This window comes from Psychroflexus aurantiacus (assembly GCF_010820555.1).
GTDB classification, from domain to species: Bacteria; Bacteroidota; Bacteroidia; order Flavobacteriales; family Flavobacteriaceae; genus Psychroflexus; species Psychroflexus aurantiacus.
Genome location: NZ_JAAIKD010000002.1, coordinates 115,344 through 230,686, shown reverse-complemented (window position 1 = coordinate 230,686; position 115,343 = coordinate 115,344). Strand labels below are relative to the sequence as shown.

Genomic DNA, 115,343 nt, shown 5'->3' with positions numbered 1-115,343 from the left:
GATTGGCGGTTTGTGCCTTGATGAGCCTCCCTCCTACGCCGTGGACTAAAACGGCTCCGGAAGAAATGGGCGCATCGTAATCTGCTTTGGACTGACTGGTCAGTATCCTTTCAATGGCATTTTCGTCCAGAGAATTGAATTTAGAAAAATGATCTGTCAGCATCAGGAACCGCTGCTCAAATTCTTCAAGGCGCTCTTCATCACCAAAGACTTTTATCTTATTTCCTCTCGCTACAAGCTTAAGCTGCGGGTAATATTTCTTAACAAGTTCAATATTCACATTGTTGTTTCCAAAAAATTCTCTTGGATTGATTTCTGAGAGTTCTAAAATAAGTTCATTCAAAAGCGCCGATTTTAGGTTAAAAATAATAAATTCGCATAGCAAATTTACGCTTTTTTTTGACGAAATTTAGCTTCCAAATATTAACTATCTATTAAATGCCCATCATAACGCTTACTACAGATTTCGGACTCAAAGATCACTCTGTGGCTGCTGTGAAAGGCGCCTTACTCTGTGAGCTGGAGCAGGTTCACATCGTAGATATTTCTCACGAAATTTCACCCTTCAATTATACGGAAGCAGCCTATATCATTAAAAATGCTTACCATAATTTTCCTGAAAACTCCATTCATATCATCGGTGTAGATTCAGAATTGACTCCGGAAAATAAACACCTAGCCATTTATCTGGATGGCCATTATTTTATTTGTGCCGATAACGGAATCCTTTCCCTGATTTCTTCTGAAATTAAACCTGATAAAATTGTAGAAATCAACATCCACGATAATTTTGAGAGAAAGTCTAAAATTTTGGATGTATTTATAAGTGTAGCCGCTCACATCTGCAGAGGAGGAGACCTGGACGTCATCGGCAAGACCAGGATACGTATGAATGAGCTCACTCACGTCAAGCCCATTGTAAATCAGACCGAAGACCAGATTATTGGTCATATTATTTACATCGATAATTTTGGAAATGTGGTCTCCAACATCAGCAAAAAACTGTTTAAATCTGTAGCCAAAGGGAGAAAGGTGCTCATTTCTGCCAGATCTACTCATTTTAAAAATGTGTATTCCAACTATTCTGAAGCCATTAACTTCAAGATCCCAAAGGAAAACAGAGAAATGGAAGGAAAGAAAATAGCTTTGTTCAATTCATCAGATTTTTTAGAACTTGCCATTTACAAAAGCAATCCCTTAAGTGTTGGATGTGCTTCCAGCCTGTTCGGCTTAAAATATTTGGACACACTCACCGTTAAATTTTTATAGCATGCTTATAAGGATTGTCAAAATGAAATTTAAACCTGAAGCCGTAGAAGGTTTTCAAATGTTATTTCAAAAAAATAAAGAAAAGATTCGCCATTTTGAAGGCTGCCAGCGACTGGAACTCTATCAGGACCAAAAAGACCCAACATTATTTTTCACATACAGTTACTGGAACTCTGAATCGCATTTAAACGCTTACAGGCATTCTGCATTATTTGCTGAAGTCTGGAAAGCTACCAAGACGGGGTTTTCTCAAAAAGCTGAGGCCTGGAGTTTAGATAAACTCATTGAATTAAATTGATATGTTAGCAATCTTCAGTAAAGAATTCAACAGCTTTTTTTCAACTCCCATCGGTTTTATTGTGGTGGGACTCTTTTTGATTTCTACCGGAAGTTTAATTTGGATCATTCCCGGCAACTTCAATATTTTAAATTCAGGTTACGTCAATCTCATTCCATTTTTTGAAGCCCTGCCCTGGGTGTTTGTATTTTTGATTCCCGCCATTTGTATGCGAAGCTTCTCGGAAGAAAAGAAACAGGGTACCCTGGAGCTTTTACTGACTAAGCCCCTAAGCCTTAATCAATTGATTTTAGGAAAATTTCTGGGTTGCCTGGCTCTGAGTCTGATTGCTATCCTGCCTACCTTGTTTTACCTAATCAGTTTAACTGAACTTGCTGCAGAGGGAGTCGTTGTGGACTATGGCGTTATCTTCAGTTCTTACCTGGGAGTTGTTTTATTCATTTCCTGTTTTACCTCCATTGGAATCTTCGCTTCTTCTTTGAGTCATAATCAAATTATCGCTTTTATTTCAGGAACGCTCATCAGCTTGTTCTTATACTTTGGATTTGAAGGGTTTAGTGCTGTTGCGGTTGGTGATTCAGAACTTTACACGCTGGACTACTTCGGCATGCGTTATCATTACAACAGCATTACAAGAGGTATTCTGGACAGCAGAAACCTGATTTATTTCCTGAGCATCACCTTTATCTTTCTGGCACTTACACGCTATCATCTAAAGCCTACTTCAGAATGAAAAAAATCTTTGGAATACTAGTTATAATTGTGCTGGCCAATTTACTGGCTTCTGAATATTTTTTTCGTCTGGATTTTACCTCAGACGGAAGATATACCTTATCGGATTCCACCCTGGAATTGATAGATTCTATCGAAAATCCGATATTTATTCAGGTCTACCTCACAGGAGATTTGCCTGCGGAATTCAAAAGGCTTCAAACAGAAACCCGCTATATGCTGGAAGAGCTGCAAGCTTATAATTCCAACATCAAATTTGAATTTGTAAATCCGTTGGATAGCGGTCTGGAAGCTCTGGAAGTGGCCAATCGCTTTTACGAACTGGGCATGTCACCGGAGTCGCTCAATATTCGGGAAAACGGAAAAATGACCGAGCGTCTCCTATTTCCATGGGCCGTGGCAAACTACAAAAACCAGCAGACTCCGATTCAGCTCATACAAAAGACCCTTACGCAAAGCAACTCTGAGTTAATTCAGAAATCTGTAGAACATCTGGAGTATGCTTTTGCAAGTTCTTTTATTAAGTTAACGCGGGAGCGACATCAAAAAATCGCCATTCTAAAGGGCCAGGGCGAACTGCAGGACCAATACATTTCCGATTTTCTTACAACGCTGAAGCCTTATTATTTGATAGCCCCTTTTACACTGGACTCGATAAATACAGCTCCAGAACGGACTTTGGATCTGCTCAAAACCTATGATCTCATCATCGATGCTAAACCCTCTGAAGCTTTTAACGAAGAGAAAGTCTATGCTCTCGATCAATACATCATGAGCGGTGGTAAAGCGCTTTGGCTCACTGAACATGTGAATGTGGAAAAAGAACGTTTATACGAAGCTTCCAAATCGACAATAGCCCTGCCAAACGATTTGAATTTATACAGTTTATTTTTTAAATACGGTATAAGAATCAATCCTCAGCTGGTTAATGATCTGTACTCGGCTCCGATTGTTTTAGCCTCGGGAAGTGGCAATTCTACTCAACTGACCCGTTTTCCCTGGTTCTACGATCCACTGGGAAACATCGGCCAAAAACACCCCATCACCTCTAATCTGAATCCGGTAAAGTTTGAATTTGCCAATCCCATCGATACTTTACCGTCGTCTTTAAAACAGACCATCCTGTTGGAAAGTTCAGAGCTTTCAAGAATTGTGGGGGTACCTTCAGAAATAAATCTGAATGACATCACTCAGGAACCGGACCCCAGACTTTATAAAACGGGACAGTATCCATTGGCTGTTCTGGTCGAGGGCAAATTCACCTCTGCCTATCAGTCAAAATTAAAACCTTTTCAACTTCAGGATCCCTTAGAGATTAGCCCGGAAACTCAACAGGTTTTTATCGCTGACGGGGATGTCATTAAAAATCAGGTTCAATCCGGCAAAGCCCTGGAACTGGGTTTTGATCGCTACACAGGACTAACCTACGGTAACAAGACTTTTTTATTGAATACTGTCAATTACCTTTTGGGAGATGAGGACCTGGTGAATCTCAGAAACAAATCCATTCAATTGGATGCTATGGACCTGGAAGCCCTGGAAGATGAAAAATTGACCTGGCAGATCTTCAACCTGGCAATACCACTTCTGTCCATTTTGATTTTTGGAGGCGCTTTTTATTACTGGAGGCGTCAAAAATACAAAACGGATTAGCGTTTAAACCTGTCCTTATTTCTGTTGATAATCAAATAAATGACAGGAAGAATCCCTAAAGAGTTGATGAGTCCCAGGAAAATAAACCAGGCGACTTGCTTACGTCTGGCCGACTGCCATAAGGTGATGAGTTTCAAAACAACATCCACAACCAGAAGAAAAAGAAGAATACCGATCAGAAAAGAGTAGTCCTCGTAAAGCGATTGAAAATTGGGTTCGTTGACGTCCATAATTTTAAAATTTGGTCTCTAATTTAGTTTAAAATCTAAAAGAAATCGAAAAGGAGTTGATAAAATGAGTTTGCAAAACTTTTAAAATCATAAATTTGTGACTATGACCATCAATTGCAAAGGACACTTACTCGATTTATCAGCCCCTAAAGTTATGGGGGTGCTCAATTTGACTCCAGACTCATTTTATGACGGGGGTAAGTTCAAAACAGACAAAGCCGCCCTTGAACAGGTCGAGAGACATATTCGGGAAGGCATGGACATTCTGGATATTGGTGCTTACAGTTCGAGACCTGGCGCAGAGGACATCGGCGTGGATGAAGAATTACGCAGACAGGCTTCCGTTTTACAACAGGTGACCAAAGCATTTCCGGAGCTTATTATATCTGTAGATACCTTCAGGAGCAGGGTTGCCAAAGAAAGCCTGGATCAGGGCGCACATATCATCAACGACATTTCTGCCGGAAACCTGGATGAAGACATGCTGGATATGATCGCAGAGTATCAGGTACCTTATATCATGATGCACATGCGAGGAACGCCACAGACCATGAAAGGACTGACAGCGTATGACAACCTTGTTGAAGAGGTGATTTTATATTTTTCCAGACGAATTTCGGAAGCCAGAAAAAAAGGCATTTCAGATTTAATCATTGATCCGGGATTTGGATTTGCTAAAAATATAGCTCAGAATTTTGAATTATTAAATCATCTGAAAGCATTAAAAAATCTCGATTTACCTATTCTTACCGGAGTTTCGCGAAAATCTATGATTTATAAAAGTTTATCCATAGAGGCTAAAGACGCCCTGAACGGAACTACAGCACTTCATATGGCGGCCCTGATGAACGGAAGTTCTATCTTGAGAGTTCATGATGTTCTGGAAGCCAAACAATGCGTTATCTTGTACCAAAAATTGACAGAATACTAAAGCATGATAGGTTTAGATTTTTTAGAGTTTAGAATTTTAGACATCCTCGATATTGTATTGGTTTCAGTACTTTTATATTATATCTACAAGCTTGTCAAAGGCTCAGCAGCCATCAATATTTTTATAGGCATCGTCATCATTTACCTGATCTGGAAGCTTACCCAATTGCTTCAGATGGAAATGCTGAGCAGTGTTCTGGGTGAATTTATAGGCGTAGGGATGTTCGCCCTCATCGTTGTTTTCCAGCAGGAAATCCGGAAATTCTTACTGATGATAGGTTCTACCAACTTCAGCAGTAAGAACAACTGGTTTCAGCTAAGTTTTTCAAAAAGAGAAAATCAGACTCTAAATTATGTTGACATCATAGTGGAAGCTTGCAGAAAGCTGGGAACAACCAAAACGGGAGCTTTAATAGTCATCAGAAGAAACACAAAACTTGAGTTTGTTAAAAACACGGGGGATGATATGGACATCAAGGTTAACAGACCTATCATCGAATCCATTTTTTATAAAAACAGCACACTCCACGATGGTGCCATCATTATTGAAGATGGAAGAATAACCGCAACACGTGTCATATTGCCGGTGAGTAATGACAGAGATATACCGCTCAGATTTGGGCTAAGGCATCGTGCCGCAGTAGGCATAAGTGAAAAAACTGATGCTGTCGCTTTGGTGGTCAGTGAAGAAACAGGGCAGATTTCCTACCTCAAAAATGGGGAATTCAATATTTTTGATGATTTAGAAAAATTGACCGAACAAATAAAAGAAGACCTGAGCTAGTTCACTTCTTCGTGCTGAAACTGGGCTTCATAAAGATTTTTGTAATAGCCGTTTTCCTTTTTAAGCAATTCTGAATGTGTTCCTGTTTCCACAATTTTGCCCAGATCCATGACGATGATTTTATCTGCATTTTTAATGGTTGCCAGTCTATGCGCAATCACTATAGAGGTTCTGCTTTTGGTCAGTTTATCTGTCGCATCCTGAATGAGCTGTTCGCTATAGCTATCCACTGAAGAAGTCGCTTCATCCAAAACCAATACGCTTGGGTTGGAAACATAGGCTCTCAAAAAGGCAATCAGCTGGCGCTGGCCCGAGGATAACATCACTCCCCTTTCCTTTACATTATAATGATAGCTATTGGGCAGGGTAGAAATAAACTCATGGACTCCAATTTCTTTGGCCGCAGCAATCACCTGCTCTTCGGTAATCCCTTCTTTATTAAGTGTAATATTATTCAAAATACTATCGGCAAAAAGGAAGACATCCTGTAAAACTACGGCTATCTGGCTACGTAAAGCGGTGAGTTCATAGTCTTTAAGATCTTCTCCATCCACTCTGATGGTCCCGCTGTCGATTTCATAAAAACGGCTCAGCAGATTGATAACCGTACTTTTTCCTGCCCCGGTAGCACCAACGATAGCCACGGTTTCTCCCGGCTGAACTTCAAAAGAAATCCCTTTCAGGATTTCTTCGTCGGGTATGTAACTAAACCTGACGTCCTCAAAACGGATATGCCCTTTAAGTTTTGCCGGCACAAGCCTTCCTGAATTTTCAATTTTAGACTCGGTATCCAGGATTTTAAACACTCGATTGGCAGCCACCATACCCATTTGCAGTGAATTAAATTTATCGGCTATCTGTCTTAAGGGACGGAAAAGCATCTGCGATAATTCAATAAACATGACAATAATACCCAAAGACAGAACGTCGGATTCTACCACACGCAAACCACCAAACCAGACGATTAATCCTATGGTAATGGAGGTGGACATTTCTGCAATAGGAAAGAAAATAGCATTATACCATACGGTTTTGACCCAGCCTTTTCGATGTTTCCTGTTGATGTCTTTAAAGCGCTTGTATTCTTCCTCTTCCCGGTTGAATATTTGAACGATTTTCATCCCCGTGAGATGTTCCTGTACGAAGGAATTCAAATTGGAAACCTGCGTTCTAACCTCTTCAAAAGCGATTTTCATTTTCTTTTGAAACACACGGGTAGCATAAATGATAAAAGGTAAAACCGTTAAAACAAGCAGGGTCAGCTGCCAGCTTTGCCAAAACATAAACACAAGCACCACAAGCATTTTAAGGAGGTCGCTTATGATCATAAATAAGCCCTGACTGAAGATACTGGCTATGGTTTCGATATCGCTTACCGCCCGGGTTACAAGCCGGCCCACTGAAGAATTATCAAAATACTGCTTTTTGAAATTCATCATGTGTTCGAATAAGGACACACGAATATCTCGAATCACCTCCTGGCCAAGCCAGTTGGCGTAAAAAATAAAGCTAAACTGAAAAATAACTTCAGAAATGAGAACCACCAGCATTGAACTCACATAGAACACAAGGCTATCGGCATCGTTTTGAATGATCCCTTTATCGATGGTCAGTTTCAATAAATAAGGCCTGAGCACCCCTAGTCCAGACAAGGCAATGGCTGCAAAACCTACAAAATAGAACGTCTTTTTGTAAGGATTGGTGTACTTTAAGAGTCTCTTAAAGAGTTTTGTATCGAAGGCGTTACCGCTTGTATTTTCCATTTTTTTAATTCGTGAGTCCTTGTTCAGGATACTCTATTTTTTTCAAAACCAAAGCGTGAGCAGGAACAGATTTACCAGCCTTGGACCTATCTTGAGCAAGAATAATAGCGTTGAAATCCTCTACTGAAATTTTATGCAATCCTACTTCAACGAGTGTTCCAACAATAGCCCTTACCATATTTCTCAAAAACCGATTGGCTGAAATTTCAAAAAGAAGATGATTTCCCCGTTGATACCAGACCGCTTTTTTTATTTCGCAGTCAAATGTATAAACATCGGTTTTAACTTTGGAAAAAGATTGGAAATTTTTATGATTAAATAAGAGTCTGGAAGCCTTTTGCATCGCCTCCACATCCAATTCATTTTTCACAAAATAGCTCCTGCCAAGGGAAAAGGGATCCTTATACTGCACTATAGAATACTCATAGGTTCTTGAAATGGCGTCAAAACGAGCGTGAAAATCATCGTCTACCCGTTTTAGATCATGAACGGCGATGTCCGGAGGCAGTATGCTATTCAATTTGAAAATGCATTTTTTGTAATCTGTAATCCGCTGCTGACTATCGAAATGAGCCACATAACCGGACGCATGAACACCGGTGTCTGTTCGGCCAGCCCCCACCACATCCACCTGTTCCTGCAAAGCCGTCTTTAGGGCATGGTTCACCTGAGACTGAACGCTTACCTTATCCAGCTGTTTTTGCCAGCCATAGTAATGGGTGCCTACATAAGAAAGTTGAAGGTAGTATCTCACAGATAGAAAAGATTTTAAACACAAATATAAGGATAGGGATTAGATCAAAACCTAAAGCTTTATTTATCTTGCTACCAAAAAAAGATGGCTAAAGCTATTTTACTCTTAAGCGATACCCACGGCTATATAGACGACAGGATTTTGGACTGGGCTTCCAGGGCCGATGAAGTCTGGCATGCAGGAGATATAGGCGACCACAGCGTTTCCGATGCTCTGAAAGCCATCAAACCCCTCAGGGCTGTATACGGTAATATTGACGAACATGAACTGCGAAGCGAATTTCCACTAAACCAGCGTTTCACACTGGAAGGCGTAGACGTATGGATGACGCATATTGGCGGTTATCCCAACAGATACAGCAGAGACGTAAAAGAGGAAATCAAAGCCCATCCTCCAAAATTATTTATCAGCGGGCATTCTCACATACTGAAAGTCATGAATGACAAGCATTTAGGCTTGCTTCATATGAATCCGGGAGCTGTGGGTATACATGGGTTTCATCTCAAAAGAACCATGCTGAAATTCGTTTTGGATACAGGCAGGATTAAAGATCTGGAAGTGATTGACTTTGGGAAAAGAGGGAAAAGCTAAATCATAGCTAGCTTGTGCTTCATAAAATTAATAGATCGCGTTCTATTTTTATGTTTTGGGGTTATTATTATCTTTTTGGAAATATAAAAAATATCAAACCTATGGGCTATTATCTGTTTGCAGGGATTGAATAAAAGAATCTGAAGGATTCAAATGCTTATAGCAAGTGTGAGACGAATTCAATGCGACTCCGATGGGGTCGAATAATCACGCTGCATCATATCTATAAAGATGTCATCCCTTCGGGATTAAAGAAATAAATAGTTAGCAGGAATAGGATGGCATGGATTGAACAAAAGAATCTGAAAAACTAAAATAGCCTGGGGTTAACAGCACCGCTAAGGTAGGTTTCGAAAAATCAAAAAACGAAAGTCTTTTTCAATTATCAACTTATCAAATTATTCTCAGGTGAATGATTCTATTTCAATAAATTTATTCAGGTTAGGCTTTAAGTGAAGGCTAGTTTATAATAATTCATAGTTTTTAAAGCTATCTTCCAAAAGAGTTCCCGGATTAAATTATTTAGAAGGTTTTAAGCTTACTTTCTTGAAGATTGATTTCTAACGCAGGCATAATCAGCATAAAAAAAGGAAAACCCTAAACGCAAAAAACCCCGAGTGGCTGCTCGGGGTTTTCATGCACTAACATTACTAAGATTTCAGGTTTATCGCAATCGATCCACAGATTTTACAAGATCTTCGTCCTTCTTGATAGCCTTGTTGGCCAGAGCAATAAAAACGATAGAAATTATAGGAAGAAGCATCCCAATACCCTTCTCTGAGATATCCATCTCTCCAGGTAATTTTAGCGTCCAATATGCAAAAACACCTACTAAAACAAAGTTCAATATGATATTAATTCGTCCTAAAACGAATTGACGTTTTCTTTTCTTAAATGAAAATAAAGTAATGATCGAAATCAAAACCGATATGAAAAACAAAGATATGGCTACAGGTTGAGATAGCGCATAGATTTCTACATTTTCTGAAGTAATCCATAAGGGCAGATAAAAACTAAGCACGCCATTAAGCAAGATGGCTATAAGTAAATATAAGCTTTGAATTCTTTGTATCATTTGTTAATTGTTGAACAGCAAAAATAAGAGAATAATTGAGAATTAATATTTATAAATAAAATAAAGTTGTATAATTGCAATGTCTTCGGACTAACGCTTTCCTAAGCGTTTACAAATCATCAATTTAAATTCGAATCTCCCTCGAAACTATTTAATTTCAAAAAATATCAATGTTAGAAATTATTGAACTAAAGTCTAGAAAACTTTCAGACTTACAAGAAATTGCAAAAGAATTAAAAGTTCCAAAATTTAGAAGTCTTAAAAAATTAGACCTCATCTACCAAATCTTGGACTATCAGGCTGCCAACCCTGAGAAGATGAAAGAAATTCTTAGCAAAGAAAACACAGGACAAGAATCTTTGTCCAAAGACAAGGCGTCAAATACTGAATCGCCTTCTAAAGAAAAACCTTCAGAATCGTCTTCGAAAGAAAAATCCGCTGAACCTTCCAAGGAAAAGCAGACGGATCAGGAAGATCAAACTTCAAAGAAACCACGCAAAAGAGTTCAAAAAGGAGAGCCGAAAAAGGCACCTAAAAACCCTTTTGAAGCGAGTGACAAATCCAAGAAAGAAGATAAATCCAAGTCTGAAGCCAAACATCCAAAAAAAGACAATTCTTCAGATAAAGCTTCCTCTAAGCCTGCACAGGACAAGAAATCAGCGCAGCAACCACAACAAAACAACGAGTCTAAAGAAAAGAAGGTTCCTCAACATAATCACCCTGCTAAGGAGAATACTCAAAAAAAATCACCTTCCCAGAAATCTCAGAATCCAAAGCATCAGAATCCTAAATCCAGGAATGAAAATAAGTCTAACGACAAAAATGGAAACAGAGACAGCCGCAATAAATACAAAGATCCTGATTTCGAATTTGATTCTATCATCGAAAGTGAAGGGGTTCTGGATTTAATGCAGGACGGGTATGGATTTTTAAGATCTTCAGATTATAATTATTTGTCGTCTCCGGATGATATTTACCTGTCTCAGTCTCAGATTCGTCTTTTTGGCTTAAAAACAGGGGATACTGTTCTTGGTGAAGTAAGGCCTCCCAAAGAAGGAGAGAAGTACTTCCCTCTGATCAAAATCAAAAAAATAAACGGATTAGATCCTAAGATTGTTAGAGATCGTGTTTCATTTGAGCATTTAACCCCTCTTTTTCCGCAGGAAAAATTCAAGCTGGCCGAAAAACAGAGCACACTGTCTACACGAATCATCGATTTGTTTTCACCTATCGGGAAAGGACAAAGAGGTATGATTGTTTCTCAGCCAAAAACGGGTAAAACCATGCTGTTGAAAGATATCGCCAATGCGATAGCGGCCAACCATCCTGAAGTATACCAGATCGTTTTATTGATTGATGAACGTCCGGAGGAAGTTACCGACATGCAGAGAAATGTAAGAGGTGAAGTGGTTGCTTCTACCTTCGACAAAGAAGCTCATGAGCATGTACGTGTGGCCAACTTAGTGATTGAAAAAGCAAAAAGACTGGTAGAATGCGGTCATGATGTGGTCATCTTACTCGACTCCATCACGCGGTTGGCCAGAGCTTACAATACAGTACAGCCTTCAAGTGGTAAAGTCTTGAGTGGTGGTGTAGATGCGAATGCTCTTCATAAGCCAAAGCGTTTCTTTGGAGCTGCCCGTAATATCGAGAACGGAGGTTCTCTATCTATTATAGCAACAGCACTTACAGATACCGGCTCTAAAATGGACGAAGTGATCTTTGAAGAATTTAAAGGAACCGGAAATATGGAACTTCAGCTGGATAGAAAAATTGCCAACCGAAGAATATTCCCAGCTATCGATTTGACTTCATCAAGTACCCGTCGAGATGACCTTCTTTTAGGAGATGATCAAATACAGAAAATGTGGATCATGAGAAAATACTTAGCAGATATGAATCCTATAGAAGCGATAGAATTCCTCAACCAAAGAATAAAAGACACCAAATCCAACGAAGAATTTTTAATGTCTATGAATGGCTAATCTTCCTTTGTTAACAAACACAAAAACCCCATTTGAAATTTCAAATGGGGTTTTTATTTAAGATCTAATATGCTTTTAAAACTTCGCAGATATCTTAATAAAAATGTCCAGTCGAGCACAGTCGAGACGTTTGTGTAAACTTTCAACTGTAGTAGTTTTCCCCAGTAAAATCTCAGGACTTGGACCTGCCTGCTGAACTGGCAGATGAACTAAAGCTGCGTGAACCATAAAATCATCCTTAAGATGTTTAATCTGTAGCTACTTTGTAATCAGATGGATCTTCTAAAATATTGACATCTATGATTTTTTCAGCTTTGACAAGTAAAGTCAAAGAGTCTGTAGAGAGGTTTTGGAGATGAACCTTTTTCCCCACCTTATGGTAACGCTCTGTGATTTTATTCAAAGCTTCGATAGCAGACATATCTACCACCCTGCTTTCCTTAAAATCGATTATGATATCGTCCGGATCGTTGAGGACGTCAAACTTCTCTGCAAACACAGTAGTAGATCCGAAAAACAAAGGACCGTAGATTTCATAATGTTTAACACCGTTTTCATCGATGCGTTTTCTGGCTCGAATCCGCTTGGCATTATCCCAGGAAAACACCAGAGCAGCAATGATTACCCCTACCAGGACGGCAAGTGCCAGGTTATGAAGAACAACCGTCACCAGCATAACCAAAAGCATGACCAAAATGTCGGATTTTGGCATACGCCTGAATGTTTTTAGACTGGCCCACTCAAAAGTTCCAATCGCCACCATAATCATAAGCCCGGTGAGAGCCGCCATTGGCAATTGCTCTATAATACTCGCACCGAACATAATAAAGGCCAGCAGAGCGACCGCAGCAACAATACCGGAGAGTCTTGCCCTGGCTCCACTGGAGATGTTGATCAGACTTTGACCAATCATAGCGCAGCCCCCCATGCCTGAGAAAAATCCCGACAGGATGTTCGCACTTCCCTGGGCTATAGCCTCACGATTTCCATTACCGCGTGTCTCGGTAATTTCATCCACTATATTAAGAGTCAGTAAACTTTCGATTAAACCTACACCGGCCACAATAGCAGAATAAGGCAAAATAATCATTAAGGTTTCAAAGGTAAATGGCAGTTCTGGAATATGAAATGGCGGAAAACCACCACTGATAGAGGCTAAATCTCCAACCGTACTGGTTGATATTCCACCAAAATATACAATGCCAAAAACCACCAGTATCGCCACCAAAGAGGCGGGGACTGCTCGTGTCAGTTTAGGCAACAACCAGATGATCAGCATCGTCAAAATGACAAGGCTCAGGATGATGAACAAATTACTCCCTGTAAGCCATGCTCCTGATGGATCTTTAAACTGATCGAGCTGAGACATAAAAATAATGATGGCCAGACCATTTACAAAGCCAAAGATGACAGGGTGCGGCACAAGTCTCATCAACTTACCGAGTTTCAAAAGTCCTGCAGCTGCCTGAAAAATTCCAGCCAACACAACAGCCGCAAAAATATATTCCACACCATACTGCATGGAAAGAGAAACCAGGACCACGGCGATAGCGCCTGTAGCCCCTGAAATCATGCCGGGACGTCCTCCAAATATGGAAGTAATCAATGCCATCATAAACGAGGCATATAGACCGGTTAAGGGGGATAATCCTGCCATGAAGGAAAAGGCTACCGATTCCGGAATCAGGGCTATAGCAACTGTGAGCCCGGACAGGACCTCAATTTTATAGTCAACTTTCTGTTTGAAATTGAATAAATTGAATAATTTTTTCATCTGTGTGTTAAAAATTTAATGAGCTCTGAGATGAATTACAGTGAGAAAAGAAGAATACTAAATCCTGCTATAAACTAACGGTAATATAGGCATGCAAAAGTTTGCAAATGTAGAGGATTAACAAAAAACAAAGGGAGTAACAACCGCCTTTTTTTTAATCGAACGCGGTTCAAAATAAAAAGCTGATAATCAATTGATTATTTCCTGTGATTTTGATTTAGAGGGCTGATAATCTCGATATCCTGAAATTGAATTGCAGCTTTAACGATGGAGTTGATAGACTCCTGTAAAGCTTTAATGATATGGGATTTCAGTTCATTTTCATGGTGGACCAGACTTATTTCTCTGGACGGGTAGGGTTTTTTGAAAAACTTCACGTGTTTCTGTTTCTCATCTTTAAGGTCCAGCGTGTGTAAATACGGTAGCAAAGTCATTCCCAGGCCTTCATCAGATAGTTTGATAAGGGTCTCAAAACTCCCGCTTTCCAGGTAAAATTTACGCTGATCTGGCAGATTTTGCACACTCTTGCAGAGGTTGAGGATATTATCTTTAAAGCAATGCCCGTCTTCCAGAAGTAAAACTTCATCCACATCCAAATCTTCAGCTGTAATGTCCTTACTCTTTGATAACCTGTGCTGCTCGGGTATGTAAGCCATAAAAGGCTCGTAGTAAAGCGGTTTTTCCTTTATTTTATCATTGCCAAGAGGCGTAGCGGCTATGCCTGCGTCCAAATGGCCTTCGCTGAGCTTTTCAATGATAACCTCTGTATGAAGTTCCTCAATCTTCAGATTAATTTTAGGGTATTTTCTGACAAAATTCTTTAGAAACATAGGGAGAAGCGTAGGCATGACTGTAGGAATTATACCCAACTTAAACTCACCGCCTACAAAACCTTTTTGCTGATCGACGATATCTTGGATCCTTACGCTTTCGTTGACGATATTTTTGGCCTGCTCTATGATTTTCTCACCTACTGGAGTTAATTTGATAGGTTTTTTGCTTCTGTCAAAAATTTTGACATTCAGTTCTTCTTCTAGCTTCTGGACTTGCATACTCAGTGTAGGCTGAGTCACAAAGACCTTTTCGGAAGCTTTGGTAAAATTTTTATATTCTGCGACAGCAAGCACATAGGTAAGTTGCGTGATAGTCATTTTCAGTAATTTTCGGTAAAAATACGATACTATTAGAGAATCGTATAATTCTATAAGTTGTTATTATGATACTTTGAGGAAATTATTAATAGGGATCAACATTTAAAATCACCTTAACAGATCGGAACTGGGCTATAGATTTGAACTTGTCTACCCCCGTTTTCAGATAGTATTTTGTTTTAGACAGAGATTGCTCCTGGGGAATTTTGATTAAAATATTCTTATGATATTCATTTCTAATTCTGGATATACCCGGAAATTCAGGCCCTAAAACATGGCTTGTGAAAATTTGCCTGTAATACAGCGCAAGCCAGTCTGAAGCTTGATTGAGCTTGTTAAGATCTCTGGATTTGAAGGTGACTTTTACCATTCTATACAAGGGCGGATATTTGAAATGTCGCCTTTCATCCAGTTGTTCTTTAAACATTTCATCATAGCTGTTGGTGGTTACCTGCTGTAAAATACGATGATAGGGATTGTAGGTTTGAATGAGAACCTGTCCCTGCTCCTCCGTTCGTCCTGCTCTGCCCGCAACCTGAACCAGTAATTGGAAACTTCGCTCATGAGCTCTGAAATCCGGAAAGTTTAACAAACTATCGGCATTCATCACCCCCACAAGTTTCACATGCCTGAAATCCAAACCTTTGGTTAACATCTGAGTTCCAACCAGTATATCGATCTCGCGATTCTCAAACGCGGATATAATCTTTTCATACGCATATTTCCCACGCGTGGTGTCCAGGTCCATGCGTTTGATGACTTTGTTTTCAAAGAGGGAATTCAGTTCAGTCTCGATTTGTTCGGTACCAAAACCTTTGGTCGTTATATCGTTGGAACCGCAGGCCATGCATTTGGTTTGCATAGCAATATGATAACCGCAGTAATGACACCTCAGTGTGTTATTGTGCTTGTGATAGGTAAGACTCACATCACAGTTAGGGCATTGGGGAGCATGTCCGCAGGTATTACATTCCAAAATCGGTGAATATCCTCTCCGGTTTTGAAAAAGAATAACCTGCTGCCCTTCTTTTAAAGTCGTTTCAATAGCCTTAATCAGGGTTTCAGAGAAATGCCCTGTCATTTTCTGTTTTCTCTGCTGATCTTTCAAGTCCACTAATTCTACTTTGGGTGGAACGACATTGCCAAAGCGTCTGCTGAGCTGTGCAAAAGCGTATTTATCCTGCTTCACATTATAGAAGCTTTCAAGACTCGGCGTTGCGGTTCCCAGAAGTGTTTTTGCCTTAAAAAAAGAAGCCAGGACAATCGCCGTATCTCTGGCGTGATAACGGGGAGCCGGATCAAATTGTTTAAAACTGCTCTCGTGAGCCTCATCCACCACGACCAGACCAAGATTTTGAAAGGGTAAAAAGATGGAGGACCTAGCTCCGATTACAATTTTGCCCTTGCTGTCTTCGAGAATGTGCCTGTAAACCTCCACCCTTTCATTAACGGAGTATTTGCTGTGGTAAACCAGGACTTCATCGCCAAAAAAATCCTGTAACCGCTGAATAAGCTGGGTGGTCAGGGCGATTTCAGGCAACAGGTAAAGAACCTGTTTTCCCTGATTAACCACTTTTTCTATCAACTTGATGTAAACTTCAGTTTTCCCTGAGGAGGTTACCCCCTTCAATAAACATACGGGCAGTTTCTCAAAGCCATGTTCGATGTCTTCCAAAGCTTTTTGCTGGTATTCATTCAGATTTATTTTTGAACTGGAGGCCTCTCCCTGATACACGACCCGGTCTTTCCTGACGTAATATTCTTCAAAAATCGATTTATCCACCAAGGCTTTGACCACCGCTTCAGAAACTCCTGCTTCTTCTTTTAAGACTTTGGCGGAAACGGGTTGTTTTGTCTGAGCTTCAAGACTAAACAATTTCAGCAGTGCCTGCTTTTGTTTCTTGGCCCGTTCAAGGCTTTCCAGAAGACCTGGCAATTCGGTTTCAGATGCAAAATGGTCGGCAAGTTTGATATATTTCTGGAGTTTGGGCTTGTATTGCCTGTTGAGTTCCTGATTGATGAGAATCATCCCTTTTTCGGCCATAGCATTGATGACCGGAAAAATAGTTTTCTTATCAAGAATCAGGATAATCTCACTGATTTTCAAAAGACTTTGTTTCTGAAGCGCCTGAAGAATTAAGTATTCGCTGTCATTCAGTTCTTCAGCTTCATCGATTGCTGTAAGGTCAAAATCTGGATGAGGCTCAATAACCGTTTCACTTTCAATCAAAAGCGCACTGGGCAGAGCTGATTTTAAGATTTCTCCTTCCGTGCATAGATAATAATCGGCCATCCACTTCCAAAGTTTAAGCTGGTAAGCTGTTACCGTAGGGGTATTATCCAGCAATTCTTCCACAGGTTTGGCTTCATAGCGCAAAGGTGGCTTCTCGTGTATATGGGCAACGATACTGGTATAGACCTTTCGTTTACCAAAAGGAACGGCCACGCGCATTCCAAGTTCGAGACGCTGTCTTTCCTCATCTGTAATGGAATAGGTAAATCTTTGATCTAAAGCTAAGGGAACAATGACATCGATATAGAAAGGCATGAAAACAACGTATTAGAATTTATTTCTCAACTCTCTTCCACTTCTGGGTTCTGTAAAAAAAAGCAACATAGCCTCTTACCAGTAAGGTATTGGGCTTACCCTCTTCAATCCAAATCTTGGCATCGTAGGTTTTACCCTTTTCAGGATCCGTTATTTTTCCTCCGGTATATTTTTCGCCCTTTTTAGAAAGGCCTCTTAAAATAACCATATGTTCTATTTTCTGGTTTTTTAAATCGCCCTTACATTTAGTGCACCGCAGGTCTCTTTTATCTTCTCTAAGAATCTTTTTTACCTTACCATAAACCTCTCCGTCTTTTTCATAAATTTCAACAATGGATTTGGCAACACCGGTATCCTCATCTATGGTTTTCCATTCCCCAAAGACTTCCTGAGAAAAAATAAGGTTTCCATAAAGGAAACCTATGCAAATCATGACTAATTTCATGGACTACTGGTTTAACATCCCTTCCATCAAATCTTTATCGGCAGGCTTTTCGCCGAACCAGATTCCAAACAATACCTTTTTGAAATCTAAACCTTCAATCCTTCCCAGTTCTTTATCATTTTTAAAAACGACAATCCCGGTTCCAGGAGTGTAACTGATATCAAACACATCATTTTTGGTGATTTCTTCAGAAAAGAATGCTTTGAATTTATCGATTTTAGGTCTGAAAGCTTTCGTATTGCCGTCTGTAGAATTCTCAAAACCATCTTCCACAGCAGAACTCATTTTGTCACTGGAAATCAATCCGGAAACAATATGAAGCTTTATAACCATGGGCACATCTGCATTCCTTACATTTGGCGCCGCATTCATTTCCTCGGCGGTGTAAAGTCCTCCTGCATACATATCCATCCAGTATTTTTCTCGTACACCAGCACCGTTTAGATTCAACTGGGTTTCGCCAATTTCAAACGTATTTGGTAGTACAACACCAGCAATTTCTGTTTGAGCAAAAGCAGATATTGTTATAAAGAAAGCCACAATCATAAAAAAGCCTGTTTTCATAAATTTAATTTTTTAAGGTTTGGGATTTTTGTTTTAAGTTATACAGTGAGCCATTTAATTCGAACCCCAATAAAAGAATATTGGAGTTTAACCAAATATATAACATGAGTATTAATAATGCACCAATCGAACCATATAGTTTGTTATACGCACTAAAATTTTCAACATAAACAGAAAATAAATAAGTGGTCAGGATGATTAAAATGGTGGTGAAAAATGAGCCCAGTGAAAAAAAACGGGTTTTCTTTCCTTCTTTGGTTCCGAAGTAATAGAGCGTAGAGATTCCAAGGACCAGAACCAGAATCAGAATGGCAAAACGACCGTATTTGACCAGCAAAAGCGAATCGCCTACCACACCAATACTTTTAAACTGATCTATCAGAAAACTGAAATAAACGGTGGCTATCACGGCAATCAAAAGCAAAATAGCTACGATGATAGCAACCCCTACAGCCACGAAGTATTGTCTTAAAAACGGTCTGTTGATTTGGGTATGGTAAGAGAATTCAAAGCTTGTAAAAATAGCATTGACCCCGTTAGACATCAAAAAGATGGAGAGTAAAAAAACAAAGGAAAGCAATCCTGCCCGGGGGTTATTGGCGATATCGTAAAAAATATCCTGAAACATCCCAGAGGTTTGGGGAGGGAGCAAATTTTCGAGATAATTGAGTAATTCCTGTTGAAAATCATCGATAAACCAGACAAAGGGGATCAGATTCAGTATGAAAAGCAAAAAAGGAAAGATGGCCATAAAAAAGCTAAAGGCAATGGCGCTTGCTCTCGTAGAAAAGGTTCCTTTTAAAATCCCAAGGGTATATAAACTTAATAAATCGTAAAGTGTAAACCCTTGGCGACCTCGTAAATTTTTCTGGTTTGCCCAGTATGCAATTTTGGAAATTACTGGGATTTTTTTAAGGGTATCGCTTATTTCGGTAGCCATCTTATACAGCTTTTAGACTTAGATCCAAATTATGAACCGAATGTATGAGGGCTCCGCTAGAGATGTAATCAACTCCACATTCTGCATAATTCTTGGCATTTTCCAATGTAATCCCACCGCTGGATTCGGTTAAGCATTTAGATCCGATTATGTTCACCGCTTCCCGGGTGTCTTCGTAACTGAAATTATCCAGCAATATTCTATATACACCCTCAGACTTCAAAATTTCTTGGACTTCTGAAATTGATCTTGCTTCTACTACAATTTTTAAATCTAAGTTTTTATGCTCCAGATACTTCAGGGTTTTTTGAATGGCTTTAGATATGCCTCCAGCAAAATCGATATGATTGTCTTTCAGCATAATCATATCATAAAGGGCAAATCTATGGTTCTCGCCTCCGCCGATTTTAACAGCCTGCTTCTCCAAAGCTCTAAATCCGGGGGTGGTTTTTCGCGTGTCCAGAATCTGCGTTTTAAAGCCTTCAAGCAATCTGGAAAACTTTTGCGTTTTAGTAGCAATGGCACTCATGCGCTGCATGGCATTTAACACCAGACGTTCAGCTTTAAGGATAGACTGACTTGAACCAGAGACATAAAAAGCAATATCTCCGTGAGTCATCGTGTCTCCGTCCTTCATCAGGGTTTCGACTTCTAAGGAAGGGTCCACATGATTGAAAACCTGCTTTGCAAACTCAACTCCAGCCAGAATACCCATATCTTTTACAAGTAATTTGGCTTTACCGACAGCGTATTCGGGAATGCAGGCCAGGCTGGAGTGATCCCCTTCTCCTACATCTTCCCGGATCGCATTTTCAATAAGAATCCGGATTTCTTCTGCCAATTGCTTTTCGCTAATCATTTGGTTCTCTATTTTTGACTCGAACAAAGTTAAACTTTTTTATACGGATGACCATCACCTTAATCCTCGTAGGTAAAACAGATAACCGCCATCTGGATGCCCTAATCAGCGATTACAAAAAGCGTCTGTCGCATTTTGTAAATTTTGAAATCAGCATTATTCCCGATCTCAAAAAAAGAAAACATATGGAGACCGAACTTCAAAAGGATAAGGAAGGCGAACTGATTCTGAAAAAAATTTCGAGTTCAGATTTTGTGGTGTTACTGGACGAAATCGGCACGGAATATTCCTCAGTCAAACTGGCAGGCTGGCTCCAAAAACGCATGAATTCGGGCCTGAAAAATCTTGTTTTTGTCGTTGGCGGACCTTACGGGTTTTCCCCTGACGTTTATGCCAGAGCCAATCAAAAATTATCGCTTTCCAAAATGACATTTTCTCATCAAATGATCCGGCTGTTTTTTACCGAGCAGTTGTACAGGGCCTTCACTATTTTAGGCAATCTGCCCTACCATCATGAATAAAAAAAAGCCGACCTACATCACATAAGCCAGCTTTCTCCCTTAATTTTAATTTGACGACTATAAAATCAGCATCGCATCGCCGTAAGAATAGAATTTATATTTTTCCTTAATGGCTTCTTTGTAAGCCTTTTCCATCAAATCATGACCTGCAAATGCAGAAATCATCATCAATAAGGTGGATTTTGGCATGTGGAAGTTAGTAATCATGCAATTGGCAATACTAAAATCGTGAGGTGGAAAAATAAATTTATTGGTCCAGCCATTGTATTCATTTAATCTCTGGTTTGAGCTTACAGCACTTTCCAAAGTTCTCATGACTGTAGTCCCTACAGCACAAATTCTTCTTTTTTCAGATTTCGCATTGTTGATAATGCTCGTCGCTTTGCTATCGATCATAATCTCTTCACTGTCCATTTTATGTTTAGACAAATCCTCGACTTCTACGGGATTGAAGGTGCCAAGACCTATGTGTAAAGTCACTTCTGCAAAGTCAACTCCTTTGATTTCCAAACGTTTCAACAGATGTTTTGAAAAGTGAAGTCCGGCTGTAGGTGCTGCAACAGCACCCTCGTTTTTGGCATAAATCGTCTGGTAACGCTCAGCATCTTCCGGCACGACATCTCGCTTGATGTATTTAGGAAGTGGTGTCTGGCCAAGTTCGGTCAGTTTATTTCTAAAGTCCTGGTAAGACCCGTCATAAAGAAAACGCAGTGTTCTCCCCCTGTTGGTGGTATTATCAATCACTTCGGCAACCAGGCTTTCGTCTTCTCCAAAATAAAGCTTGTTTCCAATTCTTATTTTCCTTGCAGGATCCACAAGTACATCCCAAAGACGGGTTTCCGGATTGAGTTCCCTCAGCAGAAAGACTTCAATTTTTGCACCGGTTTTTTCTTTATTTCCGTATAATCTCGCGGGGAAAACTTTGGTATTATTGAACACCATGACGTCTTTTTCCTCAAAATAATCGATGACGTCTTTAAACGTTTTGTGCTCAATAGAACCATCTTTACGATTTACCACCATTAATTTGGCTTCATCCCTGTGCTCCGACGGAAATTCTGCCAAAAGATCTTCAGGTAAAGTAAATTCGAATTGTGAAAGTTTCATTCCCATAATAGTCTTGTTTTTTTAAAGAGTGCAAATATACGACCGCGAGATAGGCGTTGTCAAGTAATTTATAGTTTATTTACCTTAATGACAGTCCAATCTCTGTCTTTACTGTATACCCAGCACTTTCATATTTTCCCAAAAATCTGGAAAAGACTTGGATACCACTTCGGGATTCAAAATTTCCAAGTCGGTTTTTATGGCCAGAGGTGCAAAAGCCATAGCCATCCTGTGGTCCTGATAGGTTTTTATTCTTACGTCTGAATTCAATCCAGAACTTGGATTTAAGTGCAGGGATTCGTCGGTTATAGTGACCTCTGCACCAAATTTTTTAATTTCGGTTTTAAGCGCTACCAGTCTGTCGGTTTCTTTAACTTTTAAAGTGTGAAGCCCGGTTAAATAACATCCAATACCCAGTCCTAAACAGCTCACTGCTATGGTCTGTGCCAGATCCGGAGTGTCGTTGAGATCCAATTCGATTTTCTGAGGCAGCTTAAAATCATCTACTTTTGAAAGCTGAATAGACTCCCGGTTAAATTTCGTCTTAATTCCAAGGAGGGCATAGAACTCAGCCACCTTCGAATCGCCCTGAAGACTATCTCTGTAAAACGTAGAAATCTCCATGCTTCCTGCCTGCATAAGTGCTAAGCAGCTGTAAAAATAAGAGACCGAACTCCAGTCAGATTCTACTGAAATTTGTGTAGGCTGAATCTCAGTTTTGGGATGCACTGTGATGGAAGTATCTTCAAAATGAACATCGACCCCAACAGAGGCAAGCGCCTGAGCCGTCATCTTGAGGTAAGGCTTGGAAGTGACTTTGGATTCTAGACGTATTGTCAGTCCGTTATTAAACGATGGCGCTATGAGCATTAAGGCCGAAATGTACTGACTGCTTACGTCTGCCGGAATGGATATGCTTTCCTTCTGAAGAGACTTCCCTGTAATTTTTAAAGGTGGAAAGCCTTCGTTCTTGACGTATGCAATGCTTGCCCCCAGGTCTCTCAGGGCTTCCACAAGAATCCCGATGGGACGCTCCTGCATACGTTCACTTCCGGTAAGGATAACCTCAGCCCCGGGAATGGCAGACACATAGGCTGTTAAAAATCGCATCGCCGTTCCTGCATGGTGAATATCGATTTCTTTGGATTCCTGTAGTGGCTTGGCCAGAGCTTTTTGAAGCACCCTGGTGTCATCACTGTTGGACAAGCCTTTCAACTCCAAATTTGGAAATAAAGCATTTAAGATCAGGTAGCGGTTGGAAATACTTTTGGAACCCGTAATTTCAAATTGAAATTGCTCAGTCGTAGGCGCAGAGAAACTTAATTTCATGTGTTAGTTTTAATGTTTTTCATGGCCACACTTGCCAAAATGAATTAGTTGTAAAGGTGCAAGCTTCGATACAAGTTCATCATTGGTTTCACTGGGCATCATTTTTTTTGATATTTCCCCTGAATTTAAGGTAAGTGACCACAAAGCCATATACAAAACCACTCATGATATTGGCCACAAAAAACCGAAGCAGGTTCTCTTTAGACAATCTGTTTTCAAAGTAGGATGACCAGTTAAAATCATAGGCAAACCAAAGGTCGATGATGTTGTATATAAAAATGAATCCGGCAGCCAAAATAACAACAGATCGCCAGAAGCCTTTGGTAGAAATTACGCGTTGAAACATTTATTTGAGTTTTTTGTTATTTTGATGACGATCGTGATCGCGTTTGGTTTTCAGGTCAAGCTTTTTATCAAAAGCCTGTTGCAAATCGATTCCTGTTTGATTTGCCAAACATAAAACAACAAAGACCACATCTGCAAGTTCCTCTCCAAGATCTTTGGACTTGTCACTTTCTTTTTCACTTTGCTCGCCATAGCGTCTTGCGATAATTCTCGCCACCTCCCCTACTTCTTCCGTGAGCTGTGCCATATTGGTAAGCTCATTGAAATAACGTACACCGTGTTCTTTTATCCATTCATCTACAGCGAGTTGAGCCTCTTTTATATTCATGTATTAGATTTTTACGAGAACTATTTTCTCATTTTCTTTATTGATTAAATCTGTATAGAATTTTCTTATGTTTGGATATCTTTCAGGAAGATAAAACGTATCATTGATATCGAATGTAACTTTAATATTGATTACCCCCGAGTTTTCTTCGATAAGATAAAGTAATTTCAGGGATTGGTCGCCAAAATCCAATGCCACACTTTCAGGTAAATAATCAATTTTGAAGCCTTCTGGTATATTCAAACTTATGAAATAGTCTATATTCTGTGGAAAGTAAAAATCTATTGGATAATCTCTTTTCTCTTTTTTAAACGGATTTTCATTGGTCTTCATGAACATCATAGGGCTTACATAGATTTTGTCCCCAATGTTTTCAACAAAATCGCCCTCTGAAGAAAACTTAAAACTCTCTAAAAGTGGTTTTGAAGACTCCTTAAAATTGGAAGAAGACACTTCCGAAATACCCTTGAATTTGAAAGCACTTTCGTAATCCTCCCTTAACTCGGAACTGGATTTCTTTTCAATTTTTTTTCTGGCTCTAATTCCGAAGTAGTCGTAAGAGACCATTCTGCAGAGACCTTCTATATTCCCCACCGCATCCAGGCTGGCCTGGACCTGGTACTTCTTTTTGGATTTCATTTTCGGGGTAAGATCCAAAGATTCATAATCCTCGGTCTTCATTACAATCCCTTGCCAATTCATGACACGTTTTGGCAATATATTAGGCTCAGCAAACTTTTCGGTAGCATCCAGAAGGAACATCTCGTCATTGATATTGACAGAGGTGAATACATAATTAAGACCTGATACAGAGGGAAATAGAGCTGTACCATTACTCACTGTACTTGACAATACGGGATTTGCCTCCAGCCCTGCTTCTCTTAACATAGCAGTAAGCATAAGATTGATATCCGCAGAATTTCCAACACCGGTTTCATAGATTTTATCAAGTTTTTCACTCGTATAACGTCTTTCTTTTCCATCCCAGGTCATTTTATTTTTAACATACTCATATATGACCTCCATTTTTTCCTTTGGTGAACTTATATCACCTATCAGGAATTCAAGGTCTCCTTCAAAATATTTTGTCCGGTTTAGTTCCTTTTTGAATGAATCCGTTTTACCCAGGGTTTTAACTACATCACCCCAGGAGCCGGATCTCTGTTCAAATTCCCCATAGGTACTTGCCCTGTATGCGGAAAGCTCATATCCAATTGTCGGCAAATAGTCCTTTATGTTTTTGACAAAAGATTCAGTTTCGATTTTAGGAAGATTGCTGGCATAATGCGTATGTTTTACCATGGATGTAGCTTCACTGCTACGAGATACTTTTAACCTGCCTTCAAGTTCTTCTCTATTTGTCTTAAAAGGCAAATAGCCTTTTGTATTTAAACTGTACCCCAGGTATTCAATTGGAATTTCAGTAGTGTATTCAGAATAGCGAGTCGGGTATTGATTTTGAAAAATCCATTCTGGTAGCATATTTATGTGAGGCGAAGTTTTCGTGTAGGAATATTCAATAATAACTCCTTCTTTTATATTTGGCAGTGTAAAGGTATGAGCCTTCCATGTTGAATTTTCGTCGGTATCAAAAATATCCTTGTTTCTGATTTTTTCACTTTCAATTTTATCATTCTCAAGATAATAGACATAGGCTTTGATCCCACTTATATCCTCTCTGTCCGAATTAGATTCGCCCACATAATAAGGAATTTTGACCGTAGCAGCATCAAATCCTTCTTTGGTATATATTTTCACCCTCCGGGTTACTTCAAATTCGTAATTCCAGCTACGAATGGCTGTAAATTTAATTTCTCCCTTTTCGAATAAAACTTCAGCATCTGCAAATTCATCGGTAGGACTTTGAGTTTCTTTAAGCATTTCTACTGTAACGTCCTGAAGACTTTGTGTTTGGCAAAAACCAGTGTTAAAAGAAAACACTAGTAAGGTGCATAGGATAAGATGTTTCATGAGATTAGAATTGATTAGGTTTTAATTTGCTTTAGACTGATTTTGGTATTATCAAATTTCTTTATTGTTGAGAAAAAATCTACAAAATCCTGATAAGTGGATTTTTCGTAATTGTTTTTATTTAATTTAAAAAAACGCTTGACTATAAGTTTTTCATTTACTACTTCAAAATGAAGACTATAGGTCCCGAATTCAGATTCAAAATTGATATCATCCATTACCGTTTCAACAGACAAACCCTCTATATTAAATATAAATTCGTCTTCATCTACAAAACCTCTCTCAACAAGAAAAGGTGTTTTTCTTTCTGCATAATTTGGGATATTATTCTCGAACTTATTGAAAGGATTGACATCCATGATAATGTCTTCCCCATATAACTTCAGGTAGTTATCGTTTTTTATAGAAACAAATTCTTCAAAAATTATTTTATCCTTATGGTTTACAAATTTATAGTTCTCTATCTTAAGTTCTTTAAGGTTATCCCAGTAAGACTTGAAATGAGATTTTATAGTCTTCGGATTCTCTTTCTTTAATCCATATTTTCTGTAATACTGACTTCCTTTCGAAGAGATCTTAACCTCAGCTTCGATGGAGGAACCCTTTAAAATGATTTCTGCTGAAGTAAACTGGTAATTATGTTCTTCAGAAAATGAAGGTGTTTTGATAATCTCTCCTCCGGTTGATTTTACCGCCAAAACTTTACGGTTATCTGTAAAGGTACCTAAAAAATTGAAAGGTATATCCTGGCTGGTACATTCCAGCCAAATATTTTCCTGGTTTTCCTGAGGTATGGTAAGAATCACATGATTGCCTTGTAAAGACGTAAATTCTTCTTCTAAATCTTGAATTTCTGAACCCGCCTGGACTACACAATAATTGGATTGTACACCTACTGCAGTAAGTAATGCCTTGGTATAATTAGTAAGCCCTTTACAATCACCATATTTCTTTGCGTCAACTTCTGCTGCAGAAATGGGCTTCCATCCCCCTATACCTACTTGCACGCTTATATATCTTGTGTTTTTCTGTACATAGTCATAAACCACCTTCGCTTTTTCTACATCAGTCTGCAGGCCTGCAGTTAGCGATTGTATTTCAGTGACGGTAGATTGTGGCAGTTCGTCCAGACCTTTAAGAAGATTTTCATACTGCCATTTTCCGAACATGTCCCAATTGTTTCCCTGTCCTTTTTCACCTTCCAGTTCAAACGTGTTTAGAGCAAACATAACCTGTGGAGTATATGTTTCCAAAGATGGACTATAGACTTCACGAGGTACCGCCTCCAGGTTTTCAAAAGAATACATGACAGTATTCTCATCTAGTTCTTTCTGACTTACATTTTCAGAATACTTATTAAAATAAGTCCTGAGCGTTTCCCCAGAGTGGTTTTGAATTTTATAAGTTGATCTCTTAATCGATTGGTCATAAGTTATAATCGGCTGAAAACTTCTTATAAAAGCAGTGTTTGAAGTCTTTACTTCCTTTTCAAAAAGCAATGTGATGGGATAACTGGAAGGCGTATAACTCAAATACTTCACCCTATTATCTGAATACAAACTGACAGATCCCACAACACTTACATCCTCAAAGTCTCTTTCTTTGAATTTTTGCAGTTCTGCTCCAAAAGTATTGTAAACCGTTAAAGTTAGGTTCTTAATCTTTGTGGATTCATCGTAATACGCATAGGCATTTATAGCAGAGAGACCTTTCTTATTTAAAATAGTTACAGTTCTGCTTTCTGTATACGTCATTGAATTGTAGCTATCAATTTCCAGAACAATGTCCTGACTTAAAATGACAGAATTAGCATGCTCTATTAAGTTAGAATCCAAATTGACTATGGAATAATCATCTTGGCCATAAAAAAAAGAACAGTATAAAATCGTGAGACTTAGGAATAAGTTTTTCATCTTCCAAATGTAAAAAAAAATCTTAAAATTTGAAGTGATTTTAAGTCTTATTCTTTGAATCCAATATAAACGTAAGCGGACCATCATTAATGGAATAGACCTGCATATTGGCGCCAAATCGTCCTGTCTGTATATTACTGTGATATATATCCTTGATGGACACTATAAAATCTTGGTACAGCTTTTTGGCATATTCCGGTTTCGCTGCGTCAGTAAAACTAGGCCTGTTTCCTTTCTTAACAGAGGCGTAAAGCGTAAACTGACTTACAATCAAAAGCTCTCCCTCAACATCCCTGATATTCAGATTCATTTTTCCTTCTTCATCCGAAAAAATTCGCATCTGAATCACCTTTTTGACTAGCCAGTCAATATCTTCCTGCGCATCTTCATCTTCAATGCCCAAATAAATCAAAAGTCCATGAAGAATGCTGCCCGCGATTTGATGATCGATCTCAACGGAAGCCTCCTTAACTCTTTGCAGTACAATTTTCATATTATCTCAAATCTTGATAGGGGTCTTTTCTGAAACTCTCATCCTCTTCACCTTCTAAAATCTGCAGGTAACTTTTATATCTTGAATACGCAATTTCGTCTTCTGTCAGGGCGTCTTTCACTGCGCACTGCGGCTCTTCCACATGAATGCAGTTGTTGAATTTGCAGTGGGTCTTCAATTTGAAAAATTCCGGGAAATAATTGTCTAAAGAATATTTATCGATATCCACCACACCAAAACCACGAATTCCCGGTGTATCTATAATCTGCCCGCCAAAATGAAGCTCGTGCATCTCTGCAAAGGTAGTGGTATGCTGTCCCTGCCTGTGCTGCTCTGAAATTTCTGAAGTTTTGATGTTCAACCCGGGTTCTATGGCATTGACCAGAGTGGACTTTCCAACACCACTATGCCCCGCAAAAACACTTACTTTATCCTTCATCAGTGCTTTAACCTGATCGATATTTTCACCGGTTTCAGCCGAAATCCCAATGCAGGTATACCCGATTTCCCTGTACATTTCAGCGAGATATTTCATTTCTGCAAATTCTTCCAGGCTATAGGCATCTACTTTATTGATAAGAATCACCACTGGGATATGATAGGCTTCAGCAGTAACCAAAAATCTATCGATAAAGGTGGTGCTCGTTGGCGGATTGTTATGTGTAACGAGTAAAAAGGCCACATCTATGTTAGCCGCAATAATGTGAGTTTGCTTGGATAAATTCACCGACTTCCGGATGATGTAGTTCTTTCTGTCGTAAATCTCTTTGATGATGCCGATAGTCTCATCCCCTTTTTTCTCGGTATCGATTTCCACATGGTCCCCTACTGCCACAGGATTCGTACTTTTAATACCCTTTAGCCTAAACTTACCTTTTATTCTGGAATTATAAATCTCTCCATCCTCCGCTTTAACGTAATACCAACTCCCCGTAGATTTATAAACAACAGCTTTCATAAGTTAAGTTTTGAAGGGGTTACAATTTTCATTATTGACTTATAATTTTATGTTGATGCGCAATAGATTCCTCGTGTATGGCTTTGGTAAGACGTTCTACAAAAGCTTTGGACAATTGCTTCTTTTCTCCTTCCAGAGTTAACTTGTTCAATACATTATTCCAGCGTTCAGGCTGAAGAATAGCTACATTATTTTCTTTTTTCAACTCACCAATCTCATCGGCAACGCTCATACGCTTCCCTAAAAAGTCGATAATTTGATTGTCGATTATATCAATTTTAGACCTTAAGACGTTCAGCTTTTCGTTGAACTCTCCGGCACCATGTTTTTTTCTGATTCGCAGATCAATAGTCATCTGCTTCAAATATTCCGGAGTGATTTGCTGGGCAGCATCGCTCCAGGCTTTGTCCGGCGTATGGTGGGTTTCCACAATCATACCGTCATAATTGAGGTCTAAAGCGGTTTGGCAGATGTCAAAAATCAGATTTCTGGCTCCGGCAATATGAGACGGGTCTACTAAGATAGGTAAATCTGGAAATCGATTTTGCAAATCGATGGCTATTTGCCATTCCGGATTATTTCTGTATTTAATTTTCTCGTAAGTAGAAAAGCCTCTGTGGATTACTCCCAGATTTTTGATATTGGCGGCGTAAAGACGCTCCACCCCACCAAGCCATAAGGCCAGGTCTGGATTCACCGGGTTCTTTACCAAAACTATTTTATCGGTTCCCTGAAGCGCATCTGCTATTTCCTGTACTATAAATGGACTTACAGTACTTCGGGCGCCAATCCACAAAACATCTACATTGGCCTTGAGTGCCAGGTCAACATGCGTTTTGTTGGCTACTTCAGTAGCAATCATCAGTCCGGTTTCTTTTTTAGCTTTTTTAAGCCATTCCAGTCCAATAGCCCCAACACCTTCAAAATTTCCAGGTCGGGTTCTCGGTTTCCAGATTCCAGCCCGCATGACTGTAGCATCAGAATCTTTGAGCTGATGGGCAATAGTGAGTACTTGTTCTTCAGTTTCAGCACTGCAAGGGCCTGCAATGACCAACGGATGATCCAGATTCATCTCCGTTAACCAGTTTCTTAATGTCTTGTCATTTTCCATGCCTGCAAAATTAACTTTTAAAATCAGAAAAAAAAGCCAATTGACTTGGTTTTAAAAGGGAGGTCTTCTTATAAAAAACTTTTAATACGAATACATTCTGAATTTGTGAAGAGATATAATTTGTATTTTTGAACAAAAAGTTTCAAGATGTCGATTGAAGTCAACTCCATTTCGAAGTCATATAAGAATCAGTCTGTCCTGAAGGATATCAGATTCCGGATGTCTAAAGGTGAAGTGGTGGGCTTGCTCGGACCTAATGGCGCAGGCAAATCTACGCTTATGAAAATCCTGACCGGATTTATAAGTCCCAGTTCTGGTGAAGCCCGCATCAACGGACTAGAACTCACAAAAGCAAAAACAGACATCCAGAAACAAATCGGTTATTTGCCAGAACACAATCCTATTTATCTGGAGATGTATATCAGGGAGTACCTTAATTTTCACGCCAGAATTTTTAAAACACCTAAGGAGCGAATAGATAAGGTGATTGAGCAAACCAAACTCAGCCAGGAAACCGGCAAGCGGATTTATCAATTGTCCAAAGGCTACAGGCAACGGGTGGGTCTGGCCGCTGCCCTGCTTCACGATCCTGAAATTTTGATTCTGGACGAGCCCACCACCGGTCTGGATCCTAACCAGCTTATCGAAATACGGGACTTGATTAAGTCTATAAGTAAAGACAAAACCATCCTCCTATCCACCCACATCATGCAGGAAGTAGAAGCGATTTGTGACCGGGTCATCATCATCAATAAAGGTGAAATTGTCTCCGATAAAAAAATGGAAGACCTCAACGATGCCAGTCAGCAGGTCATTGAAGTTGAATTTAATTACAGAATAGAAGAAGTCGCTTTAAAGGAAATAGGAAAAGTAGTTCAGGTAAAAAACACGACCCGATTCAAATATGAAATCACCTTTGACACTAGCGTGGATAAACGTCCAGATGTCTTTGATTTCGCTCACGATAAGGGTTTAAAAATTATTGAACTTCACAAAAAAAACAAAAACCTTGAAAGCTTATTTATTGAATTGACCAAAGATTCCAAATAAAAAAACCAATCTCAAAATGAGTATTGAACTTATCAATCCTTTATGAAAAGAAATTTAAAATCCTACATTACGGTTAGCTTAAAAGGTCTGGGCATGGGTGCAGCAGATGTTGTCCCTGGAGTTTCAGGAGGAACCATCGCTTTTATTACAGGTGTTTATGAAGAACTGGTCACCACTATTGCCAATGTGGATTTGGGCCTGTTAAAAACCTGGAAAAAAGAGGGCTTCACAACCATGTGGAAGCAGCTAAACGGAAACTTTATCCTGGCCTTGTTAATCGGTATTTTTATGAGTGTATTCACCCTGATGAGGCTCACCAATTATCTGCTCGAAACCTATCCGGTTATAGTCTGGTCGTTTTTCTTTGGATTGGTAGTGGCTAGTGTCTGGTATGTTGGCAAGCAGATTGACAGATGGACCCTAAAACTTGTAGTTTTTGCACTTCTTGGCTTTGGGATCGCTTACGGCATCACCTTGATGGCGCCTGCCCAGGGTATGGACCATCCTCTTTACTTTATGTTATGTGGAGCCGTCGCCATTTGCGCTATGATTCTGCCGGGAATTTCAGGAGCATTTATCCTCGTTTTAATGGGGAGTTACAAAACGATTACCGAAGCTGTATCAGAATTCAACTTCCAGGTGATAGGTCTTGTTGGACTTGGAGCTATCATAGGGCTATTGAGCTTTTCTCGGATATTGAAATGGCTTTTTACAAATTTCAGATTGGTCACTTTAGCAATCCTTACAGGCTTTATCGCTGGCTCCCTGAATAAAATATGGCCCTGGAAAAATGTGATGGATTCTGTACTAATAAAAGGCAAACTCGTCATTTTGGATGATATTTCTGTTTTACCACAACATTTTGAGGGCGATCCACAATTATTTTCTGCTATTACTGCTGCTGCCCTAGGATTTTTACTGATATTGCTTTTAGAAAAAATAGCCGAAAAACAACCTCTTTCCCATGCAAAGCACCAGGACGTTTAGTGACAAGATTTTTCTGTTTTTGAAGGGACTTGCCATGGGAGCTGCCAATAAGGTGCCAGGGGTGTCCGGGGGAGTGGTCGCTTTTGTTGCCGGGTTTTATGAAGAGTTTATTTATTCGCTGCAAAAAATCAATTTAAAATCGCTTAAACTCCTCATCAATGGGAGGTTTTCAAGTTTTTTTCAGTACATCAATGCGAAATTTCTGGGCATTCTCATTTTGGGAATGGTGTTTAGTTACTTCAGTATATCCAAATTATTAGATTTCCTGATCCAGCATTATGAATTATACGTTTGGTCTACGTTTTTCGGGATGATAATCGGTTCTATCTACTACATCGGTAAAGACTTTAAGGTCAGAAAATTAAGCACCATCCTGTTTATTGCCATAGGTGTTATAGCGGGTGTAAGTATCAGTTTTTTAAAACCTGCTACAGAAAATGACAATTTGCTTTTCGTGTTTTTCTGCGGTATCATAAGCGTTTCCGGAATGACCCTTCCCGGTTTATCGGGTTCATTTATTCTGATTTTACTGGGTAATTATGTTTTATTGCTGGTAGATTCTGTGAACGCCCTTTACGATACCTTAACGGAAATAATCAAGCTCAATTTCTCTTTTACAGATAATCCTGAGCGGATACGGCTATTAGAAGTCCTGGGGTCTTTTACGGCAGGTTCCTTATTTGGGTTAGTCACGTTTTCCCATCTGCTGAATTATGTTTTAAAATACTATAAAAAAATCACCTTTTCTATCATCATTGGGTTCATAACCGGAAGTTTAGGTGTAGTTTGGCCCTGGAAAGAAAAGATATTCAAACTCAATGAAGCGGGAGAAATTGTAAAAGATACCAGCGGAAATCCTGTTTTGGATAATTATGTCAGGTACTGGCCAGACCTGTCATCAATGAATACTTGGCTAGCTTTCTCTTTTATTATATTGGGAATTTTAATAGTTTTAGGCCTTGCCTGGTATGGCAACTTAAGAAAAACAAAAAACCTATGACAACCTACGGACTTATTGGAAAAAATATAGATTATTCGTTTTCAAAATCGTATTTCAACACCAAATTTCATAATGAAGCTATTAAAGCTAAGTACATCAATTATGATATTGAAAACATTGAGGAAATAAGGCAAATTGTAAACAATTCAATCGAATTGGCCGGACTAAACGTCACCATTCCGTATAAAGAAGCCGTTATCCCTTATTTAGATGAAATCGACTCTCAGGCAGAACGTATTGGTGCCGTGAACACAATCAAAATTGATAACAAAAAAATGATCGGTTATAACACCGATGTCTTTGGATTTACCAAATCCATCTTCTCGCTTGTCGCACCCAATCATGACTCCGCGTTAATTTTGGGCACAGGTGGCGCTGCTAAAGCCATACGACATGCTTTGGTTTCTATGGGCTATCATATCAATTTTGTATCCAGAGATAAGGAAAAGGGAGATTTCACCTATGAGGAATTAAACGCTGAAATCATTAAAAACCACCAGCTTATTGTGAATTGCACACCCCTGGGAACCCATCCGGATGTCAATCAGTTTCCACCCATTCCCTACGAATTCATCGACAAAACACATTTGCTTTACGATTTGATATACAACCCTTCCATTACAAGCTTTCTGGCTCAGGGTAGAGAAAACGGCGCTCAGATTATTAATGGTGAACAAATGCTTATCGCTCAAGCTGAAAAGGCCTGGGAAATCTGGAATGAGTAAAATCAAAAGCCCCCTTAACCCTAAAGGGGGAATTCTTGGACGTCAAATTTAAAATTAAGCTCTTCAACTAAAGTCTGTGGCTTCGATTCCATTTTCTATGGATTACCTGCCTTTGCAGGCAAGGCAAACAGCAACCTCATCACGATAACGTCTCATCAGCAGTTCACGACTACAGAATTCTGAATTAAACTCAAAAAAAATATACCTCCTATAGCCTAGTACCTCCAACTCTAGTACTCACAGGCTAACAAACTACTGAATACTGAATATAAAAAGCGAATCTTAAACTGAAAATCCTCTTTACTGACTACTAAGCCGCTAATAATACTTCTTATACTTATACTTAGCAGCAACCCCTAAGACTATCCATACCACCAATGCTATGATGATAAACTGATAACTGATAATCTGATCGCCACTAGCGTAGGAATGTAAACCTGTCAGATAGAAGTTCACTCCAAAGTAAGTCATCAAAATGGAGCCAAAAGCCAGAACTGCAGCCCAGTTGAAGGCAAAAAGGCCTCTTAAACCAGGCACCAGGCGCATGTGAATCACAAAAGCGTAAACAAAAATACTAATCAGTGCCCAGGTCTCTTTAGGATCCCAGCCCCAGTATCTCCCCCAGCTTTCATTGGCCCACTGACCACCGAGGAAATTTCCAATCGTTAGCATAACTAATCCTACAGTTAGTGCCAGTTCATTGATGATGGTCAGCTCCTGGATATTCAGTTTCATCTTTTTGAAATTGGATTTATTGGTGGCTATAATCAGAATAAGCGACACCAGTCCAATAATAGCTCCTAAAGCGAAAGGTCCGTAACTTCCAACGATCACAGCCACGTGAATCATTAACCAGTACGAATCCAGCACAGGCTGGAGGTTTCCTATAGTAGGATCTAACCAGTTCCAGTGGGCTACCATCAAAATGATGGAGGTTACAAAAGCGGTGGAACCCATGGTTAAATCACTTTTACGACCAAAGGCTAAACCGAAGAACATGGTTGCCCAGGCAACATAAATCATACTTTCATAAGCATTACTCCAGGGCGCGTGCCCGGATATGTACCAGCGGGCTGCAAGTCCTGCCGTATGCGCCGTAAATAAAATAACAAGCAGCACTTTACTTATGTTAATCGCGTACTTGTTAAGTTTGTTTTCTTTGAAAATTCTCAGGATCACAAAAATGATCATAATCAAACTCACATAGAGATAGTACTGGAACAGGAGGTTGAAAATATCGATCCTATTATATAAAATCTCAGCTTCCACTTTGTCTTCTGCAGGAATGACCTCTTCGCCGTATTTCTTTTGAAAGGATTTTAAACTGAGCAGCAATTCATCTGCCTGGTCATAATCTCCAGTTTGACGTGCACTTCTCAGAGACTGCATGTATAACGGAAGAATCTGCTTGGTATACAACGTATCAACACCGGTAAAATAGCGTTCCTCATCCAGTTCCGGATAAGCCACCCATTTGTTGTTGGGATGATCGGGTACAGGAAAAATCCTGAATTGTTTTCCCTGTAAGGTGTTATAAATCAGATTTACTTTTTCATCCGCTTTAATGAAGTCTTTTTGAAATTGGTTGGGTACGGCAGCTTTATAAGCTTCATCCAGGTAGTCACCCAGCTTATATTCGCCATCCATTTCAAAAAAATCGGTTAACGCCACGTATTTTATGTTTTCCTCAACACCCAGTACATGATGTATGCTGTCATTTTTGGTCTTGATGGAAATAAGTGGCGCCGAATACCAGATCTGTGGATTCTCAATCATGGAGAGCAAAACCTGGTCGCTATTTAAATCATTATACGCATCCTTTTTACCGAGTTTTCTCAGTAATTCTGAAGAATAGGTATTTATAGGCTTCATTCGCCCCCCATAATCCTGAATGATCAACTCACCAAATTTGGCAGCATGTGCTGCACTCACTTTGTTAGCCTGAATCATCTTGATGATCTTATCAGATTCAACCTGATGTATCACCTCATCACCCTGATGGCCCTCTGCAACTAAGGTATCCTGAACCTGTGCTGACTCCTCAACCACGTTTCCGTTTTCGGTTTGAGCAAAACCTGACATTCCGAAAAGAAGGATCAGGATGCTGGTCAGTTTTGCTTTTTTCTGTTTTATTTTTTCCAATTTCTTTCTTAGTTCTCCAAATCTGGATCCTCGGTCTACCAGAATTGCCATTAATCCTAAATAAAGTAAAAAGTAACCTATGTAAGTAATCCAGGTACCCCACCAGTCGTTATTGACCGATAAAACAGTTCCGCCTTCATCTGGATCAAACGAAGACTGGAAAAAACGATAGCCTTTATGATCCAAAACATGGTTCATGTAGATATCGTAGGGATAGGAATTGCTTCCATCTACCACTTCCACTTTACTCATAAAGGATTCATAACTGGGCTGAGGCCTGTCTTCGGTTCCGGGATGTTTTTCGGCGATAAAGTCATTTAACTTAAGGGCAAAAGGAAGTTTGACTTCCTTGCTGCCATAATTCATGTAGATGTCGTAACCTCCCACATATATTTTTTTCATATCCATCTGAAAGCCTTGGCCTCCAAGCAATCCGACGATTTCAGACTCTCCGCCGGCCGTAACTTTCACAAACACACCATCGGGATCACTTCGGTTGACCATTTCTTTTTGAACCAAATCGTAACGCCCTTTGATGGCTGGATCGGGAACTACAAATTGCATTCCGCCCACATTATATAAGGAACGCATCTGCAGTTCCTGAATGGAATCCTGAGCCAGCTGACCTTTAAACTGATCTGCCATACGCATCCAGTCCCCTTCAAAAGGAGACGTAATCGTAAATCCTACCTCATTGCTTCCGGAAATGTTTATCGCACCATCCGTTTGTTTATTGAAAGCAAAAAGTATGTTATGAATATTGGCAACTTCGCCGGCTTTCAAATAATGGTCGTGCCGTTCACCATCTCCTGCTTCAACAATCTTCAGGAAATAATCGCCATTTTCAGCTTCAATAACCCCTTCTTCTGCACCTGCAATAAATTCTAAAAATTCAAACCTGATGGGATTCCCGTTATAATCGGTTTGAATGGTTTTGCCCGCCGTGATGGCAGGACCCAAATTAACTTCAAAATCCTGTTTTTTCCGCAAAGGCTCGCCTTCGATTTTACCATCTATAAAGGTGGTCAAATAGGTGCCTTCAGAAAGCATAACATTTTCGACTTCACCTTCACGAATCGGCATGATTCCTTCCTCGCCAATATAGCGCGTAACCCAGGCGCCTACCAAAATCAAAATGAAGGATAAGTGAAGCAAAAGCGTTGTCCATTTTTTCTTTCGTAAAAGTTTATATCTAAAAATGTTTCCAATAAAATTGATTACAAAAAAGACCATGATTACCTCAAACCACCAGGCATCATAAATCCATTCTCTTGCCGTAACGGTTGCATAAGAATTCTCAATAAAAGTCCCCACAGCCATGGACACGGCATAAATGACAAATAACATGGCCATCAGCCGGGTAGAAAACAATATATCTTTGATTTTTTTCTCTAACATAATTTCTTTTATATCGGTCACAAAGATACTCATTACAGGAGGATTACTAAAGCTTAGGCCCGGTTACGAACGTTGAAGTTGTGTTAATTAAACGCTTTAAAAAATTCTGATTTTTGCTGTTAATAGTTTAGCTTAAGCGTATGATTTTTAGCTATTTTTTTAAGTATGTGCTTATTCTTTAAGACCGACCCCATTTCGTTATCCAGGATTATAAGCCAACTTATTTGATTATTGGAAATGAGCCTTACCTTTGCTACATAAAACTAAAGTTTTTAAAATGTTTTCAATCGTCATCTTAGGTACTGGTAATGTAGCGACTCATCTGTTTCAAGCCCTGCGAGCTTCAGAAAAATGCGATGTGATTCAAGTGTATAATCATCAGCCCGAATCTTTAAAAGCTTTTGAAGAATTGACGGCAACCACCACCGATTTATCGGAATTGATGGAAGCTGACTTATACCTCTTGTGTTTGAAGGATGATGTCATTAAAACTATAGCTGAACAAATTCAAACTAAAACGGGAGTTATTGCCCACACCTCCGGGAGTCAATCCATTTTGGAAGCCTCCAATTCGGCAGTGTTTTATCCGCTTCAGACCTTTTCCAAGGGTACGAAGCTCGATTATTCTAAAATCCCTTTCTGTCTGGAGGCAAATTCAGAAGAGCATGAGAAACTTTTAAAAGCTATCGCCAGTTCGATTTCATCTGAAGTTTTTAACATCAGTTCCGCTCAGCGACAAACATTACACCTGGCGGCTGTTTTTGTGTGCAATTTCACCAACCACCTCTATGCCATTGGGGAAACCATTTGCAAAGAAGACGATATGCCTTTTGATATTTTAAAAGCTTTGATTCAGGAAACTTCCGCAAAAGTTCAGACGAATTCTCCCTCTGATGTTCAAACTGGACCAGCCATCAGAAAAGATGAAAGCAGCATTCAAAAACATATGAGCCAGCTCAGGCATCAAAACCACTTAGAAATTTATCGATTACTTACACAATCAATTTTACAAAAACATGACAAATTATAAAGAACTGCTCAACCAAATCACAACTTTTGCCTTTGATGTAGACGGCGTGTTTACCAACGGCTCACTTCAGATTTCTACTTCCGGAGATCTGATAAGAACCATGAACGTGAAAGATGGCTTTGTGGTTAAAGAAGCCCTAAAAGCCGGTTACGAAATCATCGTTATATCGGGCGGAACCAATGAAATGGTGAGAACCCGACTCAGAGATCTGGGAGTAACCAATATTCATCTGGGCATTGACGACAAGGTAGAATGCGTCAAAGAATTTTTAGAGGTATATGGTATCAAAGCAGAACAGGTCGCTTATATGGGAGACGATATTCCAGATATATATCCTATGAAAATGCTCGGATTAGCCACATGCCCCCAGGATGCAGTGCCAGAAGTAAAGGCCATTTCAGCTTATGTTTCTCACAAAAAAGGGGGTGAGGGTTGCGTAAGAGACCTCATCGAACAGGTCATGAAAACCCAGGGCAAATGGAAATATTAGGATCTAACCTCTAAGTTTTATGCACATCCTTGAGCTTATAAGATGGAAAAATCTGCTGATGCTTGTTTTTTCCTCAGCGCTTATAAGATTTGCCCTCATTCCTGGTTTTGGCGCAAATACACAGATGGATTTGCTGGCTTATACCCTGCTTGTCATTTCCATTATTTGCATTGCTGCAGGTGGAAATATCGTCAATGATTTTTTTGACATCACCACCGATAGCATCAACAAACCGGATCGGCTTTTGATTGATAGGGTCATTTCCAGGCAAACTGCTTTACAGCTTTATTTTATGGTCAATGCCATAGGCGTGGGACTGGCATTCTATCTTTTTTTGACGCAGGCTTTTGAGCAGTTTGGACTTGTGTTTTATATACTTGTTTTTTCACCGCTGCTACTCGCAGCCTACTCCATCTGGTTAAAGCGCCTGGCCCTTATCGGAAATGTTCTCGTAAGCTTACTGGTGGGACTTAGCCTCTTTTGTATGGGAACAGCCCTGGTAAATGAAGACCGATATCCGGTAGCCTTCTTCACTATCTGCGTTTACTCTTGTCTTGCTTTTCTTCTGAATTTATGCAGAGAATTGATTAAAGACCTAGAAGACATCAGAGGGGATAACTTTTGTAACATGACAACTTTGCCCATTTTAATTGGTAAAAAACGCTGCAATTATATTGTCTTCGGTTTACTCACATTTATAATTCTGGTGTTGCTATCCGTAGTCATGTCCTATTTCCTTACCCTTAATCTGCTGATATTTTATGTCTTTGTGTTCATCCTCCTTCCCTTAATACTGATTTCAAAACAAGTTCTGGACGCAAGCTCTGAAAACCATTATAAAAAGATCAGTTTACATTTGAAACTCGTATTTTTAACGGGTATTTGTTCCATGCTTACATTTTTAATCCTATGATATTGAACAATCTAAAAGACAAACGCATTCTATTAGCTTCGGGTTCGCCAAGACGTCAGGAAATTTTGAAATCCATTGGCGTAAGTTTTGAAGTCGAACTACGCTCTGTGAATGAAGTCTTTGATCCCAAACTAAAGCACCATGAGATCAGTGATTATCTGGCTCAGCTTAAAGCCGATCAGTTTGATGATCTGAAAGCAAACGAAATCCTCATCACCGGCGATACCATCGTTTGGCATCAGGATAAGGCCCTGAATAAACCAAGCACCAAAGAAGAGGCCTTTAAAATGCTGCAATCGCTTTCGAATGCCACTCATGAAGTCATTTCCTCGGTTTGCATCAAAACTCAAAAACAGACTGAGACCTTGTATGATGCTACTGAAGTTAAATTCAAAAGCCTGTCTGATGAAGAAATATGGCATTACATCGAGGCCTACCTGCCTTTCGATAAAGCCGGCGCTTACGGCATACAGGAATGGATTGGACAAATAGGGATTCTGGAAATTAAAGGTTCGTTTTACACCGTCATGGGATTTCCCATTCACAAGGTTTACAAAGCACTTTCACTTATAAATTAGGTTTTATGAAATATCTATTTATCTTAAGCATTGCTATACTCACAAGCTGTGAAACCATAGTAGAATCCGAACTAAAATCAATAAAAGAAACTCAGGACAAAAGAGATTTAACTTCAGAGTTTAAATCCTACTGGTTTGATGGTAAAGCTGAGTTGACGAGTTATGACTTGCAGTTTTACCGCTACGGCGAAAAACGGGAGGGCAAAGCCATGATGATTTTTGTAACTGAAGATTTTCTGCAGGACGCACAGGTGAAAGCAAATTCTCAATCTGAGAATACCATCACTGTCATGAAACTGAATGCTTTAAAGAAATTTAACACGGGAATTTACCCTTACAGCATCATGCAAAGTACATTTGTGCCTGTTGTTTATGAAGCACCTCTTTTAAAACTGAGTTCCAGCATTCAGGAATGGTGTGGGCAATCTTATGCGCAACTCAATCACCGAAGACAATTTGAAGTAGAAACACACTCTTATTTTGAAGGCGAAGCAGATTCAACGCTAGTGATTGAACCCACACTGTCGGAAAACGAAATATGGATTCAACTGAGGATAAATCCTAAAAAACTGGAACTGGGAGCACAGCAAATTCTGCCCGATTTTTCTTACCTCCAGCTCAATCATAAAGATTTTAAAGCTTATGAGGCGGAGCTGAAACAAACTGAAGGCTCTTTTCTGCATACCAGGATTACTTATAAAGACCTGGGTAGAACTGTAAACATCTACCAGGAAAAAACCTTCCCTTATGCCATCGAAAAGTGGGAAGAGATTGAATATAATTCCAAGGATACCCTAGTGTCTTCAGCAACAAAAATAAAAACTCTTATAACTAAATATTGGCAACAAAATTCGAGTAAATATTTACATTTGCGAGATAGTTTAGGTTTATAATATATGATACAAGATATTTTTTTTAAGTACGAATACCAGATCATTTGGACAGGCATTGTAGTCTTAGGACTTTTGTTTCTTAGGTTTGCGCTCAAACAATCCGCAAAGCGAACCGCCAAGAGAGACGAACTCAACTTTGCCAGAACAAGGCTTATCTATAAATACATCAATGTATTGGTTTCATTTATCGCCATCTTTTCTTTACTCCTCATCTGGGGTGTGGAAGTGAGAGAGTTAACCTTCATTTTTTCTTCAATTTTCGCTGTGATTGGGATTGGTCTTTTCGCTATTTGGTCCATACTCAGCAACATTACGTCAGGAATAATCATGTTTTTCTATTTCCCCTATAAGATTGGGGATAAAATACAAATTAACGACAAGGATTTTCCTTTAGCCGCCATTATTGAAGACATCAAAGCCTTTCAGCTTCACCTGAGAACAGATGAAGGGGAGTTGGTTACCTATCCCAACAATCTTTTTTTACAAAAATCGGTTAGTTTGCTCGAGAAAGACGCTGTAGTTGAGCGAACCGAAAATGCCGACCGTTAAAAGCATTAAAATAAACCTGCTTAAAACCCTGGGGCTTGTATATTTGATTAAAAATTTTGAATATGATAAGAAGTATTTTTTGTAGTCTTTTCTTATTGATAAGCACTATCAATTCAGCTCAAGAACCTAAAAAACCATCTTCTTCTGAAATCTATCAGCAACTCAAAGACCTTAATTTTCTTGGTAATGTGCTTTACATCGCTGCTCATCCCGATGATGAAAACACCAGCTTAATCACCTATTTTTCCAAAAATACGCATGCCAAAACCACTTACCTTTCGTTAACTCGTGGAGATGGCGGACAAAATTTAATAGGACCTGAGCTAGGTGAAAAACTGGGAATTATCAGGACACAGGAATTGCTTAACGCCAGAAGAATTGATAACGGACAGCAATGGTTTACCAGAGCTATCGATTTTGGCTATTCTAAAACGCCCGAAGAAACTCTGCAGATATGGGATAAAGAAAAAATACTGGCCGATGTAGTCTGGGCCATTCGAAAGCACAGACCTGATATTATCATCAACAGGTTTGACCATAGAACTTCAGGCAGCACACATGGACACCATACGTCTTCGGCCATCCTGAGTACAGAGGCCTTTGAGATTGCCGGACAAAGCGATGAATTTACGTCACAGTTAAAATTCGTAGAAGCCTGGGCTCCAAAACGCGCTTTCTTCAATACGTCCTGGTGGTTTTATGGCAGTCAGGAGGCGTTTGAAAAGGCAGACAAAACCAATTTTATCGAATTGGACATTAACACCTACTATCCTTTGGAAGGCTTATCCAATAATGAAATTTCTGCGCTGAGCAGAAGTCAGCACAAATCCCAGGGCTTTGGCAACACGGGTTCTCGCGGAGATAAAGTAGAATATATCGAGCTTATCCAAGGAGATAAACTCGATGGAAATAACCCCTTTGCCGGAATAGATACCTCCTGGAATCGAATTCCCGAAGGAAAGGCCATTGGCAAAATCCTGAATCAGGTTGAACAGGAATTTGATTTTAAACAGCCGTGGAAATCTGTTCCAAAATTGCTAAAGGCTAAAAACTTAATCGATGGCATAGCAGATGAATTTTGGAAAACACAAAAGAGTGCCCAGATCGAATCTGTCATCTCCGCTTGCCTGGGACTTTTCATAGAAGCCAGAAGTGAACTTCCTTTTGCAAATCCAGGAGACCAGCTTAGTATTGAATTTGAAATTATCAACAGAAGTCCCGAACAAATTCAGCTAAAGTCAATTGAACACTCCGGACAGGCCTTTGCTATCGACCAGACTGCCCTTGGAAACAACATAGATTATAAATTTTCAAGAGGCTTTGTATTAAATCCACAAGAAAAGTTCACAACACCTTACTGGCTAAAAGAAGAACCGGAATTGGGAATTTATAAGGTAAGTGATCAAAAATTAATTGGACGCCCGGAAAGCCCCAAACCACTCCTGTTTACATTTGAATTTGATATAGAAGGAACTGCATTCAGCATTACAAAACCTCTTATTTTCAAGTATAACGACCCTGTGAAAGGCGAAGTTTACCAGGACTTTGAACTACTGCCCGAGGCTTCTCTAAGTCTGGGAGAGTCGGTTTATATGTTTAAAAATTCAAATACAAAGTCGATTGAAGTCAATGTCAGAGCCCTGACGAATGACTTATCCGGACAATTAAAATTAGCTATTCCCAAAGACTGGAAAGTCTCGCCTGCATTTCATGAAGTCAATCTGGACAATACAGGAGAAAACAAAACTTTTGCTTTTGAAGTCACGCCCACTTCTTTTGAGGCGGTAAAAGTTACTCCAGAATTGAAATTAGGGAATAAAACACTAAACCAAAAAGTGTCGACCATCGATTATGACCATATTGGCGTCCACAATCTGGTAGAGACCTCTTCCGCTAAACTGGTAAACCTCAACATCCAAATCAGCGATAAAAAGGTCGCTTATATTAGCGGTGCGGGTTCAAGTGTCCCAAGCAATCTAAGGGATCTTGGATTTTATATTGAAGAATTTGCTCCGGAGGCGATTACAAAAGAACGCTTAGAAGGCTTTGACGTGGTCATCATGGGAATTCGTGCTTACAATATTCATGAGGCTTTAGCTTACAAGCAGGATATACTGTTTCAGTTTGTAGAACAAGGCGGGACTATGATCGTGCAGTACAATACCAATCGTGGTCTGAAAACCAATAACATCGCGCCTTATGACATGCGCATTTCTCGTGACCGAGTCACTGAAGAAAAAGCAGAAGTGACCTTTATCGCTCCGGAACATCAGGTGCTAAATTATCCGAATATCATCGTGAAAGAAGATTTTGATGGCTGGGTTCAGGAGCGCGGACTTTATTTTCCTGACCAGTGGTCTCAGGAACTGTCTCCTGTTTTATCCATGCATGATAAAGATGAGACGCCTAAACTGAGTAGCATTTTGGTGGGTAAATATGGAAAAGGACATTATATTTATACTGGCTTAAGCTTTTTCAGAGAATTACCAGCAGGTGTTCCCGGAGCCTATAAACTGATTGCCAACTTAATTTCCATAGAATAAATAATATGTCTGAAAAGCCTGAAAAATACGTCTGGAAATCTGCTTACACCTGGATACTCATTTGTAATGCGATTTATATTTTAGGCTTTTATATATTCATGAATTGGTTTCAAAACTAAAGCGAATTCATGGAGACGATAGACTTTATCATTCTTTTTGCCACACTTGCTTTTATCGTCATCTACGGTACTTTAAAGTCCAGGAAAAATGCCAATGTCAACGACTATATAAAAGGGGGAAACCAATCGCGATGGTGGACTGTTGGGTTGTCGGTCATGGCTACCCAGGCTAGCGCCATTACCTTTTTATCTACTCCTGGCCAGGCCTTCCACGATGGAATCGGATTCGTTCAGTTTTATTTTGGCCTCCCAATCGCCATCATCATTATCTGCCTGGTTTTTTTACCCATCTACCACAGACTCAAGGTTTATACGGCATACGAGTATCTGGAATCTCGCTTCGATTTAAAGACCAGAAGCCTGACTGCCGGTTTGTTTTTAATTCAGAGAAGTCTGGCTGCGGGCATTACCATTTACGCCCCATCCATTATCCTTTCGGCAGTTCTAGGCTGGAATTTGTTTTATCTCAATATCATCATCGGAATTTTAGTCATCATTTATACGGTTACAGGAGGTACAAAAGCGGTGAATGTGACCCAAAAACAGCAAATGGCTGTTATCTTTTTAGGCTTAATCACCACCTTTGTTTTGATTTTTTCCTTCCTGCCTGAGGATATCACGTTTAACAAAGCCATGAAAATAGCGGGAGCCAATGACAAACTGAATGTGTTGGATTTCTCATTCAGCTTTGACAACCGCTACACTATTTGGAGTGGAATCATAGGAGGTAGTTTTTTGGCCTTGTCTTATTTCGGAACCGATCAAAGCCAGGTGCAACGGTATCTTTCAGGAAAAAGCTTAAGAGAAAGTCAGATGGGACTCATTTTTAATGCCATTTTAAAAGTGCCCCTGCAGTTTTTTATTTTGCTTATTGGGGTTATGGTATTTGTGTTTTATCAATTCAACTACTCGCCTATCAACTTTAATCCGGCTGCGAAAGAAGCCGTATTGGAATCCCCTTACAGTTCTGAATTTGAAGCCCTGGAAAATCAGCTCAAAAGCGTTCAGGATAAGAAACAGATTTTGGCCAATCAATTTGCCGAGGAAGTTTCAGCTTCAAAAGAGCCTGATGTCTTAAAACAAAAACTGGCTCAGCTCAATTCCACCGAATTCGAGTTAAGAGAAGAGGCAAAAGGCATTATTGCCATGGTAGATGAAAAGATCGAAACCAATGATAAAGACTACGTTTTTATTCATTTCATCCTCAATAATTTACCCAAAGGTTTAGTGGGATTATTGCTGGCCGTCATTTTATCGGCAGCCATGTCGTCTACGGCTTCAGAACTCAATGCCCTGGCTTCCACCACCACCATAGATCTATACAAAAGGAATAAAAAGGGGGCTGTCAGTGAAAAACATTATGTGAATTCGACTAAATTATTCACCCTGATGTGGGGGATTTTTGCGATTATTTTTGCCTGTACAGCCAACTTGTTTGATAACCTAATTCAACTGGTCAACATCATAGGCTCCATTTTTTATGGTAATGTACTCGGCATTTTCCTACTCGCTTTTTTTATCACATTTGTAAAAAGTCGGGCGGTGTTTATAGCAGCTATTGCGACGCAAATTGTTGTCATTATCGGCTATTCTGAAGACTGGATGCCGTATTTATGGCTCAATTTATTCGGTTGTGCCCTCGTGATCGGCATAGCGATTCTGATACAGTTTTTCACAAAAAAACCGACTCCATAAAGGGAGCCGGTTAAGAAAAAGTAAATGTTTTTTAATTTACATAGTCTTCCATTCCTGTAGGGAATCTTCATTCATTTTGACGTAATCTGCATTCCCTGCTTTTTTTGCAGCTGCTAAAGAGGCTTCTGCCGTCTCAATAGCTTTGTCTGTTTTACCGTTGGCAGCATAAATCAAAGCTTGCTGTCTTAGCATCCAGTAAGGTTTGTTTTCAGACATGGCCATTGCTTTTTCCATCCACTCTTCAGCCTGATCAAGGTCTTTACCCGCATTCAGATAGTAGACTGCAGAACTAAAATAATCTGTCGCGGTTGGTCCTGTCATCACGGTCTTGATATTTTCCATGACCAAAACATCGGTTGGGAATTCAATAGGCACTTCTACCATTGCGTTGGCCCAGGCCATTTTTAGATGAGCTTTGTCCATATTGATATTATCAAAGCCAATCGTAAAGGTTTCCACATAGTGATTTAACTCCTTTACAGGAACATTCGCCATGGCTGCCACACTATCTTCATTCCAGAGTTTTGGCAACCCCCAGTTTTGTGTTTCTTCATAGAAAAAAACGTCCCAGCTTTCTGGATTGGGAATAGTGTAAATGGAATAACTTCCTGCTGAAAGCAGTTGTCCCCCCACTTCCACATCATCAGAAAAGGTGATGATGGTGTTTTCATTAGCTCCGGTTCTCCAGAGTTTATCATAGGGAACAAGGTCTCCAAAGATAGTTCTGCCGTTTGCGGAGGGTCTTGAGTAAGCCACACTTACTTCTGAGAGTCCAACGACTTGCATGAGGGTTGAATTAGGACTAGGCTGTGGAGTTTCTACCTGTGCATAAGTAAAAACTGAAATCGCTAGTGCCAGTGTAGTTAAAATTGTTTTCATATTGATATCTGTTTTAAAATTTTTGATTTAAAACTTAAAGATAAGGAAATAAGTATTTGAAAATTCTATACTCTTGAAAAATACGCTTAGAATAAGCGCTTTGAAATCCTTATCTTTGAAAAAAAAATTCGAAATGGATTTAAAACATATTCCAAAACTTAAACATACAGATTCTTCCAATTTCTTTCTCCTGGCTGGTCCCTGTGCCATTGAAGGTGAAGAAATGGCTTTAAAGATTGCAGAGCGCATTGTGAAAATCACAGATAAACTCGAAATCCCTTTCGTGTTTAAAGGTTCCTTCAAAAAAGCGAACCGAAGTAGAATTGATAGTTTTACAGGAATAGGTGATGAAAAAGCATTGAACATACTCAAGAAAGTAAGTGATACCTTCGACGTCCCAACGGTTACGGATATTCATCAGGAAAGCGATGCTGCATTGGCTGCTGCTTATGTGGATGTGCTTCAAATCCCTGCATTCCTGGTAAGACAAACCGATTTACTCGTGGCTGCGGCCGAAACAGGAAAGGTGGTCAATCTTAAAAAAGGACAGTTTATGAGTCCCGAGAGCATGCAGCACGCCGCTCAAAAGATAAAAGATTCAGGTAACGACAAGGTGATGATCACAGATCGTGGAACCATGTTTGGATACCAGGATTTGATTGTGGATTTCAGAGGCATTCCTACGATGAGACGTTATGCGTCTACGGTGCTCGATGTAACGCATTCTTTACAACAGCCCAATCAATCTTCAGGTGTGACTGGTGGTCGACCAGAAATGATAGAAACTATTGCCAGAGCTGGGATTGTCAATCATGTGGATGGTTTATTTATAGAAACTCACTTCAACCCCAGAGAGGCTAAAAGCGATGCCGCAAATATGCTGGACCTGGACTTGCTGGAAGGCCTTTTGACGCGGTTGGTAAACATCAGAAAAACCATCAATCAGTTTTAAGATTGCTTTTCTTCGCTAAGGTCTGCCATATCATCTAAAGCAGAATTGACCTCCGTTTCAGTTTTGGTTAAAATGCTTTTACAGCTTTTGATCAATTCTGAAGCCCGTTTCACTTTTTTGGTGAGTTCATCTACAGAAACCGAATCGTTTTCTATGTCAGACACGATGGTCTTTAGCTCTTGGAGGGCGCTTTCGTAGCTTTCAGTTTTTTTCATGGGGTTCAATTTTAACAACGTCACTTTCAGCATATCCGTCGCTAAACATCGTCTTGAGGCGATCTCCGGGCTTAAGTTCTGTCGCAGATTTTATAATTTTATCCTTAACCAAATTCAATGTATAGCCGCGACTGAGTAAACGCTCTGGCGATAACAGACTGAGGGTGGATGTTAAATAGGTGAGCTGTTGATGTTGATTTTCAATTTTGCTTTTGCTTTCTTTTTGCAGGGTTTTGGATAACTGAAACAAGTCCAGTTTCTGACTTTGAACCTGCTGCTGGGTTAACCATCTCAGGCGGTGACCAGAATTTTGCAAATGCTCAAACCCGCTTCTTATTAAAGAGGGCAGCATTGATTTTATGCGTTGCCGCTGTTCTTTCAGCTGATAATTGTGGTTTTGAAGCAGAGCATTTACCTGGGTTTTGAAATCCTGATGACTATGTTTCAGGTTTTGCTGCTCTTCTTTTAGTTTAAATGTTACGGAACTCGTCAATTTTGAATGCAGATTTTGAAGTTCCTCCCAGCGCTCCTGAAATATGCTGATAAAGAAGTATGCCACATCGGTAGGCGTGATTTTATTGGCAAAAGTGACCATTTCCACTAAAGTTTCGTTGGTAGAATGTCCAATTCCTGAAATAACTGGCAGGGGAAACCGTGCGACCTTGGAAGCCAGCGCAAAACTATCGTAACAGCTCAGACCAACATCTCCTCCTCCTCCTCTAATGATGGTAACCACGTCGAATTCCTTCTTCCTGGTTTTAATATTTTCCAAAGCTTCTGCAATGGACGTTATGGCTTTATCTCCCTGCAACAAGGCTGGAAATAACTCTATTTTGAAATGGAATGGAGATCGACTTTGGGAAATGATGTTCATAAAATCCTGGTAACCTTTGCTGGTGTTAACCGAAATAACGGCAATGCGCTGAGGGATTTGAGGAAAGACCAGTGATTTATTCAAGTCGAAAATACCCTCTGCCTTCAGGCGCTTCAGGCTTTCCAGTTTTTCTTTGGCCATCTCACCAAGCGTAAAGCCGGCATCAATGTCCAGAATATTTAAGGAAAATCCGTAGCTGGGATGGTAATTCACTTTGGCAAGTAACAAGACGGTCATGCCTTCAGAAATGGGCTTTTTGGTTGTTTCTTCAAACTGCCTGGAAATTGTTTTGAAGGTGTCTGACCAAATGGTGGCGCGCATCTGGGCCAGGACCTGACCATTCTGTTTTTCAACCAGGTCGGGGTAACAATGACCGCTTTTGGTATACGCGTTGAGTTTTGCGATTTCGGTTTTGATCCAGTACGGCTTGTTGTAATGCGTGGAAATCATCCTTTGCAAACTTCTGCCGATATCCAAAAGTGTAAATACAGAAGTGGTACTGGTGGATGGCATTTTTAAGTTTTAAAGGTAACGCTCTTTGATGATATGGATGTGGTGTTTTTGATGTCCGCAAAGGATAAAAGGAATCACTCTGACAGAAAACGGACCTCCACTGGCGATGCCTACATTGAGTAATACGCGCTCATCAAAACTTTTATAAAGATGAATGCTTGCTTGCCTTACCACTTTATATTCTTCAAGCATATCTTCAACAGAACGCTTGTTGGACAAGCAATGCTCCGCATAATAATTTTCATCGTAACCAGGTAGCTCTGTAAAATCTTCTCTTGCAAACCTCAGCGCCCGATTCATAAAAATTCGCTCGGTGTCTATGAGGTGCTGAAGAATCTGCCTTGGGGTCCATTTCTCAGGAGCATACCGAAAATCATGCTTTTCTTTGGGAATAGATTTAAAAAACTGAATCAGTTCGTCTTGTTGATTCAGAGCCTCAAAAAGTTCGGTGCCGGAGGAAACCCGGTCAAGGTATAGTGCATAGTAAGACTTGAATTCTCTGGATAAAATATCTGCTTTTTTCGTACTCATATTACTCAACGCGTTTTACAAATTGTCCATCTCTTCTTTGCTTTTCTTCTCTCAATAAGGATAACTCCCGTCCTGTCTGGCCTTGAACCGAAGAATTTTCTTGAGCTCTTCTGATCAGATAAGGAATAACGTCTTTGATAGGGCCAAAAGGTAAAAGTTTGATAGCATTGGCGTTTATTCTCCCCAGGTTGAAACTGATATGATCACTCATACCATAGAGTTGACCGAACCATATTCTATCGTCGGACAAATAAATCTCTTTTTGACTCATAAGCTGTAAAGCCATATAAGTACTTACCTCGTTGTGAGTTCCTATAAATTGTGAAATATCATCTATATTGTCAATGATATAACACATAACGGCATTAAAATTCACATCTGTAGCTTCTTTATCTTCACAAATAGGCGTTGGGTAACCGTGTCTTTTAGCTCTTTTGTTCTCTTTTTCCATGTAGGCTCCACGCACAGTTTTAAAACCAAGCTTGAATCCTTCTTTTTTGGCTCTTTCATGGATAGCTTTTACATAGGATAATCTATCCCAGCGATAGCACTGCAAGGTATTGAATATGATAGCCTTTTCCTTGTTGAATTTTTTCATCATATCTTCAACAAAGTTATCGGCAGCATCCTGCATCCACGTCTCTTCTGCATCGATAAGCAGTTTGGTGTCGTGATCATAAGCGGCCTGACAAACCCTTTCAAACCTAACTTTTACACTATCCCATTCCGCCTGCTCTTCGTCATTCAAAATATCATTGGCAGTCACCTTTTCCCAGATTTCAAAGCGGCCTAAACCGGTAGGTTTAGCAACTGCAAAAGGGATTTCTTCGGTCTTCGAAGCGTATTTTATGATCTCAATTTTGGTATCTGCAGCTTTATCAAATTCTTCTTCATTTTCCTTGCCTTCTACAGAATAATCCAAAACGCTGTAAACGTTTTCTTTACGCATTTGTTTGACCAGAGGCATGCAGTCATCCTGACTTACGCCTCCACAAAATTGCTTGAAGATGGTAGCCTTTACGATGGGTTCAATGGGCAGCTTTAGGTTGAGCGCTAGGTTGGTAGCAGCAGTAGACACCGGAACAAAATAAGGGATGTTCATCATTGAAAACAAAAATAAAGATCGTTTAAGGTCTTCATCGGATTTCAACACAAAAGCATGTTTTGTATTATTGAATATTTTAGTATCAATCATAGTTAAAAAATTGTACCCAAATATAGTTATTGATGTCTTATTTTAGCTTTTGATTACTTGCAATTACATTAATCTTAACAATAGAGACTAAAAGATGAACAGCATTGAATTGAAGACCTATAGAATAGCGTTTCAGGAAGAAGCCTACAAAGAACTCAATCAGTTGATAAAGAGCCATTCATATTCTTCCATTTATATTTTAGTAGACTCCAATACACAACATTTTTGTTCGAGATTTCTTTCAGAAAACATTGAAGCCGATGTTAAAATAGAATGGATTGAAATTGAGCCCGGAGAAGAGCATAAAAACATTTCTACCTGTCATGAAATCTGGAAAACCTTATCTGAAACCGGCGCCGACAGGAAATCTCTGCTCATCAGTCTGGGGGGTGGAATTGTTACCGATATTGGGGGGTACGCCGCTTCCTGCTTTAAGCGGGGAATTGACTTTGTTCACGTTCCCACTACGCTTTTAGGAATGGTCGATGCGGCTATTGGCGGAAAAAACGGGGTGAATTTAGATAGTCTTAAAAATCAAATCGGTGTGATTAACCCCCCTCAACTGGTGTTGGTCGATGTGGGTTACCTCTCTACCTTACCGCCTGAAGAAATGAGAAGCGGACTGGCGGAGATGTTGAAACACGGCCTTATCGCCAATGCTGAAGACTTCTTTGCTTTCGAGGATTTATCTCAGTTTCAAGTCGATAAGTTACCGGAGTTGATTCGGGATTCTATTCAGATCAAAACAAAAATTGCGGAGGAAGACCCTTATGAAGAAGGCTTAAGAATGGCGCTCAACTTTGGTCACACCCTCGGGCATGCTATAGAATCCTATCATATGGAATCCTCTTCCAAAACCAAATTACTGCATGGTGAAGCTGTAGCTATCGGAATGATTCTGGCTCTGAAGCTTTCTGTGGAAGTCCTTAAGTTTGATCAGGAAACCTGCGATAAGGCAAGTCGGATCATCAGCACCTATTTTAAACCTGTTGAATTTTCTGAAGAGGATATTTCAAATCTCAAAACCTACTTGAAGCATGACAAAAAGAATTCTGCAGGGAACATTAATTTCGTGCTTTTAGAAGACATCGGACGACCTAAAATCAATTGCAAAGTGAGCGATGAGCAAATAAAAAAGGCTTTTGCGTATTACAAAAGCCTTAGTAAATAATTTTGATGCTTTAAATCAGTTTAATACAGCCTGTGGCTCAGAACGTTCGGTCGTTTCTAGGCTTGCCAGGTAACGCTCGGCATCCAAAGCTGACATACAGCCGGTCCCGGCTGCGGTAATCGCCTGGCGATAAACTTTATCCTGAGAATCTCCACAGGCAAAAACGCCCGGATAATTGGTATTGGTTGTTTTAGGTTTGGTGATGATATACCCTACATCATCCATATCCAGGTAAGGCTTAAAGATGTCTGTATTAGGCTTATGTCCGATGGCAATAAATAAACCGGTAATCTTGATCTCATCTTTTTTTCCGGTTTTATTATTCACTATTCTTAAACCTTCTACCACTTGATCTCCTAAAACTTCATCCACTTCTGAATGGTAACGCAAGTCGATATTCGGGGTATTTTCCACGCGATGCTGCATGGCTTTGGACGCTTTCATCTCTCCTTTTCTCACCAGCATAGTCACTTTAGTACAAATATTAGCCAGGTAGGTAGCTTCTTCACAGGCGGTATCTCCACCACCAACTATGGCCACATCCTGACCTTTATAGAAAAATCCATCACATACCGCACAGGCAGAAACGCCACCGCCTCTTAGCTTTTGTTCACTAGGTATACCCAGGTACTTTGCAGAAGCTCCGGTAGAAATGATAACTGTTCTTGCTTCTACCCAGGTTTTATTATCGATTTGGGCTTTATGAATTCCGCCAACCTGATCTGAAAGTTCAACTTTGGTGACCATTCCTATTCTAACATCCGTACCAAAACGCTCTGCCTGCTGCTGAAGCTCCACCATCATTTTGGGCCCGTCGATGCCTTCTGGATAACCCGGAAAATTATCTACCTCGGTTGTAGTGGTAAGTTGTCCTCCAGGTTCCATTCCTGTATAAACCACTGGTTTCATGTCTGCTCTCGCAGCATAAATAGCCGCTGTGTATCCGGCCGGACCTGATCCTATAATAAGGCATTTTATACGTTCGATATTTTCTGACATAGTTTTAAAAATTTATACAAAGGTAGTAAGTTTTTAGGTTTTCAGTCAGCGATTAAATTCCTTATTAACATATCGCTATAACTTCTCCTTATAAAGGACTTGAATTTAATTCTGAAGTACATAAAAATTAGAAATCAAGCTTTCATTAAACCTCGATATGTCTAGCTAATTTAAGTTATTTTGATAAATTTGAGTCAAATTACATCTAATGAATAAGGAGATTTTACATCAACTTGAAAAGAAATACGAAGCTCTGGGAGAAAATCCTGAAAGCTACCTCAAAGGACTGCTTTACGCCAAGCCCATTAATTACTGGGAGTATATCGAAGTGGATACACTCCTGACTTTACAAAAGCCAAAAACCCATTTTAAAGATGAAACCGTCTTTATCATATATCATCAAATCACAGAGCTAACTTTAAAGCTCATGATTCATGAAGTAGAGCAGCTTGTTGCGCTGAGCGATTTCAACTCAGAACAAACATTTACAGAAAAACTAAGACGACTGATACGGTATACCGATATGCTCATCACTTCTTTTGAAGTGATGACGGAAGGTCTGGATTATGAGGATTACAATAAGTTTAGAATGTCCTTAACGCCGGCCAGCGGTTTCCAAAGCGCACAATTTAGATACTTGGAACTGATGAGTACTCCCGTACTTAACCTGGTAAACCAGGACGGTCAAAAAAGACTTTCTGAAAATCCGGGGCTTGATGAAATTTTTGACAACATCTATTGGAGAGATGCAGGCTACAACAGAGAAACTGGCAAGACATCTCATACCTTAAAAGCCTTTGAGAAAAAATACCTGCAAAGCTTCAAAGACCTCTCAACCTCAGTTCGGGGACGTACGCTTTGGGAACAATTTCAAAAGTTTGAAAAGCCTTCCGACAACTTGATTTTCAGGATGAAAGACTTTGACCATCAATACAATGTAAAATGGCCTCAAACCCATCTGAAAACCGCCGAAAAATATCTGGAAGACAAAGGAAAAGCCAAAGAAGCAACGGGAGGATCTCCGTGGAAAAAATATTTACACCCCAAATACCAGCAACGCAGTTTCTTCCCTAATTTATGGAAAAATCAGGAAATTCTAGAATGGGTATAATATTTGCTACTTTTGTATTATGAAATTATCTCGATACCTTATCATTTTAATTCTTACACTCAGTAGTCATCTATTGAAAGCACAAACCGATTTTAGCTGGTATGAGACCAGACCTATGCCGTCTTTAAGTTTCAATGTAGATCCTTTTAGCACCACGTCGCTGGGCAGAGAATTCAATCTTCCGGAAGTCGATATTTTTAGAGATAGATTCGCGGAACGACCAGAAATCAATATGGTAGAAGCAGCCAACCGAAAGGCTTACAGAGCGGAACAGCAGCAGGAACAAAAATTTTCTTTTGTAGAACGACAGTCGGCCATGTTTAATAAATTCAAGCCTAAGTTCGACAATTCATCCTCTTCACCCTATGCCCCATCCTATCATCAGCAGCCTATCTATTCTGATCTTAACAGAATAAAGAATTCAGCCTATGAAGATTTAGGGGATAGGTTCAACAGAATGTCCCCCTTTTATCAGCTCTCCCCTTACAGGAGAAGTTCTAGACCCGTATTCTATATCAGCAGATAATTTTTAAACCTGTAAATTCTATTCCTCCTTATTTAAAAAAATACCTACACCATTTTCAATGGTGATCTGGCGCTCTTTGTAGAGGGTTCCTATGGCTTTCTTGAAGGCTTTTTTACTTAAGTGAACGGTATCATAAATCAATTCTGGTTTCGATTTGTCGTGAAGCGGTAAAAAACCCTCTTCGGTAGCTTCCAGAATTTCCATGACTTTATTGGCATTGGGCTCAATCCCCCTGTAGCCGGGACGCTGTAAAGACACATCGATCTTATTATCTGGGCGTATTTTTTTTACGACTCCTTTTAGGCGATCTCCAGTTTTCAAATCCTGAAAAACCTCATCTTTATAGAGCAGTCCGATATGAATTTCATTAATAATCACATTGTAGCCCATTTCAGTGGCATTGGTGACAATCAGATCGACCTCATCAAAATGCTCAACGGTTAAAATGGTATTATCTACAAATTTGTTGACCCGGCTCGAAGCCACCAGTCGGTTGGTTTGCTCATCCAGATAACAGAATATAAGATACTGCTCTCCTTTGATCATTTTATAAGCCTGCTCCATATGCGGAACAAATAAATGTTTCTCCAGCCCCCAGTCCAGAAATGCACCAAAGTCATTGCTGTCCACACAGGTCAGGTAAGCAAATTCATCCAGCATCACCTTAGGCTCCAAATTTGTAGCCACCGGACGCTCGTCAAAATCGAGATACACAAAAACCTCAAGTTCGTCTCCAATTTCAAACTGGCTGGGTTTGTATTTGTTGGGAAGAAGAACCTCTTCTCCGGCTTCATTGGTTAAAAACAATCCCGGAGGAGTATCTCTATCTATGGTTAAGGTATGCTTTACGCCTAAGTCTAACATTCAAAAATTTATTTAGACTACAAAAGTAATGAATTTTAAAATTGAAACTGCTTTAGTTTGGATTAGACTCTGCAGGTCTTCGTTTGAGAACCGATTGAAAATCGATATGCGTTTTCAAATAGTCGAAATAAGCCAGAAGCACTTTATCATTTTCGAGCCTGGGCGTGAAGATTTCGATGAGTTGCGGAGATGCATTGCGCTCAAAAAACGAAGGTAATTCTTTATCTACCTGCTCTAAGCTGCGTGCTTCAGTATATTGAATCTGATACATGTCACACAAATGTTTTGCATGAAGATCGTGTGTGGTCTCAAAATAATTGGCAAAATAGGCTTCCTCTTTATTCCCTGGAAGAATTCTGAAAATCCCGCCCCCCGCGTTATTGAGAAGTATGATTTTAAAGGTTTTGGGAATATACTTATTCCAGAGCGCATTGGAGTCATAGAAGAAACTCAGGTCTCCTGTCACCAGGGTGGTTGGTTCCTGGCTGGCCACCGCATAACCGATAGCCGTAGAGGTGCTTCCATCAATTCCGCTTGTCCCTCGGTTGGCAAAGGCTTTAATTTCTCTCCTGGAATCAAACAAATTCGCATAACGGATGCTGGAACTGTTTGCGAAATGAACCGTTTCATCCTGAGGAAGATTTTCAAATAAGCTGTAATAAAACGCAAAATCAGAAAATCCAATTTCATTCTTATATGAGCTTCTGTATTCTAAAGTTTTTAACCTGATTCCATTCCAACTTTCAAAATAGGAAGAATCCAGTTGTCTCAAAGAAGGATTCACCCTTTCAAAAAAAGAGCTGACCATCGTTTCAAAGTGTTGGGATAAGCAGAAAAAGGTATCGTTGGCTTCACTGGGGTCAATATGAAAATGCTTTTGAGGCTGAAATTCCCTCAGGAATTTTTTAACCTTCTTAGATACAATCAGACCCCCAAAAGTAATCAACACCTCTGGCTGTAAAGCTTCAAACAATTCCAAGGTATTTTCTTCCAGCTCTATAGGAGCCAAAATGGAGTCGATGTTGGTGAAAAAATTAGGGTGAGAGATATTGGAAGTGATCTCTGTCATGACGATGACCGAAGGATCTTCAGAAAGCGATTTTAAAACCGCTTCATCGATTTCTTCGTCGAGATTCACCCCTGCCAAAACCAGCTTTTTCGTTGAAGAATTCCAGGAGCGGATGAAATCTGAAGCATCAAATTCGGTGGACTCAGGCTTTAAAGCATCGAGTTCAGGAACGTCTATGCTTAAACTGTTGGTTTTATGATAAAGAGGCTCATCAAAGGGCGCATTGATATGAACGGGGCCCTGATTCCTGATCGCGGTTTGTAAAGCTTTGTGGATTTCCTGAGCATTATACTCTAAAATCGACGCATCCTCAGACTGATGAAAATCTCCTTTCAAATTTGCTGAATACGCAATATGGTTCTTAAACACATGCTGCTGCCTTATGGTTTGCCCATCCCCAATATCGATCAAATGCGAGGGTCTGTCGGCTGAAATCACCACCAAAGGTAAATTGCTGTAAAAAGCTTCAGAAACCGCCGGGTAATAATTCAAAAGCGCCGAGCCGGAAGTACACACCACCGCCACAGGAGCGTTAAAACGTTGGGTCATACCCAGCGCAAAAAAAGCAGCACAACGCTCATCTACAATACTATAAGCCTTTATTTTAGGATGATTGGCAAGTGTAATGGTTAAGGGAGCATTCCTGGAACCGGGAGAAATCACCACATGCTTGATGCCATTTTGAACACAGAGTTCGACAATCAACTGAGCGGTTGGTATGGAGGAATACATTGAATTCATATCACAAAAATAAGCGGGAGAACTGCTTTAATGCCAAAGTTAATCGAATTCTTATAGCACTTTTAACATCGTCCTAGATTTATTCACGGTTTCAGTCCATTCTTCCTTAGGAATACTGTCTTTTGTGATGCCTCCACCCACGTAAATATTTATTTTTTCAGCCGCATAACTCACACATCTCAAATTGACATACAAACTGGAAGCTCTCACCACCGATTTATAAGCCTGGTTCTCCTGATTGCGCGTTCGAGTGGATCTTTGGTTGTGCTGCGGCATATTCAACTCCCCAAAAAAACCTGTATAGAACTGCCTGTCATAGCCTTCATGTTTATTCAAAAATTGATAGGCTTTATCCTTTGGCAAACCACATACCGCTGGAGTGGGATGCAGTTCCCTAAGTACATCCCCCAGTTTTGAGCTTTTCAAAGTCGCTGTAATGTCAGTTCTCAGGTGCAAAAGCTCACCTGCCTTGTCTGTTTGCCGTTCAGAAATGTCAAGGTTTTCTCCATGCTTATTTAGGGCCTTAACAATCTCATCGGTCACTATTTGCTGCTCATCTAACTCTTTTTCAGTCCAGGTTCGGCCTTCCTCGACCCGCTTTGTACCTGCAAGAGCCATGGTTTTGAACTGTGTTCTGTAGGTTTTCGCCAGGATCTCCGGAGACGCCCCGGCCCACAGGCCTACCTCAGGATGAAACCAGACATAGGTAAAAGCCTCAGGATAAAAATATATCAATTTCAGAAGCAGTTCTGCGGGGTTTTTAAGCTCATACTCAGCCGAAATCTTTCTGGAAGTCACTATTTTTCTAACTTCTCCAGCCCTGATCTGGTCGATTGCGTTCGAGACCAGCTTCAGGTAATTCTCTTTTTCCCCTGGCTTTTCATTTATTCTGAAGTTGCTTTGCGGTTCTAATTCAGGATCGATGAGCTCAAACTTTAAAACCTCAGAAACAGCTTCAGGAAAAACGAGGGGCTGCGATGAAGTTTCAAATGGTGAAAATATAAAACCAGCCTCATCATAAGCCTGAAGGTGGCGTAATTCTGAATCTTCCGGAAAGAAACAAGTCACTTCCCTGGCCCCGGGAACGTGGTAAGCGACAAATGGCAATTGTGAAGCCCAGGCGTCATCGATATATTGAATCAACTCCTGCATTAAACGGCTTTAGGCAAAGCAATGGTGGTAAGCTTTACAGCAGAAATAAGCCGGCCTTCGCTATCGGTTAATTTGATATCCCATACCTGCGTCGTGCGCCCTTTATGAATAAATTTTGCGGTTGCAAACACATCTCCTTCACTCAAACTTCTCACGTGATTGGCAGAGATTTCAAGACCCCGAATCATAAAATTGTCAGTGTCCAAAAATACGTAACAAGCCGCACTTCCTACACTTTCGGCCAAAGCTACCATAGCCCCGCCATGTAAAACACCGTCGGGTTGATGAACTTTTGGGGTAACCGGCATTTTAGCTACCAAAAAATCTTCCCCTACATCTACATAAGAAATATCCAGGGTTTCCATCAGGGTATTCCTGGTATAAGCATTGCACTGCTCTAAAACCTTTTGTTTATCCATTGTCGTGTATTGAATTAACAAAATTACGAAAGCAAAGCTATTCCTACTATTTATCGCCTGCTTTTTAAAAGAGTTTTATGGAATTTGTTTGAGGCTGAGGAGGGAAAAGATCAGGAGCAAAGTCTGGTCAGCAAATCTGCTGCCAAAGGGCTCTTCCCTCCGTTATTCTTCATTAAAGATGACAGCCACTGAAATTTTGAATCGTGTTTCGTGTTTCTTGATTCCTGAATCTTGAGTTGTGAGTCTGCCTGCGTTCCTTCGCAAAGGCAAGGTGGTGAGTAAAAAAAGCATTCTGTATTCAATTAATCAACACCGAAAGACTGCAAATAAGTTTCAGAAATTTTTCCCTGAACCGTAAACCGCTTTTGATATCTTTTGGAGTTTGAATCAAAATTTGGAAACCATTTCCATAAAAAGCCGCCTGCAAACCAGTTTTCATCCCACACACTTTCATGCAGTCCTTTCAGTAAATTCAGTTGTGCAACTTCGTTGAATCGCGCTGTTGATTTTGAAAACTCCCAGGGTTCTCTTCCTGAAAAATCAATGCTTCGGTAACCGTATTCCGTAAAAAGAATTTTTGTATTGTAAGAGTCTGAAAAAGACTTCAAGCCTTTGGCCAGGCCTCTCCAGGCTAAATTAACCTGCTTTAAAGTTGGTGTTCTGGCTTCAGAAATTGGGAAATAGGCATCAATACCGATAAAATCTAAACTATCCCAGAAGAGCACGTCTTCGTATGTATCCCAGTTTTCTGCATAGGTCAGTTTCCCGGAATAAATGCGGCGTATTTCTTCGATGAGCTCACACCAAAACGCTGATCTTTGGCTAACAAACTCCTGCAGTTCTGTTCCTATGCAAAACAGCGACACCTTATGGCGTTCTGCTATTTTTGCAAAGGCCAGGATATAGGCTTTGTAATTCGCTTCAAATCTTATCCAATCCTTATCAGACCTCATGGAAATAGTTCCTGTAAAAGCTCCACTACCAACCCAAATATGCGGTTTAATCATAACTGACAAGCCTTGATTTTGAAGCATTTGCACATCGCTTTCAATACCAGCCAGGGTTTCTCCGGACCACTGGCGTTTCGTGTCAAAAATAAGCTCTGGACCTTGCTTTTCTGGCATAAATGCATAAGGCATCACAGCGATATAATTGCTCCCCAGCTGTTTGAGGGCTTTGGCTTGTTGGTCATCAATAGTCATTCTGGAAGCGACCATGCTGATGCCATTTATGGGTTGTGAAGCCTTATCCTGAGCAATTGCAAACGGCAAATTGTTCAGAAATAAAAAGAAAAACAGATAAAATCGCGATATCTTCATGCGCAACTAAATTAAACATTTACTTTGGAGTAAAAATTTTAAAATTTACGAATCAAGTGAGTCACACAAAACACGTCAGTTACCAATCCACAAACACCTACTCGACCTTAAATTCAATTAGTGATGCTACCCATAACATTTGGATTGCCTGTCACGGCATTGGCTATTTGAGTAAATTTTTTATCGGTTACTTTGAAGATTTGGACCCGAAACGCAACTATATCATTGCTCCACAAGCCCCGTCCAAATATTACCAGACCAAAGCTTACAACTATGTAGGAGCGTCCTGGCTAACCAAAGAAAATAGAGCCTTGGAAACTGAAAATGTACTCAATTATTTAGACGCCCTTTGGAAAGCAGAAAACCTTCCAACGGATAAAAAAATCATTCTTTTGGGTTTTTCTCAGGGGGTTTCGGTAGTGACGCGCTGGCTGGCACAGCGCCAAGTCCATTGCGATCATTTGGTGATTCACTCAGGGAGCATTCCCGCTGAATTTGATTCCGGCAGCTTTGCTCACCTTCCAAATTTAAAAACAAGTATTATCTATGGGACCGAGGATGAATATCTTACCCTGGAAAAAGTTCAATCTCAACTGAAATTGGCTGAAACCATTTTTCCAAACCCATCAGAAATTTTGAAGTTTAAAGGAAAGCATGTGATGCATAAAGCCAGTTTGAAAAAAATTTCTACCGACAATTAAATGAAAAATTAAAAGCAGTTAAGCTGAGTAGAACCTTAGCAGGTATAAAAATCAGCTTAATAATTGATTTTTAAGATCTCGACAGGACGGCTTTCCTCTCCTAAATGAAATTCAAATTTATCTCCTTCTTTTTTGGAGGTCATAGCTTTGGCCAATGGCGAAATAAAGGCAATCTTTTTTTCCTTTACATTGGCCTCATCTACTCCAACGATTTGAAATTCCTGAACATTCCCATTCATCTTGAATTTGACTCTGGCTCCAAACCGCACTTCGTTATGATTTTGATTTGCAGGCAGGATCACCTGAGCTGTTTTTAATCGTTCCCCAAGCAACTTCAGCTTACCGTCAATCAAGGATAACTCACGTCTTCGCTGAGTTTCATCTTTGGTGTCTAGTTCAGTACGCTGCTTTTCTAAAGTATTTTTTTCTTTCTCCAGCTGGTTTTTACCATAAGGAGTCACATAATTGATTTCCTTCTCTGGCAGCGCGGCTCTTGGCGGAACGACGATTGGTTCTTCCTGATCACTCTCTTTTACAAATCCTCTACTCATAACTTTTACTTTATATTAAAAAATAAAGCTGTACACCATGTAAATTAACATTTTTGTACAGCCTTACCTAACAAACTAAATAAACACAACCATGAACTTAGTCTTGGTTTCTTTCTGGAGGATATTTCTCCAATATTTTCATTACAATTTCATTTATTTTCTCTTCTTTCTTATCCATATCAAGACTTAGAATACCAGTCCCTAGACCCTGCCAAACCAACTCGTTTTTCTCAGCATCTATAAGGTCTATATACAATGTGCCTTCAATATTGGTGGACACTGTATTATTCCCGGCCGGACCCCAGAAATAAGGATTCCAACCCCAGCCATAACCGAAGTTATTCTGGTAAACATTTACATTCTCTGTGGTTTCAGTAAAAATACTCACCAGTAAATCCGGATTGATTTTTTTAACCATTCCTTTGGCAACCAATTCTCTTTCAATAGCTCTTAAAATTCTTTTCTTATCTAAATCTGATATTTCGGCAGCATCGATTCCAGGTTTGTAAAACGCAAAGGAATCGTATTTTGTAAAATCTATTTCTTTATCATAATCTGTTGCAACCTTAATGGACGAACACGAAGTGAGAAGAAAAATGCCAACAAGAATGAGTGTAACTTTAAATAGCTTCATAATGTTTGTTTTAAATCTTAAAAGATATTGGGTAACTACTAATATTATATCAACTAATATGCCAAAATAACAAATAAGCATTTTTCAGATTAATTTGACATTGAATCCAAAATCATGTGGTAGTGTCTTTCTTTTTATCAAAACCATAAGGACAGTGTCTGCAACCACTTTGACAACAGTATCCCCGTTTAAGATGGTATTGTTCGGTAAAGCATCTGTACCCTTCCTTGGTCGTATAAAAATCTCCCTCTTCTAAAGGAATCTGTTTTTTGAATATATTCATCAGTGAAATTTAATGAAACTTAGCTTTAATTTGAAGATAAGGCTTTAATTTTGAGTTATATTTTAGAGAATTCTATGAGACCCCTTTCCTTTTTTGAGCAAAAGTATAATTCTGCAACTGAATTCATAGGAAAATTTGAGGACGTGGAGCTTTTCATCCGGCGTGAAGATCAAATTCACCCCGTCATTTCTGGAAATAAATTCAGAAAATTAAAATATAACCTGAAAGAAGCCCAGAACAATAAATCGACACATATTCTAACCTTTGGAGGTGCTTTTTCAAACCATATTGCCGCAACAGCAGAAGCCTGCCATCTTTTAGGCATCCAGGCTACCGGTATCATTCGCGGGGACGAACTCGGCAGGAATCTGGAAAACACCTTAGCAAACAATGCCACTTTAAAATTTGCTCATCATAAAGGAATGCAATTGCAGTTTGTATCTAGAACAGACTTTAGGCTCAAAGAAGAAATGCCCATCGTAAAAGCTTTGATCGACCAGGACCCTTCCATTTTCATAATCCCTGAAGGAGGAACCAATACCTTAGCCATTAAAGGTTGTTATGAGATTTTGCAGAACGACGATACCTTCGATTTCATTTGTACATCCGTCGGCACCGGAGGAACCCTGGCCGGACTAATTGAAGCTTCAAAAGCTCATCAGCACTGCATCGGTTTTAGCGCGTTAAAAGGAAATTTTTTAAGCAAAGAAATAGGCAAATGGACCTCTAAAAGCAACTGGTCGCTTGAAACTGGTTATCACTTCGGAGGCTATGCTAAAGTAAATTCAGAATTGATAGCATTCATCAATAAATTTCAGAAAACCTACGGCATTCCTCTGGACCCTGTCTATACGGGGAAGCTGTTTTATGGCATTTTTGAAATGATAGAAGCTGGGTATTTTCCCAAAAATACTCGTATTTTAGCGGTTCATACTGGGGGTCTTCAAGGCATTGATGGCATGAATCAGGCGTTAAAACAAAAAGGCTTACAAACTATCCACCGTTTATGAAATATAGGTTCGCATTCAGTTTATTCTTTCTTTTTATGATGATGTCCTGCGGAACATCGAAGAAAACGAAATCAGCTTCAGCAGAAAATTCCAGAACTCAGCAAACCACTTCAAATGCTGAACCCGCTGCTGCTATCCGTAAGACCGACCTTGAAGATAGCGTAAAGGAAGAAGAGGGAACCCTGGATTTGACAAGCTTAAATCCTGTGGAACGCTACATTTATGATTACGCGGGGATTGCCCAGGAAGAGATGAAGCTTTACGGAATTCCGGCGAGTATTACCATCGCACAGGGCATCCTGGAATCCGGCTCCGGAAGTGGAAATCTGACCAGAAAATCCAATAATCATTTCGGTATCAAATGCAATGGATGGCATGGCGAAAAGGTATATCATGACGATGATGAAGCTCAGGAATGCTTTAGAAAATACAGCAATCCCCAATACTCCTTTAGGGATCATTCCCTGTTTTTATTTGAACGTAGTCGCTATGGTTTTTTATTTGACTACAAGCCAGATGATTATAAATCCTGGGCGAAAGGTTTGAAGAAAGCCGGATATGCCACCGATCCGAGATATCCCGATAAATTAATCAGTTTGATAGAACGCTATCAGCTTCATGCTTACGATAAAGAAGTCCTGGGAAAAAATGCTGATTTACCTCTACCAAAACCTCAAAGACTGACCCCTATCGGTTCAGACTATTACAGCGTTAAGAAAGGAGATACACTGTATAACATTTCCCAAAGATTTAACCTCAGCCTGGAAGAGTTAAAATTAATTAATAAATTGAAAAACGACCACATTCAAGTTGGTCAGCAATTAAAAGTAAAATTTTAAAATTATGATTTACAAACGAAGTAGTGCCCTATTTGATGAAGCTAAAAAATACATTCCTGGCGGTGTAAATTCCCCGGTAAGAGCTTTCAATGCCGTTGGAGGAGATCCTATTTTCGTTAAAAAAGCTGAAGGTGCTTATCTGCATGATGAAGACGGTAATAAACTGATAGACTATATTTCATCCTGGGGGCCTATGATTTTAGGACATGCATTTCCAAGCGTTGTGGATGCGGTTATAGAACGCACGAAACTCGGTACCTCTTACGGAATTCCCACAGAACTTGAAACCAAAATCGCGAAGCTCGCCGTGGAAATGGTTCCTAATATCGATAAAATCCGATTTGTAAACAGTGGCACCGAAGCCTGTATGAGCGCTGTCAGATTAGCCAGAGGCTACACCCGCAAAGACAAAATCATCAAATTTGCAGGCTGCTATCACGGGCATAGCGACTCTTTTCTGATTCAGGCTGGAAGTGGAGCGGTAACTTTTGGCGAACCCAACTCCCCTGGTGTTACCAAAGGTACGGCAAAAGACACCCTGTTGGCAGAGTATAACGACCTGGAGAGCGTAAAAACACTTATCCATGAAAATCAGGGAGAAATCGCCTGTATTATTCTGGAACCGGTTGCCGGAAATATGGGATGTATCATCCCCAAACAAGGCTTTTTGGAAGGCCTGAGACAACTCTGCGATGAAAACAACATCCTCTTGATTTTTGATGAAGTGATGACCGGCTTTAGACTGGCGCCAGGAGGTGTTCAGGAATTGCTGGGAGTGAAAGCAGATCTTGTCACGTTTGGAAAAGTTATAGGCGGCGGATTACCTGTTGGTGCTTTTGCAGGAAAAACAGAGGTAATGAATTACCTGGCACCCGATGGACCAGTCTACCAAGCCGGAACCTTAAGCGGAAATCCTTTGGCTATGGCCGCAGGTTATGCCATGCTCACCGAATTGAATACCAACAGAGGGATTTTTGAAAGTCTGGATAAAAAAACAAAGGCCCTGCACCAGGGCATGAAGAAAGTTCTTGATGATGCCGGAGTTGTGCATCAAATCAATAGGATTGGGTCTATGCTGTCTATCCACTTTTGCGAAAATCCTGTCACTGATTTTAAATCTGCTGCCCACGGGAACAACGCCAAATTCAAAACTTATTTTCACGGGATGCTGGACCGTGGTGTGTATATGCCTCCAAGTGCTTTTGAAAGCTATTTCTTAAATAATGCCTTATCCTATGCAGACATAGATCATACCATCAATGCGCTTTCTGAATTTGTGCATGAATTGAAATAATTTTTAAAAAAATTAGGTAATTGAATTTGAAATGTTAATTTTATCCGAACCCAAAACCTTAATCCATGGAAACAAATCAAACTCAACCACCAATGCCAGCGAATCATTTGGCATTAGCAATCATCACCACAATTTTGTGCTGTTTACCTGCTGGTATAGTTAGCATCATTTATGCCTCGCAAGTCAATACAAAATACAATGCAGGTGATTATGAAGGCGCTTTAAGAGCTTCTAAAAATGCTAAAACGTGGTGGATTGTCGCCTTAGTAGTAGGCCTTGTAATTATAATAGGCTACATCGCTTTTATTATCATTGTTGGTGGCGAGGCATTCTGGGAAGCTTACAACGAAGAAATGCAAAATAATACTTATTAATAGGTGCTAAGAACTTATTCTTTACTTTTTAAAATTAGTATACCCATCGTCATACTGACTCTGGGTATATTTTATTTTTTTATAAATCCAGTTACATTTGCCTACACACCACAATGCCCGTTCCATTCGTTAACAGGCTTACACTGCCCGGGATGTGGTTCTCAACGCGCATTTCACGAGATCTTACACGGCAATATCTGGGGTGGTTTACAGCATAACTTTTTAATTTTACTCGCTGTTTTCGTGATTGGCTACAAGGTTTACAGAGCCTACCTCTATAAACCTAAATCTAAGACCACTCAAAGTTTACTACATCACAATGCTGCACCGTGGATAATTTTAGCATTAGTCTTAGGGTTTTGGATTCTTAGAAACATACCTTTGGAACCGTTTCTAATCCTGGCACCCTAAACTGATATGATTGTTCTGCAAATCCTGATTCTGTTTATAAGTATTTCATTTTTCTTTTACGGACTTGGCTGTTTTTATAGCCCAAAGATGTATGAAGAATTCAAAAGGTTTGGCCTGAGCCCTATTCAAAGGCAACTCACAGGCTTCTTTCAGGTTTTGGGAGCTCTGGGTCTGGCTGCTGGTTATTTTTTCATGCCTCTTATAGGCTTCTTAGCTGCCATTGGTCTCTTCCTCCTGATGGGTCTCGGTTTTGGAGTTCGAATAAAAATAAAAGACAACTTTACTCAATCCTTTCCTTCTTTGTTTTTTGCGCTACTGAATTTATATGTAGCCTTTCGATTTATCGAGGTATTTGATTTGTTTTAAATCAGATCGAAATACCAGGGAATTGTAAAGCTGGAGATGATCCAGAATAGCATATTCAGAAGAAAACCAACTTTAAAAAAATCCTTAAACTTATAATTACCTGCACTATATACCATGGTATTGGTTTGATAGCCAATAGGCGTCATAAAGGTCGCAGAAGCCGCAATCATCACAGTCACCAGAAATGGTAAAACATCTATACCAGAATTGTGAGCAACGGCGATGGCAATTGGGGTCATAAGCGCTGCCGAAGCATTGTTGGACATGACTTCAGTAAGCAGAGAAGTCACTAAGTACAGGCCGGAAATCACAGCGATGATGCCAAGAGGCTGAAGCTGACCAAGCAAAGTCTGAGCGATAAGCACATCCAAACCAGTCTTGCTAATGGCTAATCCCAAACTCAAGGCCCCTACCAGCAAAAAAATGATCTTCCAGTTAATGGCTTCGTAAATTTCTTTCATACTTAGGATTCTAGCAAATACCAGAACGATGACTGCACAAATAGCCCCTACCATAATATCCAGGAAACCAATGCTCGCCAAAACCACCATGATCCCGATTAAAGAAATCACAATGCTGAATTTTTTCCTGTCAAAATCTGTAATGTGATCTTCAGAAAGCAATACAAAAGGTGAATTTTGACCGGATTCGAGCTTGCTTAATTCCTTCACATAGTGAGATTTGACCTCAGCAAGAATCACATCTCCGGCCCTGAGCTTGATCTCGTATAAATGTTCGTGTTTTATGTCATCCCGGTTTTTAATAGCCAGCGGAATAGCTCTAAATCGCCTTCTAAAATCTAACTCCTTAAGGGTTTTTCCATGGATTTCTGAAGACGAAGTAATCACCATTTCCACCAACGAGGAATTTTTCCCGGAAAGATCGTTATCCCCAATCCTTACGGGAGACACCGCTAAGGTTTTGGTTTTGCCCTTAAGCGATTTCAACTTTTCCACATCACATCTTACCTTGAGGATATCCCCCTCATTCAATTCAAAATCTCCGGGTGGTAAGGTAAACTGATTTCCGTTTCTTCTTACTTCAATAATATCCATCTTAAATTCTGTCACCAGTTCAGAATCCATTATTTTTTTCCCTATAGAGGTTGAATTTGACAGCAGCTCTACCAAAGTGATGTAATTATTAACTTCAAACTTTTCCTTTAAATCTTTGGAACGTCTGGTTTTAGGAAGAAGTTTTATACCCAGGAATGACATATAAGTGACACCTACCACTAAAAGAATTCCGGCTACTGGAGTCATTTGAAACATTTCAACCGCCTTTTCACCTTCTTTTTCGGCAATACCACTCACCAAAATATTAGTGGAAGTACCAATCAAGGTACACATTCCGCCAAAAATAGATGCAAATGAAAGGGGAATCAACATTTTAGAGGGGCTTTGTCCAGAAGTATGCGCAAGTTGAATGACCACGGGAATAAAAACAGCAACTACGGGCGTGTTGTTGACAAAAGCAGAAATAACGGCTATCATGATCATCATCATCAGGATGCCACTGTTGAAATTATAACGAAATATAGTGGACAGGCGATGCGCTAAAACCTGTAGTGCCCCTGTTTTGAGCAGAGCAGCACTCAGCACAAACATAAAAGCAACGGTAATGGTAGCTTTATTGCTAAAGCCTTCCACGCCTTCCTGAGGGGTAATGACTCCAGACAGTATTAAAATGAGCATTATGCTAATCGCTACTAAATCAATAGGCAAAGCTTCTGTTGCAAATAATATGACAGCAAGAACAATAACACAAATGGTAATAATGGCTGCAGTAGTCATCAGAAATATTTTTCCAAATATAGAATAGTCTACCAAATCTATAGACTTTATATAAGAAAATATTTAATGCTGTCACTTCAAGCCTCAGAGAAGCCTAATCAAGCGACTTTCACGTGTTATAATTTCACTTAAACTTGCCTGCTTCAGGAGCTCTACGGTTTTCTTTTTTACTTCAAGAAAAACATCACGAATACCGCAGGTTTCTTCATCCTTACATTCTTCACAGCGCTCATAATATTTATAAGTAACACAGGGTAAAAAAGCAATTGGACCGTCGAACAGGCGCATCACATCGGCTAAGTTGACTTCGTCCGGGTCTTTTAAAAGATAATAGCCACCACCCTTTCCTTTTTTACTGGCAAGGATTCCTGCCTTTTTAAGATTAAGCAGAATAGATTCCAGGAATTTCCTCGGAATATGTTCTTTATCAGCGATTTCGCTAATGATGATAGGGCCCTCCCCTTTTCTTTTGGCAAGAAAGACCAGGGCATTGATGGCGTATTTTGTTTTTTTGGATATCATTATGACAAATATATCATTATTCAACTTTAAAAAACTGAAACTGAAATTGTAATTTGCAGCTTCAATTCCGAAACCACTTTCATGTCCGCTCAACTTATTCAGAATAGCCTTTCCCATCTCAAAACCTACTTTGGTTATGACAGCTTCAGAACACACCAGTCTGAAATTATTGAGCATGTCCTAAATAAAAAAGACGCTTTAGTGGTCATGCCTACCGGAGGGGGAAAGTCGATGTGCTTTCAGTTACCGGCCTTATCCTTTGAAGGTGTTACTCTGGTCATTTCTCCGCTTATTGCCCTGATGAAAGATCAGGTGGACGGCTTGAAAAGCAACGGCATAGAAGCCGAGTTTTTCAATTCTACTCAGACGCCAGAAACCCAACAGGAGATTAAGTCTAAAGTGGCAAACAAGGAATTGAAATTGCTTTATACAGCACCAGAGAGCCTGTCGGGTCTTCAGGAGATTTTGAACGAAAATTATATCAGCTGTGTGGCCGTAGATGAAGCCCACTGCATTTCGTCCTGGGGTCATGATTTTCGACCGTCCTACCAGCAGCTTGGGTTTTTGAAAAGATCTTTACCCAATACGCCCGTTTTAGCCTTAACGGCAACGGCAGATAAAACGACCAGAAAAGACATTCTAAAACAACTCAGCATTCCTAAAGCGAAAGTGTTTTTGTCTTCATTTGATAGAGAAAATATTTTTTTGGAAGTCAGAACGGCGAATCAGCGTTTAAAGCAGATCGAAAATTTCCTATTGAAAAGAAAGGATGAATCTGGAATTGTCTACAGCCTAAGCCGAAAATCTACCGAAAAGCTAGCTCAGGATCTCACTCAGAAAGGATTTAAAGCTAAGGCTTACCATGCCGGACTGGATGCGGAGACCCGAACGAAAATTCAGGAAGAGTTTGTATACGATAAAACTCAGATCATCTGTGCTACTGTAGCCTTTGGAATGGGCATTGACAAGTCCAATGTGCGCTGGGTAATTCATTATAATATGCCCAAAAATATTGAAGGCTATTACCAGGAAATAGGACGATCTGGAAGAGACGGTCTTAAAGCCAATGCACTGATGTTCCATTCCTACGCCGATGTTATTCAGTATAAACGCTTCAATGAAAATGGCAGCAATCAGGAAGTTCAGGATGCCAAACTGGAGCGAATGAAACAGTTCGCCGAAGCCACTTCCTGCAGAAGACGAATTTTACTTGGCTATTTTGGTGAACACCTGACCGAGAATTGCGGATTTTGCGATGTGTGCAAGAATCCACCACGGTTTATAGATGCCAGACTTATTGCGCAAAAAGCCCTTTCTGCAGTCGCCAGGGTAAAGCAACAGGAACCCATCGGGGTTATTATCGATATTTTAAGAGGAGCCAAAAATGCGGGAGTATATGACAAAGGCTACCAGGAACTCAGCACGTATGGGATTGGAACTGATATTAGCTGGAAAGACTGGCAGCACTATATTTTACAGCTGATCAACCTAGGGTATATCGAAATTGCTTTCCATAGAAAAAATGCTTTAGAATTCACCCCCTTGGCTAAGCAGGTTCTTTTTGAAGGTGAACAGGTGTGGCTGACAAAACCTAAGGCAGAACAGGCTGGAGGTATAGAAACAAAGAAAGCTTCAAAAACATCAAACCTTTTCAATCAGCTGAAACAACTGAGAATGCAAATTTCTGTAGAAGAAAACATTCCGCCTTATCTGGTCTTTAACGATGCCACGCTGAAAGAAATGGAAAACCTAAGACCACAAAGTGAAGAAGAGTTCAAATCCATCAGTGGGGTGAATAGTTTAAAAGCTGAAAAATATGCCGATGAATTTATTGAAGTCATCAATTTATTCAACACCAAAAAAAGAAAAAAGAAAACCTCAACTTACCAGGAGACTTACCGGCTTTATAAGGAAGGAAAAAGTATTGAAGACGTAGCTGAGGAGCGAAATCTTAAAACCACAACCATCATCTCTCATTTATGTAAGCTCTATTCTGAAGGGAAATCCATAGCTTTGAGTGAGCATATTTCAGATTCAGAAGTCAGGGAAGTTGAGAACGTACTTAAAAAGATAGACTACGAAGGCGCTTTAAAACCAATTTTTGAAGCGCTGGAGGAAAAGATGAGTTATGGAAAAATTCGGATAGCCATTGCTATGTTAGACAAGTAGTTACTCATTTTTAACAATGACAGTACTGGCTTTGACGCCTGTTAACAAATTCCAGACGTTGCGAGACAGCAATTTGGAACCATCAATAATTTTAAGTTCTGCGGTATTAGGACCGGCTTCCCCCTGATTGAGGGCTATAAATTCAATTTTATTAAAACCGGTTTCAAGAGGAATAGTGATTTCCTTATACGCGTTTTCCAAAAGCAGATTATCCACGATGATTTGGTCATTAACTCTGATCTGAACACGGTCCCCGTCAAACATCATATGATCACGGCATATAAACGTCATCTCGTCTGAAGACGTGACAAAATCACCCAGGCTCATATTTTCAGCCCACTCTGCTCTCATGCCTTTATTCTCGTCTTCGGGATTTTTGTTGAGCTTAGCTGTCCATAAATCACTGGGATTGGTGAACTGAATCTTAGGTTTAAAATCGATACCCTTTTCATCTTTAGCAAAAAAGTCTTTGACTTTACCACGATTAGGGATGCCAAGACGATTCATGCCTGAACCAGAACTCGAGGATTTGAATTTCGGATTGTTGTTCACTTCCGATCCTCGGGTTGGGAAATCTTTGTCCTGAGCATTAACCAGTCCTGCTGAACTTAGTAAAAGAATTAAAAAAATGTAGCTGATACCTTTCATAATAACAAATATAATAAACCAGGAGCACGAATTGTACCAGAGTTGCATTCTTTATTAAATTCTTAATACTGAAAGACTTGAAATATTCCGTGATGGGTTTTGGAAACAGGCAATGTTTTATCCGCCCACTTTAAAATGGGCAGACCCGTTCCTGTTTTTATGAATTCAGGTAACAAAGGAAGATCAAGCTCGTTTTTCACCTGCAAAAGAAAGTCGGAATCCGCGCCAAAAAACCGATGAGTGTGTTCACTGTCCAGGATTTCTGAATAGACAAAATCCTCGTTCCGAAGAGTTTTTGTAAAAAGCTGTTGATCCCGAAAATATACCGTTCCAACTTCAGAATTTTCAAAAACACAGGTAAAAGCAGATGGATTGAATATGGGTTTAAGATTAAACTGTCTCTGAACCGCTTTATAAGCACTTTCCTTCATTGTCCATATTCTCCAGAAGCATTCCACAGGATCGGTAGCAGCTAAAACGAGACGGATTTCTAGGGGTAAACATACCTTTTCAAGGTACCGAGATCTAAAAATATCGGTCTCCTGTTTAGCTTTGGTTAAATCGACAATGTCATTTCCAATCACTTGGCAGAGAGTTTCTTTTGAATTACACCGACGGTAGATTCCACATCGGTCATTATTTCCATATCGTCATTTTCAATGCGGATGTCGAATTCATCCTCAACATCAAGCACGATATCCACCAAATTCGCTGAATTGATCTCAAGATCATCGATAAAGTTTGATTCTGAGGTCAGATTTTCAAAATTTTCCTGGTTGTTGACGTAAGGTTTTACGATTTGCTTTAAACGCGCTTGTATAGCTTCAGAAGTCATGAATTTTTTGAAAGCAATTTACTAATTAGTTTTAATACATTTTAATCAAAGTAAAGACTCCACACAAAGAAATATCATATACATGTTGTATCGGGTTTTCAATTTAATCACTTCTGTGTCAAAACCTCTCGACTGCGTTCGAGCCTTTCTATTCCTCAAGACCTACTACATCTTGATCTAGCTTTTGCTTACACCTGAAACTCTCAAACAAGAAGTTAATCCCGGTCATAACCAGCATCAAGGATAGAGTTCCAGCCAGAATCCATTGCCATTCCGGAGCACTGCTATGTTTCAAAAACCCACTTTCTACCAAAGCAGAAAGTCCAAATCCCAAAAGTCCGGTGCCTAATCCACCGAAAAACCAATAGCGTTTTTTAAGTTGTCGTTTATTCATCGTCATAAGATTTTAAAATTACACAGGCGTTCACATCCCCAAATCCGAAGCTTGCCTTGGCCAAAAGCTTTATGTTTTTTTCGAGTAATGCTCTCGGTATTTTATCTTCTTTCACCCGCTTCAAAACCTCAGGATGAATGCGTTCACAGTTGAGGTTTGGAAAAATAAACCCCCGGGACAGTTCCAAAACAGAACTCACCAGTTCAATACTACCGGCCGCTGCCAAAGCATGACCTATATGACTTTTTAAGGAATTGATATAAGGAAACGCTTCCCTGTCCAAACCCAAAGCCTTTGCCCAGTTTTCGATTTCGGTAGCATCCATGGCGGTTGCCGTGAGATGCCCGTTGATGAGGTCAATTTCCTTTGAATTTACTCCGGCATCCCTTAAAGCCTCGGATATACAACTTATAACCGACGTGGAATTGGGAGCCGTCATGCTTCCCTGTTCACGTTGCCCACCAGAGTTTAGATGTCCGCCTAAAACTTCTGCATAAATGGGAACACCTCGCTCCAGCGCAGACTCCAGACTTTCCAAAACCAGTGCGCCTGCCCCACTGGAAGGCACAAAACCTGCGGCACCTGCCGACAAAGGCTGAGAAGCTGATTCGGGGCGATCATTGTACTGATGCGGTAAAATCCGTAAGGCATCGAAACCTCCCCACACGTAGGGCCCAGAGTCACTGCAACTCCCTACCAGCATGCGTTTAGCCTTTCCATACTGAATACGTTCGAACCCCATCAGTAAGGCCTCCGTTCCCGTGGAACAGGCTGAAGAATTCGAAGTGACCTGATTTCCGCAACCCAATTTACCGCCCAGGAAGGCACTAATTCCACTGGCCATGGTTTGTAAAACACTGGTGCTTCCCAGTCGCCTGACCTGCTTATCGTCTATTTTAAGAAAGGCTTCTCTCAGTTTTTCAACTCCAAGAACCCCGGTCCCAAAGATAATTCCAGAATCGATATCGAGTTCTTCGCTGATTTCCAGTTGAGCATCTGCCCAGGCCTCCTGTCCGGCGATTCCGCCATAAATCAAGCCTGTTGCCAGAAGACCTCGCTGCTCTAAAGCGGTGAAGTAATGATCCATCAGATCCTGAGAGAACTTTGGCACACCTCCTATCTGACAGCTGAATTTGAGTTCTTCCAATTCTTTATGGAATTGAATTCCGCTTTTACCCGCCCGGATAGCTTCCTCAAACTGAGGAAGTCCTGTCGCGTTAGGAGCAACAACACCCATTCCGGTTATGACTACTCTTTTTCTATCCATAGTTAGGGTAAAATAACACCTGCAAGTTCACCGCGAAGCACCAGGTCTCCGGACATATTATACATTTTGACAGAAGATTTCAGTTTATTGAATCTAAAATACATTTTTTCAGCTTCCACAATCACCTTTTCATCAGGTAAAACCGGTTTCAGGAACTCAACAGTTGTGAACGTCATGGCCAGTTTCACCTGTCCCAGATCTATGTTTTCCTGTTGAGATAACAGATACAGCCCAAAACTGGCCAGGCCAATCTGTGCAGCACATTCGGTAAGAATAACCCCTGGAGTGATGGGGTTATTTTTGAAATGGCCCTTGTAAAACCAGGAAGACGCCTTAAACGTATAACTCCCTTTTATGAACTTATCGGACACCTCATCTATGGTTTTTACATACAGAAAAGGCTCCTGATAGGGTAATTTCGAAATAATTTTGGAGGATTTCATCAGCATTATAGTTTAAAGACTTTCGCCACCATCAGCTTTGATGACACTTCCGTTAATCCAGTTGGCCTCGTCCTGGCTCAAAAGATAAACCACATTGGCAACATCTTCCGGTTTTGTCAACCGCTGAAAGGGATTGCGCTTTTCAGCAGCCGCTTTCAGTTGCTCGTGACCTGGAATCCTCTGAAAAGATTGCGTCTCCACCATTCCTGCCTGAATGCAGTTGGCTGTGATTTCATACGCCGCAAACTCATTGGCCATGTATTTCATGAGGGTTTCCAGACTTGTTTTGGCCACCGAAACAGCGGCATAATGTTTCCAGACCCTCTGGTTCCCTTCACTTGTAAACGCTAAAAGCCTGGTGTTTTTGGCAAAGCCATCAGCTTCCAGGATATCCTTTGACCAGTCGTAAAAACTGTAAGCCATAGCATTGGCCGTGATTTGCAGATCGGTTTGATTAAGAGGTGAATCGCCGGTCATAGCTTTCAGGTTTCCTTTGGCGATGCTGTGAAGCAGCAGTTTAATTTTGCCGGATTCGCCAAGGAGTTCTGGAAGCTGACTTACAAATTCCTTTCTTTTTTCTGAATTTGTGGCGTCCAGATTAAAGGTTTTGAGACTTACGCCGCATTTCTTGATGGCCTCAAATTTGGCCTCAATATCAGGTAAATCGCTTCTTCTGTCTCTGTGGATGATGAGCAGGTTCCAGTCGTTTTGAGCCAATTTTAAAGCGGAAGCATATCCAAGACCCTGACTCCCTCCTAAAACCAGGGCGTAATGTTTAAGTGGTAGGTTGGCCATAAGCTAAATATTTTTTAATATTAAATCTTACCTGTATTGAATTCCGAAGAGACCCGTCTGAATGCCTCTTGAAGACAGGTTACCATTCTAAGAGAATACGTTGAGCCGAAAATCCAGGTCCGAAACTCAGCATCAAGCCTTTTTCTCCTTTCTTAATGGGTTTATTCATCATGCGCTCGAGTACGTAAAGCACAGTTGCGCTACTCATGTTTCCATAAAGCCGAAGCACTTCCTTGGTGTCGTTGATGTTTTTACCCATAGCTCCAAAAAGAGCCTCTACGGTATTGATAATTTTCTTACCTCCGGGATGAAAAATCAGATGATCTATATCTTCAATGTTGAGATGATGATTTTCCAAAAACGGATGAATGATCTGCGGGAAATGCTCACTTATTTTCTCGGGCACATCGATATCGAGCACCATCTTAAGCCCGGAATTGGTCAAATCGAAGCCCATCATGTGGGTGTTGTTATAAAAATGGTACATGGATTCCCCAAGGATTTTAGGCCCTTTGCAATCCTCTTCAGAACTCATCAGCACACAGGCAGCACCATCCCCGAAAATAGCGGAACTTACCATGTTTGCCATGGATTTATCATTGAGCTGAAAGGTAGCCGTAGGGGCTTCAAATGAGACTATTGCTGCACGCTTACCGGGATTGGCCTGAAGAAACTGCTTGGCGTAGATCATTCCCGATATCCCTGCTGCACAACCCATTTCGGTCACCGGAAGCCTGACAATATCCTGTCTCAGATCCAAATCGTTGATAAGAAACGCATCCAGAGAGGGAATCATAATTCCCGTACAGCTCACCGTGATGATGTAATCCAGACTTTGACCTAGCCATCCTGCCTCATGCAATGCCTTTTTTAAAACCTTTTTTCCCAGGATTTTAGCCTCACGGGTGTAAATTCGGTTTTTATCTTCAAAGGAAGTAGCCGAAAAAACCTCTTCCGGATCCATGATAGAATAGCGCTTGTCGACCTGCGCCCCTTCATAAATTTTGATCACCTTCCTTCTGAACCTCTCGTCTTCATTGGCCAGCCACATTTCCACAAAGGGGATTATATCTTTGGTTTCTTTATAATACTGTGGAGTTTCTGTGGCTACTGTATCTATTTTTACACTCATGAGCTATAAATAATCCACTGGTAACGGAATGCCCAATACCATGCGATGTGGTGATTCAAATTTAATTGTTTTGCGAAATCGACAAAGTCTTCCGTTTTAAAACCTCTCAAAATGGAGGTAAGTCCATCTTTTCTTGCAATGTCTGAATTTACAAAGACTGAACAATATAACTCAAATAATCTGTAAGCCATTTTACTTCTTTGTAAATCGTTGACAACAAGACCTAAGCCAGCTTTAGCTGAAAGAACAGGCACTAACTTTTTAATAAAATCATTTTCAAAATGATGAAGAGTCAGGCAGCAGGTAATAATATCGGCCTCAAAATCATCAAAATCTTCGCTAAACACATCGATGACCCTGTAGGAGATATTCTTGTAGTCCCTGGACCATTCTCTTGCAATTTCAATGGTATATGGATTTGCGTCTATTCCTATAAGCTGGACGTTAATGCCCTGTGTTTTGGCCCATCGGGAGATATGTCTTAAGGCGTCTCCACTTCCGCAACCCAGATCGGCGATGACCAGGTGCTTTTTGGAATGGTTTTCCAGCAGTTTCTGTATACCCTTAATGGTGACTCGGTGTCCACCTAGTTTGGTATTGATTCTATCGATGGTTTTAAGCACGTGTTTGAGTTCCTCTCCCTTAAAGTCAAACTTATCCATGATTTCAGCCTCTTTGCTACGGGTTTTGGTAGAAATGCGTTTCATAAAATAGGCTTACCATGGGTTTGTTGAATCATTGTTTTGAGTAAATAAGGGGATTTGGAAACCGCTAACATGCCGATGCTTGTGAGTTTTGGTTGTAAAAGTATATTTTGAAACATAGACCCGAAAATAAGTCTTTTGCGAAAAGTCTGCTTCCAGATTTGCGAATAATTTACTTCCAACTGATTTCTGTTCTGATGATGTCTGTAAGTTTTAATCTCTTCTGAAAGCAGTTTAGCCGAATGTATCGCCATGGCCATGCCATTGCCGCAAAGCGGATGTATGAGTCCGGCAGAATCTCCAGCCATCAACATATGATTTTCTACAGCATTTTTATTCTGAAAAGACACCTGTGAAATCGCTAAGTGCTTATCAAAAAGCAAGTCAGCCTGACTGAGAAAGGAATTCAGTTTAGGGTTTTGAGCTACAATATTTTTATTGAAATTTTCAACAGAACCTTCTCGTTTGAAGCTATCGTAATGCGCTAAATAACAAAAATTGACCGCGCCGGTTTCTGTTTTAGAAAGTCCGCAGTACCCGCCTTCAAAATTATGAAGTTGTACTTCTCCATCAGGAAAGTCATCGTTTTGATAATGGGCTTTAATGCCAATCCAGGGCGTTTTGTTATGGATAAAATCCCTGTCTAATTTTTTATCTAAGGTGGAGCGCTTTCCAAAACTTCCAATTGCCAGTTCAGCGTGAAATTCGTTTGTATGGGTTTTGATGCAAAATTGATGATTTTCAAAAGCGACATTAGTAACGGTTTCAAATTTAAATTCAACGCCACAGGATTTCGCTTTTTCATACAAGAGATTGTCCAAAGCATATCTGGATATTCCGAATCCGCCAAGCGGGAGCTCAACCTTAACTGTGTTACCTCTACGACTACTTAACACCAATCGGGAAATTAGATCGGAATTGGTCTTGTTTATGAAGATACCAAGCCTTTTAAAATAGGGTAAAACTTCATTGGAAACATATTCACCACAGACCTTATGCTTTGGATACTTGTCTTTTTCTATCAGCAACACTTCAAAACCACTCAAAGACAAATCTATAGCGGATGTTAATCCGGCAAGCCCCCCACCAATAATTATGACATCATAAATTTTCATTGCTGAAATTTAGGCATAAAAAAAATCCTAATGCAGCATTAGGATTTTCTTGTCGGTTATTTTAAGGATTATTGAGCTTTCTGTCGCGCTTCTTCCTTTAGTTCTTCACTGGCAACAATGGCCAATTCTACTCTTCTATTCTTGGAACGTCCTGCAGCCGTTGAATTGTCGTATTTAGGCTGTTCTTCACCAAACCAACTGGAATTAATTCTGGAAGCACTGATGCCATGACTTATCAAATAATTAGTAACGGCCTGTGCACGTTCTTTAGATAACTGCATATTGTAACTTTCACTACCTGTGGAATCGGTGTGCCCTTCCACGAGGATATTGGTTTTAGGATACTTCTGAAAAATATTGATCAGTTTCAATAATGAAACTTCAGATTCACCGGTGATTCTTGCTTTATCGGTAGCAAAATACACCCCTGAATTTTCATCAAACGTAACATTGATACCTTCACCAACTCTGGTCACGTCTGCACCTGGAATTTCCTGTTCTATTTCTTTGGCTTGCTTATCCATGCGGTTACCGATGTAAGCGCCGGCGGCACCACCAACGACACCTCCTATAATAGCTCCGAGAACCGTATTGTCTCCATCGCCAACATTGTTACCGATGACTCCGCCAATCACTGCACCACTCGCAGTTCCAATGGCACCTCCTCGCTGCGTTTTATTCGTGTTTTTCGTCGCTTCGCATGAGCTAAATAAGAAAGCCATTGCTATTAAAACTCCGAGTATTTTAGTTTGATAATGTTTCATAATTATATTTTTGTAAATGTCATTTCTATTGTGATTTCCTCTCCTTTAAACATAGCATTTTCTTCCCAAACCATCTGGTTTTCTAACAAAGATATAATCCTTATACGCGAACCCTGGTCGACTTTTCTGGCTTTTTGGCCAGTAGTGATCTTGAGCAGCATCTCAGGATTAAAACTTTCGGCTGTGGTCTTATCGACATACCAGGTAAATTCTTCCTGAGTTTTGGAGCAGTTATTTCCATCTAAAACAAAATTTCCTGTGCTATTATTCGGAATAAACTCCCAGACCGAATTCTCAAAACAGGAAACGCTGGCCAGATTAAAAAGCTCTACTTCAAATAAGCCGGAAGCATCCGGATAAGAGATGGATTCTAAAACCCAATCCCCTTTAAAATCTTTCTCTACCTGATTGGCTACATAAGCCGGACCACAGGAAGTGATTAAAAATGCTATTACAATCGTTAAAATATATTTCATAAGTAATTTAATAAGTTTATATAAAAAATCCGTCAGTCTTAATTAAAACAAACTCACGGATATAATCTTCTATCGTCTGAAAAGCTTCCCTATAAGTGAAATAACAAATAAGACAATGAAAATGTAAAAAATGATTTTAGCTATATCTGCAGCGCCTTCAGCAATTCCACCGAAGCCTAAAAGGGCGGCAACTAAGGCAATAACTAGAAATGTAATTATCCATCGAATCATAATGTTATTTTTTTTGGGTTCGATTCCTAAGTTACATCAATATTTCGGCCTTAAGGCTTTTTTAGTATTTATTTAATCTTATCAAGGCCTCTTCAAATTTCAATTTACCCAAATACTGGTCTTCCAGATTTTTAGCAAAAGGAATGGGCGTCGGTAAACTTGCTACGCGTTTAATGGGAGCGTCCAGATGTTCAAAACAATGCTCTGAAATAAGAGCGGAAATGTCTGAAGCTATGCCTCCAAATACAGAATCTTCCTGAAGGATGATCACTTTACCCGTTTTCTTAACAGATTCGAAGATCGCTTCTTCATCCAAAGGAGATAAGGTTCTTAGATCGATGAGATCTGCAGATATAGTCGGATGTTCTTTTAAAACCTCCCTAGCCCAGTGAACGGCAGCACCATAGGTAATAACCGAAAGGTCATTCCCCTCCTGGATCAGGTTAGCTTTTCCCAGTTCAAGCGTGAAGTAGTCGTCTGAAACTTCTTCCCTTATGCTTCTGTATAAAGCCTTATGCTCAAAGAACAAAACCGGGTTAGGATCTTCTATAGAGGCGGCCAGTAAGCCTTTTGCATCCTGAGGACATGAAGGATAAACCACTTTCAGGCCCGGGGTCTTGGTAAACCAGGCCTCATTGGTTTGGCTATGAAAAGGGCCCGCTCCAACTCCGGCTCCACAAGGCATACGTATGACTACATCGGCATTCTGGCCCCAGCGGTAATGCACTTTAGCCAGATAATTCACCAAGGGATTAAATCCGGAAGTCACGAAATCCCCAAACTGCATTTCCACTACCGATTTTATACCTTTAATCGATAGTCCCATGGCTGCTGAAATGATAGCCGACTCACATATAGGCGTATTCCGAACCCTGTCTTTTCCAAATTTTTCTACGAAACCATCCGTGATTTTAAAAACGCCACCGTATTCTGCTACGTCCTGACCCATAATGACCAAATCCTCATATTTTTCCATGCTTTGTTTCAAGCCATCAGAAATAGCATCGATAAAGCGAAGTTCAGTTTTTTGAGAAGACGGCTTTTGGTTATCAAACTCATGGAGCTTGTAAACATCCTGTAATTCTATAGCTTCATCAGCCTCGATTTCCACTTCTTCGTTGGCCAACTTAAGATGTTCATCGATTTCAGATTTCAATTCTGATTTAAGTGAAGAAATTTCTTTTCTGGTCAAAAATTTTGATTCCAGGAGAAAAAGTTCATAATTATCCACCGGGTCTAGTTTTTCCCAGTGTTTCATTAACTCCTCCGGCACATATTTGGTTCCACTTGCCTCTTCGTGCCCCCTTCTTCTAAAAGTTTTAAATTCAAGTAGAATCGGTCTCGGGTTTTGCCTTACGCTTTCTGCAATTTCATTGACTTTAGTAAATACCTCTACTATATTATTTCCATCGATAATATGCGATTCCATCCCATAACCTAAAGCTTTGTCTGCAATATGTTCACAGTTAAACTGTTCATGGGTTGGAGTTGAAAGTCCGTAGCCATTATTTTCAACACAAAACAAGACTGGAAGTTGCCATACTGAAGCAACATTGAGGGCTTCGTGAAAATCACCTTCACTGGTTCCGCCTTCCCCGGTAAAAACGGCAGTCACAGCATTTTCGTTTTTAAGCCTGTGCGCTAAACCAATGCCGTCTGCCACACCTAATTGTGGCCCCAAATGAGAAATCATCCCAATAATGTTATACTCCTGAGTTCCAAAATGAAAGCTTCGATCTCTTCCCTTTGTAAATCCCTTCCCTTTGCCCTGCCATTGAGAAAACAAGCGATATAAAGGAATGTTTCGCTGGGTAAAAACACCAAGATTTCTATGCATTGGCAAAATATATTCATCTGGCTTTAGAGATTTTGCGACTCCTACTGCTATCGCCTCCTGCCCAATGCCAGAAAACCATTTGGAAATTTTCCCCTGACGTAAAAGCACAAGCATTTTTTCTTCGATAAGACGAGGTTTCAAAATACCTTTAAATAAATCGAGGTGTTGATCTTTGGAGATGGAATGATGCTCAAATTTCATAGCTTGTGTTTTTACCAGCATTTCAAATGTATCATAATGAAAACTTTTAATTATTAAGATTCCAAAAATTCTTGTTGAATAAAATTCATTAAATTTGTCTACAAAATCTTTTTTCATGTCCATGACAAATATTCCAAGCGTAAATCTTGCAGATTTTTTATCTGAAGATCCAAAAAGAAAACAAAAGTTCGTCGATGAAATTGGTTCAGCCTACGAAGAAATTGGCTTCGTGGCCTTGAATCATCATTTTTTAGACAACAAACTGGTAGATGAACTATATGCTCAGGTCAAAGCTTTTTTCGATCTTCCAGAGGAAACGAAAAAGAAGTATGAGAGAGAAGATTTAGGTGGTCAGCGCGGATACATTTCTTTTGGAAAAGAACATGCCAAAGGCAAGAAAGAAGGAGATCTTAAGGAATTTTGGCACTTTGGGCAAGAACCGGATGAAGATGCTGATTTAAAAGAAGACTATCCTGAAAATATTGAAGTCGAAGAATTACCCAGGTTTAACGAAGTGGGAATGCAGGCCTACGCGATGCTAGAAAAGACAGGGGTTTATGTCTTAAGAGCATTGGCCCTCTATATAGGACTCAACGAATATTATTTTGACCACTGGGCCAAAAATGGAAATTCCATTTTAAGACCAATCCATTACCCGCCTATCGAATCAGAGCCAAAAGGAGCCGTTAGAGCAGGTGCACATGGGGACATCAATCTCATCACCTTACTCATGGGTGCCTCTGCCGGAGGTTTGCAGGTAAAACGAAAGGATGGAGAATGGATCGATGCTAAACCAAAAGAAGACGAACTCGTTATCAATGTTGGCGATATGCTGGAACGACATACCAATAATAAATTAAGGTCCACCATTCACAGGGTTGTAAATCCCCCTAAGGAAGAGTGGGACAAACCCCGGTATTCCATTCCATTTTTTCTGCATCCCCGAAGCGATATGCGCCTCGACTGTCTCGAAGAATGTATCGATAAGGATCATCCAAAGCAATACACAGATATAACTGCAGGAGAGTTTCTTCATCAGCGTTTGGTAGAAATAGGACTGATAAAAAAATAACTTATGGATCTTAAAGATCAACTGAAAGATTTATTTCCGGATCACGCACCTCAGGAAGAAGAAAAAACAGCTTCAAAAAGTGAGGAACTCAATATCTGGCTTCAGTCCGACCCGCTTATCTGCGAATTTTCAAAACGCAAAGGCAAAGCGAATACCGTGATAAAAGGCTATTCAGGGGCCAGGAAAGACTTTCAAAACCTGACCAAGTACCTTAAAAAAGAGATTGGGGTTGGGGGAAGTCATAAACATGAAGAAATCATCATTCAGGGCGACTATCGAGACCAGATTATGGATTTATTAAAAGGTATCGGCTTTCAGGTCAAACGCGTTGGAGGCTGAACTGGATTCTTTCAATAAATCCAGAAGACTAAGAATTCATTTTAGACTAAGAATTCATTTTTTCATATTTTAATAGAGTCTTAATCCGGTATTATCCTCAATTACTATAAACTATAACACAAGATTGGAGATTCAGATTCAATCTTCAAAACTATAACCTATGCCCATAGCATCTTCAGAATTAATCCTAAATCCAGACGGTAGTATTTATCACCTCAATCTAAAACCTGAACATATTGCTGATATAATTATAACTGTAGGTGATCAGGACAGAGTGGCTAAAGTGACTTCATATTTTGACGAAGTCATTTTCGAAACTCAGAAACGGGAATTCAAAACACAGACCGGTTTCTATAAGGGTAAAAAAATGACCGTTATCTCTACTGGAATTGGAATCGACAATATTGACATTGTTTTGAACGAACTGGATGCCCTTGTCAATATTGATCTTGAAACCAGAGAAATTAAATCAGAACACCACAAACTAAACATCGTAAGAATAGGAACTTCAGGCGGAATACAACCTCATGCCGAACTGGATAAATTCGTGATGAGTGAAGCTGGAGTTGGTTTTGATGGCTTGCTGCATTATTACAAAAACGGTATCACCAATACAGAAGCTACCAAAGCACTTCATGCACATTTGAAGGTATCCTCGAGCAAGCCTGATGCCTATATTGTGGATGCAGATCCAGATTTGATGAGACTTTTCAACACCGATGAAAAGGTGATTCCCGGGTTTACAGGCACAAATTTAGGTTTCTACGGCCCTCAGGGCAGAACACTTCGCCTGAAAACGCAGGATCCTGATTTTATAGATCAATTGGTTGACTTTAGATTTCAGGACAAATCGATCACCAACCTGGAAATGGAAACCAGTGCTATTTATGCCTTAGCTAAACTGCTTGGACACGGGGCTTTGTCTATGAATGCGATAATTGCCAACAGATCCACGGGAAACTTCAGTCGAGACCCAAAGGCAACGGTTGACTCCTTAATTCAATTCACATTAGAGAAGCTTTCTCAACTATAGAAAAATCCTTTTATGACAAATCTAAAAATTGGCGGAGTTCCGGAACACTTCAATTTACCCTGGCATTTATGCATTGAACAGGGGGATTTTAAAAGAAATCAAATCGATGTGTCCTGGACCGATTTTCACGGAGGCACGGGTGAGATGAGTGAAGCGCTTAAAAATGGCGAGGTAGATATTGCTGTGATGCTCACCGAAGGCTCGATCAAGGAAATTTGTGATGGCAGTCCTTTTAAAATTCTCCAGACCTATGTAAAAAGTCCATTGATGTGGGGAATTCATGTGCATGCCCATTCTGATTTTCATAAAATTGAAGATTTAAAAAATCAAACGGCAGCTATCAGTCGGTATGGCTCTGGTTCTCATCTGATGACCTATGTACATGCCCATAACCAAGACTGGAATACGGAGCATTTGGATTTCGAAACCACTCAAAACCTGGCCGGAGCAAAAAAGTCGTTAACCGAAGGAACTTCGGATTATTTTCTCTGGGAGCATTTCACCACTAAACCACTGGTAGACGAAGGCATCTTCAGAAGACTAGGCGATGAACCCACACCATGGCCGTGTTTTGTCATTGTTACCACAGAAGGGTTTTTAAAACATCATTCTGAATTGGTTGAAACTCTATTGGAGCCGCTAAATCATAAAAGCAAAACTTTAAAGTCACTTCCAAATATCGAAGAAAATATTTCTGAACGTTATCACCTGAAATTGAAGGATGTGAAAAACTGGCTTTCAATTACAGAATGGAGTCAACAACAAATTTCAAAAGACGACGTTATACTTACACAGAAGCGTCTCAAAGATTTAAATTTGATCCATCAGGAGAAGTCGTATTCTGAATTTATTTTTTAATAACATCAGCAACCGAACTATTACTATTACGTCTAATAACTGAAAACTAAATAAGTCCTAAAAGCCTGTGATCTATGATTTTCATTACAATCATTGCAGTTCTAATCCTGATTAACTTACTACTCCTCAGGTTTAGTTGTGATTCTGGAAGTTCTCAAAAAACGGGTTCCAAGGAAAAACCAAGGGTCAATACTCCAAAAATCTGGTCTCGCCAGAAAGCTGATTCAGAGTCCATTTTTGCAGATAAGTAATCACCATACAATTGGCTTTTTATTTTGGGCATCCAGAAGCAGATTCGTTTTACTGAAATGCTGATTCCCAAACCAGTAACCTCGGTTAGCACTTAAAGGTGAAGGATGTCCGGAGGTCAAAATATGATGTTTTGAAGCATCAATAAGCTTAGATTTCTTTTTAGCGAAACCTCCCCAAAGCAAAAAGACGACACCTTTTTGCTCTTCCGAAAGTTTTTGGATGACTTCATCGGTAAAAATTTCCCAGCCTTTATTTTGATGGCTTCCAGCGGCATTTCCTCTAACCGTTAGTGTGGCATTAAGCAATAAAACCCCCTGTTGAGCCCAGGCTTCGAGATTGCCATGACCTGGAATTTCAATATCAACATCATCTTTCAACTCCTTATAGATATTGATTAGAGACGGAGGCATGGGGATTCCTTTAGGAACTGAAAATGAAAGACCATGGGCTTGTCCGGGACCGTGATAGGGATCCTGACCCAGGATGACCACTTTCGTTTTCTCAAATGGACAGAATTCAAAGGCATTAAAAATATCGGAGCCTTTAGGATAACAGGTATAGTGCTTGTATTCTGACTTTACAAACTCGGTAAGCGCCTTAAAATAAGGTTTTTCAAATTCATCTTTTAAGATATTTTTCCAATTTGCTTCGATCTGAACCTCCATTTATTATGCGTATTTTTGTGAGACTACGAATGTAGAATTTTAGTATGATAAACATTAGCAAAAAAGCATTAATAGATTTAGAATTTCCTGTGGTGTGCTCTCAGTTGAGCCACTACTGCATAACCGAAAAGGGGCAGGAAAAAGCCTTAAACCTCATCCCCTATTCAACCTATAAATCCATTCATTTTCACCTGCAGCAGACCGAAGAATACAAGTCGTCTGCATTACAGGAAAAACCAATCCCCAATCATGGTTTTGAAAGCGTGGATGAAGCGCTTAAAATTTTGAATATAGAGGGATCGGTTATGGAGCTGAATGGATTCCGAAAAATTCTGAATCTCTCTGAAACCGTAAATATCCATATCGTCTATTTTAAGAAATATAAAGAATTATACCCCAATCTTTACAGATCTACACAGCCTATAGACTATACAACAGCTATTGTAGACGAGATACGACGAATCATCGATAAGTTTGGAGATATAAGAAATGATGCCACTCCGGAACTTTTTAGAATCCGGAAAGCTATCAATGTGGCTAAAGGGAAAATAAATTCCAGCTTCTCTAAAGCTTTATCGAAATACAGCAGCTATGGTTACCTGGATGAGATAAAAGAATCTGTGGTCGATAACGTTCGCGTTTTGGCGGTAACTGCCATGCACAAGAAAAAGGTGAAAGGCAGCATGCTGGGCAGTTCCAAATCTGGAAATATTGTCTATATCCAGCCAGAAGAAACTCAGCAGTCTGAGAGAGAACTGGATGAAGCGGAGTATGAGGAAAAAGAGGAAGTTAACAGGATCCTAAAAGCGCTGACCAATTTCCTAAGGCCTTATGTTGAGCTTTTAAAGGAGTACCAGGCGTATTTGAGTGAAGTGGATTTGATTTCAGCAAAGGTGAAATATGCTCAGCTTTATGATGGCCTGCTTCCCAAAATCTCAACCGATAAGGAGATTTATTTAAAAGATGCTTACCATCCCCTTTTGCTGATTAATCATAATAAAATCAATAAAAAAACCTATCCCCAGGACATTAGCCTGAATGTTTCTCAGCAGATCATTGTCATCTCCGGACCTAATGCCGGGGGTAAAAGCATCACCTTAAAAACCATCGGACTGGTACAAATCATGCTGCAGGCAGGTATGCTGGTTCCCGTTCATGAATATTCCAGGATTTGTTTTTTTGACAAAATTCTTACTGATATTGGCGATAACCAAAGCATTGAAAACCATTTAAGCACCTATAGTTACCGCTTAAAAAACATGCGGAAGTTTTTAAAAACCTGTGATGACAAAACCTTATTTCTGATTGATGAATTTGGAACCGGCTCAGATCCTGAACTTGGCGGTGCTTTAGCGGAAACCTTTCTTGAAGTATTTCACGAGAAAAAAGCATACGGCATCATTACTACGCATTACGCCAATTTGAAAATGATGGCCAATGAAAATCCTGAAATTGTCAATGCCAATATGGCTTTTGACAGTTATTCCATGGAGCCTTTATTTGAACTCAAACTCGGAGAAGCCGGAAGTTCATTTACCTTTGAAGTCGCTCAGAAAAACGGAATTCCGTTCAGCCTAATCAATAGAGCCAAGAAAAAAGTGGAGCGCGGCAAAATCAGATTTGATAAGAGTATTGCCAAATTACAGATGGAACGTTCTAAATTAGCTAAAACCAATTCAGAATTAAGATCGAAAACGGATGAAACCCGAAAAGAGCAGGAAAAACTGGATGAAATCAATTCCAAGATTCAGCAGAAACTGGAGAGTTTCCAGGAGCTGTACGACAGCAATCAGCGTATGATTGGTATTGGTGAAAAAATCGATAAAATCGGTTTGCAGTATTTCAATAACAAAAATAAAAAGCTGCTGTACACCAATGTCCTTAAAATCATTGAGCGTGAAAACTCCAAACGCGTCAAGCAAACCCGCAAGGAGGAAAAAGCACAGAGAGAAAAAGAAAAAAAGGTAAAAGAAGAAGCGCAGGAGAAGGTTGAAAAAATAAGAACTAAAAAGAAAAAAGAAAAGATTAAGGAAGAAGAAAAGGCTTCTAAAATCCCGGATAAACCTAAATTAAAAGAAGGAGATTCTGTGCGAATGCAGGATGGCAGAGCGGTGGGAACCATCGATAAATTTGAAAAAGGAAAAGCAGTTGTCAACTACGGTATGTTTACCACCAGCGTATCCGAAGAGCAGCTTGAACTTGTAAAACGCGCAAAGTAATGGACATACCCGAAAATAAAAAAATCGTGTTATTTGATGGCATTTGCAATTTCTGCAATGTTTCAGTGAGATTCATTATCAAAAGAGATAAAAAGGATAAGTTCAGGTTTGCCTCTTTACAAAGTGATCTTGGTCAAAAATTAACGCGTGAACGGGGTATCGACACCTCAGAAATTGATTCTATCATTTTGATCGATCCCGGAAACGCCTATTATATAAAATCTACAGCGGCATTGGAAATCTGTAAAGATTTAAGCGGACTCTATCCGGCCTTTCGCTTGTTTTTGGTATTGCCGAAAGGGTTTAGAGATTTAATTTACGATTTTGTAGCACGACATCGCTACCAGTGGTTTGGCAAGTCGGAAACCTGTCCCATGCCCTCTGAAGAAGAACAGTCCAAATTCTTGGACACCTAAAACAACATGCCCGATGCAAAAGCATCGGGCATGTTGTTTAATGACATGGGTTGACTAAAAAGAAATCGGCATGGAAGCCTTCCGCATTAAGACTTAAATACGGGAAGAATTTTGGTGGACACCTCTCCAAAGCCTATTCTCACTTCATGATTCTGGCAATAGCCACGTAAAATCACCGTATCATTATCTTCAATATAGCGTCGCTCCTGACCGTTTTTGAGTTTCACCGGTTTTGAACCGCCCCAGGATAATTCAAGCATGGATCCGTAAGATTCTGGCGTAGGACCAGAAATGGTTCCGCTTGCCATCATATCTCCACTGTTTACCGGACAGCCGTTAACCGTATGGTGAGCCAGTTGCTGACTCATATTCCAGTACATATATTTAAAGTTGGATTTGGTTATCACGCTTTCTTCGCCATTATCCGGCTTAATAGCTACAGATAAACTGATATCAAAGCTCTTTTTGCCTTTGGTTTCCAGATAGGGCAAAAGTTTCTTGACGGGTTTAGGTCCTTCCACACGGAAAGGCTCCAGGGCATCTAAAGTTACAATCCAGGGTGAAATTGCCGAGCCAAAGTTTTTTCCTAAAAAGGGTCCCAAAGGCTGGTATTCCCACTTTTGAAAATCCCTTGCGCTCAAATCGTTGAAAAGCACCATGCCGAAAATATAACTTTCAGCATCTTCAGAAGGAATAGGTTCGCCCAGATGGTTACTCGCCGTGGTGACAAAAGCCATTTCAAGTTCGAAGTCCAGATGCCTGGTCGGTCCAAAAATAGGTTCATCGGCTCCTTTAGGCAGTTTTTGACCCTGAGGCCTGTGAATTGGGATACCGCTGGGAACGATAGACGAACTACGGCCGTGGTATCCAATAGGGGCGTGAAGCCAGTTGGGCAGCAAGGCGTTTTCTTCATCTCTGAACATCTTACCCACATTAGTTGCGTGTTCTTTGCTGGAATAAAAATCGGTGTAATCACCCACCTGAACAGGCATCTGCATTTCTATTTCATCTAAAGTGAAAAGAACGGTATCTCTATCTTTTTGGTTGGATTTTAACTCATCGTTTTTAGCGTCGAATAGTTCAGCCACTCTGTTTCTTACAGATCTCCACGTTTTTCTACCATCGGCGATAAAATCGTTGAGACTATCCTGTAAAAAAATATCATCGGTAAGTGGTATATCCTTAAAATACCCAAGCTGGTGCAGGGCGCCTAAATCTATAGCAAAATCACCAATGCGGGTTCCAATAGTGATGATATCATCACGAGTCAAGAAAACGCCAAAAGGAATATTTTGAATGGGAAAATCTGTATTATCGGGGAGATCCAGCCATGTTTTTCTTGAGGGATCATTAGCTTTTAAGGACATAGGTTTTGGTTTTAGGATTTGAAACTAATCTTAAATCTTAGTTCAAATATATTATTTTAACCGTATTAACCATCCAAATTGGTTAAATTTGGACCATATTTAACTTTAAAATATAAGGATGAAAGATAAGGTCATTTCAGAATTAATTCTTGAAGAAAAAAACAGACAAATCAACGGTTTAGAATTGATTGCCAGCGAGAATTTTGCAAGTCAGGATGTCCTGGATGCTGCAGGTTCGGTGCTTACCAACAAGTATGCTGAAGGCTATCCCGGTAAACGCTATTATGGGGGCTGTGAAGTGGTGGATAAAGTTGAAGACCTCGCCAGAGAGCGATTAAAAAAGTTGTTTGGTGCAGAATATGTAAATGTTCAGCCACACTCAGGTTCTCAGGCCAACACCGCTGTGTTTTCGATTTGTTTGAAACCTGGTGACACCATTTTAGGTTTTGACCTTTCGCACGGTGGACACTTAACCCATGGTTCTCCGGTTAACTTTTCCGGAAAGCTTTATAATCCTGTTTTTTATGGTGTGGACAAGGAAACAGGCCTTATCGACTATGATATGGTGAGGGAAGTCGCTCACAAAGAAAAACCCAAAATGATTATTGCCGGTGCTTCTGCCTATTCCAGAGAAATTGATTACAAAACCTTCAGAGAAATCGCCGATGAAGTTGGTGCCGTTTTGCTGGCAGATATGGCTCACCCTGCCGGACTTATTGCGGCCGGATTATTGCAAAGTCCCGTAGAACATTGTCATATTGTGACTTCTACAACACACAAGACCATTCGTGGTCCGCGTGGTGGAATTATTCTGATGGGGAAGGATTTTGAAAATCCATTTGGTGAAAAACTCAAAAACGGCAACCTGAAAAAAATGTCCAGCATGCTGGACAGCTCTGTTTTTCCGGGCAATCAGGGAGGTCCATTGGAACATATCATCGCCGCCAAAGCGGTAGCTTTCGGAGAAGCACTTTCAGAAGAATTTGTAGAGTATCAAAAACAGGTGATTAAAAATGCTTCCACTATGGCCAAAGCTTTTGTGGATAAAGATTATAAAATTATTTCTGGCGGAACCGATAATCACATGATGCTTATCGACCTTCGAAATAAAAATATCTCAGGAAAACAGGCCGAAGAAGCGCTTGGAGCTGCGGGAATTACCGTGAATAAGAACATGGTGCCTTTTGATGATAAATCGCCATTTGTTACTTCAGGTATCAGAATTGGGACCCCAGCTATTACAACACGAGGTTTGCAGGAAAACGAAATGGAAAAAATCGTTGACTTGATCGATGAGGTCATCACTAATTTTGAAGACACCTCATACCTGGAGTCCATCAAAAAACAGGTACATGAGATGATGAGTCAGAAGCCATTGTTTGCTGAAACTGTAAAAGGTTAAATCAGCAGCCCGAAGAAATATATCGGAATCTCTGCTTTACAATACATTACAATCACCCCTGGCCTAACTCCCAAGGGTGATTTTTTTTGGCTTATCGTGAGCCTGCCTGCGTTTCCTTGGCAAAGGCAGGTCGTGAGTTTAAAATAAAATTAATTAACGAAAAATCCTACTAAAGACTTGTATTTAAAACTGTTCTGAAACCCCTTTTTTCATTCTTCAAACGGAATGCTTTGATAAGCCCCCAAATCCGGATTTTGAGTTCTGTCTTTTCCGAGAATATCGAAGGGAACTCTGTTGGCCGCAGCCTGATTAGCCTGGCCATCGGCAGGAGATTCATCACTGATAATCATATGATTGTCCTCTGCATTCAAAAACAATGGCGCCTCATTAAGAATGATATTTTCGAATAGTTCCGTATTCTGAAAATCGTATAAGCCGTTGTCAGCAAATCGATTAGTGGTATCATTAAAACGCAGCAGGCAGTTTTCAAATTTATAATTAAATGCAGCTTCCTCCACTTTGTTGAAGATCAGCTCAATGGATTCGTTGCCATAAATAATGCAATTGCTGAAATTGGCTTCCACTAAATCTGAAACAAACAAAGTTTCTCCTGCTTCAAGATTATTCTCGATCAATACCGCAGGAAATTGCCTGAATCCATTTTGCCAGTAATTGGCGAACGTGCAATGCCTGAAATTATAACGCCCACCGAGTGATAGGTTAAGAGACACCTGCCCACTGTTATTGATAATTAGATTTTCTGCATCAATAAATCCTGTGCGCGCCAGTAATCCTACGTTTGCTGAATTGTAAATCTGAGTATTCTTTATGGTCAGGGTAGGCTGATCACTCCCGTCGTTGGAATCCATCAAAATACCTACTGTGGAATTTTTAACAGTCACATGATCGAACCTGTGATTTGTGCTGCCCTGCGTTAACCAAATGGCGGCCCACTGACCCGGCACCTCAGAAAATTCGGGTTCAAGCCGGTCTCCTTCAAAAATAATTTCGTTCTCCATTCGCTCAGGATCCTCACTTAGCTCGCCTAAGGCATGCATAGAGGCACCGCTGGACACGATAATCCCACTGTTGTCATGAAAATGGACTCTGGCTCCTGCTTGTATTGATAAAGTCTTGCCTGAAGGGACTCCTGCAAACCCATAGATGACATAAGGCTTTTCATTCGTAAAAGTCAAATGCTCATCCTCCAAAATAAACCCGTCGATCTGAATTTCCTGTCCTTCGCCATCCAGACCAAGGCTTAGTGTTTCGGTAGAACCGTCTTCAAATCGTTCCGGAAACAAAAAATAAGCGTCCTGAACTAAGGTGACCAGTTCGACCTGCTGCATGTTGGGTCCGCTGTCAAAAAGGATTTGGTCTGTATATAAGAAAGAAAGCTGATTCTGGGCAAGATCCTGAATGTCTGCCGTCACTTCTACAAACACAAAAATACTGTCCTTAGCCAGTATATTGATGTCCTCAAGTATTTTACCGGAAACTCCATCGACATTCAGCCTGAAATTTGACTCTTGACCTTCATTTAGTTGAATTCTTGGAATTGAAATGTCCTGATCACTTCGGTTATATACCTTAAATTTATAAGTGCTTGAGCCTATATTCGTAAACACCGTATCCAGGTAAAGGGTATCCTTAGAAAATTCCAATGCTCCAAAGCTCGGCTCCAGCTCAAAATCATCCCTACAGGAGGTGAATGAAATCAAACCTATGACGAAAAGGATAATTAAGCAATGCTTCATGTGTTTATGTGTATTGGTTGTAATGCTTACACAAACTTTATAAGCATAACACACTGTGTTTAAGGATTATTATAATGGTACTGTTTTCATGACCTGGCTTAAAAACTCAAACGTTCGAAGAGCCGATTTATTTTTTTTTAAGTCTGACTTCAAAGAGTTTATTCCAGTTTTTCCCCGTTACAAAAAGTCGCTGAGAGTCTTTATGGTATGCAATTCCATTCAAAACATCAAGATTCGAGTGCTGCTTAACTTTATCGCGAAGTCCTCTAAAGTCCACCACGCCTTCTACTGCACCGTTTTCTGGATTGATAATAACGACCCCGTCTTTCTGATAGGTATTGGCGTAAATTTTTCCCTCAACCCATTCGAGTTCGTTCATTTGATTCAAAACCGCTTTATTGGTTGTGGGCTGAAGGTAAAACTCTTCTTCAAGGCTTTCTGCATTCAGTATCCAGATTTTATCTGTCCCATCACTTTTGTACAAGTGTTTGCCATCGTTACATAGCCCCCAGCCTTCTTTGCTTTCATTATAAGGAAACTTGGAGAGCAAGTCCATTGTTTTAAGGTCATAAATCAAACCTTCCTGAGCCTGCCAGGTGAGCTGATAGATTTTTCCATCCAATATCGTTAAGCCTTCGCCAAAATAAAAGGGATCCAGTTCAACTTTTTTGAGCACGTCTCCTGTTGTATACTCTACTTTTCTAAGACTGGATTCTCCACGCTGTCCAGTACTCTCATACAAAGTGTCTCCGTGAAATTCAAGACCCTGGGTATAGGCATTGATGTCGTGCGGATAGGTATTTACAATTTCGTAAGTATATACTTGAGGACGTTTGGTATTTAGAATTTTTATCGTTTCTGAAAGTTTTACTTTTTCACCTTCAATATCCAGAATAACCTGAAATTCATGATCGCCCAGCTTCATTTGAGATAAGTCAATTGAAAAGTCTTCGGAAAGCTGAACATCCTGAATACTTTTATTTTGAAATTTAATTTCTATTGAATTTACCACATGATCTTTCAGGGCTTTAATCGATCCTCTAAGCACTTCTGAAACCTTTACAGTTTTGGAATCATTTTCGAATACAATTTTAAAATCATTAGATAAATCTTCATCACAGGAAAACAAAACAAGCGTTAAAAATATGATTGCCAAGGGTTTAAAAATGCGCATAGGTTTAGTTTTGAGATACAACGTAAAAATAGGGAATTTGACCAGAAAACAACTTGTTGACTTTAAATAAGATTGTATATTTGCAGTCGGGCAAGTCCTACACAACCAGCTCCTGTCGAATTCCCCCAGGACGGGAACGTAGCAAGGGTAGATGGTCGTAGCGGTGTGATGTAGGTCGCTTGCCCTTTTTTATTTCCCAACCTTTCCCTCCATTTTTTTCTTAAGCCTATAAGTTGGATATTTGCCAAAATTCAACCCTCAATGCAAAACGTCGTTTTGATTACCGGAGCTTCCTCAGGAATTGGAAAATCTATCGGTGAATATCTCGCCAGATTCAATTACAAAGTTTATGGAACCAGCAGAACTCCAAAACACAAGGAGCTCAATGGCATTCATTTTCTTCAGCTCGATGTAACTCAGCAGGAAAGCATAAAAACAGCCGTTGAAACACTCATTGCAAAAGAAGGCCAAATCAATTTCCTCATCAATAATGCAGGCGTTGGAATCACGGGACCCCTTGAGGAAATCCCGGACGTGGAACAAAGAAAGATTTTCGAAACCAATTACTTTGGACCGCTTAAAGTGATCAACACCGTTTTGCCTCACATGAGGTCCAGACAATCAGGCTTTATCATCAATATCACTTCTATTGCAGGCCATATGGGCTTGCCGTTTCGAGGCTTTTATTCTGCCTCCAAAGGCGCTTTGGAATTAACTACGGAAGCCTACCGCATGGAACTAAAAGCCTTTGGCATCAAAATGACTAATGTGGCGCCAGGAGATTTTGCCACCAACATCGCTGCAGGAAGATTTCATGCCCCAGTTCAGGAAAACTCTCCTTACAAGGCCGTTTATGAAAGAAGTTTGAAACTGATGAATGAACATGTTAATCAGGGTAAGGATCCAAACCTGATGGCCAAAAGCGTACATGCCATCATGCAAAAGTCCAATCCTAAAATTCATTATAAGGTTGGAGATTTTACTCAAAAGATATCCGTTTTCCTGAAACACATTCTACCTGATAAAGTTTTTGAAAAACTGCTGCTTAAACACTATAAACTGTAAATTTGTAATCAAAACATATACTTATGAAATTTTTTATCGACACAGCAAATATCGACCAGATCAAAGAAGCTCAGGATCTTGGTATTCTAGATGGCGTAACCACCAATCCTTCGTTGATGGCTAAAGAAGGCATCACCGGGGAGGAAAATATTAAAAATCACTACATCAAAATCTGTGAAATAGTAGACGGCGATGTGAGTGCCGAAGTCATTTCGACCGATTTTGAGGGCATCGTTAAAGAAGGGGAAGCCCTGGCTAAACTTCACGATCAAATTGTTGTAAAAGTTCCTATGATCAAAGAAGGTATAAAAGCTATCAAATACTTTTCAGAAAAAGGAATCAGAACCAACTGTACCTTGGTGTTTTCTGTAGGTCAGGCTTTACTGGCTGCCAAAGCAGGCGCCACTTACGTATCTCCTTTCATCGGACGTTTGGACGATATTTCTACAGACGGTCTTAACCTCATCGAAGAGATCAGACTGGTGTATGACAACTATATGTTCGAAACTCAAATTTTAGCAGCTTCTATAAGACATACCATGCACATTATTGACTGCGCAAAAATAGGTGCCGACGTTATGACAGGTCCGTTATCCTCAATCGAAGGGCTGTTGAAACACCCTTTAACCGATAGTGGTTTGGAGAAATTTTTGGCAGATTACAATAAGAATAACTAAAATTCTCAACAGCATTAGCCTTGGCTTAGGGATTGAAGTGAAAATCCTGCAAGACTAAAAGCTTATAAAACTTAAGTCCGGCTAGCGCCCAAAGAAGCAAGCCGGACTTTTTAGTTTTATGCTTTTGGGCTGAAGCATTGCAACGTAAAGCCCGACCCCTCCCCAAAGCATTGGGGAGGGGTAAGCCCCAAACTATGATTCTAAAGGGACTTTAACGTTTTCAGGAAGTATTCGTGCTGATTTTCGTCATAGTCTAAATGCGTTACCAGGCGCATTTTACCATTTCCCATATTGCTGATTCTGATGCCTTTTTCTTCCAGGTTCCTCATGAATTTGATTTCATCGAGGTGAGGCTGAAGGTAAAAAATAACAATATTTGTCTCGACGTGATCCACCGCTTTAATCAGGGAATGATTGGTTAATGCCTGTTCGATATCCCTGGCTCTTTCATGATCCACTTTCAATCTATCCACGTGATTGTGCAAGGCGTAATAAGCTCCAGCGGCCATATAGCCCACCTGTCGCATACCACCTCCCAGCACTTTACGAACTCGCATAGCCTGTTTCATAAGGTCGTCATTCCCCATCAAAACCGTTCCCATGGGTGCCCCCAGTCCTTTGGATAAACAAAGGGATATGGTGTCAAATTCTTTTCCAAAGTCTTTGGGATCATGATTATTGGCCACAATAGCGTTATAAAGTCGGGCACCATCCAGGTGCAGACCCAAACCATGCTTATCGCATACCGCTCTGATGGACCGAATGGTTTCCAAGTCGTAACAGGCTCCCCCACCTTTATTGGTCGTGTTTTCCAGACAAACCAGTGACGTTAACGGGCTGTGGTAGAAATCTGGCGGGTTGATAGCTTCTTCCACAAGATCGGCGGTGATTTTACCTTTATCGCCATCTACCAGTTTACAGGAGACTCCACTGTTGAAAGAGACACCACCCCCTTCATAATTATACACATGCGCCCATTTATCACAGATGAGTTGTTCTCCAGGTTGCGTGTGCAGTTTGATGGCCGCCTGATTGGACATGGAACCCGTCGGGAAATAAAGGGCGGCATCCATACCAAATAAATCGGCCAGATAGGTCTCGAGCTGGTTGACAGACGGGTCTTCTTTATAAACATCATCGCCTACCTCGGCAGACATCATGTATTCCAGCATGTCTTTAGTAGGCTTGGTTACGGTATCACTTCTTAAATCAATTTTCATGTATGTAGGTTTAGCGTGCTTTGGTGTTATACCCGCCTGAATGAAACACTCGTGCAGGTGTAGATTTTGCTGATTAAAATCAGCAAAGGACTTTTTATTCGAAAATAAACATAATTAGATTGATGACGCAATGGATAATTTTTAAATTTGACAAAATTTCAGTTATGATTAATGCCGAGTCCATCAAAACCATCAACAAGCGTATCACTTCCCTAAACCAATATCTTTGACTTAGATGCCAAACGCATCAAAGTTGCCAACGAAGAAGAAAAAACATTTGCGCCAGATTTCTGGGATAGACCCCAGGAAGCTCAAAAATTGATGCAGGCCATCAACGATGAAAAGCAATGGATCAAAAGCTTTGATGAAGCCAGACAAAAAGTAGAGGACCTGAACGTTTTGTTTGAATTTTACGAGGATGGAGATATTTCAGAAGAAGAAATCCAGAGCAAACACGATGAAGCTTTGGAGCTGATCGAAGATCTGGAATTCAAAAACATGCTCTCCGAGGAAAGCGATCCTTTAACCGCCATATTACAAATTACAGCAGGTGCCGGAGGTACTGAAAGTTGTGACTGGGCAGAAATGCTCATGAGAATGTATGTGATGTGGGCCGAGCGCAAAGGTTTCAAAGTAAGAGAACTCAACCACCAGTCTGGTGACGTTGCAGGAATCAAAACAGTGACTTTAGAAATAGAAGGCGATTATGCTTTTGGATGGCTGAAAGGTGAAAACGGTGTTCATCGCCTGGTGAGAATTTCCCCTTTTGACAGTAATGCCAAACGGCACACCTCTTTCGCTTCGGTCTATGTTTATCCTTTGGTAGATGATACCATAGAAATCGATATAAATCCTTCAGACATCAACTGGGATTTTGCCCGATCTGGGGGTGCCGGAGGTCAAAATGTAAATAAAGTTGAAACCAAGGCGATTCTTACTCACCATCCCAGTGGTATTGTGATCCATAATTCTGAGACGCGATCTCAGCTGGAAAACAGAGAAAAAGCCATGAAGATGCTGAAATCTCAACTCTATGAAATTGAGCTGAAAAAGCAACAGGCCGCCAGAAATGAAATTGAATCTGAAAAGAAAAGCATAGAATGGGGATCGCAAATTCGAAATTATGTGATGCACCCCTATAAACTCGTGAAGGATGTGAGGACAGGACATGAAAGTGGAAATGTAGATGATGTGATGAATGGTCATATCGATTCCTTTTTGAAAACCTTCCTCATGAGTAGCGGACAGAAAAAAGATACCGATAGCTTATGATTAAAATATACCACAACCCGCGATGTAAAAAATCCAGAGAAGGCTTAGCTATTCTCGAGGATTCAGGACAAGATTTTGAAATCATCAAATATCTGGATGACGCTCCTGCCAAGGAAGAACTTAAATCCATCCTCGATAAACTGAAAATCTCTCCAGTAGAACTTGTAAGAACACAGGAAAAAATCTGGAAAGAGAATTTCAAAGGCAGGTCCCTGAGCGATTCAGAGGTCCTCGACGCTCTTCATGCGTATCCCAAACTGATAGAACGGCCAATAGTAGTGAACGGTCAGAAGGCTGCCATTGGAAGACCTCCGGAAAAGATTAAAGGAATTCTTTAAGATTTATTCAAAGTCTTCCCACTGAAGATCTTTATAGTTTTGAGGCTCTCACAAAAGCAAAATTCATGAAATCCTATACAGTTACCTCAGAAGTCCTTACTGAATATAAACACTGGGCCTTAAGCCGGAAGATTCTCCATGAAATTTTTGCTAGCCTTTCCTCCAAAGCTAAGCGTTCTCAGGTAAAAGCCGGACTTGAAAACACGCTGATGAATCTGCTGTTCACTCACCAGACTTCCGGTGCGGATTTATTTATGAAGACCGATACGGATACCATTACTTCAGGCTTCGGTTACGCTGACTTACGTTTGAACCCCGAAGAAGCTGAGGATTGTCTTAGGTTAATCAAAAATACCTTCAGCAATACTACTGAAAGTGTCACTGGCCCTGAAATTGTAAAAGTCAGTTCAGATGCATTTGAGGCTGGGGATTTCAAACTTGAACGAAACCAGTATATCGACAAAGCTTTCAATTTTGTCAGGTCAAAAACGGATGAAGAAACAGCCGCAAATGCCGTGTTAAGATCTGCTTTGAGGTATGCTTCGATTTATGCTGAAACGCGGCACATTGGTCCACCCCAAGAGGTTTATGACCTGTTTTATGACTGGGGCATAAGAAATGAAGGCTTTGCTTCTCCATTCAATGCCAGAGTACTCGGTAAACCAGAGGCTAAGTTTTACAGTCTTTTTAAGGATACAGATGAAATCTTTGGCAGTGCCGGCAGTTTTTTTAATCTCGATAAACCCCAAAATCCAGGCCACTGGTGTTTAGATCCACCGTTCACCAAAGAATTGATGACCAGTGTGGATTCTATTCTAAAAGACTGGCTGGCTACATATACAGATTTAAGCGTTCTGCTTATCATTCCGGAAAGCCATACTCCTGCCAACAGACCGGATGAGACCGTAACATTAAAAAAAGGCATTCATTATTATGAAGGCCTGGAAGGGGTGCTTAAAGCCTTACCTGTAAATGTCTGCATTCATCGGTATGGAAACCTAGAAGGCTTTTCGGCAGAAGCAATCCTAAGGGGATATTCAAAATAAAAAACGGGTTTGAAATAATTTTCAAACCCGTTTTTTTGATTAAAGGACGATACCCCAAACCATGCACTTAAGAATTCGTCATCGCTTTTGGATCTACCCACTTATCGAATTCTTCTGCGGTGGTATATCCCAGATTAACCGCTTCTTCTTTTAAAGTGGTCCCATTTTCATGGGCTTTATTAGCGATTTCTGCGGCTTTGTAATAGCCGATTTTGGTATTAAGGGCTGTGACCAGCATCAAGGAATTATTGACTAACTCATTGATTCGCTCCTGGTTTGGTTCAATTCCTGCCGCACAATTTTCATCAAATGACACACAGGCATCCCCGATTAACTGGGCCGACTGCAAGACATTGGCAGCCATCACAGGTTTGAAAACGTTAAGCTCAAACTGACCCTGCATACCTCCTACGCCTACGGCAACATCATTACCCATTACCTGAGCACAAACCATGGTCAGGGCTTCACACTGGGTAGGATTGACTTTCCCTGGCATGATTGAAGATCCTGGCTCGTTGGCTGGAATGCTGATTTCCCCTATGCCACTTCGCGGACCAGATGACAGCATTCTAATATCGTTTCCTATTTTATTAAGCGATACCGCAAGTTGTTTCAATGCACCATGGGTTTCTACCAAGGAGTCGTGAGCCGCCAGTGCTTCAAATTTATTTTCTGCGGAAACAAAAGGCAAATTGGTGAAATCTGCGATATACTTCGCCACCTTCTCAGCATAGCCTTCCGGAGTATTAAGGCCGGTTCCAACAGCTGTTCCTCCAAGTGCGAGTTCCTGCAGGTGAGGCAGGGTATTTTCCAAAGCCTTCAGACCATGATTAAGCTGGGAGACGTAGCCGCTGAATTCTTGTCCGAGGGTTAAGGGCGTAGCGTCCATGAAATGCGTTCTCCCGATTTTTACAACCTCTTTAAAGTCTTCAGCCTTTTTTTGCAGCTGATCTCTCAATTGAGAAACGCCTGGAATAGTAACGTCGACTATTTTCTTATAAATCGCAATATGCATGCCGGTTGGGAAGGTGTCGTTGGAAGACTGAGATTTATTCACATCATCGTTTGGAGACACAAATTTATCGCCTTTCCCTAGCTCATGTCCCTGTAACTGGTGAATTCTATTGGAAATCACCTCGTTCACATTCATATTGCTCTGCGTTCCGGAACCTGTCTGCCAGATGACCAGCGGAAACTGATCATCGTGCTGACCTTCCAGAATCTCATCACAAACCTTGGCGATAAGATCTCTTTTTTCTTCTTCAAGAACGCCCAATTCGGCATTGGTATAAGCCGCTGCTTTTTTCAAATAAGCAAAGCCATAAATTATTTCCAAAGGCATGGAAGCCTGGGGACCAATTTTGAAATTATTCCGGGAACGCTCGGTTTGAGCAGCCCATAATTTATCGGAGGGCACCTGAACTTCGCCTATGGTATCTTTCTCTATTCTGTAAGACATGGTATGATTTTTTTGTTTGTCAAATTTAATAAATATTACATGGAGTTGATTCTAAAACACAATTTCAGAACAATTATTTTTAAAAACATGAGCCTGTAATTCAATGTTTATTTATCTTTGTCGAAACAAAAATTATTCTGATGTTCGAATTTGATCAATATTTAGGGTTTTTACTTTTTCTACTCATCTTAACTATCGGGTTTTGGTTAATGATATTTTTAACGGCCATCATTCCTTACTGGATTGGAGGTTCTTTAATGGAACGATTGAAAGAAATCAAAGAGGGTAAAAAGAAGAAGAAAGACGACTAAGTCAAACATATTTTTTTATAAAAACAGAAAAGGCAGGAATTCATTTCCTGCCTTTTCTGTTTGTGATATATCCTCAGATACTAGAACTCGCCTTCATCGTAATCTTCGTCACCACCTCTTCTCTGGTCTTTCTTTTGCTGGTTAAACCTGTACACTACAGTAGCTGTAATTTGTCTCACTCTCCACTGTGACGACGTGGTAGAAGTGAAATTTTCTGTCACTGTAAATTGATCCCGTTTCCTGGAGTTGAATAAATCTCTGATATTCAAGGATACCGTCAAATTTTCTTCTTTCAAAAAATCTTTGCTAAAACCCAAATCGACTGAAGCAATAGGATCGGTTTCTGTTTGAGCATTTTGTCTTGGCCCTCGGTAAAACGCATTGGTCTGCCACTGGATTTTACCGGGAAGAATGATATTGGAACTGAATCTGCCAAAATAACTTTCATTAGTAGCTCCGTAACTTATACCTTCAAAACTTCCTTCTGTTTTAAATTTAAAGTAATTGAAACTTAAATTTGTTCTTAACCATTTCACCGGATTGTATAAGACCCCTACTTCGGCGCCATAACGCTCTTCGGTGGAAAGGTTAATGGGAATATTTTCAATGATAGGAATACCATCTTCTTCAGTAAGCCTTCCTGTATCTCTTTCAACACGCTCAAAAGCATCCGATTCTCTTTGAAAATACGCGGAACTTGTTAACGTCAGTTTTTCCCAACGTTTCAAATAGCCTAAATCAAAGGCATTGGCGAATGAGGGATTCAGATCCGGATTACCCTGAAAGACATTAATTCTACTGGATTGGGATGGAAACGGATTTAAATACCAGCTTCTGGGTCTGTTAATTCTTCGGTTATATCCTAAAGTCACATTTTCATCCTCTCCAAGTTCGTAAACCAAATTAACGGTTGGAAAAAGACCATCAAAATTCTTATCAAAATCAAAGCTTCTGTCAAAATTTTCAGGAACCAGCGGTATGGTGTTCCCTTTCAGTTGTGTGTTTTCATACCTTAAACCTAAGAGGTAAGAAAACTTACCCATCTTATCACCAAACTGCGTGTACACGGCAGTCACATTCTGCGTAAAATTAAAATCACTGGAAACGAACTCATCTGTAACAAGTTCTCCGGTTTCAAGATTTCTTCTTTGAACCAGGAATCCTTGTGTCTGGTCTTCATAATCCCCTCGAAATCCTGCTTCAAACTGAGCGTCTCCTATAGGCAGGACGTAATCTGCCTGAATAAGAAAACCCTCTTCAAATTCTGTTTCAAGATTATCCTGGAAAGCAACCAGTGAATCTACTGGAATGGTTTGATTTTCATTGATAATAGCGGTTTTGGTTTCATCAGAGTTGGAATATTGTAAGTCAGCTGTAAGTTTGTGATCCCTATTGTCTTTGTCAAACCTTTTCTCGTAGTTCAATGCATATTGATAACGCTCATCCTCTTCCAGCTCTTCTTCTATTCTTTCGGTAGTACTATTCTCTACACCGTCATCAAATCTTCTGTTGATATTGGTTGAGACGTCTCTATCATCGCCAAGTCTGGTAAAAAAACTGGCCGTAATGGAAGACATGTCATCAATGAAATATTCTACACCAGCATTCAAATTGAAGTTTTGACCGGTTCTGTCAAACTCTCTGTTTTCTATAATTCTATCAAAATTAGAATTGCCTGTATATCTGACATCAGAAAATGAATTCCCGGGACTTACTCTGTCGGTAAAGCCAAGACTTGTAAAGACATTAAAATTATCTGTTCTCAAATTTAAATCTGCAAAAGCGCCGGAATTTTTAGGATCTCCAAGAGTCCCTCGTATGGAACCATTAAATCCTAAAGTCTTTTCTCTTTTCAAGATAATATTGATGATACCCGCAGTACCCTCAGCATCGTATCTGGCTGAAGGGCTGGTGATGACTTCCACAGATTCAATGGCATTGGCCGGAAGCTGCTGAAATACATCCTGATCTCCAAAACCTGCGATGGAGGAGGGTTTACCGTTAATAAGAATTCTTACATTCGAGTTTCCCCGTAAACTGATGGCTCCATCTATATCTACAGTTACAGAGGGTACATTCCCTAATGCATCACTTACGGTACCACCGGAGGTCGTTAGGTCTTTTCCCACATTATAGATCTTTTTATCCAGCCGGACTTCTACCTGAGTTGTTTCAGCAACCACAGTAACTTCATCCAGACTATCTGCTTTGGCGCCAAGTTGAATGATTCCCAGATCGGTATCTTCGGTAATAGTGAAATTATTGATTTCCCTGACTTCAAACGAAATGTATTCTATCTCAAGATTGTAGGTTCCTTTTTCCAACATAATAGAGAATTCACCCTTACGATTGGTGACCCCTCCGTTTACTATGGCTCCATCCTCCATACTTTTTGCTGAAATAGAGGCATATTCCAAGGGATAATCCATAGTCTTGTCTATTACTTTTCCGCTTAACTCATATTTCTGTGCAAATCCTACAACAGGAAGAAACGCAAGTATGATCAATATCTTTTTATACACTGCTTTTTTGTTTAAAGTTCATTACTAGGACTTCAACAAATAAATTGAGTTTAATCGGATGTCGTTAAAGTTGAGTTAACAGTTTAAAGGACTGATTCGTCAAGGAAATTCAATCATTTTTTTGTGAGGTAACTTGGTAGTTGTTATATTTCAACGAATTTAAGAACCTTAACATTGAAAGACATGTCAGAACAGAAAGATCCTAAGGATATAAACGAAGAAAACGTCTCGAAACCAACTGAAGATTCGTCTGCTGAAACTTCTAAAGATCAAAACGCATCAAAAGAAGCCGAAACGAAATCAGAAGAAGAAAAGAAAAGCGAGGACGTCGCTGATTCCACTGAAGACACCTCTGCCAAAACGCCTGAAAAGGAAGAGGCATCCGATGCTCCTGAAGCAAACCCAACTGAGGATCCTGGAGAGGCAGGTTCGGAAGAAGATCAGTCAAAAGAGGATTCCAAATCGACTGCAGAACGTTCTAAAACTTCAAAAACGGAAGAAGCATCAGATGAGACTGAAGGGAAATCCGAGGATGAGGATCAAAAATCCAAGGATCAGGATGTGGATGAGGCAAATGCAGAAGACAGCGAAGATCAGGATGTGGCAAGAAGACATGAGATAGAAATGAAGGATTATCACGCCATGTCTCTGGATGAGCTTGTGCTTGAGCTGGAAAGCCTCGTGAAAAAAGAAAAGGTTCAATCCATTAAGGATCATGTCAATAATATCAAAATTGAGTTCGACAAGAAATTTAATGACGTCATCGAGGAAAAAAAGGAAGAATTTATTGCTGAAGGCGGTAATATTATAGATTTTCACTACTCCTCCCCTGTAAAGAAAAACTTCAACACCATCTATTTTGATTATCGTGAAAAGAGAGATCACTACTATTCTCAGCTTAAGAAGAACCTCAACACCAATCTAAAAACGAGACTTGGAATTATTGAGGAGCTAAAAAACATGATCGGCTCTGGCGAGAGTATGAATACTAGTTTTAAACAATTCAAAGAACTTCAGGAACGCTGGAAAAATGCGGGTTCTGTTCCCAAAACCGATTACACTACCGTCTGGAACAATTACCACCACCACGTTGAACGCTTTTACGATTTTCTGCATTTGGATCGTGAATTCAGAGACATGGATTTCAAATACAACTTGGACCAAAAACTCAAAATTATAAATCGTGCCGAGGAGCTGGCTCAGGAAGAAGATATCAATAGAGCATTTCGAGAGCTTCAGTTGCTTCACAAAATGTGGAAAGAAGAGCTGGGTCCAGTCGCCAGAGAGTTTAGAGATGAAATCTGGGAGAAATTCAGTGAAGCAACCAAACTGATTCATGATAAGCGTCAGGCTTATTTCGAGAAACTGGATGAGAAACGCGAGGAGCATCTGAAAGTAAAACTCGACATCATAGAGCAAATTGAAAAACTGACTGAAAGCAAAATCACCCAGCACAAAGATGCCCAGGAACGCATCAAACATGTGAATAAACTTCGGGATCTGTTTTTCAGAGCTGGAAGTGTGCCGAGACAAAAACAGGATCAGACCTGGGACGCCTTCAGAAAAGCAACACGGGAATTCAATAAAAATAAAAATGATTTTTATAAGGAATTAAAAGCTGAGCAATATGCCAATCTTGAAAAGAAAAAAGAGCTTATAAAAATTGCTGAAGAACATAAGGACAGTGAGGATTTCAAAACTACCACACCCCTTATGAAAAAAATCCAAAACGACTGGAAGAAAATAGGCCATGTGCCCAGAAAGGATTCCGACAAAATCTGGAAGCAATTCAAAGCAGCCTGCAATCATTATTTTGACAGATTTCACGCCAGCAAAAACGATGAGAGCAACGAAGAGATGAAAGCTTTCAATCAGAAAAGAGAACTTATCCAAAAACTCAAAGACGAAAAAATTGGAGAGGACCAGGAAAGCACCATCAAACTGGTGAAGTCTTATATTTCAAAATGGAATGCTGCAGGCATAGTTCCTGCCAACAAACGCTATGTTGAAAATAAATTCAACCGGGCTTTGGATCAGATCTTCAAACAAATCGACATCAGCAAGACAGATGCTGAACTGATGAAGTACCAGAACAGACTTCAAAACCTGGAAGAAGCCGACGATACTCAACGCATTTATAAGGAACAGACTTTCTTAAGAAAGAAAATAGACGAAACCAAAGCAGAGTTGCAGCAGCTGGAGAATAATCTTCAGTTTTTCTCGGATGCAGACCGCGATAATCCACTGGTGAAAGACGTTTACAAGACCATGGATAAGTTGAAAGATGATCTTGAGATGTGGAAAACCAAATTGAAAAAGATAAAAGAACTTTAGTGAACATTCAAAAACCAGAATTGAATCATCCATGTCCGCTATGCGAAAGTATAGCGGATTATTTTTGTTCGATAGGTAAAAAAGGAAGAGATTACTACAAGTGTTTTACCTGCCATGCCGTTTTTCTTCACCCCGACAAACACGTCGATTTAGCATCAGAAAAGTCCCGATACGAAGAACATAACAACGATGTGGAAGATCCCCGGTATCAAACCTTCGTCCAACCGATTACCGAGGCGGTAGAAGCGCAATTCCCAAAAACTGCAGATGGACTCGATTATGGCTGTGGCACCGGACCTGTAGCCTCGGTGGTCCTCGAGGAGAACGGATTTAAAGACATTGCCTTATACGATCCGTTTTTTCACCCTGATAAAAATCCCCTGACTAAAACTTACGATTTTATCATTTGCTGTGAAGTCATGGAACATTTTTTTCAGCCCAAAGAAGAATTCTCTAGGCTAAGAAATTTACTCAGAACTTCAGGCAAGCTTTTTTGCAAAACCAGTGTTTTAAAGGATGACATCGACAAAAGTGAGTTTAAGGACTGGTGGTATACTAATGATCCCACCCATGTCTTTTTTTACACACCAGAAACCCTGAGGTTTATTGCTGAAAAGTTTGGTTTCAACACGGTCTTAATCGAGTCGAAGCTGATTACTTTCGGTTAGAAATTAAAAAGATGCAATCCTAATACAATTTCACTTGGATCTCATGGTGTTTTCTAAGGATTCAAAAAGCCGGGAGGAATGTCACCCTGCTTTGCCGGCAGGCAGGCTCGAGCGAAGTCGAGAGGTTGTTCAAGAGGGCAGACACAAAACGAGGTCTCGACTGCCCTCGACCAGACAACGACTGTGCTGGACCCTGACAACAATTGGAGCTTAACCAAACTTTAAACTCGTTTGACTAAGCCCCAATTGAACTTGGAAAGATTATATAGTGTTTATAAACTAATTAGAGGAAAGCCTCAGAATATAAAACCTATCCCAGCTTAAATTTTGGAAACAGATCCTTCATCACAAAGCTGTAACTCGGATCCAGAAACATCGCTTTTTCGAAGTGGTCTTTAGAGTCTTCCAGCTCTCCCAGTTCGAAATATACACCGGCATACCTGTATTCTAATTCTGCAAAATGAGAGAAAAAATCCTCTGCCTGCTTTAGCGTCTGTAGGGCATCTTTGTAATGTTTCAACTGGATGAGTATGTCTATGCGCGTAATCCAGGTATCTAATTCGTAATTACCCAGCTCAAGACTTTTTTTAAAGCCGAAAGCAGAATCCTTGATGTTATCCAACTCCAGGTTGATGATGGCAAAATGTTTCCAGTACAAGACATTCTCCTCGTCTATATTGATGGCTTTATTGATGTAATACAGCGCCATCTTATAGTCTTTAATTTTGACATGATAATCTGAAAGGGCCAGCCATACTTTATCTAAAAGGGGGTCTTCATGTAAAGCCTTTTTGTAGTGCTTTAGAGCTTTTTCAGGATCGTTGAGTTTCAGAAAACACTTCCCGATTCTAAGGTAGGCGAAAGCCGTAGGATCATCTATCTGAAGGGTCAGGGTGTAACACTCAATAGCTTCTTTATAGCGTTTTAGACGTTCCAGGACTTTCCCTTTTTCAAGATAGGCTCCAATAAAATAATCATCGGAAATAATCGCATAATCGAAAGCTTCCAGAGCTTTGTCATAGTGTTTTTGTTCAAAGTATAATTTCCCCAGTTGATGCCAGGCTACCTCACAGTAAGGTTGACGGTCCAGGAAGTTTTTAATGAACTGAACCGCTTCATCACTTTGGTTCAGAAAATCAAAACAGTATATGATATTGTAAAGGGCGGTATAATCGTTTTCATCATTCTGCAAACACTGAATATAACTCTCTTTGGCATTTTCGAAATCCTCCAGAAACAGATACTCCATACCCATAATGCTATGGATTTCTATCAGGTCATCTGCAAAATTCAAGGCTTCTTTCAAAACTTCAATGGCCTGTAAATGCAGATCCTGCTTGGAATATATGTTGGCTATAAGAATGTAAATCTCTTCATTGTTGGGCTCCAGGGATTTGAGAGCTTCGAGCAGTTCCATAGCCTTGTCAAACTTATCTTCGAAGGTGTAGAGCTCTGCTTTCATCAACAGTAAATTCACCGATTTTGGATGCTGATCCAAAGCCAGCTTTAAGGCTTTTTTGGCCAAAGCCAGACGCCCACTATCGATATAATGACCGATGATGTTTTCAAATTCTGCAGCGTCAAAAAACAAGACCTCATTGGTCTTGAGCATCATTTCAAATTTCTCTATAGGAAAATCGAAGTCATCGTGATGAGAGGATCCTAATTGCATATAAAATGATTTAAATTTAGGGAAAGATAAGTGTCTTTTTCCAATAGAGACTTAGATTTTTAAAAATGTTATCCACAAGTTATTCACCGCTTGCGGAATTGAGATACGAATCAAGTACATCAATTATAATGCCACAGCCCATCTCAATTTCTTCTTCTGAAATGGTTAAGGGTGGCGATATCCTGACAGCCTTTTTTTCATAGAGGAGCCAAAATAAAATGAGGCCTCTTTCTTTGGCTTCCAGCACCAGGTGATTGGCCACATCTTCAGACTGAAGCACTGGTGCGAGCATTAGCCCCTTACCTCTCACTTCTGAAATCAGTTGATGCTGAAGTAATTTTCTAAACAGTAGTTCTTTCTGTTCAATCTGCTCAATGACTGGAGTGCTTGTCAAAACTTCCAAAGTAGCCTGACAGGCAGCAGCAATGACCGGGTTTCCGCCAAAGGTGGTTATATGACCCAGCTTGGGTTTATCACTCAGTAAGCTCATCAGGGCTTTAGAGGCCGTAAAAGCACCGACAGGCAGGCCTGAAGCCATGGCCTTTCCGATCACTAAAATATCAGGGACCACTTCAAAATGTTCAAAGCCAAATAACTTTCCTGTTCTTCCAAATCCAGGCTGAATCTCGTCCAGAATTAACAAAGCACCGACCTCTTCGCATTTTTGTTTCACTTTTTTTAAATAGTCATTTATCGGCAGTATGAAGCCGGCACCTCCCTGAATGGTTTCCAGGATGACAGCTGCTGTATTTTTGGTTATGACATCGAGACAGGTGTCCTTATTAAATTGAATATGAGTAATATCACCAACCAAAGGACGAAAGGGTGCTATACGCTCTTCATAATCCATCAGGCTTAAAGCGCCGTAGGAGTTTCCGTGATAGCAATTTCTGGCGGCAATGATCTGACTTCTGCCTGTAGCTCGTCTGGCCAGTTTCATAGCTCCGTCAATAGCCTCGGTTCCACTGTTCACAAGATACGTCTGAGACAATGGGTCTGGTAAATGTTGGGCCAGTAACTTCGTGAACTCAACCGCAGGCGACTGGATGTATTCTCCATACACCATGACATGCATGTACTTGTCGAGTTGTATTTTTATGGCTTCAATTACCTTTGGATGCCTGTGCCCCAGCCCACAGGCAGAGACTCCTGCAACAAAATCCAGATACCGCTTCCCATCAGTCGTAAAAATAAAGGACCCTTCCGCATGGCTCACTTCCATCCCTAACGGATGTGGGGTCGTCTGCGCCTGAAAGTTTAAAAAATCACTATTCATCGGTGGGTGGTATGGCTTTTAACTTCAGTGATTCCTGAGGTGCTTCGGGTTTCTTATTTCCTTTTTCTGAAGGCTCAACAACATCTTGCTTCGATTTTAGATTGGATTCTTTCAAGGTTGAATTCAGATTCAGGTCGCGTACCCCTTCAAAGAAGTCCTCATAAATTTCAGGCTCTTTAATGCCTTGTATTTTTGGTAACACAAGACTGTCTCTCCCTTTGAATAAGTCTGATTTTGAAGTTAATCTTTCTTCGCCTCGCCAGTTGAAGCCTTTGAGTTTTTTTTCAGTCTCTGGAAATACAGAACTGGGATAAGTATTGGAATCGACATTGGTGTAATAATAAAGGTCCACAATCTCCTGGTCTTCAAGCAGTATCTTTATTCGTGCAGAGATGGACTTGTTTATCCCCATCAGATCTGAGGTCTCATCTCTTAGATAAAAAAGGGATTCCGTATTTTTGATCACATCCACCTCGTAAATTTCGTTGTCTTCAAAAAGGCCATACAGCTCTTTGCCTTTGATTTGATTGAAGCCTTCAATGGAATCTTTCTTGATCATGAAGGCATTATAGAATACTTTCAGAGAATCTAATTCTTCCGTTTCAGTATTGCTTATTAGAAAAATAGTATCTCCTGTAATTTGACTTTCACCAGACCATAATACCGGGTTATCAATTAATTTAGTAATTCCTGTACGTTCGCTGCTATGAATGGAATCTGCTTTTCCACTCAAATCTGACTTGTATATTCGCGCATCATAAAAGGCACGAATGTTTCTATCCTCAACTTCACCGGTAACCATTAACGTATCACTTGCAATAAATACGGAATCATTCTCCTGCTTCACAGCGGCCAACGGATGTTTAGTAATAAAAAGTGAATCTTTCATTCTAAACACTTCTGCATAATGACCGGTGATCACAGACTGGTTGAGAGTATCTGTCACTTTTATGTTATTCGTCGCTGACGCAAAACCAGAAGGCCTGTCAAAGAAAATACTATCGCCTTCCAGTTTTCGGTTTTCATAATCTATCTTGGAATTTTTGACAAAAAATCCGTTATCATTTCGGGTATCATAAAACCCCCGCTCGCAATATACCACACTGGTTTCGCTGGTAATCGTTGAAGGTCCATACAGATAAGCATGACCCTGTTCTGAATAAAAATCCAAATAATCGGAATCGATGTTATACTCAGGATTCCTCACTTTCACGTTTTGCCTGAACGAAAACTTTTCCTGATTCATAAAATATCTTCCCTTCACACTCGTAATGGTAGATGCAGAATCCTGCACCTTGCCTCCACTCCTGTAAAAGGTTTCCTGATTGATTCTGTTAAAAAACAGGGAATCTGTGGTAAGCGTATTACTGGGTGTGGACAGCACTACCTCTTCACTGGCAAAGGCAAATTGAGTATTCCCATTGTATTCAGCATACTCACTCGTCATATTAATGGTATCGCCCTGCTTCATTCTAACATTTCCGAAGGCTTTAAAAAAATCATCAGTCTGGTAAAACACAGCGCGATCACACCACACTTCGATCCCTTCATGAATAAAATACACCTGGTTTTGAACTTTAGACAAGATGAAAGCATCAGGATATTGATCCTGATCCACCCGGGTTCTGTCTGCGGTATAATCTATTTTTTTAACTTCCTGAGCATACAGTGAACTGCCGAAAAGCAAAAAAGCAAAAAAGAATGTAAGCTGTTTCAAATCTTAAGTATTGAAGTACAAAATTACGCTTTTATAAAAACAAAAGCAGCGTATAAACGCTGCTTTAAGATTAAAATATTATACCTGTTGTTTTACAACAGGTAATCTGTATTTACAAAATTGGACGAGTTGCTTTTTAATAGCTTTTGAATGATCTCGTTGTTTTTAGGATTGTCTTTAGAGGCGACAAAGGTTCTGATAGAAAACGATCTTAAGGCATCATGCACACTTAAAGTACCCACGGCAGAATCTTTACGTCCTGTAAAAGGCAAAACATCGGGTCCACGCTGACATGAACTGTTGAGATTTACTCGACATACAAGATTAACCAGCACATCTATAAGTGGAGCAAGCGCCTCTACATTATCGCCGAACAAACTCACTTGCTGACCATAGTTTGATTTTGCAATTTCGTCCAGAAGAGCATGAATATCCTTAAAAGGTTTGACAGGAATGACCGGACCAAACTGTTCTTCCTGGTAAACCCGCATGGATTCATCTACAGGAAACAGCACCGCCGGATAGATATAATTATCGGTTGTATGCCCTCCTTTTTCATTCAAAATTTTCGCTCCCTTCGCTTTTGCATCGTCAATTAATTCCTGGATGTAAGCTGGCTTGCCAGGTTCTGGTAAAGGCGTCAATTTCACACCCTCTTCCCAGGGCTGACCAAATTTTAACTCATCCACACGCCTGGAAAATCGCTTATTGAATTCATCTTTGATGTCTTCATGCACATACACGATTTTTAAAGCTGTACAACGCTGGCCGTTGTAGGACAGAGTTCCGTTAATACATTCATCAATAGCAAGATCCAGGTCTGCACTGGGAAGAACAATAGCAGGATTTTTGGCTTCCAGACCAAGAATAAGTCGTAATCGATTTTTATAGGGATGCTGGTCCTGGAGGGCTATGGCAGATTTAGAATTCCCTATCAGTGCAAGTACATCAATTTTTCCTGTTTTCATGATGGGAGCCGCTACCTCTCTTCCTCTTCCATAGATGACATTGATGACACCCGCTGGAAAACTTTTCTGAAAAGCTTCCAGTAAAGGTGACAATAATAAGACTCCGTGTTTGGCAGGTTTGAATACTGCTGTGTTTCCCATGATCAAGGCAGGAATAAGCAAAGCAAAGGTTTCATTTAAAGGATAATTGTAGGGCCCCAGACATAATACAACCCCTAACGGACCTCTTCTGATGTGCGCATTGATGCCATCTACTTTTTTAAACCTGGAACTATCCCGGTCCAGCTGTTTATAATCTTCTATGGTGTCATAAATATAGTCGACCGTTCTGTCAAATTCTTTTTCTGAATCTGCCAGCGTTTTACCTATTTCCCACATGAGTAGCTTAACCACTTCATCTCGTTTGGTTTTCATAATCTCTACAAAAGAAGTCATGCAAAAAATTCTATCTTTTACACGCATGGTGGGCCACTCCCCTTTTCCCTGGTCATAGGCTTTCACAGCAGAATTTAAGACATTCAGAGCGGTTACCTCATCCAAATGCGGCACCGTTCCCAGAAGAGTGGGTTTGTATTCTTTAGTGGATGAAATGGTTGAATGCACTTCATCCATTTTTCCTTCCCAGGGCACTAATCGCCCGTTATCTAAATATTCTTTTTGATGAAGCAACGAATCAATGACAGAAATATCTGAATTTGCCATACTTTTTTAAGAGTTTGATTAATAAAAGCTTACAATTTAAGCAAAATATACATTGACTATGTAGAACTAAATAAAATGATTTGTTAAGCTTTGCCTGGACTAATTTGTAATCTTTAGATAATCTTAAGCTTAAAAGCAACTCAAAACAGTAATATTGTAATTATGAAGTTGTTTGCGATTTATTTCTTAATAAGCAGCATTGGCTTACAGCCGTTGAGCTCAGGACTCCTGAATGTGGGAAGCCTACCTAAGCTGGTCCAGCATTATGAGCTTCATAAAACTCAGTACAATAACTCCGTTATTGAGTTTCTGTATTTACATTATGGCTTCCAGAAAGAATCTCATGCAGATCAGCACCAGGATCATGAAGATTTACCATTCCAACAAGACCAGATCATTTCTTCAAGTTTCTATTTCGTTAACCCGGCTCATTTCATTTTAGGCTGCATGAGGCCAGATGAAAAAATTAAACATAATTTTGATTATAAAATGGGCTTCACCTTTTTAAGCCTGCCCGACATCCTCCAACCTCCTAAATCTAAATAAAGTTCCTCAAAAAACTGAATTAATAGTTAATCCCCTATTTAATACATCATGCTATCAAAAATCATAGAATTTAGTTTAAAATCTAAATTTCTCATTGTTCTGTTTGTTTGTGGTATCATTGGATTTGGCGCGTATGCCCTGATG

General features: G+C 40.1%; 114 protein-coding genes and 1 other RNA gene (2 of these 115 cut by a window edge). 52 read left to right on the top strand and 63 right to left on the bottom strand.

The genetic code is table 11. The annotated features are described in order from the left end of the window. Positions 1-343: the 5' end (the start) of a PhoH family protein gene (locus tag G3567_RS03750; protein WP_164003988.1), read on the bottom strand. Its footprint begins 611 nt before the window's first position; only the first 343 of its 954 coding nucleotides appear in the window; the start codon lies at positions 341-343; its stop codon lies off the left edge, out of view. A gap of 95 nt (positions 344-438) precedes the next feature. Between G3567_RS03750 and G3567_RS03745 the strand changes: the two genes are divergently transcribed. The 4 genes from G3567_RS03745 to gldG are packed head-to-tail and all read left to right on the top strand — an operon-like array spanning position 439 to position 3,952. Continuing rightward, positions 439-1,269: an SAM hydrolase/SAM-dependent halogenase family protein gene (locus tag G3567_RS03745; RefSeq protein WP_164003987.1), complete on the top strand. Its 831-nt coding sequence runs from the start codon at positions 439-441 to the stop codon at positions 1,267-1,269. A 1-nt stretch (position 1,270) separates the two neighbouring features. Next, entirely contained in the window at positions 1,271-1,567 is a 297-nt protein-coding gene (locus G3567_RS03740; protein ID WP_164003986.1) for a putative quinol monooxygenase, read from the top strand. Position 1,568: 1 nt separating this feature from the next. Next, positions 1,569-2,300: a gliding motility-associated ABC transporter permease subunit GldF gene (gene gldF, locus G3567_RS03735; protein ID WP_164003985.1), complete on the top strand. Its 732-nt coding sequence runs from the start codon at positions 1,569-1,571 to the stop codon at positions 2,298-2,300. Next, a complete protein-coding gene (gene gldG / locus G3567_RS03730; protein WP_164003984.1) occupies positions 2,297-3,952 on the top strand; it encodes a gliding motility-associated ABC transporter substrate-binding protein GldG in 1,656 nt (551 codons plus the stop codon). The genes gldF and gldG overlap by 4 nt, the downstream gene beginning before the upstream one ends. Here the strand turns inward: gldG and G3567_RS03725 are convergent. Beyond that, positions 3,949-4,182, bottom strand: coding sequence for a DUF5652 family protein (locus G3567_RS03725; protein ID WP_164003983.1), 234 nt, complete (start codon positions 4,180-4,182; stop codon positions 3,949-3,951). The genes gldG and G3567_RS03725 overlap by 4 nt on opposite strands. Before the next feature lie 103 nt (positions 4,183-4,285). Here G3567_RS03725 and folP point away from each other — a divergent pair, with 103 nt between their 5' ends. Continuing rightward, positions 4,286-5,113, top strand: coding sequence for a dihydropteroate synthase (gene folP, locus G3567_RS03720; protein WP_164003982.1), 828 nt, complete (start codon positions 4,286-4,288; stop codon positions 5,111-5,113). 3 nt (positions 5,114-5,116) lie between these two features. Beyond that, positions 5,117-5,896, top strand: a complete 780-nt coding sequence (gene cdaA, locus G3567_RS03715) for a diadenylate cyclase CdaA (RefSeq protein ID WP_164003981.1) — start codon at positions 5,117-5,119, stop codon at positions 5,894-5,896. Here cdaA and G3567_RS03710 read toward each other — a convergent pair. Both G3567_RS03710 and truA read right to left on the bottom strand, forming a co-directional pair. After that, on the bottom strand, positions 5,893-7,659 hold the full coding sequence (locus G3567_RS03710) for an ABC transporter ATP-binding protein (protein WP_164003980.1): 1,767 nt from the start codon (positions 7,657-7,659) through the stop codon (positions 5,893-5,895). The two genes, cdaA and G3567_RS03710, sit on opposite strands and share 4 nt — an antisense overlap. Before the next feature lie 4 nt (positions 7,660-7,663). Beyond that, positions 7,664-8,413 (bottom strand): tRNA pseudouridine(38-40) synthase TruA, encoded by a 750-nt coding sequence (gene truA / locus G3567_RS03705; RefSeq protein WP_164003979.1) that lies wholly within the window; start codon positions 8,411-8,413, stop codon positions 7,664-7,666. Positions 8,414-8,497: 84 nt separating this feature from the next. Here truA and G3567_RS03700 point away from each other — a divergent pair, with 84 nt between their 5' ends. Continuing rightward, entirely contained in the window at positions 8,498-9,004 is a 507-nt protein-coding gene (locus G3567_RS03700; protein ID WP_164003978.1) for a metallophosphoesterase family protein, read from the top strand. Positions 9,005-9,668: 664 nt separating this feature from the next. On the opposite strand, the gene G3567_RS03695 is transcribed toward G3567_RS03700, so the two are convergent. After that, a complete protein-coding gene (locus tag G3567_RS03695; RefSeq protein ID WP_164003977.1) occupies positions 9,669-10,079 on the bottom strand; it encodes a DUF4293 domain-containing protein in 411 nt (136 codons plus the stop codon). A 170-nt stretch (positions 10,080-10,249) separates the two neighbouring features. On the opposite strand from G3567_RS03695, the gene rho reads away from it, so the two are divergent. Further along, complete coding sequence (rho, locus tag G3567_RS03690) at positions 10,250-12,064, top strand: transcription termination factor Rho (protein ID WP_164003976.1); 1,815 nt, start codon at positions 10,250-10,252, stop codon at positions 12,062-12,064. Between the two features lie 247 nt (positions 12,065-12,311). Here the strand turns inward: rho and G3567_RS03685 are convergent, their stop codons facing one another. The 7 genes from G3567_RS03685 to nadC all read right to left on the bottom strand — a co-directional run bounded on the left by G3567_RS03685 (position 12,312) and on the right by nadC (position 20,345). Next, positions 12,312-13,838, bottom strand: a complete 1,527-nt coding sequence (locus tag G3567_RS03685; protein WP_164003975.1) for a SulP family inorganic anion transporter — start codon at positions 13,836-13,838, stop codon at positions 12,312-12,314. 197 nt (positions 13,839-14,035) lie between these two features. Beyond that, positions 14,036-14,989: a hydrogen peroxide-inducible genes activator gene (locus G3567_RS03680; protein WP_164003974.1), complete on the bottom strand. Its 954-nt coding sequence runs from the start codon at positions 14,987-14,989 to the stop codon at positions 14,036-14,038. Between the two features lie 85 nt (positions 14,990-15,074). Further along, entirely contained in the window at positions 15,075-17,537 is a 2,463-nt protein-coding gene (gene priA, locus G3567_RS03675; protein ID WP_164003973.1) for a replication restart helicase PriA, read from the bottom strand. 19 nt (positions 17,538-17,556) lie between these two features. Beyond that, complete coding sequence (locus G3567_RS03670) at positions 17,557-17,982, bottom strand: DUF2147 domain-containing protein (protein ID WP_164003972.1); 426 nt, start codon at positions 17,980-17,982, stop codon at positions 17,557-17,559. Positions 17,983-17,985: 3 nt separating this feature from the next. Further along, positions 17,986-18,546, bottom strand: a complete 561-nt coding sequence (locus tag G3567_RS03665) for a chalcone isomerase family protein (RefSeq protein ID WP_164003971.1) — start codon at positions 18,544-18,546, stop codon at positions 17,986-17,988. A 4-nt stretch (positions 18,547-18,550) separates the two neighbouring features. Continuing rightward, positions 18,551-19,486 carry a YihY/virulence factor BrkB family protein gene (locus G3567_RS03660; protein ID WP_164003970.1) on the bottom strand — a complete coding sequence of 312 codons (936 nt, stop codon included), beginning with the start codon at positions 19,484-19,486 and terminating at the stop codon, positions 18,551-18,553. Between the two features lies 1 nt (position 19,487). Continuing rightward, positions 19,488-20,345 (bottom strand): carboxylating nicotinate-nucleotide diphosphorylase, encoded by an 858-nt coding sequence (gene nadC / locus G3567_RS03655; protein WP_164004303.1) that lies wholly within the window; start codon positions 20,343-20,345, stop codon positions 19,488-19,490. Positions 20,346-20,392: 47 nt separating this feature from the next. On the opposite strand from nadC, the gene rlmH reads away from it, so the two are divergent. Then, a complete protein-coding gene (gene rlmH / locus G3567_RS03650; RefSeq protein ID WP_164003969.1) occupies positions 20,393-20,866 on the top strand; it encodes a 23S rRNA (pseudouridine(1915)-N(3))-methyltransferase RlmH in 474 nt (157 codons plus the stop codon). A gap of 57 nt (positions 20,867-20,923) precedes the next feature. On the opposite strand, the gene queA is transcribed toward rlmH, so the two are convergent. The 9 genes from queA to G3567_RS03605 all read right to left on the bottom strand — a co-directional run bounded on the left by queA (position 20,924) and on the right by G3567_RS03605 (position 30,421). Next, on the bottom strand, positions 20,924-21,973 hold the full coding sequence (gene queA / locus G3567_RS03645) for a tRNA preQ1(34) S-adenosylmethionine ribosyltransferase-isomerase QueA (protein WP_164004302.1): 1,050 nt from the start codon (positions 21,971-21,973) through the stop codon (positions 20,924-20,926). A gap of 108 nt (positions 21,974-22,081) precedes the next feature. Further along, positions 22,082-23,302 (bottom strand): 3-phosphoshikimate 1-carboxyvinyltransferase, encoded by a 1,221-nt coding sequence (locus tag G3567_RS03640; RefSeq protein ID WP_164003968.1) that lies wholly within the window; start codon positions 23,300-23,302, stop codon positions 22,082-22,084. Between the two features lie 88 nt (positions 23,303-23,390). Then, positions 23,391-23,648, bottom strand: coding sequence for a hypothetical protein (locus G3567_RS03635; RefSeq protein ID WP_164003967.1), 258 nt, complete (start codon positions 23,646-23,648; stop codon positions 23,391-23,393). Beyond that, positions 23,649-23,975: a nucleotide pyrophosphohydrolase gene (locus G3567_RS03630; protein ID WP_164003966.1), complete on the bottom strand. Its 327-nt coding sequence runs from the start codon at positions 23,973-23,975 to the stop codon at positions 23,649-23,651. It lies immediately after the preceding gene. Positions 23,976-23,978: 3 nt separating this feature from the next. Next, positions 23,979-25,946 carry a DUF3857 domain-containing protein gene (locus G3567_RS03625; protein WP_164003965.1) on the bottom strand — a complete coding sequence of 656 codons (1,968 nt, stop codon included), beginning with the start codon at positions 25,944-25,946 and terminating at the stop codon, positions 23,979-23,981. Between the two features lie 14 nt (positions 25,947-25,960). Further along, positions 25,961-27,859, bottom strand: coding sequence for a DUF3857 domain-containing protein (locus tag G3567_RS03620; RefSeq protein WP_164003964.1), 1,899 nt, complete (start codon positions 27,857-27,859; stop codon positions 25,961-25,963). A 40-nt stretch (positions 27,860-27,899) separates the two neighbouring features. Beyond that, positions 27,900-28,352, bottom strand: a complete 453-nt coding sequence (gene dtd, locus G3567_RS03615; protein ID WP_164003963.1) for a D-aminoacyl-tRNA deacylase — start codon at positions 28,350-28,352, stop codon at positions 27,900-27,902. 1 nt (position 28,353) lies between these two features. Beyond that, positions 28,354-29,310: a ribosome small subunit-dependent GTPase A gene (gene rsgA / locus G3567_RS03610; RefSeq protein ID WP_164003962.1), complete on the bottom strand. Its 957-nt coding sequence runs from the start codon at positions 29,308-29,310 to the stop codon at positions 28,354-28,356. A 31-nt stretch (positions 29,311-29,341) separates the two neighbouring features. Beyond that, positions 29,342-30,421 carry a bifunctional 3-deoxy-7-phosphoheptulonate synthase/chorismate mutase type II gene (locus G3567_RS03605; RefSeq protein ID WP_164003961.1) on the bottom strand — a complete coding sequence of 360 codons (1,080 nt, stop codon included), beginning with the start codon at positions 30,419-30,421 and terminating at the stop codon, positions 29,342-29,344. A gap of 147 nt (positions 30,422-30,568) precedes the next feature. On the opposite strand from G3567_RS03605, the gene gldA reads away from it, so the two are divergent. The 4 genes from gldA to G3567_RS03585 are packed head-to-tail and all read left to right on the top strand — an operon-like array spanning position 30,569 to position 34,183. Continuing rightward, positions 30,569-31,471, top strand: coding sequence for a gliding motility-associated ABC transporter ATP-binding subunit GldA (gene gldA, locus G3567_RS03600; RefSeq protein ID WP_164003960.1), 903 nt, complete (start codon positions 30,569-30,571; stop codon positions 31,469-31,471). A 42-nt stretch (positions 31,472-31,513) separates the two neighbouring features. After that, positions 31,514-32,458: a DUF368 domain-containing protein gene (locus G3567_RS03595; RefSeq protein ID WP_164003959.1), complete on the top strand. Its 945-nt coding sequence runs from the start codon at positions 31,514-31,516 to the stop codon at positions 32,456-32,458. Further along, complete coding sequence (locus G3567_RS03590; RefSeq protein ID WP_164003958.1) at positions 32,436-33,458, top strand: DUF368 domain-containing protein; 1,023 nt, start codon at positions 32,436-32,438, stop codon at positions 33,456-33,458. Before G3567_RS03595 ends, G3567_RS03590 begins: the two co-directional genes overlap by 23 nt. Beyond that, positions 33,455-34,183 carry a shikimate dehydrogenase family protein gene (locus G3567_RS03585; protein ID WP_164003957.1) on the top strand — a complete coding sequence of 243 codons (729 nt, stop codon included), beginning with the start codon at positions 33,455-33,457 and terminating at the stop codon, positions 34,181-34,183. Before G3567_RS03590 ends, G3567_RS03585 begins: the two co-directional genes overlap by 4 nt. A 318-nt stretch (positions 34,184-34,501) precedes the next feature. Here G3567_RS03585 and ccsA read toward each other — a convergent pair whose 3' ends face one another. After that, on the bottom strand, positions 34,502-37,723 hold the full coding sequence (gene ccsA, locus G3567_RS03580; protein WP_164003956.1) for a cytochrome c biogenesis protein CcsA: 3,222 nt from the start codon (positions 37,721-37,723) through the stop codon (positions 34,502-34,504). Positions 37,724-38,000: 277 nt separating this feature from the next. Here ccsA and G3567_RS03575 point away from each other — a divergent pair, with 277 nt between their 5' ends. The 8 genes from G3567_RS03575 (at position 38,001) to G3567_RS03540 (ending at position 46,533) form a co-directional block, all read left to right on the top strand. Next, positions 38,001-38,753 carry a Rossmann-like and DUF2520 domain-containing protein gene (locus tag G3567_RS03575; RefSeq protein WP_164003955.1) on the top strand — a complete coding sequence of 251 codons (753 nt, stop codon included), beginning with the start codon at positions 38,001-38,003 and terminating at the stop codon, positions 38,751-38,753. Then, a complete protein-coding gene (locus G3567_RS03570; RefSeq protein WP_164003954.1) occupies positions 38,740-39,243 on the top strand; it encodes a KdsC family phosphatase in 504 nt (167 codons plus the stop codon). The genes G3567_RS03575 and G3567_RS03570 overlap by 14 nt, the downstream gene beginning before the upstream one ends. A gap of 58 nt (positions 39,244-39,301) precedes the next feature. Then, a complete protein-coding gene (locus G3567_RS03565) occupies positions 39,302-40,156 on the top strand; it encodes a geranylgeranylglycerol-phosphate geranylgeranyltransferase (RefSeq protein WP_235923461.1) in 855 nt (284 codons plus the stop codon). Next, a complete protein-coding gene (locus G3567_RS03560; RefSeq protein ID WP_164003952.1) occupies positions 40,153-40,734 on the top strand; it encodes a Maf family nucleotide pyrophosphatase in 582 nt (193 codons plus the stop codon). The genes G3567_RS03565 and G3567_RS03560 overlap by 4 nt, the downstream gene beginning before the upstream one ends. Before the next feature lie 5 nt (positions 40,735-40,739). After that, a complete protein-coding gene (locus tag G3567_RS03555; RefSeq protein WP_164003951.1) occupies positions 40,740-41,627 on the top strand; it encodes a septum formation inhibitor Maf in 888 nt (295 codons plus the stop codon). A gap of 3 nt (positions 41,628-41,630) precedes the next feature. Continuing rightward, entirely contained in the window at positions 41,631-42,176 is a 546-nt protein-coding gene (locus G3567_RS03550) for a mechanosensitive ion channel domain-containing protein (RefSeq protein ID WP_164003950.1), read from the top strand. Between the two features lie 62 nt (positions 42,177-42,238). Continuing rightward, positions 42,239-44,719 carry a PIG-L family deacetylase gene (locus tag G3567_RS03545; protein ID WP_164003949.1) on the top strand — a complete coding sequence of 827 codons (2,481 nt, stop codon included), beginning with the start codon at positions 42,239-42,241 and terminating at the stop codon, positions 44,717-44,719. 128 nt (positions 44,720-44,847) lie between these two features. Continuing rightward, positions 44,848-46,533 carry a sodium:solute symporter gene (locus G3567_RS03540; protein ID WP_164003948.1) on the top strand — a complete coding sequence of 562 codons (1,686 nt, stop codon included), beginning with the start codon at positions 44,848-44,850 and terminating at the stop codon, positions 46,531-46,533. 36 nt (positions 46,534-46,569) lie between these two features. Here the strand turns inward: G3567_RS03540 and G3567_RS03535 are convergent, their stop codons facing one another. Next, complete coding sequence (locus G3567_RS03535; protein ID WP_164003947.1) at positions 46,570-47,412, bottom strand: DUF2911 domain-containing protein; 843 nt, start codon at positions 47,410-47,412, stop codon at positions 46,570-46,572. Between the two features lie 133 nt (positions 47,413-47,545). On the opposite strand from G3567_RS03535, the gene kdsA reads away from it, so the two are divergent. Beyond that, positions 47,546-48,364 carry a 3-deoxy-8-phosphooctulonate synthase gene (gene kdsA, locus G3567_RS03530; RefSeq protein WP_164004301.1) on the top strand — a complete coding sequence of 273 codons (819 nt, stop codon included), beginning with the start codon at positions 47,546-47,548 and terminating at the stop codon, positions 48,362-48,364. Here kdsA and xseB read toward each other — a convergent pair. Genes xseB through G3567_RS03510 form a run of 4 tightly spaced genes read right to left on the bottom strand, consistent with a single transcriptional unit; the run spans position 48,361 to position 51,692 of the window. Next, complete coding sequence (xseB, locus tag G3567_RS03525) at positions 48,361-48,579, bottom strand: exodeoxyribonuclease VII small subunit (protein ID WP_164003946.1); 219 nt, start codon at positions 48,577-48,579, stop codon at positions 48,361-48,363. The genes kdsA and xseB overlap by 4 nt on opposite strands. Further along, complete coding sequence (gene xseA / locus G3567_RS03520; RefSeq protein WP_164003945.1) at positions 48,566-49,966, bottom strand: exodeoxyribonuclease VII large subunit; 1,401 nt, start codon at positions 49,964-49,966, stop codon at positions 48,566-48,568. Before xseA ends, xseB begins: the two co-directional genes overlap by 14 nt. A 9-nt stretch (positions 49,967-49,975) precedes the next feature. Further along, complete coding sequence (locus G3567_RS03515) at positions 49,976-50,497, bottom strand: DinB family protein (protein WP_164003944.1); 522 nt, start codon at positions 50,495-50,497, stop codon at positions 49,976-49,978. Position 50,498: 1 nt separating this feature from the next. Then, positions 50,499-51,692 carry a proline dehydrogenase family protein gene (locus G3567_RS03510; protein WP_164003943.1) on the bottom strand — a complete coding sequence of 398 codons (1,194 nt, stop codon included), beginning with the start codon at positions 51,690-51,692 and terminating at the stop codon, positions 50,499-50,501. Positions 51,693-51,786: 94 nt separating this feature from the next. On the opposite strand from G3567_RS03510, the gene aroB reads away from it, so the two are divergent. After that, entirely contained in the window at positions 51,787-52,863 is a 1,077-nt protein-coding gene (gene aroB, locus G3567_RS03505) for a 3-dehydroquinate synthase (RefSeq protein ID WP_164003942.1), read from the top strand. 15 nt (positions 52,864-52,878) lie between these two features. Here aroB and trxB read toward each other — a convergent pair whose 3' ends face one another. Further along, on the bottom strand, positions 52,879-53,862 hold the full coding sequence (gene trxB, locus G3567_RS03500) for a thioredoxin-disulfide reductase (protein WP_164003941.1): 984 nt from the start codon (positions 53,860-53,862) through the stop codon (positions 52,879-52,881). 208 nt (positions 53,863-54,070) lie between these two features. On the opposite strand from trxB, the gene G3567_RS03495 reads away from it, so the two are divergent. Beyond that, a complete protein-coding gene (locus G3567_RS03495; protein ID WP_164003940.1) occupies positions 54,071-54,973 on the top strand; it encodes a tryptophan 2,3-dioxygenase family protein in 903 nt (300 codons plus the stop codon). A gap of 19 nt (positions 54,974-54,992) precedes the next feature. After that, complete coding sequence (locus G3567_RS03490) at positions 54,993-55,499, top strand: hypothetical protein (protein WP_164003939.1); 507 nt, start codon at positions 54,993-54,995, stop codon at positions 55,497-55,499. 18 nt (positions 55,500-55,517) lie between these two features. On the opposite strand, the gene G3567_RS03485 is transcribed toward G3567_RS03490, so the two are convergent. The 5 genes from G3567_RS03485 to G3567_RS03465 form a co-directional block, all read right to left on the bottom strand. After that, positions 55,518-56,363 (bottom strand): CvfB family protein, encoded by an 846-nt coding sequence (locus tag G3567_RS03485; RefSeq protein WP_164003938.1) that lies wholly within the window; start codon positions 56,361-56,363, stop codon positions 55,518-55,520. 52 nt (positions 56,364-56,415) lie between these two features. Then, positions 56,416-58,173 carry a 2-succinyl-5-enolpyruvyl-6-hydroxy-3-cyclohexene-1-carboxylic-acid synthase gene (menD, locus tag G3567_RS03480; RefSeq protein ID WP_164003937.1) on the bottom strand — a complete coding sequence of 586 codons (1,758 nt, stop codon included), beginning with the start codon at positions 58,171-58,173 and terminating at the stop codon, positions 56,416-56,418. A 51-nt stretch (positions 58,174-58,224) separates the two neighbouring features. Then, entirely contained in the window at positions 58,225-59,325 is a 1,101-nt protein-coding gene (locus G3567_RS03475) for a chorismate-binding protein (RefSeq protein WP_164003936.1), read from the bottom strand. Beyond that, complete coding sequence (locus tag G3567_RS03470; RefSeq protein ID WP_164003935.1) at positions 59,325-59,744, bottom strand: PaaI family thioesterase; 420 nt, start codon at positions 59,742-59,744, stop codon at positions 59,325-59,327. The genes G3567_RS03475 and G3567_RS03470 overlap by 1 nt, the downstream gene beginning before the upstream one ends. Before the next feature lie 302 nt (positions 59,745-60,046). Continuing rightward, the gene (locus G3567_RS03465; RefSeq protein WP_235923459.1) at positions 60,047-61,063 is read right to left on the bottom strand and encodes a glycoside hydrolase family 113; all 1,017 of its coding nucleotides are present in this window, start codon (positions 61,061-61,063) and stop codon (positions 60,047-60,049) included. Positions 61,064-61,119: 56 nt separating this feature from the next. Between G3567_RS03465 and G3567_RS03460 the strand changes: the two genes are divergently transcribed. Further along, positions 61,120-61,764, top strand: a complete 645-nt coding sequence (locus G3567_RS03460; RefSeq protein WP_164003934.1) for an alpha/beta hydrolase — start codon at positions 61,120-61,122, stop codon at positions 61,762-61,764. 56 nt (positions 61,765-61,820) lie between these two features. Here G3567_RS03460 and G3567_RS03455 read toward each other — a convergent pair whose 3' ends face one another. The 3 genes from G3567_RS03455 to G3567_RS03445 all read right to left on the bottom strand — a co-directional run bounded on the left by G3567_RS03455 (position 61,821) and on the right by G3567_RS03445 (position 63,232). After that, positions 61,821-62,315, bottom strand: a complete 495-nt coding sequence (locus G3567_RS03455) for a GreA/GreB family elongation factor (protein WP_164003933.1) — start codon at positions 62,313-62,315, stop codon at positions 61,821-61,823. A gap of 97 nt (positions 62,316-62,412) precedes the next feature. Further along, the gene (locus G3567_RS03450; RefSeq protein WP_164003932.1) at positions 62,413-62,949 is read right to left on the bottom strand and encodes a DUF4136 domain-containing protein; all 537 of its coding nucleotides are present in this window, start codon (positions 62,947-62,949) and stop codon (positions 62,413-62,415) included. Between the two features lie 112 nt (positions 62,950-63,061). Beyond that, positions 63,062-63,232 (bottom strand): DUF5522 domain-containing protein, encoded by a 171-nt coding sequence (locus G3567_RS03445; protein ID WP_164003931.1) that lies wholly within the window; start codon positions 63,230-63,232, stop codon positions 63,062-63,064. Between the two features lie 74 nt (positions 63,233-63,306). Between G3567_RS03445 and G3567_RS03440 the strand changes: the two genes are divergently transcribed. From G3567_RS03440 to G3567_RS03415, 6 genes are all read left to right on the top strand, one after another. Beyond that, positions 63,307-64,242, top strand: a complete 936-nt coding sequence (locus tag G3567_RS03440) for a 1-aminocyclopropane-1-carboxylate deaminase/D-cysteine desulfhydrase (RefSeq protein WP_164003930.1) — start codon at positions 63,307-63,309, stop codon at positions 64,240-64,242. Then, positions 64,239-65,081, top strand: coding sequence for a glucosaminidase domain-containing protein (locus tag G3567_RS03435; protein WP_164003929.1), 843 nt, complete (start codon positions 64,239-64,241; stop codon positions 65,079-65,081). The genes G3567_RS03440 and G3567_RS03435 overlap by 4 nt, the downstream gene beginning before the upstream one ends. Before the next feature lie 4 nt (positions 65,082-65,085). Next, entirely contained in the window at positions 65,086-66,375 is a 1,290-nt protein-coding gene (hemL, locus tag G3567_RS03430) for a glutamate-1-semialdehyde 2,1-aminomutase (protein ID WP_164003928.1), read from the top strand. A 65-nt stretch (positions 66,376-66,440) separates the two neighbouring features. Further along, a complete protein-coding gene (locus G3567_RS03425) occupies positions 66,441-66,749 on the top strand; it encodes a CD225/dispanin family protein (RefSeq protein WP_164003927.1) in 309 nt (102 codons plus the stop codon). A gap of 3 nt (positions 66,750-66,752) precedes the next feature. Further along, the gene (locus G3567_RS03420) at positions 66,753-67,160 is read left to right on the top strand and encodes a DUF2752 domain-containing protein (RefSeq protein WP_164003926.1); all 408 of its coding nucleotides are present in this window, start codon (positions 66,753-66,755) and stop codon (positions 67,158-67,160) included. A gap of 6 nt (positions 67,161-67,166) precedes the next feature. Further along, on the top strand, positions 67,167-67,526 hold the full coding sequence (locus G3567_RS03415) for a DoxX family protein (RefSeq protein ID WP_164003925.1): 360 nt from the start codon (positions 67,167-67,169) through the stop codon (positions 67,524-67,526). Here the strand turns inward: G3567_RS03415 and G3567_RS03410 are convergent. Both G3567_RS03410 and G3567_RS03405 read right to left on the bottom strand, forming a co-directional pair. Further along, positions 67,523-69,355 carry an SLC13 family permease gene (locus G3567_RS03410; RefSeq protein ID WP_235923457.1) on the bottom strand — a complete coding sequence of 611 codons (1,833 nt, stop codon included), beginning with the start codon at positions 69,353-69,355 and terminating at the stop codon, positions 67,523-67,525. The two genes, G3567_RS03415 and G3567_RS03410, sit on opposite strands and share 4 nt — an antisense overlap. A 48-nt stretch (positions 69,356-69,403) precedes the next feature. Beyond that, positions 69,404-69,841 (bottom strand): RrF2 family transcriptional regulator, encoded by a 438-nt coding sequence (locus G3567_RS03405; RefSeq protein WP_164004298.1) that lies wholly within the window; start codon positions 69,839-69,841, stop codon positions 69,404-69,406. Between the two features lie 81 nt (positions 69,842-69,922). Between G3567_RS03405 and recQ the strand changes: the two genes are divergently transcribed. Beyond that, entirely contained in the window at positions 69,923-72,010 is a 2,088-nt protein-coding gene (recQ, locus tag G3567_RS03400) for a DNA helicase RecQ (RefSeq protein WP_164003924.1), read from the top strand. On the opposite strand, the gene G3567_RS03395 is transcribed toward recQ, so the two are convergent. From G3567_RS03395 to G3567_RS03330, 14 genes are all read right to left on the bottom strand, one after another. Next, positions 72,011-72,658, bottom strand: coding sequence for a hypothetical protein (locus G3567_RS03395; RefSeq protein WP_164003923.1), 648 nt, complete (start codon positions 72,656-72,658; stop codon positions 72,011-72,013). It lies immediately after the preceding gene. Between the two features lie 62 nt (positions 72,659-72,720). After that, on the bottom strand, positions 72,721-73,242 hold the full coding sequence (locus tag G3567_RS03390) for a 4'-phosphopantetheinyl transferase family protein (RefSeq protein ID WP_164003922.1): 522 nt from the start codon (positions 73,240-73,242) through the stop codon (positions 72,721-72,723). Continuing rightward, positions 73,239-73,493 (bottom strand): acyl carrier protein, encoded by a 255-nt coding sequence (locus G3567_RS03385; protein ID WP_164003921.1) that lies wholly within the window; start codon positions 73,491-73,493, stop codon positions 73,239-73,241. Before G3567_RS03385 ends, G3567_RS03390 begins: the two co-directional genes overlap by 4 nt. A gap of 148 nt (positions 73,494-73,641) precedes the next feature. Further along, entirely contained in the window at positions 73,642-73,887 is a 246-nt protein-coding gene (locus G3567_RS03380) for a hypothetical protein (protein WP_164003920.1), read from the bottom strand. Continuing rightward, entirely contained in the window at positions 73,880-75,154 is a 1,275-nt protein-coding gene (locus G3567_RS03375; protein WP_164003919.1) for a beta-ketoacyl-[acyl-carrier-protein] synthase family protein, read from the bottom strand. Before G3567_RS03375 ends, G3567_RS03380 begins: the two co-directional genes overlap by 8 nt. Before the next feature lie 2 nt (positions 75,155-75,156). Then, complete coding sequence (locus G3567_RS03370; protein ID WP_164003918.1) at positions 75,157-75,597, bottom strand: 3-hydroxyacyl-ACP dehydratase FabZ family protein; 441 nt, start codon at positions 75,595-75,597, stop codon at positions 75,157-75,159. Between the two features lie 12 nt (positions 75,598-75,609). After that, positions 75,610-76,392 (bottom strand): SDR family oxidoreductase, encoded by a 783-nt coding sequence (locus tag G3567_RS03365; protein WP_164003917.1) that lies wholly within the window; start codon positions 76,390-76,392, stop codon positions 75,610-75,612. A gap of 79 nt (positions 76,393-76,471) precedes the next feature. Further along, entirely contained in the window at positions 76,472-77,524 is a 1,053-nt protein-coding gene (locus tag G3567_RS03360; protein ID WP_164003916.1) for a type III polyketide synthase, read from the bottom strand. Then, positions 77,521-78,231: a methyltransferase domain-containing protein gene (locus tag G3567_RS03355; protein ID WP_164003915.1), complete on the bottom strand. Its 711-nt coding sequence runs from the start codon at positions 78,229-78,231 to the stop codon at positions 77,521-77,523. Before G3567_RS03355 ends, G3567_RS03360 begins: the two co-directional genes overlap by 4 nt. Then, positions 78,228-79,343, bottom strand: coding sequence for an NAD(P)/FAD-dependent oxidoreductase (locus G3567_RS03350; protein ID WP_164003914.1), 1,116 nt, complete (start codon positions 79,341-79,343; stop codon positions 78,228-78,230). Before G3567_RS03350 ends, G3567_RS03355 begins: the two co-directional genes overlap by 4 nt. 68 nt (positions 79,344-79,411) lie before the next feature. Continuing rightward, positions 79,412-80,107, bottom strand: coding sequence for an OmpA family protein (locus G3567_RS03345; protein WP_164003913.1), 696 nt, complete (start codon positions 80,105-80,107; stop codon positions 79,412-79,414). A 2-nt stretch (positions 80,108-80,109) separates the two neighbouring features. Beyond that, positions 80,110-80,583, bottom strand: a complete 474-nt coding sequence (locus G3567_RS03340; protein WP_164003912.1) for a lipocalin family protein — start codon at positions 80,581-80,583, stop codon at positions 80,110-80,112. Positions 80,584-80,652: 69 nt separating this feature from the next. Next, positions 80,653-80,814: a DUF1328 domain-containing protein gene (locus tag G3567_RS03335; RefSeq protein WP_164003911.1), complete on the bottom strand. Its 162-nt coding sequence runs from the start codon at positions 80,812-80,814 to the stop codon at positions 80,653-80,655. 61 nt (positions 80,815-80,875) lie between these two features. Next, positions 80,876-82,852 (bottom strand): alpha-ketoacid dehydrogenase subunit alpha/beta, encoded by a 1,977-nt coding sequence (locus tag G3567_RS03330; protein ID WP_164003910.1) that lies wholly within the window; start codon positions 82,850-82,852, stop codon positions 80,876-80,878. Between the two features lie 121 nt (positions 82,853-82,973). Between G3567_RS03330 and G3567_RS03325 the strand changes: the two genes are divergently transcribed. From G3567_RS03325 to G3567_RS13320, 5 genes are all read left to right on the top strand, one after another. Next, positions 82,974-83,924, top strand: coding sequence for an isopenicillin N synthase family dioxygenase (locus G3567_RS03325; protein ID WP_164004297.1), 951 nt, complete (start codon positions 82,974-82,976; stop codon positions 83,922-83,924). 3 nt (positions 83,925-83,927) lie between these two features. Continuing rightward, positions 83,928-84,263 (top strand): translation initiation factor, encoded by a 336-nt coding sequence (locus tag G3567_RS03320; RefSeq protein WP_164003909.1) that lies wholly within the window; start codon positions 83,928-83,930, stop codon positions 84,261-84,263. Positions 84,264-84,423: 160 nt separating this feature from the next. Further along, the gene (locus G3567_RS03315) at positions 84,424-85,296 is read left to right on the top strand and encodes a nucleoside phosphorylase (protein WP_164003908.1); all 873 of its coding nucleotides are present in this window, start codon (positions 84,424-84,426) and stop codon (positions 85,294-85,296) included. Between the two features lie 12 nt (positions 85,297-85,308). Further along, the gene (locus tag G3567_RS03310) at positions 85,309-86,154 is read left to right on the top strand and encodes a substrate-binding domain-containing protein (protein WP_164003907.1); all 846 of its coding nucleotides are present in this window, start codon (positions 85,309-85,311) and stop codon (positions 86,152-86,154) included. Positions 86,155-86,228: 74 nt separating this feature from the next. After that, the gene (locus G3567_RS13320) at positions 86,229-86,405 is read left to right on the top strand and encodes a hypothetical protein (RefSeq protein WP_205521169.1); all 177 of its coding nucleotides are present in this window, start codon (positions 86,229-86,231) and stop codon (positions 86,403-86,405) included. Here G3567_RS13320 and G3567_RS03305 read toward each other — a convergent pair whose 3' ends face one another. Then, on the bottom strand, positions 86,406-87,071 hold the full coding sequence (locus G3567_RS03305) for a uracil-DNA glycosylase (protein ID WP_164003906.1): 666 nt from the start codon (positions 87,069-87,071) through the stop codon (positions 86,406-86,408). A gap of 44 nt (positions 87,072-87,115) precedes the next feature. Between G3567_RS03305 and G3567_RS03300 the strand changes: the two genes are divergently transcribed. Continuing rightward, a complete protein-coding gene (locus G3567_RS03300) occupies positions 87,116-89,290 on the top strand; it encodes an endonuclease MutS2 (RefSeq protein WP_164003905.1) in 2,175 nt (724 codons plus the stop codon). Next, the gene (locus G3567_RS03295; protein ID WP_164003904.1) at positions 89,290-89,706 is read left to right on the top strand and encodes a thiol-disulfide oxidoreductase DCC family protein; all 417 of its coding nucleotides are present in this window, start codon (positions 89,290-89,292) and stop codon (positions 89,704-89,706) included. The genes G3567_RS03300 and G3567_RS03295 overlap by 1 nt, the downstream gene beginning before the upstream one ends. Positions 89,707-89,792: 86 nt before the next feature. On the opposite strand, the gene fahA is transcribed toward G3567_RS03295, so the two are convergent. Further along, positions 89,793-91,073 (bottom strand): fumarylacetoacetase, encoded by a 1,281-nt coding sequence (fahA, locus tag G3567_RS03290; protein WP_164003903.1) that lies wholly within the window; start codon positions 91,071-91,073, stop codon positions 89,793-89,795. 118 nt (positions 91,074-91,191) lie between these two features. On the opposite strand from fahA, the gene G3567_RS03285 reads away from it, so the two are divergent. Then, complete coding sequence (locus tag G3567_RS03285) at positions 91,192-92,475, top strand: serine hydroxymethyltransferase (protein ID WP_164003902.1); 1,284 nt, start codon at positions 91,192-91,194, stop codon at positions 92,473-92,475. Between the two features lie 209 nt (positions 92,476-92,684). Here the strand turns inward: G3567_RS03285 and G3567_RS03280 are convergent, their stop codons facing one another. Together G3567_RS03280 and G3567_RS03275 are read right to left on the bottom strand one after the other, a co-directional pair. Next, entirely contained in the window at positions 92,685-94,232 is a 1,548-nt protein-coding gene (locus G3567_RS03280; RefSeq protein ID WP_164003901.1) for a hypothetical protein, read from the bottom strand. Positions 94,233-94,359: 127 nt separating this feature from the next. Next, on the bottom strand, positions 94,360-95,406 hold the full coding sequence (locus G3567_RS03275) for a glutaminyl-peptide cyclotransferase (protein ID WP_164003900.1): 1,047 nt from the start codon (positions 95,404-95,406) through the stop codon (positions 94,360-94,362). Between the two features lie 88 nt (positions 95,407-95,494). Here G3567_RS03275 and ffs point away from each other — a divergent pair. The 3 genes from ffs (at position 95,495) to fsa (ending at position 97,148) form a co-directional block, all read left to right on the top strand. Continuing rightward, positions 95,495-95,594: signal recognition particle sRNA small type (gene ffs, locus G3567_RS03270), an RNA gene on the top strand. Between the two features lie 73 nt (positions 95,595-95,667). Then, the gene (locus tag G3567_RS03265) at positions 95,668-96,471 is read left to right on the top strand and encodes an SDR family oxidoreductase (RefSeq protein ID WP_164003899.1); all 804 of its coding nucleotides are present in this window, start codon (positions 95,668-95,670) and stop codon (positions 96,469-96,471) included. A 23-nt stretch (positions 96,472-96,494) separates the two neighbouring features. Continuing rightward, positions 96,495-97,148: a fructose-6-phosphate aldolase gene (gene fsa, locus G3567_RS03260; RefSeq protein ID WP_164003898.1), complete on the top strand. Its 654-nt coding sequence runs from the start codon at positions 96,495-96,497 to the stop codon at positions 97,146-97,148. A gap of 200 nt (positions 97,149-97,348) precedes the next feature. Here the strand turns inward: fsa and G3567_RS03255 are convergent, their stop codons facing one another. Further along, positions 97,349-98,368, bottom strand: a complete 1,020-nt coding sequence (locus tag G3567_RS03255; RefSeq protein WP_164003897.1) for a threonine aldolase family protein — start codon at positions 98,366-98,368, stop codon at positions 97,349-97,351. 164 nt (positions 98,369-98,532) lie between these two features. On the opposite strand from G3567_RS03255, the gene prfB reads away from it, so the two are divergent. From prfB to G3567_RS03240, 3 genes are all read left to right on the top strand, one after another. After that, a protein-coding gene (prfB, locus tag G3567_RS03250) for a peptide chain release factor 2 (RefSeq protein WP_164003896.1) occupies positions 98,533-99,640 on the top strand; the annotation gives its coding sequence in 2 pieces (ribosomal slippage) (positions 98,533-98,595 and positions 98,597-99,640; 1,107 coding nt in all). Then, the gene (gene arsC / locus G3567_RS03245) at positions 99,637-99,978 is read left to right on the top strand and encodes an arsenate reductase (glutaredoxin) (RefSeq protein ID WP_164003895.1); all 342 of its coding nucleotides are present in this window, start codon (positions 99,637-99,639) and stop codon (positions 99,976-99,978) included. The genes prfB and arsC overlap by 4 nt, the downstream gene beginning before the upstream one ends. A 65-nt stretch (positions 99,979-100,043) precedes the next feature. Then, positions 100,044-101,024 carry a PCIF1 family methyltransferase gene (locus tag G3567_RS03240; RefSeq protein ID WP_164003894.1) on the top strand — a complete coding sequence of 327 codons (981 nt, stop codon included), beginning with the start codon at positions 100,044-100,046 and terminating at the stop codon, positions 101,022-101,024. Positions 101,025-101,091: 67 nt separating this feature from the next. Here the strand turns inward: G3567_RS03240 and fumC are convergent, their stop codons facing one another. After that, positions 101,092-102,483, bottom strand: a complete 1,392-nt coding sequence (fumC, locus tag G3567_RS03235; protein WP_164003893.1) for a class II fumarate hydratase — start codon at positions 102,481-102,483, stop codon at positions 101,092-101,094. A 140-nt stretch (positions 102,484-102,623) separates the two neighbouring features. Between fumC and G3567_RS13315 the strand changes: the two genes are divergently transcribed. Then, a complete protein-coding gene (locus G3567_RS13315) occupies positions 102,624-102,794 on the top strand; it encodes a hypothetical protein (RefSeq protein WP_093369584.1) in 171 nt (56 codons plus the stop codon). A gap of 80 nt (positions 102,795-102,874) precedes the next feature. Here the strand turns inward: G3567_RS13315 and G3567_RS03230 are convergent, their stop codons facing one another. Continuing rightward, on the bottom strand, positions 102,875-105,316 hold the full coding sequence (locus tag G3567_RS03230) for a TonB-dependent receptor domain-containing protein (RefSeq protein ID WP_317164156.1): 2,442 nt from the start codon (positions 105,314-105,316) through the stop codon (positions 102,875-102,877). Positions 105,317-105,499: 183 nt separating this feature from the next. On the opposite strand from G3567_RS03230, the gene G3567_RS03225 reads away from it, so the two are divergent. Next, positions 105,500-107,650 (top strand): DUF349 domain-containing protein, encoded by a 2,151-nt coding sequence (locus G3567_RS03225; protein WP_164003892.1) that lies wholly within the window; start codon positions 105,500-105,502, stop codon positions 107,648-107,650. Next, positions 107,650-108,318 carry a class I SAM-dependent methyltransferase gene (locus G3567_RS03220; RefSeq protein ID WP_317164155.1) on the top strand — a complete coding sequence of 223 codons (669 nt, stop codon included), beginning with the start codon at positions 107,650-107,652 and terminating at the stop codon, positions 108,316-108,318. The genes G3567_RS03225 and G3567_RS03220 overlap by 1 nt, the downstream gene beginning before the upstream one ends. A 310-nt stretch (positions 108,319-108,628) precedes the next feature. On the opposite strand, the gene G3567_RS03215 is transcribed toward G3567_RS03220, so the two are convergent. From G3567_RS03215 to G3567_RS03200, 4 genes are all read right to left on the bottom strand, one after another. Further along, positions 108,629-109,990, bottom strand: coding sequence for a tetratricopeptide repeat protein (locus tag G3567_RS03215; RefSeq protein ID WP_164003890.1), 1,362 nt, complete (start codon positions 109,988-109,990; stop codon positions 108,629-108,631). Positions 109,991-110,069: 79 nt separating this feature from the next. Continuing rightward, positions 110,070-111,266 carry an aspartate aminotransferase family protein gene (locus tag G3567_RS03210; RefSeq protein ID WP_164003889.1) on the bottom strand — a complete coding sequence of 399 codons (1,197 nt, stop codon included), beginning with the start codon at positions 111,264-111,266 and terminating at the stop codon, positions 110,070-110,072. Further along, positions 111,259-112,983: an OstA-like protein gene (locus G3567_RS03205; protein ID WP_164003888.1), complete on the bottom strand. Its 1,725-nt coding sequence runs from the start codon at positions 112,981-112,983 to the stop codon at positions 111,259-111,261. The genes G3567_RS03210 and G3567_RS03205 overlap by 8 nt, the downstream gene beginning before the upstream one ends. A gap of 92 nt (positions 112,984-113,075) precedes the next feature. Next, a complete protein-coding gene (locus G3567_RS03200; protein ID WP_164003887.1) occupies positions 113,076-114,653 on the bottom strand; it encodes an NADP-dependent glyceraldehyde-3-phosphate dehydrogenase in 1,578 nt (525 codons plus the stop codon). 162 nt (positions 114,654-114,815) lie between these two features. Between G3567_RS03200 and G3567_RS03195 the strand changes: the two genes are divergently transcribed. Both G3567_RS03195 and G3567_RS03190 read left to right on the top strand, forming a co-directional pair. Then, positions 114,816-115,199: a hypothetical protein gene (locus G3567_RS03195; protein WP_164003886.1), complete on the top strand. Its 384-nt coding sequence runs from the start codon at positions 114,816-114,818 to the stop codon at positions 115,197-115,199. Positions 115,200-115,247: 48 nt separating this feature from the next. Beyond that, positions 115,248-115,343, top strand: partial view of a CusA/CzcA family heavy metal efflux RND transporter gene (locus G3567_RS03190; protein ID WP_164003885.1) — the start only. Its footprint extends 4,230 nt past the window's final position; the window shows 96 of its 4,326 coding nt (coding positions 1-96); the start codon lies at positions 115,248-115,250; its stop codon lies beyond the right edge, outside the window.

What these genes read in the sequence shown, in the direction of transcription:
- G3567_RS03745 (WP_164003987.1), top strand. Translation starts at nt 439, where the DNA reads ATGCCCATCATAACGCTTACTACAGATTTCGGACTCAAAGATCACTCT.
- G3567_RS03740 (WP_164003986.1), top strand. Translation starts at nt 1,271, where the DNA reads ATGCTTATAAGGATTGTCAAAATGAAATTTAAACCTGAAGCCGTAGAA.
- gldF (WP_164003985.1), top strand. Translation starts at nt 1,569, where the DNA reads ATGTTAGCAATCTTCAGTAAAGAATTCAACAGCTTTTTTTCAACTCCC.
- gldG (WP_164003984.1), top strand. Translation starts at nt 2,297, where the DNA reads ATGAAAAAAATCTTTGGAATACTAGTTATAATTGTGCTGGCCAATTTA.
- G3567_RS03725 (WP_164003983.1), bottom strand. Translation starts at nt 4,182, where the DNA reads ATGGACGTCAACGAACCCAATTTTCAATCGCTTTACGAGGACTACTCT.
- folP (WP_164003982.1), top strand. Translation starts at nt 4,286, where the DNA reads ATGACCATCAATTGCAAAGGACACTTACTCGATTTATCAGCCCCTAAA.
- cdaA (WP_164003981.1), top strand. Translation starts at nt 5,117, where the DNA reads ATGATAGGTTTAGATTTTTTAGAGTTTAGAATTTTAGACATCCTCGAT.
- G3567_RS03710 (WP_164003980.1), bottom strand. Translation starts at nt 7,659, where the DNA reads ATGGAAAATACAAGCGGTAACGCCTTCGATACAAAACTCTTTAAGAGA.
- G3567_RS03700 (WP_164003978.1), top strand. Translation starts at nt 8,498, where the DNA reads ATGGCTAAAGCTATTTTACTCTTAAGCGATACCCACGGCTATATAGAC.
- G3567_RS03695 (WP_164003977.1), bottom strand. Translation starts at nt 10,079, where the DNA reads ATGATACAAAGAATTCAAAGCTTATATTTACTTATAGCCATCTTGCTT.
- rho (WP_164003976.1), top strand. Translation starts at nt 10,250, where the DNA reads ATGTTAGAAATTATTGAACTAAAGTCTAGAAAACTTTCAGACTTACAA.
- G3567_RS03685 (WP_164003975.1), bottom strand. Translation starts at nt 13,838, where the DNA reads ATGAAAAAATTATTCAATTTATTCAATTTCAAACAGAAAGTTGACTAT.
- G3567_RS03680 (WP_164003974.1), bottom strand. Translation starts at nt 14,989, where the DNA reads ATGACTATCACGCAACTTACCTATGTGCTTGCTGTCGCAGAATATAAA.
- priA (WP_164003973.1), bottom strand. Translation starts at nt 17,537, where the DNA reads ATGCCTTTCTATATCGATGTCATTGTTCCCTTAGCTTTAGATCAAAGA.
- G3567_RS03670 (WP_164003972.1), bottom strand. Translation starts at nt 17,982, where the DNA reads ATGAAATTAGTCATGATTTGCATAGGTTTCCTTTATGGAAACCTTATT.
- G3567_RS03665 (WP_164003971.1), bottom strand. Translation starts at nt 18,546, where the DNA reads ATGAAAACAGGCTTTTTTATGATTGTGGCTTTCTTTATAACAATATCT.
- G3567_RS03660 (WP_164003970.1), bottom strand. Translation starts at nt 19,486, where the DNA reads ATGGCTACCGAAATAAGCGATACCCTTAAAAAAATCCCAGTAATTTCC.
- nadC (WP_164004303.1), bottom strand. Translation starts at nt 20,345, where the DNA reads ATGATTAGCGAAAAGCAATTGGCAGAAGAAATCCGGATTCTTATTGAA.
- rlmH (WP_164003969.1), top strand. Translation starts at nt 20,393, where the DNA reads ATGACCATCACCTTAATCCTCGTAGGTAAAACAGATAACCGCCATCTG.
- queA (WP_164004302.1), bottom strand. Translation starts at nt 21,973, where the DNA reads ATGAAACTTTCACAATTCGAATTTACTTTACCTGAAGATCTTTTGGCA.
- G3567_RS03640 (WP_164003968.1), bottom strand. Translation starts at nt 23,302, where the DNA reads ATGAAATTAAGTTTCTCTGCGCCTACGACTGAGCAATTTCAATTTGAA.
- G3567_RS03635 (WP_164003967.1), bottom strand. Translation starts at nt 23,648, where the DNA reads ATGTTTCAACGCGTAATTTCTACCAAAGGCTTCTGGCGATCTGTTGTT.
- G3567_RS03630 (WP_164003966.1), bottom strand. Translation starts at nt 23,975, where the DNA reads ATGAATATAAAAGAGGCTCAACTCGCTGTAGATGAATGGATAAAAGAA.
- G3567_RS03625 (WP_164003965.1), bottom strand. Translation starts at nt 25,946, where the DNA reads ATGAAACATCTTATCCTATGCACCTTACTAGTGTTTTCTTTTAACACT.
- G3567_RS03620 (WP_164003964.1), bottom strand. Translation starts at nt 27,859, where the DNA reads ATGAAAAACTTATTCCTAAGTCTCACGATTTTATACTGTTCTTTTTTT.
- dtd (WP_164003963.1), bottom strand. Translation starts at nt 28,352, where the DNA reads ATGAAAATTGTACTGCAAAGAGTTAAGGAGGCTTCCGTTGAGATCGAT.
- rsgA (WP_164003962.1), bottom strand. Translation starts at nt 29,310, where the DNA reads ATGAAAGCTGTTGTTTATAAATCTACGGGGAGTTGGTATTACGTTAAA.
- G3567_RS03605 (WP_164003961.1), bottom strand. Translation starts at nt 30,421, where the DNA reads ATGGAAAATGACAAGACATTAAGAAACTGGTTAACGGAGATGAATCTG.
- gldA (WP_164003960.1), top strand. Translation starts at nt 30,569, where the DNA reads ATGTCGATTGAAGTCAACTCCATTTCGAAGTCATATAAGAATCAGTCT.
- G3567_RS03595 (WP_164003959.1), top strand. Translation starts at nt 31,514, where the DNA reads ATGAAAAGAAATTTAAAATCCTACATTACGGTTAGCTTAAAAGGTCTG.
- G3567_RS03590 (WP_164003958.1), top strand. Translation starts at nt 32,436, where the DNA reads ATGCAAAGCACCAGGACGTTTAGTGACAAGATTTTTCTGTTTTTGAAG.
- G3567_RS03585 (WP_164003957.1), top strand. Translation starts at nt 33,455, where the DNA reads ATGACAACCTACGGACTTATTGGAAAAAATATAGATTATTCGTTTTCA.
- ccsA (WP_164003956.1), bottom strand. Translation starts at nt 37,723, where the DNA reads ATGTTAGAGAAAAAAATCAAAGATATATTGTTTTCTACCCGGCTGATG.
- G3567_RS03575 (WP_164003955.1), top strand. Translation starts at nt 38,001, where the DNA reads ATGTTTTCAATCGTCATCTTAGGTACTGGTAATGTAGCGACTCATCTG.
- G3567_RS03570 (WP_164003954.1), top strand. Translation starts at nt 38,740, where the DNA reads ATGACAAATTATAAAGAACTGCTCAACCAAATCACAACTTTTGCCTTT.
- G3567_RS03565 (WP_235923461.1), top strand. Translation starts at nt 39,302, where the DNA reads ATGCTTGTTTTTTCCTCAGCGCTTATAAGATTTGCCCTCATTCCTGGT.
- G3567_RS03560 (WP_164003952.1), top strand. Translation starts at nt 40,153, where the DNA reads ATGATATTGAACAATCTAAAAGACAAACGCATTCTATTAGCTTCGGGT.
- G3567_RS03555 (WP_164003951.1), top strand. Translation starts at nt 40,740, where the DNA reads ATGAAATATCTATTTATCTTAAGCATTGCTATACTCACAAGCTGTGAA.
- G3567_RS03550 (WP_164003950.1), top strand. Translation starts at nt 41,631, where the DNA reads ATGATACAAGATATTTTTTTTAAGTACGAATACCAGATCATTTGGACA.
- G3567_RS03545 (WP_164003949.1), top strand. Translation starts at nt 42,239, where the DNA reads ATGATAAGAAGTATTTTTTGTAGTCTTTTCTTATTGATAAGCACTATC.
- G3567_RS03540 (WP_164003948.1), top strand. Translation starts at nt 44,848, where the DNA reads ATGGAGACGATAGACTTTATCATTCTTTTTGCCACACTTGCTTTTATC.
- G3567_RS03535 (WP_164003947.1), bottom strand. Translation starts at nt 47,412, where the DNA reads ATGAAAACAATTTTAACTACACTGGCACTAGCGATTTCAGTTTTTACT.
- kdsA (WP_164004301.1), top strand. Translation starts at nt 47,546, where the DNA reads ATGGATTTAAAACATATTCCAAAACTTAAACATACAGATTCTTCCAAT.
- xseB (WP_164003946.1), bottom strand. Translation starts at nt 48,579, where the DNA reads ATGAAAAAAACTGAAAGCTACGAAAGCGCCCTCCAAGAGCTAAAGACC.
- xseA (WP_164003945.1), bottom strand. Translation starts at nt 49,966, where the DNA reads ATGCCATCCACCAGTACCACTTCTGTATTTACACTTTTGGATATCGGC.
- G3567_RS03515 (WP_164003944.1), bottom strand. Translation starts at nt 50,497, where the DNA reads ATGAGTACGAAAAAAGCAGATATTTTATCCAGAGAATTCAAGTCTTAC.
- G3567_RS03510 (WP_164003943.1), bottom strand. Translation starts at nt 51,692, where the DNA reads ATGATTGATACTAAAATATTCAATAATACAAAACATGCTTTTGTGTTG.
- aroB (WP_164003942.1), top strand. Translation starts at nt 51,787, where the DNA reads ATGAACAGCATTGAATTGAAGACCTATAGAATAGCGTTTCAGGAAGAA.
- trxB (WP_164003941.1), bottom strand. Translation starts at nt 53,862, where the DNA reads ATGTCAGAAAATATCGAACGTATAAAATGCCTTATTATAGGATCAGGT.
- G3567_RS03495 (WP_164003940.1), top strand. Translation starts at nt 54,071, where the DNA reads ATGAATAAGGAGATTTTACATCAACTTGAAAAGAAATACGAAGCTCTG.
- G3567_RS03490 (WP_164003939.1), top strand. Translation starts at nt 54,993, where the DNA reads ATGAAATTATCTCGATACCTTATCATTTTAATTCTTACACTCAGTAGT.
- G3567_RS03485 (WP_164003938.1), bottom strand. Translation starts at nt 56,363, where the DNA reads ATGTTAGACTTAGGCGTAAAGCATACCTTAACCATAGATAGAGATACT.
- menD (WP_164003937.1), bottom strand. Translation starts at nt 58,173, where the DNA reads ATGAATTCAATGTATTCCTCCATACCAACCGCTCAGTTGATTGTCGAA.
- G3567_RS03475 (WP_164003936.1), bottom strand. Translation starts at nt 59,325, where the DNA reads ATGCAGGAGTTGATTCAATATATCGATGACGCCTGGGCTTCACAATTG.
- G3567_RS03470 (WP_164003935.1), bottom strand. Translation starts at nt 59,744, where the DNA reads ATGGATAAACAAAAGGTTTTAGAGCAGTGCAATGCTTATACCAGGAAT.
- G3567_RS03465 (WP_235923459.1), bottom strand. Translation starts at nt 61,063, where the DNA reads ATGAAGATATCGCGATTTTATCTGTTTTTCTTTTTATTTCTGAACAAT.
- G3567_RS03455 (WP_164003933.1), bottom strand. Translation starts at nt 62,315, where the DNA reads ATGAGTAGAGGATTTGTAAAAGAGAGTGATCAGGAAGAACCAATCGTC.
- G3567_RS03450 (WP_164003932.1), bottom strand. Translation starts at nt 62,949, where the DNA reads ATGAAGCTATTTAAAGTTACACTCATTCTTGTTGGCATTTTTCTTCTC.
- G3567_RS03445 (WP_164003931.1), bottom strand. Translation starts at nt 63,232, where the DNA reads ATGAATATATTCAAAAAACAGATTCCTTTAGAAGAGGGAGATTTTTAT.
- G3567_RS03440 (WP_164003930.1), top strand. Translation starts at nt 63,307, where the DNA reads ATGAGACCCCTTTCCTTTTTTGAGCAAAAGTATAATTCTGCAACTGAA.
- G3567_RS03435 (WP_164003929.1), top strand. Translation starts at nt 64,239, where the DNA reads ATGAAATATAGGTTCGCATTCAGTTTATTCTTTCTTTTTATGATGATG.
- hemL (WP_164003928.1), top strand. Translation starts at nt 65,086, where the DNA reads ATGATTTACAAACGAAGTAGTGCCCTATTTGATGAAGCTAAAAAATAC.
- G3567_RS03425 (WP_164003927.1), top strand. Translation starts at nt 66,441, where the DNA reads ATGGAAACAAATCAAACTCAACCACCAATGCCAGCGAATCATTTGGCA.
- G3567_RS03415 (WP_164003925.1), top strand. Translation starts at nt 67,167, where the DNA reads ATGATTGTTCTGCAAATCCTGATTCTGTTTATAAGTATTTCATTTTTC.
- G3567_RS03405 (WP_164004298.1), bottom strand. Translation starts at nt 69,841, where the DNA reads ATGATATCCAAAAAAACAAAATACGCCATCAATGCCCTGGTCTTTCTT.
- recQ (WP_164003924.1), top strand. Translation starts at nt 69,923, where the DNA reads ATGTCCGCTCAACTTATTCAGAATAGCCTTTCCCATCTCAAAACCTAC.
- G3567_RS03395 (WP_164003923.1), bottom strand. Translation starts at nt 72,658, where the DNA reads ATGAAAGGTATCAGCTACATTTTTTTAATTCTTTTACTAAGTTCAGCA.
- G3567_RS03385 (WP_164003921.1), bottom strand. Translation starts at nt 73,493, where the DNA reads ATGACTTCTGAAGCTATACAAGCGCGTTTAAAGCAAATCGTAAAACCT.
- G3567_RS03380 (WP_164003920.1), bottom strand. Translation starts at nt 73,887, where the DNA reads ATGAATAAACGACAACTTAAAAAACGCTATTGGTTTTTCGGTGGATTA.
- G3567_RS03375 (WP_164003919.1), bottom strand. Translation starts at nt 75,154, where the DNA reads ATGGATAGAAAAAGAGTAGTCATAACCGGAATGGGTGTTGTTGCTCCT.
- G3567_RS03370 (WP_164003918.1), bottom strand. Translation starts at nt 75,597, where the DNA reads ATGAAATCCTCCAAAATTATTTCGAAATTACCCTATCAGGAGCCTTTT.
- G3567_RS03365 (WP_164003917.1), bottom strand. Translation starts at nt 76,392, where the DNA reads ATGGCCAACCTACCACTTAAACATTACGCCCTGGTTTTAGGAGGGAGT.
- G3567_RS03360 (WP_164003916.1), bottom strand. Translation starts at nt 77,524, where the DNA reads ATGAGTGTAAAAATAGATACAGTAGCCACAGAAACTCCACAGTATTAT.
- G3567_RS03355 (WP_164003915.1), bottom strand. Translation starts at nt 78,231, where the DNA reads ATGAAACGCATTTCTACCAAAACCCGTAGCAAAGAGGCTGAAATCATG.
- G3567_RS03350 (WP_164003914.1), bottom strand. Translation starts at nt 79,343, where the DNA reads ATGAAAATTTATGATGTCATAATTATTGGTGGGGGGCTTGCCGGATTA.
- G3567_RS03345 (WP_164003913.1), bottom strand. Translation starts at nt 80,107, where the DNA reads ATGAAACATTATCAAACTAAAATACTCGGAGTTTTAATAGCAATGGCT.
- G3567_RS03340 (WP_164003912.1), bottom strand. Translation starts at nt 80,583, where the DNA reads ATGAAATATATTTTAACGATTGTAATAGCATTTTTAATCACTTCCTGT.
- G3567_RS03335 (WP_164003911.1), bottom strand. Translation starts at nt 80,814, where the DNA reads ATGATTCGATGGATAATTACATTTCTAGTTATTGCCTTAGTTGCCGCC.
- G3567_RS03330 (WP_164003910.1), bottom strand. Translation starts at nt 82,852, where the DNA reads ATGAAATTTGAGCATCATTCCATCTCCAAAGATCAACACCTCGATTTA.
- G3567_RS03325 (WP_164004297.1), top strand. Translation starts at nt 82,974, where the DNA reads ATGACAAATATTCCAAGCGTAAATCTTGCAGATTTTTTATCTGAAGAT.
- G3567_RS03320 (WP_164003909.1), top strand. Translation starts at nt 83,928, where the DNA reads ATGGATCTTAAAGATCAACTGAAAGATTTATTTCCGGATCACGCACCT.
- G3567_RS03315 (WP_164003908.1), top strand. Translation starts at nt 84,424, where the DNA reads ATGCCCATAGCATCTTCAGAATTAATCCTAAATCCAGACGGTAGTATT.
- G3567_RS03310 (WP_164003907.1), top strand. Translation starts at nt 85,309, where the DNA reads ATGACAAATCTAAAAATTGGCGGAGTTCCGGAACACTTCAATTTACCC.
- G3567_RS13320 (WP_205521169.1), top strand. Translation starts at nt 86,229, where the DNA reads ATGATTTTCATTACAATCATTGCAGTTCTAATCCTGATTAACTTACTA.
- G3567_RS03305 (WP_164003906.1), bottom strand. Translation starts at nt 87,071, where the DNA reads ATGGAGGTTCAGATCGAAGCAAATTGGAAAAATATCTTAAAAGATGAA.
- G3567_RS03300 (WP_164003905.1), top strand. Translation starts at nt 87,116, where the DNA reads ATGATAAACATTAGCAAAAAAGCATTAATAGATTTAGAATTTCCTGTG.
- G3567_RS03295 (WP_164003904.1), top strand. Translation starts at nt 89,290, where the DNA reads ATGGACATACCCGAAAATAAAAAAATCGTGTTATTTGATGGCATTTGC.
- fahA (WP_164003903.1), bottom strand. Translation starts at nt 91,073, where the DNA reads ATGTCCTTAAAAGCTAATGATCCCTCAAGAAAAACATGGCTGGATCTC.
- G3567_RS03285 (WP_164003902.1), top strand. Translation starts at nt 91,192, where the DNA reads ATGAAAGATAAGGTCATTTCAGAATTAATTCTTGAAGAAAAAAACAGA.
- G3567_RS03280 (WP_164003901.1), bottom strand. Translation starts at nt 94,232, where the DNA reads ATGAAGCATTGCTTAATTATCCTTTTCGTCATAGGTTTGATTTCATTC.
- G3567_RS03275 (WP_164003900.1), bottom strand. Translation starts at nt 95,406, where the DNA reads ATGCGCATTTTTAAACCCTTGGCAATCATATTTTTAACGCTTGTTTTG.
- G3567_RS03265 (WP_164003899.1), top strand. Translation starts at nt 95,668, where the DNA reads ATGCAAAACGTCGTTTTGATTACCGGAGCTTCCTCAGGAATTGGAAAA.
- fsa (WP_164003898.1), top strand. Translation starts at nt 96,495, where the DNA reads ATGAAATTTTTTATCGACACAGCAAATATCGACCAGATCAAAGAAGCT.
- G3567_RS03255 (WP_164003897.1), bottom strand. Translation starts at nt 98,368, where the DNA reads ATGAAAATTGATTTAAGAAGTGATACCGTAACCAAGCCTACTAAAGAC.
- arsC (WP_164003895.1), top strand. Translation starts at nt 99,637, where the DNA reads ATGATTAAAATATACCACAACCCGCGATGTAAAAAATCCAGAGAAGGC.
- G3567_RS03240 (WP_164003894.1), top strand. Translation starts at nt 100,044, where the DNA reads ATGAAATCCTATACAGTTACCTCAGAAGTCCTTACTGAATATAAACAC.
- fumC (WP_164003893.1), bottom strand. Translation starts at nt 102,483, where the DNA reads ATGTCTTACAGAATAGAGAAAGATACCATAGGCGAAGTTCAGGTGCCC.
- G3567_RS13315 (WP_093369584.1), top strand. Translation starts at nt 102,624, where the DNA reads ATGTTCGAATTTGATCAATATTTAGGGTTTTTACTTTTTCTACTCATC.
- G3567_RS03225 (WP_164003892.1), top strand. Translation starts at nt 105,500, where the DNA reads ATGTCAGAACAGAAAGATCCTAAGGATATAAACGAAGAAAACGTCTCG.
- G3567_RS03215 (WP_164003890.1), bottom strand. Translation starts at nt 109,990, where the DNA reads ATGCAATTAGGATCCTCTCATCACGATGACTTCGATTTTCCTATAGAG.
- G3567_RS03210 (WP_164003889.1), bottom strand. Translation starts at nt 111,266, where the DNA reads ATGAATAGTGATTTTTTAAACTTTCAGGCGCAGACGACCCCACATCCG.
- G3567_RS03200 (WP_164003887.1), bottom strand. Translation starts at nt 114,653, where the DNA reads ATGGCAAATTCAGATATTTCTGTCATTGATTCGTTGCTTCATCAAAAA.
- G3567_RS03195 (WP_164003886.1), top strand. Translation starts at nt 114,816, where the DNA reads ATGAAGTTGTTTGCGATTTATTTCTTAATAAGCAGCATTGGCTTACAG.